This window comes from Fusibacter ferrireducens (assembly GCF_015352425.1).
GTDB classification, from domain to species: Bacteria; Bacillota; Clostridia; order Peptostreptococcales; family Acidaminobacteraceae; genus Fusibacter_A; species Fusibacter_A ferrireducens.
The window spans coordinates 1-115,343 of record NZ_JADKNH010000002.1; the positions used below are offsets into that span (position 1 = coordinate 1).

The following is a 115,343-nucleotide window of genomic DNA, read 5'->3' on the forward strand; positions in this document are numbered from 1 at the left end:
GTTGTTGAAGGTGGAGAATCTTTTCTTGGAATAATAGGGAGTAATTCCTTCAGAAGTAATGAGAGTAGCAACGAGAAAATTCTTATGGACATCGACGCCACAACAGATAGGATAAACAACTTTCATAGCACAGCCTCCTTTCATAATTGAGAGGAGAAGACATTGACTGAACCATCACACATTTAACAAAGAGCTAAAACAATGATTAGCGTGCGGTCTAATAGAACCACTTATTTGTGCTTGAAAGATGATTCTTACACTAGTTATTATACTGATTTAAGCCGAGAAGAGCAGTCTACTACTCACCTCACCGTGCTTTGTAGTGTAATCTTCTCCTTAGTCTAATAATATCAGAATGGTGAAAACCGCACACCATTTTTTCATTACTATTTGTGCCGCCAGCGGTAGCGGCGGAATGGAGGTTATTATGAAAAGAAATTACATTCAAGAAATGGTTCTAGCCAGTATGTTTATCGCCATTGGCATTGCACTGCCAATGATTTTTCACAGCTTTGGACTTGGGTCCACTTTTTTACCCATGCACATTCCTGTACTCATTGCCGCTTTTACATTGGGATTCCCATACGCTGTTGCAGTTGGCATGTTGACCCCTTTATTAAGCAGCTTAATCACAGGCATGCCGCCCCTTTTTCCCGTAATGCCTTATATGATTTTTGAATTAGGTGCCTATGCTGCAATGGGGTATTATTTAGGACAAAAATTAAAACTCAATATGTATTTAGCACTTATAGGCTGTATGATTACCGGAAGGCTCGTTGCAGGTGCTGCTGTATGGGTGTTAGTGCTTTTCTTTGGCGCAAAATTCCAAGGTCCAGTTGTCTTTATCATTTCTGCAGTCACCACAGGACTACCAGGCATCATCATTCAACTGCTCTTCATACCACCTGTCATTCTACTTTTAAAGAAGGCAAATGTGATTAAAAGCGAGGTATGTCATGTTGAGAAATAAAGACTATTTCAATTCAAAAGCTAATTCATGGGACAATCAAGTAAAACATAACATGGATAAAGTCAAACAGATCATGGATTTGATTGAAATTCGTCAGGGTGATCACATATTAGACGTGGGAACTGGAACAGGTGTGACGATTCCAGTTTTGCGGTCTCTCGTTGGAGATCGCGGCAAAATCACAGCCATAGATGAAGCTGAGAAAATGATTGAAGTCGCACAAAGCAAATTCAATCATCCCAATGTTGAATTTGTCATAGGCGATGTGCTGAGTGAAACCTTTCAAGACCATAAATTTGATGGTATTGTTTGTTACTCCATGTTTCCACATTTCGAAGATAAGCGTGTTGCCATCTCCACGCTGTCTAAACTGCTTAAAAAAAATGGCAAACTCGTCATTTGCCATTCGCAAAGTAGAGATGCCATTAATAACCTTCATAAAGATTTAGACGGTCCTGTTAGAGAAGATCGACTTCCCACAATTGAAGTTTTTAAAGAGCTGTTTTCAGAAGCTGATCTCAATCTCAGTTTAGAGATAGATAGTGAAGAAATGTTCGTTGTTATTGGGACATGCCATTCAATATTTTACATTTGATTCAAACTCATAAACTTCCCCACATTGTAATAGCAGTTATAGACCAATCGCTCAGTCTCTTTTATGGCTTGTTCCAACGGCATTGGTCTATCCACTATGCTAAAAACACCATAGAGTCCGTGTTCATATAGACTTTCATAGCCTGTCGCCATAGCGCCTACAATGGCAACCACTGGAATCTGATTTTCAGCCCCAAGTTTGATGATGCCACTGGGGAGCTTCCCTTGAAGGGTTTGATGATCCATCTCTCCCTCACCTGTAATAATAAGATCGTAGCCACCTGACTCAATGCGTTCTTTTAACTTTAGTCTCTCACTGATAAGTTCAAAACCAGAGATGAGTTTGGTATCAAAATAAGCCAGCAAGCCTAATCCCAAACCACCTGCTGCGCCTATGCCCTTAAGATTTCTGAGCGATTTATTCACACTATCTTCGATGATTGAAGCAAAATGCGTCATGCCCTGTTCTAAAATTTCTATCTGTTCTGGTGTTGCTCCTTTTTGAGGGCCATAAACTCTAGTGGCACCTCTTTCTCCAACCAGTGGATTATCCACATCACAAGCCACAAGAAACTTCACTTTTTTTACAAGATCACTTACATCTGCCCGATCTACAAATGCGACTTCTGATAGATGCTCTCCTGATCCTCTTAGAATCTTGCCATACTCATTTTTGAAATGAAAACCCATCGCTTCAAGCATACCCATACCACCGTCATTGGTTGCACTGCCGCCAATACCCATGATAATCTCAGTACACCCTCGCTTTACAGCATCTATAATCAGTTGTCCCGTCCCAAAGCTAGACGCTTTAAGTGGCTCTAATTGCGATTTAGGTTGTAAGGTGATTCCTGATGCACTTGCCATCTCGATAACCGCTGTTTTACCATTACCTAGAAGCCCATAAGTCGCTATAATAGGTTGTCCATAGGGTCCCGTTACTTCTATGTTCACCCGTTTGCCACCCGTGTTTTCCACAAAAGTTTCAACGGTCCCTTCTCCGCCATCAGCCAAAGGGATTGTATCCACTTCACACGCTTTTATGGCCTCAGTTAAAGCACTCTTGCCAATTCTGCCAATGTCCTTTGATGATAAACTGCCCTTAAATGAATCAGATGCTATGAGTATTTTCATATTGAACGCCACCTCAAGTTGTTCTTTTCCATTATTATTTCACGCTCAGTTACCCTTGTCAATACATTGAAAAAGCATCATTTTATAAGTTATATTGTTTATAATTTCAGCAGTTTAGCCATATTCTCTCCCAGAACAGCCTTGGCTACATCAGGTGTCTTTGCAACACTTCTTAAGGCATCTAGAGACAACTGAATATCGCCAAAAGGTCTATCCACTCCAAAGATACATTTTTGAGGCAATTCATTAATGACAATCCCCAATACAAAAGTCGAGTAATACGCCGAAGTATCCAGATATAAATTGGGGATTTCTTTTGCAAGTGCCAAGGTATCCAGCCAATTGCTCCCACCAAGATGACCTAAAATAACAGGGGTGCGCGGGTATTGCTTTGCCAGTTCTGCTATAGCCTTTATATCTTGCATGTTTAACGGGAAAAAGGCATGAATCCAAATCGGCATGTTATTGAACTCTAGAGTTGATTTAAATACATTCTCCATGAGGTGAACTTGGCCTGTTCCAAAAGTGAATTCACCCATGCCTGCTAAATTATGTTTCTTAACATTATCGTGAATAAATTGCTTCGTTGTCTCTAGGTCTAAACCAGCTGGCACGCCACCAAATCCGATGTACCTTGAGGGATGTTGCTCAATAGCCATTACAAGTTCTGCATTGGCTTTTTCTCGAATTTCCACCATGGACCCTTTCTTACCCGCTAATAAATCATTTAGGAAATACATCGCCTCTTTCACGCCTTGTGCATCTTCAGCAACTTCTGGATGAAAGGATGTGGAAAACAATACTGTTTTGTCCACGCCAGATTTATCCATTGCTTTTATATGTGCTTCTACTGGTAAAGTCACATGTGAATGTCCATCGATAATCATAAATTGAACTCCTTTTCTTCTATTTTATTTTACAATTGAGCTTTTTCCTGACTTTTATTATAATGTGTTTATAACAAAAGAAAAGTATGCACTTTTTTGTAACATACTAACGAAAAGGAAAGTGATTTCTATGTCTGAAAAAATCTGCTTTGTAGGCAGTAAAGAACCTTTTGAATATACGCTCTCTATTATCAGTGGCAAATGGAAACTTAAGATCATCTACCTCCTAGCCTGTATGGGGACCGTGAGATATGGTGTGCTCAAGAAAAACATCGATGGCATTACACATAAAATGTTGAGTTCACAACTCAAAGAACTGGAATCTGAAAAAATAATCTCACGAAAAGAATACCCTCAAGTCCCGCCTAAAGTGGAATATGCCCTTACAGAAAAAGGGCAAAGTCTAGTTCCACTTGTGATCAGCATGTGTGATTGGGGTGAGATGCATCGAACGGGCTAGTACACACTTAATTATTTATGTAACTGAATCGATATATGTCTATCTATTAGAAGCTCTATTGAGAGTATAAAAAAAGCACAAAGAATATTATTCTTCATGCTTTGATCTCACAGTACTTTGGATAAAAAGTCTTTTAATCTTGGATCTTGCGGCTCTTCAAACAATGCTTTTGGCGTATTTTCTTCTAAAATAGTGCCATCCGCCATAAACACGGCTCTTGTCGCCACTTCTTTTGCAAAGCCCATTTCATGTGTGACAATCACCATGGTCATGCCTTCGTTTGCCAATTGCTTAATCAGTGCTAATACCTCACCCACCATCTCAGGGTCCAGTGCCGAAGTGGGCTCATCAAAGAGCATTACTTCCGGATTCATGGCAAGTGCTCTGACAATGGCAATCCTTTGCTTTTGACCACCCGAAAGCATTGCCGGATATTCATGCGCCTTATCCACAAGGCCAATGCGTTTTAAAAGCTCGTAGCCAATCTCATCTGCTTCTTCTTTTGTTTTCAGTCTGAGTTTTACAGGCACCATTGTGATGTTCTGTAACACGGTTTTATGTGGAAAGAGATTAAAATGCTGAAAAACCATGCCCATACGTCTTCTGTGAACATCAATATCCACATGTTTATCCGCAAGATTGACACCATCAAAGAGAATTTCCCCATGAGTCGGCGCTTCAAGCATATTTAAACTGCGCAGCAAAGTCGATTTTCCAGAGCCTGATGGCCCTATGATGACGACGACTTCGCCACGGTTTATATCAATGTTACAGTCATTAAGCGCTTGAATTTTCCCCTTATTATACGTTTTACACAATTGCCTTACCGATATTAATTTATCGCTTGTCGCCACGTCTCATTCTCCTTTCAATAACCTCAATAACCTTGCTTGCTGGGTAATTGATACAGAAGTACATAAGTGCAGCAAGTACATAAGGGCCTATTGTGATATAGGTCGTTGCAGAAACGGTTTTTGCCGCCCACATGAGCTCTACCATACCAAGTGTAGAGAGTATAGAGGACTCTTTGACCATGGTTACAACTTCATTGGCCAGTGCTGGCAATATGTTTTTTATTGCCTGAGGCAGAACGACATATGCCATAGACATCCCTGCGGATAAGCCAAGACTTCTAGCGGCTTCATTCTGCCCGGAATCCACTGCAAGTATGCCTGCACGAAAGATTTCTGCAACATAAGCTGCACTGTTAAGTGCCAATGCCACAACGCCAGGAATAAACATTGCCAAATTGATAAAACCAAAGAGATGATAACTTGGAATTTTAATAAAGTTGAACACCCCATAGTAGACCAGTGCAAGCTGAACTAACAGTGGCGTTGAGCGGAAAACAGCAATGTAAATACCGGATAAACTTCTTATAAACCAGTTTTTGCTGAGACGCATCAACGCCAGTATCAAAGCAGGAATGACTGCTATTAGAACGGAAACAATGGATACCAATAGTGTGTATTCAATACCCTGTATAAAAAAAGAAATATACTTAGGTAAAAATGTAAAGTTTATAAAACTTGTAGGTGACATATTGATCCTTTCTTTAAATGCAAAATTAAAAAAACGTGTAAGCAAATTTGCATAAATAAGCTTACACGTCCCTTCCTTATTTATACGATTACTCTATAGCTTCGGCACTGAGTTCGTCTGCTGTTTTGATCCAAGTCTCCACAGTACCATCTCCAGTCACTTGAGCAATAGTCTTATTGATGGATTCAAGAAGCCCTTGTGGGTCTTCTTTTTGAACCGCCACGGCATAAGGATATGCCTCTCCTAAGCTCACTTCTGCAATTACAAGTGATTCGTCATTTGCTGCATATTGCTCTGCAACCGCACCATCCAGTACAATCGCATCACATTTACCATAAACTAAGTTGTTTACAAGATCTGTTACCGACGACATAGTCACCAAAGAGGCTCCAGTCATGTCATTTGTTACAATTTCAGCTTTCGTAGTACCCATTTGTGCTGCAACAGTTTTACCACTGAAGCTTTCAAGTGAAGTATATTCTGCTGCATTCTCAGCTTTAACGATGACCATTGGTGGTAAATCCGTATAATAAGGCTCTGAGAAATCAGCAACTTTTGCACGCTCTTCATTTGCCTCGATAGCGGCAATAACCATATCAATCTCACCCTTTTGAAGTGATGCCATGAGGTTATCGAAACTCATATTGACAATTTCAAGTTCTAATCCCATATCTTCTGCAATTTTTTTTGCAAAAGACACGTCTATGCCAGCATATGTTTGCTCACCTTTTTCATCCAAAACGATAAACTCAAAAGGTGGATAGTCTGCTGACGTACCCAATACTAATTTTGTCTTTTCCGCTTTTGTTTCTGTCGCTGGCCCCGAACTACATGCTGTGATACTCATAACCATTGCAAAGGTCAATAATACAACTAATAATTTTTTCATAATGATTCTCCTCGTATAATATAGACTTTTTATTTTTCTGTAGCTTAATCTCTTTTAATGAGTTTGTCGCTATATCAGCTCATATTATTATAATCCATATTGAACTAAATATAAACAATTAAAGATGTATTTTTATGCATTTTTTTTAATGTTTCATCAGTTTTTTTAATTTGTAACCTTGCACATGCTTTCTTCTAGGAATTCATGATCTCTACAATTTATAATTGCGCAAGAAAAAGAGCAGTTCAAATTAGAACAGCTCCTTTAAATAATATAATCACATTTTTACTTCCACAGTAACAGAATACCAGTCCTTATTGAAATACGTTTCCGCGTATTCTATAATTTTACCAGCCTCATCTACTGTGCTTCTCTTAACAAAGAAAGTATCCGTATTTTTTTTGATGTTCATGAGCTTCGCAATTTGACTATCGTTAACTGCTTTTACGGAATAGTTTTCGTTCGCCCAAACAGGTACAATATCATATTCAGCAAGTGTTTTATAGAAAGATTTATTTTTGTATATCGCCTGTACTTGCTCAATACTGATTAGACTGCTGTCCATATAGGAAATTTGATAGGCAATGGGTTCATTATTGGCAAGTCTTATTCTGCGCACACACACAATCGATTGAGTATGTGGAATCATCAGTTTTTCAGCAATACTCTCGTTGACTATTTCTTCTATTTTATCGACTTGCATGTCAATCTTATAACCTTGTTGTAGGAGTTCATCACTAAAACTGATTGAGGTCAATTTACGATTCATTTGCTTCTTGGTGACAAATGTGCCAACACCTTGCACACCAATCAAGTAATCCTCATTGATCAGGTCATTAAACGCCTTTCTGACAGTAATTGTGGACACATTATATTTTTTCTTAAGTACAGATTCACTGTCCACCTTATCACCGGGACGTAAATCCCCTGACTTAATGGCCTTTATAATATCTTGTTTTATCTGTAAATACTTTGGAACTTTATATTCCATATTGGCAATCCCTCCTAATATGTTATCATGCTAACTGATAAAATATTATAACACACCAATAGTACCGTGTAAAATGTACATAATACTCTTTTTTTTAGCCTATTCGGGAAATTTCGCCACGGCGGTCTTAGCTGACTCAACAGCGCGATTGGCCAATGCCTCAATCGATAAATCGTCCTCATTAAAGCTCAATTCCAAAAATGCCATTGTATTTAATCCCGCTACAGTGTAATATTGGCCCGGATGATTGGCACAAAGCTCAGCTGCTACTCTAAAGGGCGATGCCCCCAGTAAATCACATGCAAAGAGCACTTCATCCTCATTGAATTCTAGCAAGAGATGATTGACCTTATCTTTTAAGTCTTCTAAACTATCTTCTTTGGTCAAATCAATAAAATACATGTGTTGTGGTGCACCCACAATCATTTCTAAGTTATCCTTTACCCCTTTGGCATATCCACCATGCCCCATTACGATGACTCTTTTCATTCACTTCCTCCACTTCTACAATTGTTCAGTTTACGCATAAAATCCCGTTGAGTAACCAATAAATGTAAGTAGACATGCGAGTACGAGAATTAAACCCATAAGCTTAAGTGGAGACCATTTTTTCTTTGTATATAGGTAGTAAACTGATAGTGTTAAAAACAAGGGCAATATCTTTGGAAAAATAGAATTAACCACTTTATCTGCATCAAATATCACTTGATTGATCAACGTCTCACCCGTTGCTGGATCAAAGACATCTCTGATGATTTGAATGGGTAAAGTAAAATTGACAAAAGAGGCCGTTAAAGCACCGACAACGATTAATCCAAGTACAGTCATCGTATCTGTCAATGCATTGAGTTTACCTGTTGACATAAACCCTTGCATGCCCTCAATTCCAGATTTATAACCCAGTTTAAATAGATTCCAACTTAAAATTGCCGTGCCCACTGGGTAGACAATCATATAAACCACCGGTCCTAACCATCCAACAGCTGAAGATGCCTGTGAAATGGATAAGCAAATCGTGAGCAATATGGGAATAAAAGTCGCAACCCATAATGAGTCGCCAATGGCTGAGGTGGGACCAATCAAGGCTACTTTGACACCGCTGATCAATTCAGGCGTACAGCTGCCATTTGCATTTGCTTCTTCCAGTCCACAAACAATGCCGTTACAAATAGAACCCACTTGAGATTCTGTATTGAATAAAGTGGTATGTCTTTTCAATGCCGCCGCTTTTTCTTCTTTTGTGTCATATAACTCTTCTATTACAGGTGCCATCGATTGTCCAAAAGCTAACCCCAACATGCTCTCTGCTTGCTGTGAACATCCATTCCAAAAAAACCAATTTAGGAATGATTTTTTCAGTGTCTTCTCGCTTATTTTCTTCATCATAGCACCTCGCCTTTCTTAGACTCTAGTCCTGTTATAACCACATAGTATAAAATAGAAATAATAATCGCTAACACGGCAACTGCCATTGTACTTTGACCAAAGTACGTTACTAAAATAAAGCCCGCAAGATAAATGGCCACATGGTACTTTTTCTTGAATAAAAAGGAAATAATGATGCCCATCCCAAGTGCCGCCATCATGCCACCAAAGACGCCCAGTGCCGTAGTCACCCATGCTGGAATTAAGGTTGCAAAGTCTCCCTGAGCTGAAGCTGCAGTCATGGAAGTTAAAACGATTACTGCTGGAATAAAGCGACATGAAAACCCAATCAATTGCCCTAAAACCAGATTTGGAATAAACATCTTTTTGGTCTCGCCCGTTTCCGCATATTTATTGGCCACACGGTTCAAAGGCAGATTAAGAGCATATGAAACATTCCACATAATTTGTCCTACCAATCCACCAATACCTGCAAACACAACAGCTAATCCAATGACTTGTGCAACATCTAATCCTCTGCCAAACACAAGTGCACCCGCTGTTCCAATATAGGTTGCATACGACAAGTCCCATGCCACAGCGCCCCCAGGTGTGACATTGCCCATATACATGATTTGGAGAGAAATACCTACTAAAATTGCAGTCTGAACATCCCCCAATATGATGCCTACAATAAATGCAGCCACGAGTGGCCTCCCCAAGGTGTACCAACCAATGGTATTCCCAACGATTGAACCAATTGCACCTAAATACACAAAAATTGCGATTAAAATAATTTGATAAACATGCATCTTGTTCTCCTCCCAATTATTTAATAGATTATTTGACAGACTATTTAATAGACTATTTGTTTGACTAATTGATTATTTATATCGATTATTTGATCGATTTCTTAAATGACTCCCAGCTCATTTTTGCCGTTGCAGGCAATTGTTGAAAACAGACTTCTGCCCCTTTTGAAACCAAAGCATCTATCGTACTCACATCAGCATCACTCAAATAAAAGATGCCCGTCGCCCCGTTGATTTTATGATTGGTGTCATCTCTTTTGGCGATATTGCCTAGAATAATACGTTCAGCACGTTCTATTTCTTCGGTGAGCATTTCCAATTTACTCGGCAGTCTTACTATGACCAGACGGTTCACATTGCTCTCTTGAGCTAATAACGCTTTCGCCTCTTCCGTTGTGACAATATGTGTTTTATAAGTTGGCGGCACACCCATTGTCATAATGGACTTAAGAACCGGATTTTTTGCACTTTCATCATCAATAGCAATGATTTCTTTAATAGAAAGTGTTGGACACCACGCCACAATGGTCTGTCCATGAATTAATCTGTCATCCACTCTTACATATGTTTTTCCCATTTCACCACTCCTTTGTTGCAACCGCTCAAACTATTGCTAGATTAACGATTACAAGATTCAATAAAATTTACTATGCTTTACTGTGATCAAATACATTTTCGAATAAAGCCCTTATTTTGAATAATTTTTTGCTTTGCTTCTTCCCTTGTAACACCGGTCAGAATCATGACAATTGCTTCTTTAATGGAAAACTCTGAAATTTCTAAAGTCTTTAAAGCAACTGTCATATCACAACCCGTACTTTCCATTACAATACGTTTTGCTCTTTCAACTAATTTTTGATTTGTTGCTCTCATATCCACCATTAAATTGCCATATACTTTTCCAATGCCCACCATGGAGGCTGTTGAAATCATATTCAGTATCAGCTTTTGACTGGTACCTGCCTTCAGTCTTGTGGAACCCGTTAAAATCTCCGGTCCTGCGTCAACTTCAATAGCAACATCCGCGTATTTTGACAGCTCAGAAGCCTTATTACAAGAAATGCCAATACACTTCGCATTTATTTCTTTGGCATATTTCAAGGCACCTATGGCATATGGCGTTCTCCCTGAAGCTGCAATGGCCACAACAGCATCATTTTCGTTCACATTTACTTTTTTTAGATCTTCCACCGCTAGCGCTTCAGAATCTTCTGCGCCTTCAACAGCTCTTACAAAGGCTTTTTCTCCTCCTGCAATAAGACCTATGACCTCATCGTTCGTGGAAAAAGTAGGGACGCACTCAACAGCATCCAAAATCCCTAACCTGCCGCTTGTTCCTGCCCCAATATAAATAATTCTACCATTATTGCGAAGTGCTTCAATCGTCAATTGAATACTTTTTTCAATCTGAGGCAATGCTTCTTTAATGGCCCCTATCACTTTTTGGTCTTCTTCATTCATAATCCGAAGCAATGTCAATGTTGACATGGTATCTAAGTTTAATGTTTTTGGATTGCGGCTCTCTGTCTTTAAAAAATCAATATTTGTCATATGCGTCACCATATCTTATGTTCTATTAAACTTGGATACATATAAGCTACCGTATAGCCACTGTTATTGGACTCAATTTGGCGTACTTTCCCCATTGTAGAATAGTAGTCTTTATAAGGAAAATCATTGATCTCACCTTTAAATACTGAATACGCCCGCAGTCCTTCAAACCAATTTTCTACTTCTTTTGAATCCAGTTTAAAATAGGCCTGAGGTATAAAACCCACCAAATCCTCAAAATTTTCTCCATAGACGAGTTTGATGGCACTGCCCTTTTCTCGCAATCTCTTCACAGCTGTCGTCACCGCATCATAGGTGTTAATATGTCTTGGATGCATGGACCCTCGCCAGTGCGTGATTACAAGATCCACTTGCTCTTCTTCAAAATAGTGCTCCATGCGTGTGGCAAACTCATCCAGTGACGGCATTTGACTGGACACGTATCCCAGCCAAATCGTATCACCATTTAATCTTTCTGCCGCAAGCTTATTTTGATCCAACAAGACCCTTAAGTACTCACTTTTTGCTTCCTCAGTTGCATCTGGATCTTCCAAACGCCCTTGTGTAACATGAATGTAAGTACAATGAGCGCCTTGCGCTGCATATTTAAGCATAATGGGACCACCTAAAATTTCTGCATCCATTGAATGAGCACCCACACTGACCACTCTTCTTATTTCACTCATGATAACCTCCCTCTTAAATTATTTTTTGATAACTTACATAAGTTCTAAAAACTTCAACACCATGTCTCTCATAAAACCTTCTCCCTGGAATATCGGTGGACACAAAATACAAATGATAAATGCCTCTCTTCTCCATTTCCAGTTGCATTAAATCGAATAAAATACCGCCAATACCGTAATTCCGCACTGATTCTTTAACACCTATAGGGCCAAATCGCATTGGGTTGCCATCGATCTTTCGCATACAAAATCCCACAATTTCTTTTTCAGGATTCAGAGCCAATAACATGCAATCTTCTGCTTCATTATTTTGCATGGAGATCAAGGCATTTCGCTTCCAACCGCCACCGAATTCTTGTTTTAAAAACTCAAGTAAGTCCAAAGCATATTTGTACTCAAAATTGACAAATGAGAAACCCAGTGTTTGAGCTTTTAATTGCTTATCCAAAGCCTCTTTACTCATTTGATAACCATGTAGCGACTTGCACATGGAGTAACTTTCTTGGCCAGACAGATAACCTAATGCATTAAAAAAGGCAATGGCCTCTTTATAATTTTCTCGATCTATCCCCGGGAAGAAATAGTTGGGGCTATAGGCGCCAAGTATAATCGTTTCAGCACCCATGGCCTTTAATTTCACTTCAGCATGATGAATCAATGCTTTGCCTATCCCCATTTGTCGATAATTTGAATCCACAAACATGACATTAATCCATCCTTTAGTGGGTTCCAGTCCTCTTTCAAGATACGGGAATTTTCTCTTGGTTCCCAATAAAAATCCGATGACTCGATTATTTTCAAGTGCAATAAAACAAAGTGCTGTATCAAAATTATCATCCAATAAGACTTGCTTTCTAAATTTATGAACGGTAATTGGATCAACAACTAAGGTCTTATTCCACAATTCTACGACTTCACTTTCATAGCTTTGATTGTAATTCAGAATCTCCATTTTATCTGACCTCCCTGTACAGACCATTTTTATTTGTAATTAAACATATTCTCTTCTTAATATGTTAACATGTTAATATATTGTTCTAGCTCATTGTAATATAATTTTTTAAAGATTGCAACCCATAAGGTAAAACTTTTAGCGTCTATATCCTACAACCTATTAATTTGTATCAAAAAAAAAAATCCCTACACTACCGATTTCCGGTAGCATAAAGATTTTATTGCACATTTACTTTTGATGGTCTTCTCATTTGCCATCAACATTTAAAAATTTTTTCCATTTGACAACATCTTGCTTCCCTTGTGCATATCCAAGATGATAGCTTTCAGAGAGTTTATGATAATTCATTTCACGGTTGGAAACTGGCATCTGATTTGGATATACTAAAAAAGCTTTGCCCTGGCGCTCAAGAGCCTCCAGTTCATCTAGCGTCTCGTTATAGATCTTATGTCGATTCAATAAGGCTTCTGCCACAGCAGGATATTTTTTATAATATGCTCTTAACAGTTTATCAAACTTCACAGGCCTTTTACGATAGCCCTTTTCACGTGTCAAGATGACAAAAAAACGTTTATAACCATCTGCTTTGGCCACATCCAGCGCAATGCCTCCGCCAAGGCCACCATCCACATAGCAATGACCGCCATAATGCGTTGCCGGCATAAAAATGGGCATAGAAGATGAGGCTCTTACAATTTTAACCAAATCATTGACATCTTTCATATCTGTTTTTGAAAAGTAGTGCATCTTACCAAGCATCCTGTCAAATGCACCAATTCTAAGTTTGGCTGGATTGCTCATAAAGAGATCAAAATCGAACGGAAGTGCTGCACCTTCATAATGCGTCTCTTCATAGATATATTTTGACCTAAAATAACCTTCCCCTTTCAAGAAAGAAGACCAGCCTCCAAAATTTGGATCAAGAGCAATATCCACAAAAGCGCGTTTTGCGCGTTCCGTATTTCTGGAAAGATAATTGATACTATGACTTGATCCAGCAGATATACCAGCCACATAATCAAAGTAAAGATTGTTTTCAAGTAAATTATTCAAAAAGCCCGCTGTGTAACTTGCTCGCATGCCGCCGCCTTCAAAAATTAATGCGGTATCCATGATATTATTATTCATTATGAGTTGTTACCTCCATGTTCCATGCCAATGTGTCCATAAATAGCTCAATGTTTTAATCCTTTTATTTATCCTCTAAACTCAGTTTAAAATAAGTGTTCTTAAACCAGTATGATTTATTATTTTTAAGCTGTCAATATACATAACCGATATTTTACTCATCAAAAGATCTATTCCAGCATGTACTACAAGTTCTCTTAACAACGCTCCTTTTTCTCTTATTCTAAAACGCGCTCTGCTTTTTCCTGAGGTGCCACAGATAAAACCATCAAGGTACTTCCCATAATCGATACAATACCGCCTAATAATAGAACACTTTTGGGATCCACATAATCCAATAGTATGCCCCCTATTAGACTTGCCAAAATACTGCCCAAAGTAAGTGCATTGGTTATCATCGCTTGCCCCTTTATCTGATCATCCTTGTGAATAATCTGATTGACATAGTAAACAGATGCAGGGACATACAAGCCAAAGGCACCAATTTGTAACAACTGAGCCACATAGAAAATAGGAATTGATGGTGCAAAGTATGTTAAAAGATGCTTAGCAGTAAAAAAAAGTGCTGATATTTTAAGTAAAGTGCCACAATTTACTTTCTTCATCAATCGACTAAACACAAACATAATTGGAATTTCCGAACCCGCTGCGAGAAATGCTGCGACGCCCATTTCAGAACTGGTTCCACCAATACGCCTCACAATTTGAATCATGAAGGAATTGATCAAAATATGTGGCACAAAAACCAGTGCTGTTCCCAATATAAAAATAGTGAAATATCTATATTTCTTTAAAAATGTCATTATGGTTAAAGACTCATCCGGTTTGCTTTGACTAGGACTTTCAATCTCCATTGCGCTAGCTACTTCTGTCTTGAAACTCACCTCGCCCTTTTTAGGTGTAAATTTTAAAATCATTGCAAGCAATAATAGCGTAGACACACTGTAGTAAATCGGGAGCCAATCGGCCCCTAATGTTTTAATCACATTTCCAAGTATGAGAGATGTCACCGCATAAGCTCCAGAGCCAACCCCCCGAGCTACACCAAAGTTAATGCGAATCCCCATCTTTTCATATTCAAAGCAAATTGAATTGATCAAAGGCTGTATGGAGGCTAGAATGCTAAATGACAGTATCATAAAAAGCGCTACTGCATACTTTGATCCTGCTGTTAAAAGGATGCCCACTGAAAGTACAATAACCAAAGCCAATAGAATGGCAATAAAATGCTTCAATACAATTTTCTTTGTTTTATCCATATACGCAGCCATTACAGGTTGTAAAAAAAACGCCAAAATATTAACAAGTGCCAAAACAACGCCGATTTCTGAATTATTATATTGTCTAGCTAAAAGATAAACTGCTGAAAAACTGAGCATCATGCAATAAGTTGACCAGTAAATCCCTTGAATTATACTATACTTTGAAGTGGCAAAGGATAATCTATACATATCTGCATACCTCACTATTCTCTAATATTAATGTCATAATACCGCAATTATCATGGACAAAAAAGATAAATTGCGCCATAATTATAGTAATATAACGCCAAATACAGATTTAATCTGCCACTACTGAAAGGAACATATCTACTATGATTTTACAGACACAAGTCACCGTCAATAGTTCTAAACAAGAGTACTTCAACAATACGATATCGCCATTTCCCTATTTTGCAGTTTTAGGCGTTCTCAAGAAAAGAGCCGATAGGAAAAGTGCGGAGACCTACATGAACCAATTTCTCAAAGGTGATCTTGGTGAGTCCAAAGAAAACTTTCGATTATCTATGATGGAAGTCGTGCCTTGGCACTGGCATGAAGAATTTGAGTTTTGTAGAGTGATCAAGGGCACCTGCCGTTTTATGACACCCACTCAGACAATTGAGCTCAAAGAAGGCGATGCCGTCTTTATCAATGCCAATTGTCTACACATGGTGGATCTTGAAGAAGGGGTAGATGAAGTCGTCTATCACACACAACAATTTAGCAGTACACTCCTAGAAGGCCCCACAGGCAGTGTTTTTAAACATAAATATATTTTATCTGTTTCGAATAATCCATGCATTCAAGGGCTCTTTTTAAGTGGAGATGACTCTAATCATTTGCCCGTGATTGCCTCTCTAGAATCTGCGTACACCCTCTTTTTGCAAAATGATCTCGGTTATGAAATATACATTCGAAATCTGCTTTCAGAATGCTTACTCTATATTATAAAAACCTTTAAAGACGAATTCAGCCCTTCTGCTGGCTTTTCACTTCCCATTAACAACCGCATCAAAACCATGATGACCTTTATCGAATACAATTATATGGACAAGATCAGTGTGGAGGATATCGGTAAATCCGCCAATGTCAGCAAGAGAGAATGTTTACGCTGTTTCAGCACCTACCTCCACATATCCCCGTTTATGTATTTAACGCACTTTCGCATTCGAAAGGCCATGCAACTTTTAGAAAGTTCTGAAGACAGCATTATTCAGATTAGTGAAGCGTGTGGTTTTTCTTCCAACAGTTATTTTGGAAAAGTCTTTCATCATCACGTAGGCTCTACGCCAAACGGATACAGAAAGCTCATGCGTGACACCAACAGTGCTACCACTTCATAATGCCTTCATAGTGATCTACAAATAAATAAGCCTCCAAATCTCTCTTATTCGCTTTGCAGCTGGTGAGAGATTTAGAGGCCATATATCATTTTCCTATTTGAACTTTTCAAATCTGCTTTCAACTTCATCCCAGTTCACAACATTCCAAAATGCTTTAATGTAATCTGGGCGCTTATTTTGATATTTAAGGTAATAGGCGTGTTCCCACACATCTAGGCCTAAAAGTACTTCTTTACCATCAGATAATGGTGAATCCTGATTTGCGGTGGATTCAACGCATAATGTCCCATTTTGAATTGTAAGCCAAGCCCAGCCTGATCCAAACCGTTTGGAAGCAGCTGCATTAAAGCTCTCTTTGAAAGCTTCAAAAGTACCAAACTGCTTGACAATGGCATCCTTCAAACTGCCCTTAGGTTCTCCGCCGCCATTGGGTGATAGTAGTGTCCAAAATAATGCATGATTGTAATAACCGCCACCATTGTTTCGAACCGCCACTCTTATATCTTCAGGAATTGCACTTAAGTCCTTTAATATTGCTTCAATGGATAAATCAATAGATTTACCTTCTAAGGCTGCATTTAAATTATTCGTATAGCCAGCATGATGCTTCGTATGATGAATTTCCATCGTCTGCTTATCAAAATGTGGTTCCAAAGCATCATATGCATATGTTAAATTGGGTAATTGAAATTTCATAATAGACCTCCTATGTTTCTTAAGTAAATTCTTCTAATTGATAACTATTCTCATTTGCTATTTAAATCATATCAAATTGCTCGGAATTAGTCAACAACCTTTTTAATTTTTTAAGAAATCAAAACTACCCGCTTAGCGGGTAGTTTGCTCAGCCCTATAAGGGCATGTTACTCGCTTGAGCCTTAAGGCTCATTGAATCAGTTCGCCAACTGCTTGCGCTTACTGGCTGCTGCTAAAGCAGCTTCTTATTTTTTTTTGCCCTCTTCGACTTGCTTACCCGTAAACGGGTCAATGTATTCTTGAATACTTATTTGATCATTTGCGATATCTTCTTGTAATTGATTTTTTACATATTCTCTTATCGCTTTTTCATTTCGTCCAACTGTATCTACATAGTAGCCTCGACACCAAAAGTGGCGATTTCCATACTTATATTTCAAGTTTGCATGACGATCAAATATCATCAAGGCACTTTTCCCTTTCAAATACCCCATCACACTTGAAATGCTGTACTTTGGTGGTATTGCTAGCACCATATGAACATGATCTGGACACGCTGTTGCTTCCAATATTTCCACACCTTTTTGATCACATAACTTTCTCAAAATTTTTCCTATATCACCTTTGATGTTTCCGTAGATTGTTTGTCTTCTATACTTTGGTGCAAACACCACGTGATATTTACAATTCCAATGAGTATGTGCTAAACTATTCTTATCCATTTCGGATCCTCCTTCTGAGCTAATATGGTTGGCGAACCATTATTATTTTATCAGAAGGAGGTGTTTTTTGACTCAAAGCTAAAGCTCTTTAGAACCACCGGTAGAACCGGTGGTTTTCTTTGTACAACAACATTTGAGCCATCTTTCGATGCCTCAAACCAATTTTCGCTGACGTCTTTCAGCGGTTGAACATTCCTGCCTCTAAGCTAGACAAAAACTAATGCTGTAAAAAATCTCACACCCTTAGCGATGTGAGATTTTATGTTTGATTTAATTATACGGGATAAAGAGACGGCGTAAGGACAAACAAGATGTGACTTGCATGATCACTTTTGTTTAAAAATCTATGTTTTACATTAGGGGGAATACGGACGACATCGCCCTCTTCCAGAAAATATTGGGCACCTTCCAATTCAACATAGACCTGCCCCTTCATCACCACAGATATTTCTTCCTTGTCCATATGAGCGTAATGACTTTCTGTCGTGTTGGCATGCGCATTCAAATCCATCATTAAGAGTTCAATATGCGCCTTCATAAAATCTGGTGTCAACACATCATAAACAATATGATCACTATTTTCTCTATAAACTTTTTTGCGATCTTTCTTTTTAGAAATTAGAGATGCCGTGTCGATTTCATTGATAAAAAGTGTATAGAGCGGTACATTTAAAGCTTTTGCAATAAGTTCCAATACACTCAGCGACGGATTTGCCTGTCCTCGCTCAATCTGGCTTATAAGCGATGTACTTATTCCTGAAAAGTCTGCGAACTCACGAATGGTCATACCCTTTTTCTTCCGATAGTTCAAAACCGTTTGTCCCAGATGATTATGATTCATAGTAACCTCCCAGCCATAATAATAACTTTTTCTACACGTTTGTATTAATATAATGCATATCTCAAATAGTGCTATAACAGATCATGAAAATAGACTATAATATTTTTATACATTATATTGTATCACGTACTATATAATTAACGAAATAAAATAGAACAATATTTCGGCGTAACTATCTCAGCTCAAATTTAGTTTGCTCTAACAAGGAGGTCTCTGATACCCTAATGCAATCCAGAACAATTCAATATTTCGCTTTAGTGTTAGGCGTTTTGGCTTTATCCACTTCAGCTATATTTGTAAAATTAGCAGATGCGCCTTCCTCTATTACCGCATTTTACCGTCTTTTCTTCGCAGCGTGTATCCTCTTGCCATTTTTTTTACTCAAAAAAGAAAATTGGCAAACGCTCCTCACACTGTCCAAGAACCAGTTGAGATTAGGTTTATTATCTGGGTTATTCCTAGCCATTCACTATGTTTTATGGTTTGAATCTCTTAAGTATACTTCTGTTGCAAGTTCTACGGTTATTGTTACATTGCAGCCTCTCTTTGCGTTTGTTGGCGGTCGTTTCTTGTTTAAAGAACATTTCAGAAAGGACGCACTCATAGCGAGTTTCGTCGCCTTAATAGGGTGTTTCATCATCGCTTGGGGCGACTTTGAAATCAGTTATCAAGCTTTATTGGGTGATGTACTTGCCTTTATAGCAGCGGGTGTCATAACCATCTATTTTTTTATTGGTCAGCACATGAGAAAGAAATTACCGGTCATGCCCTATTCCCTATTAGGTTATTCAAGCAGCACCTTTTTTTTAGCAATCTACGCATTTAGGCAGCAGGTCTCTTTTATAGACTATCCTCTATACACATGGAAATCCTTTATTGGATTAGCTTTGATTGCCACAATCCTTGGGCAAATGGTTTTTAATTGGCTCCTTAAATGGTTAAACACATCGACCATTTCAATGAGTATTTTAGGCGAAACTGTGGGCACTTGTGTCCTTGCTTATTTCATTTTAGGAGAAGTAATCTCCACACAACAAGGGATCGGGATCGCCATCACACTCGTTGGTCTTGCCACTTTTCTATTTTATCAAAATAGAGCCCAAATTGAATGATCGCTTTTGTAACTTTACAAGTTTTTCATACGATTTATAACCTTAATCACATTTGAAAATTGGAGGTATTTAAAATGGAAAAAATCAACATCTCAGAAAAATTGAGTCTTTTCAATGAATATTGGAGCCCCACAATTATAGGTGAAGTCAATGACTCTTATATAAAACTCGCCAAGTTTAAAGGTGAGTTTATATGGCATACGCATGAAAATGAAGATGAAATGTTTTATGTCCTCAAGGGTGTACTCACTATTAAGTTTAGAGAAAAAGAGGTACAAATCAAAGAAAATGAATGCATTGTAATTCCAAGGGGCATTGAGCATATGCCTGTTGCTGAGGAAGAAGTTCACGTAATGCTTGTGGAGTCAAAGACCACTTTAAACACAGGCAATGTCGTCAATGAAAGAACAGTTGAAAATCTGAAGAAAATCTAAATAATTGTCCATTAAAAAGAGGTTATGTTTTTCAAAACGAAAAACATAACCTCTAAATTTTTATATAACTTAGGCACCCTATTTACAGTCCATTTTTTTATGGTTGTACCCTCCATAATAATCATGCATAATATTACTAGGCTATTCACTGTGGCCTATATTATATTGATCTATTTGTTTGAAAAAGCGTTGGCACTGTTAGCCTTGTACTTTACATAAATAAACTCAAAAAGGATTGTAAATACATGAGCAAAAAAAAATCTCTTCATTGTCCAATTCTAACCTCTTTGGTTGCGTAACATACCACATCTTTGTGATGGTAAATACTCGAATTTGTACTTGTGATAGAGTACATCAGCAGGTTTATTGGCTATTAGACAGATATAGCTGTCCTCAAAGGTATTTTTCTCAAAATAACAATCGATCTCATGCATTATTTGATCTGCAAAACCTCGCCTGCGATAGTGTTCGTCGACCATGATGTCTGACACCACATATGTGATGCCACCATCCCCTACAATTCTTCCAAATCCAATCAATTTTTCTTCATCGTAAAGTGATACTGTGAACAAGGAATTTGTCAATGCCATTCTACTTCTCTCTAAATCTTTATCGCCCATTCCAGAACGGAGCCTTAGGCTCACATAATCTTCTGCTCTTGGCTTTTCATAGCTTAATTTCATGTGATCTCACCTTCTTTAAATAAAATATTACAGATAACACATTATTATAACATATTATTACATCTAATGCTTCAGAAGAAAATTACTTTAACTCTAGTGCGTCATATCCGCAATTAGAGACTCTATTTCAATTTCTTTTTCGAGCATGCCATTTTCAATTAAAAACGCTTGTGTCTTTTTCAGCTCTGAAATATCATGCACTGTAATTTCTGGATTAAAATCGTACCATGCATACATTGATTTCACTTCTTCCACAGAAATACCGGTCTCTTCTGCTACGAGTTCATATGTCTTATCTGGATTGTTTTTCATATAAGCTAAACTCTCATTGTGAACGTCCATATAAGTCTTCACGATCTCAGGATATTGTTCTATCATTTTTCCAGAAGTTGCAATGACAATTGTTGCATCTAATAACCCTTTCCCTGTGATCAAAACATGATTGCCGCTTTGAATCGATTTTGTCACAGCAGGCCCTGCAACTAAGGCTACATCTGCATTGTCAGAAGATAATGCAACAAGACCATCACCAATGCTCATATTAATGAATTCAACGTCGTCCACAGATAAACCCGCTTCTGCCAGTGCACTTAAAAGTAGTTGATGTAAAATAGTGCCTTTGGGGCCGACAATCTTTTTGCCTTTTAAATCTTTGATCTCTTTGATTGCTGAATCCTTAGCCATTAAAGTAAAAGCTTCAGGCGCTCGACTATAAATGCCAATAATTTTGACATCTAACCCGTTTGCCGCCGCTAAAATGGCAGAAGTGCCGCCAAGTGCGTTTGAGAATTCCAATGATCCCGATGCCATGGCTTCAGTCATTTTTGAACCTTCGGTAATCTCTGAAAAAACGACTTCAATACCCTCTTTTTCAAAAGCCTTCTCAAATAATTGCTCTTTTTTCTCTATTATTGAAGGCACATTTAAGGGGAGCTTGACATATGAAATTGAAACCTTTTCCTTTGCCTCAATCTCAGATGCTTTGTTTGTACAGCCTGTTGCTAAAGTCGCAAATGCCAAAATTGTAAATATTACTATTAATGATATTTTTCTCATAATATATGCCTCCTCTTCTTATGCGCTGAAATCATTTCTAATAATCCTCGAATCCATAATTGAATGGGTCAACGCTCTCTTTAACGCCTTCATCTCGTGACTGTTCATATCCTTACTATGTGATTCAGAAATACGCATATGATTCACAAGATTTCCATTGTTCATCACAACCACCTGTTGTCCCATATAGAGTGCTTCGTCCACATCATGAGTTACAAACACAATCGTCTTTTTACAGTTTTCAAATATTTTAATAATTTCGTCTTGCAATATTTTTCTGTTATAGATATCCAATGCCCCTAGGGGCTCATCCATCAATATAATATCTGGCTCATAACACAAGGTTCTTCCAAGGGCAACTCTCTGCGCCATACCACCAGAGATTTGATTTGGATAGGCATCTTGGAATCGCCACAAATCCAATAATTCTAAATAGTGATCCACTCTCCTATTGACTTCATGCCTATTCTTAATTTTAATGAGCGACAATTTCATATTATCTCTTATCGTTAGCCATGGCATCAATCTCGGTTCTTGAAATACAATTGCAATTTTAGGTGAGGTAATTACTGTGTTTCCCTGAGTAAATACAATTTCCCCCTCTGATTTTGATTCAAGACTTGATAAAATTCTCAGTAAAGTTGTCTTCCCACAGCCACTCTTTCCAACTATGGTCACAAAGCTTTCATCTTTAATGTTTAGGTTGATCTTATTTAATGCAACAACATCCTCTTCTTTGAGCTTAAATATTTTTGATAAATTGTGGAGTTGTATCCCTGCCATTTGATTTCCCCTCCCATCTGAAAAAGTAAGCTGCAATTTTAAAAAAAAACCAGTCTATGGCATAGCCTAATATACCTATAACCATGACACCGACAAAAATAATATCAATCCGAGAGAGTGTTTCTGCTTCAATAATCATATAACCCAGCCCTGATGATGCTGCAATAAGCTCTGCGCCCATTAATGCTCTCCAACTGTACCCAAGTCCTAATTGAATGCCTGTAAAAACTGAGGGCATCGCTTGTGGCAACGTAATCTTCAAGAAAATTTCTGCCCGTGTAAAACCAAAATTGACGCCAACTTCCTCTAGATCGACATTGCTATTTACAATACCGCTGAAAGTATTCATAAAGATTGGAAAAAAGGTTGCCAGTACAATCACCGATAATTTTGACGTTTCTCCAATACCGAACCAAAGGATCAATAAGGGAATCATTGCAATGGGTGGGATATGTCTAATGAACTCTAGAGAAGGCACTAAATACGCATGTATTTTTTTGCTCAGGCCTACCATTACTGCTAGAGGAAAAGCTAAAAAAAATGCAATAGCAAAACCTGCAAAAACACGCCACAAACTTACACTGAGATGTTTAAGTAAAATGCCTTTTGCGATTAAGTTCCAACCGGTACTTAAAACCCGCAAAGGGCTGGGGACAATAAAGCTATTGAAAAGTCCATATTGCGACCCAATGCCCCAAATTAAAATAAGCAATAAAGGCAAGACAACGCCTCTATAGTTTTTCACGGTTACCTCCTCTTTCGTCATTTTAAGCACAAAAAAATCTTCCGCAAAAGGGAAGATTATATATTAAATCAAGTATTAAAACCTTAATTCCATCCAAACCATCGATAGGAACAAAAAATCTTCATTCCACTCATACAAATAGCTCAGCACCATATAGTCTACTCCCTCTCGAATCAGAAATTTCTTTTCCGTAAGGTCATAATCTGTTTCTCAAATCAATTAAGAATACTCTCCATTAATTCGGTGATCAAATCAATTGTACCAAACTTGTTATTTTTTTGTCAATACATATTTTCTGTTTTTCATGTATATTATTATGCCCTACGTATAAAAATATGCCCTACATATAAAAAGCTTCATGTCTGCAACATGAGTTATTAATTTCCAAATTGACAACTACGCTTCAAATCCTAAAAGACTGGATATAGAATTCTTGAAATAAAAATCGCAAAAGTCAGCGTAAACGCACTGAAAATTGTAGACATCACCACTGCCTGAGTTGCAAAATCTTCATTACTTTTAAACTCAACTGCAATAAGAGCCGTATTTACTGCAGTTGGCACCGATTGTGCGATGAATACGGTTTGTGCAACAACACCTTCAAATCCAAATAAGGGGATCAATAAAATTGCCAAAATTGGACCTATAATCAGTCTTGTGAACACTGAAATAGGCACATTAAGATCTGTAAAATCAAATTTTGTTTTTGAAAGTTGCACACCGAGTGTAATCAACGCCATTGCCACAAGGCCATCCTTAAGAAAGCTGAGTGCAGGCCAAACAAACCAAGATGCCACATTCACATGCATCTGTTTTAAAATCAGTGCTGCTGGAATCGCATAAATAGAAGGCATTGAAAAAATTTTTATTATCGAATCCTTGAATTTCATCGTGGCTCTTCCTGCATTATAAAAGCCCAAAGTATTCGTACTGATGTTGGTAAATACCATTACGATTATTAAGGCTGTCTGAGCTTCAACAAGGTAGGGGGTTTCGCCATTTATAAAATAGGGACCCGTACTAAAGACAAGCGTTACCAGCGAAAGCCCTATATTGCCTGTATTATTAAACTGGATTGAGTTCTTAAAAGCATTGGCCATTCCTGTATCAAAATGCCTTAATTTCGATACAACTCTCGAAATCAAATCATTTATAATCAAATAGACCATGCAAAATAAAAGAATTTTTAACATGGTTGGCTCAAGCTTTGTCGTAAAAAGATTTACAAAGATAAAAGCGGGCATAAATAAATAAAAATTTAATTTACTTAAAGTATAAATATCCAGATTAAATTTTTTGCTAATCGTAAAACCAAGCCCCACCAATATAAAAATCGGTGCAATATTATGAACTAAAATAAAAAGAAAAATGCTCATGTATTTCCCCCCAAATTATTGTTTATACAATTTTTCATCAAGTTATAATTGGAGTATCAAGATCCAATCACATATATACTGAATCCACAGACTCACTATAAAATAAGTCCAAAGCATTTGCCCATAGGATTTACCCATTGCGAATACTTTGGACTATCTGTTTTGGTGCCGAAGGCAGGACTCGAACCTGTACGAGTTTTCACTCACTAGTCCCTGAAACTAACGCGTCTGCCATTCCGCCACTTCGGCAAAATTTATACTGCAATTTATATTAACATATGTCTTTTTAAAAATCAATATACTCACTCTATTAGTGCACATAAAAATATCGCATATAAAATAACTGCACTCACTCTGAGGACGCTCTTTCTGTCTGATGATATTTTATAAAGCCATTATCTATTTCTGCTTTAAGCTGTTCGATCTCTATGAGATAATCCACGAAAGAACACATCATTCGATTAATGACACGTTGCTTATGGATGCTTCTGACATTAATATTAAATTCACGTATGACCGCACGTAAAATTTCTTCAAGTGTCATTGGCTTGTGGACCACATCGTATACTCTCTGAGCTCTCTGCTTATAGAAAGCAATATTGTCATTCACAAGATTTTCTATGTTTGAATAAATGCCTTTATGTGCAACAATAAAGTGTTCACAATTGAGCTTGGCGAGTTTTTTCTTACTCATAAAGTCCACACTGAGTATAAAAGCATAGGGCATTTTAGCCCCCTGCATAACCTCATAACTGATAAGCGTATCGCCTACATATACAACATCGTCCGGCGTAATGATGCTGATATGTGCGGGACTATGTCCCGGTGTTGGGATGATTTTAAAAATGGCGCCACCCATTTCTATGCATTCATCTTCAGGGTCAATTAATATATCCGTTTCAGTGATCATGGTTTCAAAATGACCTCTTACAGATTTTAGAGTATGGCCGCCAAAATAAGCCTTAACACTCTCCTCTGAGCTGCACAAAGCAGCTTCAAGCCTGGTCATAGCGATTATAGCTTTATCCTTTTCCTTAAAAAACATATTGTTGCCCACATGATCTATATGGGCATGTGAATTTATAATCCCATACACGTGATAGCCATTGTCATCAATGAGGGCATTTATCCCCTCTCTTTCACCAATACCATAGCCTGAATCCAGCAAGACAATTTCCCTTGCATTCAACTTGTAGAAAGGTATATACGTCATCCCCGTATCTATGCAATAAGTGTTCCCAAAAACTTTTACAATCTCCATATTTCTCTCCCAAATAGCATACATGGCCTGTTAACTTGGTCATATTATGTCTTTTCATGTTGATTTTAAAACTCTAACAGTTCCCCAATTTGTATTCTGTTTATACCGTATTCATAAATTATATCCGATTTTAAGACTAAACGATATGGAAAGTTATGTCCTTGCAGCTCAGTGTAAATTCATGTGTTTTATACCCATTTGGGCCCAAAAAGAGCACATGAACTTCATATCCCTCTTGATTGCGATATAATTCATTGTAGAGCCAAGTACTTCCCACCAGAGATTCTTCTTGTTTGATGACTTTGGCTTCATGGAAAATCACTCTATTATAATCTGTATAGCCACTACTTGCTTCCATTTGAATTGCTATATCCTGAGCAAATTGACAACTTGCCACTTCACAATCATGAAAACCAATATTCGTGATCATATCCTCTGGAATGTTTTCTTCTTTCTGAACTCTAAAAAATTCCTCTAAAATAGCCCGTGTTCTCCTATCGTTTTCAAGGCTCAAACGCTTGAGTTGTCGTTTGACCTCTTTCGTACAATATCCCAGTGCAAACATTCTAGGATCGGCGATTTGTGATTGAATCGTCGCAGGCAATTGTTCATATTTTTTGGTATACATTATTTCCTGAAACTCACTAAACGCTTTTTTATATTTGTCGATAGATTCATGGATATGGCCATCTGGTGCCTGCTCCCGCAAAGAACGAAGAAGATCCCATTCACGTTGATCTTCTATAAATACCTTTTCTTTTCTCTTTCTAAGGCGTTGATAGACAGCTTCAGCTTTATGAATTGCCCCTTTATGTACTCTCATACCAAAATGGAGTGAGGTTTTCTGACATAACTCATACCATTCACTTGTTAAATACTTCACACTAGGCTCCTATAACTTTTTATTTTTTTGAAAGATATTACGTTAGAATATAATTTAAAAATAATTTAAAATCAAACAAGCTGTCCAGGGCATTTTTCTTTAACTTTATATGGTTAGAGTGTCAAAATCCAATCGTTGAGCAACCCTCTACCCTATGATGTCGTTTACGACAAGTACGCGATACAGCATAGGGTAGAGGGTTCGTGCGAAACTGGATTTTGACACCCTAACTTTATATGGAAATTTTAAATCAAAATCCTCAACCTCTTCATCAGAGACACTATAAGCATCTGGTTCTATAAGTTTACCACTGACACCCCTAAGATAGCCTTCTGCTAATTCCTTAATCATAAAAAAAGGCGCTTCCTCAGTGCGCGGCAAGTCAGCATAGTAAATCTGATACTCTGAATTTCAAAATGCTTCTCGGGTTAAATTTTCTACTTCAAATGCATCCTTTAGCTCTTCTAATCTAATGTTCATTTGAATGTTCCTCCCATTTTCGGCCTATATCTCAGTATACTGTTATTCTTAATAAATTTAAAGACTCGTTGAACATTCTTTTGATGTTATTGAATGGATGTCTTGCTTTCTCAGCTTTTTCCATATAGAATATAGAAGACTTATGTCACTTATTGTAAACGAATGCATTAGGAGATCCTTATGTTTGATAAAATATCCGCCGTATGGCAATATATATGCCGCAAGAAAGTAATCGCTCGAAAAGAACGAAAACTGGATTTTGAATATTTGAAAAAAGTGAGTTCTTATGCAATAAACACCAGCACGACTGTGGATACACTTACTTGGAACGACTTGAATATGAATGCTGTATTTAAGCACATCAATTATACGAGTTGTTCTGCTGGCGAAGAATTGCTCTATACCTGGCTGCGCAATCCTCTTGATCATGAAATTGAGTATGAGAATCGCCAAAAATACATACAAACCTTTGAGCAACATCCTGCTGAAATCTCAGATGTGAGAGAATCTCTGGAAAAACTTGCTTATTGCAAACATGATCTAAAGCGAACTATGCAGTTTGATTTTGTGTCTAATTTGAAATTACTCACGATATACACATTTTTATCATTGGCCAGCTTAGGCCTAATTGTCAATGCTTTTATGAGTGGCATCTCTGTGATTACAGGCCTTTTAGTTGCCCTCTTTCCCATTCAGATATTTTTACACTACAAGTTTAAAGAAAAGTATGGCATCCAATTGGAAGTTCTACAATACGCCATAAGGCTTACCAAATATTCTGAAGCGAGTTTAGCATCTGTCAAATCCATCGATCCAGATTTATTTTGTGAGATACATAATTTGACCACTCAGCTCAAATCCATTTCAAAAAAAGAATTTATCCTCTTTAGGTTAGAAGGCGTAGATGTCCTCGCCGATTACATCAATATAACCTTTTTGCTAAAAGAAATCAATTATTTCATCGTTGTTGGAAAAATTCAGAATTTGAGATCTGTCATTATTGAGCTCTACGATCTGATCGGTAAAATAGATGCCGCTATGAGTATTGTCGCTTACCGAAAGACACTTAAACATTATTGCGAACCCCATCTGGGCACTCAATTTAAGGCCATTCATATGACAGAAGGCTATCACCCTTTAATTGAAAACGCAGTCCCCAATTCTATAAAAATAGCTCAAGATATTGCCATAACAGGGTCAAATATGAGTGGCAAATCAACTTTTTTGAGAACCATAGGCATAAATGCTATTTTGGCACAAAGTATCTGCACCAGTTTATCTGAAAAGTATGAGTCCACCTTTTACCGTGTGGTGACATCAATGAGTCTTAATGACGCCCTACTTGAGTCAAAGAGCTACTTCCTAATGGAAGCAGAGGCGATTAAGAGGATGATTGAATACCATGAAAAAGGTGATGCCACCTTAATGTTGATCGATGAGATCTTTAAAGGCACGAATCCGATTGAAAGATATGCTGCATCGGTGGAAATACTCAACACTTTAAGCCAAGGGAACGCCAAAGTAATCGTTACAACGCATGATTTGAACATCATTCCAGAACTCAAAGCATACGAATGCTACTACTTCACCGAAAATATAACCAGTCACTCATTGTCCTTTGATTTTAAAATACATCCGGGGACGGCAAATTCAAGAAATGCCATTAAGGTCTTAGAATATGTACGGTATCCCTCAAAGCTCATTGAGCGTATCAACTCTAGAATCAAAAGTCTCGAACAGGAAGAAACTGTGACCAAATCGACTTAGAATCTAATGCATTTTAATGACTTTAAATAGAAAGGACACCGCCAAATTGCAGTGTCCTCTTTATCTAAAACTCTATCTAACGCTCATTCAATGGGAATATAAATTTCCACCAATCGCTTATCATCTTGTATTGCCACAGGGGGATAGTGTTCCAGCGAAAATCTGTCATCAGGTCTATAGCCGCTGTTTGGAAGCCATTTGGCATACATATAATACCATGCCTTATTGTACTCGCTTTGATCTACTCTAAAACTACCCACACCATAGAGGCCTTCTGAAAGTGTTAGAGTGCCAATATCGCCACTGACTGCGACATTGCCTTCAATAGACATGCATACGCTGAGCCTTAAAAAACTCTCATCTGTTTCGTTTCCAAAATCATGATAAATTACAAACCATCTTGTATTTTCTGATATTAAATGTCTTTCATCAGCCCATTGATACAATTTGGTAAATAATTCAGAGAAAAGTTGGCCATCACCTTTATACGGCCCTGTATATCGCGTATAAATCAGCTGGATTGCTTGCTCTCTTCTTATATCAATTTTTTCCGGTTCAATACTCATATTGGTTTGATCTAGCTGCTCCCCAACAAAACGCTTATCTCTCAACACACCTATTGTTTTGCGATAGTTACTGCCGCTCATCCCGTATTTGGCTTTAAATGCTTTGGCAAATGAAGCTTGACTTGAAAATCCTACACTCATGGCAATATCAATAACGGATCGCTTTTTATCTGCCAAAAGCATATAGGTTGCTTTTTCCAATCTTAAGCGCTTAATAAAAGCATACAAATTTTCACCTGTTACAAAAGCAAATATCCTTTGAAAATGATATTCACTAAAATTGGCGATTTGAGCGAGCTCTTTTATTGTCAGAGGCATATCCAGATGGGTTTCAATATAATCTTGCACATTATTAATTTGTTCAACATAGGGATGATCCCTGTTTATAGCCATAAACACATCTCCTGAATGCTTTAATTAAATACTTTAATTGAATGCTTTAATTCATCATAACACAAGGGAAATGTTTTTATCAATTCTGGATTTCAATAACATGCCTAGACGTTATTGCTTTCTATACCCTGATCTCATAAGCTGCCCTCCTTGATCGCCTCCTTTTGGCCCCAGCTCAATAATGTAATCACATGAGGTGATCATCTTGTAATTATGTTCAATGACGATGATCGTCGCCCCTTTAGCCTTTAGATGCATTAAGACACGAATTACTTTTTCAATATCTTCATCATTGAGTCCTGTTGTAGGCTCGTCTAGTATATAAAGGATATGATCACAGTTCTTTCTGTAGAGTTCTTTGGCAAGCTTAATTCTTTGGGCTTCGCCGCCTGATAGCATGGAGGCGCTTTGCCCTAGCTTAAGATACCCCAATCCCACTTGATCCAACATAGAGAGCTGTTCGACGATTTCTTCTTCGCCCTCAAAAACCTCTAGCAAATCATGAATCTCAATATCCAGAATATCACCTATGGACAAATTTTTTCTTTTAACTTTTAAAACTTCTTCTGAATACCTCTTGCCATGACATTTATTGCAAGGGACATAAAGATCATCCATGTAGTGCATGTCTACAGTCACTTCACCAAGGCCATTGCAATTCGGACATTGACCTTTGGCACTATTAAAACTAAAATGTGCTTTCGACAGTTGCTTGCTTTTAGCCTCTTGAGTATCGGCATAGCATCCCCTGATCAAATCAAACACACCTGTGTATGTGCCAGGATTGGATCTTGAATTACTGCCTATGGGTTTCTGATTGACATAGCAGACATCTTCGAAACACTCTAATCCAATCACCGTTTCCAAAGTGCCCAGCTCTTCAATGTTTTTTCCAAGTTGCCTCACCAAATAGGGATACAGAGTCTTAGATATGAGACTGCTTTTCCCTGAACCACTTACACCAATAACCGCTGTTATTTTGCCAACAGGTATCTTGACATCTATATTTTTCAGATTATTGGTACTGACTTTTTTCATGTGAATAAAGGGCTCGTGACGCTTATACATGACGTCATCATGAAACGCTTCATTTCTAACCTCCATTAGATCTTCCACAATTTCAATCGCATCTAAATCAGAATCATTATTAACGTTTTCAAGTATCTCTAGTCGATTTTCTACGGCAATTATCTCGCCACCGTATCTCCCCGCTTTAGGTCCCATCTTAAGATGTCTATCTGCAATTGAGAGAAAACTCTTTTTATGTTCCACCAAAACAACGGTATGCCCCTGATTTTTCAAATCCACTATGGCATCCATCAAAAAACGATAGTCTTTAGGATGTAAGCCCTTTGAAGGTTCATCCATAATGTAGAGAATATTGGTAAGTCCCGTGCCAAACTGTGTTGCCAATTTAAGGCGCTGAGCTTCTCCGCCAGACAAGCTTGGAATGCTTCTGTCAAGAGCTATATAACCTAATCCCACATCGATAATGCGCTTTAATCTTTGATTTAACTTGATAAAGAGCATCTTTGTCTTTTCCTGTTCTGCCTGAGTCAATTGACTAAAAGTCCTGTGACACCACATGCGCAGTTTTACGATGCTTAAATTCACAACCTCAACATAGCGCTGTCCCCTTATATGAATCAATCTGCCCTCTGCTCTGAGGCGCTCTCCACCACAACTGCTACACGTCTTTTTAGACATATATTTTTGCACTTGATCGATCACTTTGGATGAATTTGTACCGTGGCTTAACCTTTCAAGGAGAGGCACTGCACCTTCCGCAGGTCTGGTAATAACACCACTTCTGCCCTTTGAATTCTCATATTTTAGACTCACTTCTCGCCCATCAGTCCCATAAAAAAATTGTTGCTTAAACGCCTCTGGCAATGCCGCAAACGGCAACTCCAAATCCACTTTCAAATCATCTGCCAAGGCCAGTATTTCTCCGCGCATCCAGTTTGCGTTGGGCTTCTTGCGATGTTTTCTCAAATCGCCATAAAACGGAACTGCGCCATCCAATAATGATCTTTCTGGATGTTCAACAATTTTTTCAGTATCTATGCGCATTTCTACCCCCAACCCCTTACAAACAGGGCACATATAATCGGGATGATTATAACTAAACACCTGTGGCGTGCGATCAAATAAGATATGACCACAATTGCTACAAACATTCTGCTCATCCACAATCTGATGACAGATTGGGCATACCCGTTCACCAATGGTTGCAAATATGAGCTTTAAAATATCTGCTGTCCTTGTCACTGTGCCCACTGTGGACCTCGGATTAGCGCCTAACGTTTGTTGCTTAATGGCAATTGCAGGTTGCAGACCCGTGATCTTGTCCACATAACTTTCCGTAAAAGTATCTCCTAACATCTGATTGGATAAGATCAAATCCATAAATTGTCTTTGGCTTTCGGCATAAATAGTATCAAAAGCCAAGCTGGATTTACCACTGCCGCTGACGCCCGTAATCAAATTAATACTGTTTTTAGGAATTGACACCGATAGGTTTTTTAAATTGTGAATATGAGCATTGTGTATATTGATGTTATTGAGATCCTGTTCATTTTCGATGTTCTTTTCTACTTCAAGCGCCTCACAAAGGTCACTGTCATCAAAATCTATTGCTAAGACATGTACTTTTTCTTTTGGCTCACTGTTCAGCGCTTTTGCTCTTTCAAAGCTTCTATACGCAGTCCAGTGTGATACCCATTTTGGCATTACTGCATTTTCTATTTTATCCACTGAGGGTTGATAAAACATCACTTGGAGTATCTTTGTCCCCGGAAAACCATCAAATCCTAAAACATCAATAGTCCCACTTTGATAATCCACCTGTTCTACAAGTACAAGCGTTGACCCAATTGGATTTGGTCTAACAGGCGACCTCGATGCAAAGACACCTGTTCTTGGCGCATTGTTATACGGTGGTTTACACATCCTGTTCTTTCTAAAAGAATCCTTTTCAAATCGATGAAACCACCACAATACTCGAAGATAGTCACCCTTTTCAATCAGCTGTATAGGACTGGTATTAGATTTAATGTCATAGTCATCACTTGACTTAAAGCCATTTTCGACTTCATTAAGCACGTTCTTACCAAGCTGGATAAACGTTCGCCTGCCCTGTACCACATACTCTCCAATGCTGTCTTCTGAATAGTTTAGGTAAAATCTGTTTCTAGGCTCTTTGGCTTCAAGGATCACTTCTTCAACGGGAAAATAGGGTTTAATATCCACAAGCTGCCCTAAAAAAATTTCATTTTTTTGCATTTTAAGAATGAGTTGTGCTTTAGATTCATCCATCTTTATAATTTGTGCCACAGTTACTGCCACTTTATCTTTCATAAGGGCAAATAATATGCAATGTGAAAAAAGGTCTAGCTTGTTTAAGGCTTTACCATAACCGTCATATAGATTTACAATTATTTCGCTCTTTACACTACCATGAGATACACTGCCAATTTCAACCCACTTCATCATCCGCCTCCACATTTACTTAATATTTGACTTCATTATATCAATGATGGCTTAAAAATACTTTTCCATTACTGCGCTCATGTGGCACTGGCTGGGTGGAACTAATCATGCAGTCGTACAACGGATAGGCTTCTGTCGCTTTGTGTTTATGTCCGTTTTTCATAGCAAACAGTACATTTTTTCATACGTCGATTGACTGACAATACGCCCATTGTTTTTTTGTTTGCAGGAGAGGCTGGTGGGATAAACACTGCTTCTTCAATATTTAGATTTTCCACATTTCCGAGGTTGGTAACGCTGTATCCATTTCTTTTGCCATAGCCGAGTATAAGTGACCAGGTTATGAACAAAAAAGGAAGCGTTAAATACCATGATGAAAATGGTATTTAACGCTTTTAGTGATCAGTTGTCTCGAATTTTCAGGATTTTCTCTAAGTTTTTATCGTTTCCTTGCCTTGATCACAAAAGTAACAGGCAACATTTTTGCTTTTTGAGCGAACTGGCTATCTTTTAATTCAAGTAGGTCCTCATCTGATGCCTCAATCATCTCCTCAATTACAAATCCAGCTTGAGCCAGTGCATTCACATAAGTCGATAACTTTCGATCTGATAACGAAAGCATACCTCCATCTTTGGATACCGAATACCAAGACTCATCAAAATAATTTTTCTTAAAATTGAGCATTTCACCTTCAACCGCAACGCATTTGTGTATCGGATGAGACCAACTGAAGATGAATATGCCATCGCTTTTGAGATACGTCGCTATAAGACGAAAGGTACCAACAAGGTCAGTCGTCCAACCCATACCATACACAGAGTAAACCCTATCAAAATAATCTGTTGGTAATCCACATGTCTCTTCCATCGGAGAACAAATCAAATGTGCTGATAAATGGCAGGTTGCCAAATATTGTTTTGCTTTTTTAAGTTGTTCTACCGAAATATCTATGCCCCAAAGTTCAGAAGCTTTTTGTTCACCAATATACTGCAATGACCGTCCAGTGCCACAGCCTATCTCCAAAACCTTTTTTCCTGCTAGATCACCCAAAAGCTGACACTTTTCTTCTGAGATGAATGCACCATATAAAGGTAACGCCATTGATCCTAAAACGTCATTGCCCTTGTAGTTCCAGAATTGTTCATTCGTCTTATGAACCATTTTTTGATTCATATCAATTGAAATCGCATAATTTACATCGCCTGCACCTATAATATTTGTTCTTTGACCAGAAGCTTTTTCCACTGTAATGCCCTCCATTAATACTAATTTAAAGGTTAGTCGAGGACAGGCATTAAGTGTTACCCCCTTGTCTCGAGCCAAAGAAGGCGCTACCCCGTGCCATTTACTAAAAGCTCTTGAAAATGCAGCTTGAGACTCATACCCGTAACGCCCAGCGATGTCTATCAGTTTTTCGCCATTTTGAATATCAAGTACAGCCACCGTTAATCGCCGGTTCCTAATATACTCAGATAATGACATTTGAGCAAGAAAGGAAAAAACACGACGAAACTCCCATTCAGAGGTATTCACCAGTTGGGCAACTGAATTATAGTCAATTTTACTTGATAAATTATTTTCTATATAGTCCATCGCTTGATTCATTTGCTTTTGCCAATCCATAACCTCACCTCCTGCTAGAATTATACCAAAGTTTTTAAAAGCTTTCTTTGCAGTAGGTGTATTTAAATGCAAAGTGCATCATCTCTATTATGCTTTACTTTCCATCAACCTCTAAAAGATCACCATCTTTAATGATAGCCATGATGCCCATAAAGCCACTCGCACAGGGAATCTCATATTCACGCGCAATGATGCCCCCAATATTTCTCCAGACTCAATAGGCTCTTCATATGGAGGATATTACTAGCCGGTAAAATACTTATATTTTAAACTTCTGGATACTGTGGTGTAAATCAGATGCCATAGTCGTAAGGCCTTCAGATGAAGTACTCATTTCTAGCGTTGATGCCGACTGTTCTTCTGCCGCTGCAGCAATTGTTTGAGCTTCCCCAGCCGTTTTTGTTGTCAAATCATCTAAATGATTCACAGACTCTAGCATTTGATCTGAACTGTCTTGCACTGTAGTCATAAATTCTGTAACTTGAACCATTTGAGAGACTACTGCCTCTATACTCGTGGCAATTTCATTAAAAAATTGACCTGCGGTTTGAACCGTTTGGCTCGTTTGAACGACAGACTTACTATTCTCCAAGGAACTATCCACCGTACTCTCGACGGAACTTTGTATAGCACCAACGATCTTACTAATACGCTCTGCAGAAATATTGGATTCTTCTGCAAGTTTTCTGATTTCATCAGCAACTACCGCAAAACCTCGCCCTGCTTCACCTGCTCTTGCCGCTTCAATAGATGCGTTAAGTGCCAAGAGATTGGTTTGACTTGCAATCTGTTTAATGGCTTCAATAATATCGTTAATTTTTTTGGATTGATCTGACAACTGTTGCATCGATACCATTGATTTTTTAAGACTATCTTCAGTTTCATTCATACTCGTTACAGCATTTTGGACAACATCGTTTCCTTTGTGTACCTTTATAGTCACCGCATCCAACAATAGGTTGATCTCCTTAATACTATCATTCATAGATTTAAGCATTTCAGTGACACTATTGGAAGATGTGAAAACTACTGATGATACTTTCCTTATGGTTTCTGTACTCTCAGATATTTTTTGAACAGATTCTGCAATTTGTTCTGATGCAGCACCATTTTGCTCAGCACTTGAATTCAATTCTGATGAAGAAGAAGCAACATTTCTAGAAATTATCGTCATTTGTTTGATCATGCCATTCAAATTTTGTCGCATATCTTCAATTAAACGACCCATACTGCCAATTTCGTCAGAACCTTTCGTTTCATAAATATGTGTTAAATTGCCTTCGGCTATTTCAGACACTGCATTTTGAAGTCCAAAAATAGGATTCGTCATGCGCTTAGCTAACACTACCACCAAGATAATAGCCAAAATAACAGCACCTAATGTAATCCATATAATTTTGAGTACAATATCTTTTACAGGTTGATAAATCTCGCTATTGGGAATTGAAATACAAACAATCCAGCCCGTTTCATCAATGCTGTCAAAATAGAGTGTATTTTCACCATCGCTTGACGCGTAATAAGCCACACCTTTTTTATTTTCAATAATATTAGGCGCTATTGAAGCCAGTGAAATATTTTCGTCATTTGCAATATTTAGGAATGCGCCCTTTTCAATGTTTGCCATTTCTTCACTTTTATTTGAAATATAATTACCATCACTTGTCAGTAACATGGCAAAGGCCTTTGACGATTCTCCCAAACTAATATCGCCAACAATTTTTTGTATATTGCCAATATCAAAATCTCCTGTTGCTACACCAATCATTTTACCGGATGCATTTCTAATTGGAGCTGTTGCCGTGATCATTGTCTTATTTGAAACGACGTTATAGTAAGGTTCTGTCCATGCAATTGGCGCCTTTGTGTCACCAATCACATACCAATCATTTTGCGTATAATCACCAAAGTAATCTGTCGTACATACTATTTTGTCGCCATTTTTGTAAGCATAAGGACAGTACCACATGCTGTCGTATTCATCTGCCATGTAAATACCGGTACCAAAAGTATCTTCATTCTTAAATGGTGCGTTTTTGAGAAGTTCAATCAAAGGTTCTTTAGTGCTAGATGAAATGCCTAAAGATTCAACAGTTTGAGCTAACATAATAGGAATAGATTTATGTAGGCCTAAATGCAGTTCTATCTGATTTGTGGCAAGTGCAACTTCTGTATGAATTTTATCCGCAATCTCTTGAGAGACGACCTGCTTTGCCTGTAAAGATACCACTATGGAAACAACTAAAAACGAGATCATTATAAGTGGAATAATACTGATGAGTAATTTAGTGCGGATACTATTTATTTTGAATCCAACTTTCATACTTAATTTTCCTCCCCCTTTTGTGGATCAATAATAATGCCCCAAAGCATTAAATCAGAGATTCAAAGAATTTCAACCCCTGCTATTAACTTAAAACCTATAAAAACGATCCATGTCTTTATACTGATAATTTTCGATATTTAACATGCAATTTTGACAATTTTATAAAATCCCATCTGCATTTATAATAGGGACAATTTCCGTTTTTTTTCAAAAATATACGCTGCAGTGGCAATATCTTCAACCGCTAAACCCATGCCTTTAAAGAGAGTAATTTCCTCATCGTTTTCACGTCCAAGTTTTTTACCTAAAACCACATCTCCAATTTCTGCAAATAAGTGCTCTTTTGAGATAATGCCTTCGGCCAAAGGCTCCAAAAAATCACTACTTTCACTCATACACGATTCAACCTTATCTGCATAAAATTTCGACTTAGAAACAGCAAGGCTATCAATTTCTCGATATGCTCTTGCAGAGGCTCCAATGGCATTAATATGGGTTCCAGGTTTTAGAGATTTGCCATTTAATATTGGGGACTTCGCCAATGTAACCGTTGTAATAATATCTGACATATTTACGACTTCATCTGCATTCTTGCAAGTCACAACATCGATACCATGCTTTGCTTTCATTTCTTTAGCAAATTTTTCTGAAGCTTCAATGCTAATATCCCATACCAGTACTTTTTCAATTTCTCTAACACGAATCAATGCTTCCATATGATTACGCGCCTGCACACCTGCTCCTAGGAATCCTAAAACTTTAGCATCCTTTCTAGATAATAGATCGGTTGCAACTGCACTTACCGCTGCTGTTCTGAGCGCAGTAATTTCAACACAGTCAATAACAGCCAGTTCTTTTCCATTTGAGGCATCAAACAGCAATACAACGCCCTGATGTGAGGGCATACCAACACTGTGATTTGTTGGGAAAATCGAAATCAGCTTTACACCAAAATACTTTTTTTCAACCAAATAAGCTGGCATCAAAAGATAAAAATTCCCATCTCTCAGCTGGTTAGTTGCCCTCAATGACATTTCAGATTTGCCCTGATTTAAATCAGCAAGGGTTTCTTTCATCAGTACAATCGCCTCAGACATAGTCATTATTTCTCGTACTTCACTTTTACTTACAACAATCATTTAAAGCCTCCTTTATAACATTAAATTATGGCTTTAAGTTAATAGTTTTTTGGGGGTTGTGAATTAAGCACATCATTCTCTATTATAGAGTTTGATTATAATAATTAATTAAACAGCCTCTTTTTAAAGTAGATTTTTGAACAGAATCCAAATACCCAATTTTAAGTTTTATTTCTTTTTTACTTGGTAAAACATACGCAGTTACATCTTCTTCGCTATTATCTATGACCTCTAAAATATTGGGAATAAAAATATGATCATCTAGCTGAATTTGTTTTTCATCTTGAATAATAAAGGGAATCATGCCCCAATTGATCAAATTTGACCAATATCTCTTTGTGGCATATTCATGTGCTAGATTCGCCCATGCTCCTAAAACTTTTTGACAAGAAGCTGCATGTTCTCTAGCAGAGCCATCTCCCGGCTTTTTAGCATATATTGTACTGCCATATGAGATATTATCCGCTTCGACATCATATAGTGTCTTAATTGAGTTCATAACATCATCTGGAACCTCAGTATCCTTTAGTGCCTTTGCTTTAGGAACGTAATCAGGATCGCGTCTAAAGAGCGTATAGTCAGCAATCTTATAGGGATCTGATCTAAAAGATGCCGTTTCTCCCGATGGTATCAGCTCATCTGTGGTGGTCACACTGTCCTCAATATAACTCACAATTTTTAGCAAAAGATTTTCCTTTAATGCTGGCATCTGAGGCCAATCTTTGATATTAGGTCCGTAAAGGAGTTCTGTATTTGGATCTGGATTGCCAGTACAATCGACAACTTTATTCTTATAAATAGACTCATTATAAACGTACTCTCTTTGAGAATATTCAATTTCAAAATCTGTTGCCGCTGTTAAAATACCGCCATTGGCAGCAGTTGCTGCAATGGATTTTGCATCCATGAGTGCAACATAAGCAATTTGTTGATCCGCTGGTATGGAGCCTTCTCTATTAGGAAAATTTCTAGTATTATGTCTAATAGAAAATTCATTATTTGCCGGGGTATCCCCTGCACCAAAACAAGGTCCACAAAACGAGGTCCGAATAACGCCACCAGATTGCATAATTTTTGAGATATCACCCGTTCGCGTTAACTCATAATTAGTGGGCTGACTCCCAGGGTAAATGCTTAACATAAAGTTTTTATTCTCAATTGGATGGCACTCCAGTATATCTGCAGCCGCTACGATATTGTCATAAACGCCCCCAGAACACCCTCCTATAATACCTTGGTCAACCATAATTTTTCCATCTACAATTTTATCCATTATTTTAATTTCAACATCTGTATCTGAATACAATTTCTTACACTCATCCTCAATGGCTTTAAAGTATTTATAAGGATCTGCATTTACCTCTTCTATGGTATACACATTACTTGGATGAAACGGCAATGCAATGCTAGGCTTTATCTCATCCAAATTAACATGAATGACGTTACTGTAATAAGCAATTTCTTTAGGTGCAATTCGACTAAAATCATGCGCTCTATGATGAGCCCTATAATATTTCTTGACTTTATCATCTGTAATCCAAATGGATGACAGACATGATGTTTCAGTGGTCATAACATCAATACTATTTCTAAATTCAACATCTAAATTGTGAATGCCCTCTCCTATAAATTCTAGGATTTTATTTTTTGCAACACCACTTTCAAAGGTCTTTCCAATTAATTGTAAGGCTATATCATGTGGTCCTACACCTGCTGAGGGCTTTCCAGTCATATGGACTGCAACAACTTCAGGCATTTTTATATCATAAGTTCTGTTCAATAACTGCTTCACTAATTCTCCGCCGCCTTCACCAAATCCCATTGTTCCCAATGCACCATAACGTGTATGAGAGTCAGAGCCAAGAATCATATTACCACATTTTGTCATCATTTCTCTATTGTACGAATGAATAATAGAAATATTGGCTGGCACATAAATACCACCATATTTTTTTGCTGCAGACAACCCGTACTTTTGATCATCAGAGTTGATGGTCCCGCCTACAGCGCACAATGAGTTATGACAATTTGTCAAGACATACGGCATTGGAAATGCCTTAAGACCACTTGCTTTTGCGGTTTGTATGATACCCACAAATGTAAGGTCATGTGAAGTCAGCGAATCAAATACAATATTGAGCTTTTCTTCATCTTCCCCTCTATTATGTGCACTCAAAATACTGTAAGCCATGGTCCCCTGTTGGGCAGAGTATCTGTCAACATCCATCCCGGTCATCTTTTTTATTCGTCCAGCAGCCGCTTCATCATCCGTAATGAATGTGGTTCCATTAATCAAATACTGAGATTTATTATCAATCCGTATCATTTTTATCCTCTTTTATCATTTTTTATGCCGCTTTAGCTTTAAAGCGTGATTTAATAGATTTTATCACTGGTGAAAAAACAAATATTAGAGCAAGTATAACCAGTATTCTACTTACGGGTCTTTCAATAAATGCAATAGCACCACCATAGGCTTGAGTGGAAATCCAGTTACTTTCCATCATACTTCCCAATATGGAGGTCAAGATTAGAGGTGCTTGTGGAATATCAAATTTCCATATGACATAACCTAAGAGTCCAAAAAAAGTCATTGCATAGATATGAAAAACATTATTTGCGTACGCAAATGTACCGGTTACACAAAGTACTAAAACTGCCGCCCCAAGAATATGTGGATTGAGTTTGAGTACTTTTGAAGCAAAATATTTACAGTATGCTAAGCTCATAGGCAACATAACAATGTTTGCAAGCAAAAATCCGACAATGACAAGATAAGCTATATCTGGTGAATCTTTAAATAGTGTTGGACCTGTTCGAAGGCCCTGTATCGTCAAAGCGCCAAGAAATAAAGCAGATGTACTATTGCCCGGAATTCCCAAAGATAAAAGTGGCACCATAGAGCTGGCAACAACTGCATTATTAGCCGATTCTGGTGCGGCAATGCCCTCTGGAACACCTGTCCCAAATTCCAAATCAGGCTTGGATTTTTGAGCCTGATCATAAGCGACAAAGATTGCCATAGTCATCCCAGCGCCTGGGATAACGCCCAATATATTTCCAATAAAACTTGATCTCAACCATGTAGGTAAGAGTCTCTTTGTCATTTTAAGATTTGGTAAAGCGATTTTATCTTCTTCATCAGTGAAGGCAGATGTCCCTTCTGCTTCAGAGTTAATCTCTGTCAGTTCAGGCTCATTGGCTGCCGTTTCCGTTATTTCAGATTGACTCATATGACTTTTTTTCTTATGCGCATCATACATTTTAAGAATCGATAGAACCCCAAAGAGGCCAATCATTCTAGGTATTAATGGGATACCATCAAATAGATTGCTATTGCCAAATGTAAATCTAGCAATACCTGTTGTTGGACTCATACCGATACAAGAAAGCCACAAGCCTATGGACATTGCTAAAAAATTCTTAGCTGCATTTTTACCAGCCATTCCAATAACTGTACTCAATCCTAAAATTGCCAACATAAAATATTCTGGCGGTCCAAATTTAAGTGCGTATGAAGCTAGTATTGGTGCAAAAAACAATAAGACTAGTGAACTTGAAATACCTCCAAATACAGAGCTTGTCATACACAAGCTCAGTGCTTGTTTGCTCTTGCCCATTAACGACATCGGATGACCATCTAAAGCAGTGATCATGGATGATGCTGTTCCAGGAATGTCCAATAGAACAGCTGGAATTGACCCTCCGCATGACGATGCACAGTAAATGCCAACAAGTAAAGCCAGTGCCACATGTGGATTCATTCCAAAAGTAATTGGAATTAGCACTGCTATTGTAATACTATCATTGAGCCCAGGCAAAGCCCCCACGGTAAGCCCAAGAAATGTTCCAAAAATTAAAGCTGCTAAAACTATGGGATCAGCAAACTGTTGTAACCCAATTATTAAATTCTCCATAAAATCCTCAATCCTTTAAATATTTAAAAATAATGTTGGCAATGGAACCTTTAGTAAAATACTAAATATTAAAAATACACCTGTTGTTATCAAAAAAGATAACATAGCTGCTTTCATCTTATTTTTGTATCCAAGCGTAATCATTGTAAATAACGACAATAGAAAGGTGTCTATCATGTAGCCAATTTTATCAAATAGAACCGTATATACGATCAACACGATTAAGATCATAGCGACTTTCAAAATATTGGCATCTTTAAATTTATTTTTATACGTAGTGGCCCTTAAATCCGAATAGAGTTGGTACAAGGCAACTATCAGTGTGAAAATTCCAATCATCCTTGGGAAGGCACCTTCAATTTTCGCCATTGAACTGCTTGCAAATATGAGCCATAACCCAAATAGGATAAAAAATATGGGCATTGAAAGTGTAACCCTCTTATCTTTATTCATAAGTTCTCCTAATTTTAAAGTGATGAATTGACGCAAATCCATCAATTCATCACTTTATGACCTATTTATTTTTGTTGTAACATTGGCTTTAATGCAGTTATACCTTCAGCAGTAAAATTAATATAGTCTTGGTATTCTGCTGGCGTCATTGCGCCCGCTGTCATACCGCCATCAGTCATCGCTTTGACAAACTCTTCTGAGTTAGCGATTTTACCGAATTCCTCTACTAAATAATTGTATACATCATCTGGCACATTAACACTACATGCGATACCTCTATTTGCACCATCAATCCAGCCTTCATAGCCTTGTTCTAAAAATGTTTTAACTTCTGGGATGAAAACATTTCTCTCTTTAGCCATGATACCAAGCGCTTTTACTTGACCATCTGATATTGGACCAGCGGTCTCGCCAACGGTCATAAATGCAGCATCCACATGTCCACCCATAATTTGAGTTAACTGCATCGCAGCACTGTCACTATGAACGAAGTTAAATTTCAAGTCTAATAGTCTTGCCATATTTAACCCTCTGATATGGTGTCCAGATGAATGGCCAGGCGTGCTGATTTTTAAGGCATTCTCTTTTGCGCCTGCAACGAACTCATCCAAAGTATTGTATGGAGAATCTACAGGAACAACAACAATTTCAGCATCTGGATTACAACCTACAATAGGTTTAAAATCTTCATAAGAGTAGTCCACATCTTTCAATAAAGTATTATTAATCGCTGAACTTGTAAAAATCATAACCGTATATCCATCGGGATCTGCAGTATTTGCCACATAACTTTGGCCAATAACCGCACCGCCACCAGCTTTGTTTTCAACAATAATCTGATGACCATTTAAATAATTTTTACCTGCTGTTTTAGCAAAAATACGTGCCATTGTGTCTGTGCCACCACCCGCTGCAAACGGAACAATAAGCGTAATGTCTTTTTCAGGAAACGCTAATGTTTTGACTTCCTCTTGTGCAACTGGAACTTCTGATTTTGTAGATGCTGCTGGTGTTTCAGATGCTGCAGGTTCTACTTTTTTTGCACACCCCACTGTGGTTAACAGGAAAATTAAAACCCCCACCAAAACTAAACCTTTTCTCATTTTATTCCTCCTCACTTTTTTTATAAACTACTCTATTTGCAAGTAGTCAATAACACTTTTAATCGAACTTTTTAGAATACGTATGTCGTATTAAATCCAGTCCCTTTTGTAGTGTGGATCTTGGACAGCCAATGTTGATTCTCACAAAATTGTGAGCATCTGGGCTGAACATATCCCCCCTATTAATTGCCACACCTGCTTCGTGAATAAAGAAATCAGCAAGTTCATCTCCGACAATCCCCATTTCTGTACAGTCAAGCCAAGTCAAAAACATACCCTCTTGCGGAACTACTTTTATTTTAGGCATATTGGTATGAATATACTGAGTCAAAAATCTAATATTATCTTCCAAATAAGGTATAAGTTGCTCCAGATAATCATCACATTCTGTATAAGCTGCTATATATGCTGGCAGTGCAAAGACATTTTGTTGAATACTTCTATTCCTAGCAAACTGCTTTTGTAGCCCGTCTCGGATATCTGGGTTGGGGACAACAATTCCAGAAGCTCTAAGCCCTGCGATATTAAAGGTCTTTGAGGGTGCATAACATGTGACTGTGATTTGTGCATATTTCTCATCTAACGCGGCCACAGAATAATGTTTATTTCCAAATAAGATGAGATCCCCATGAATTTCATCTGATATAAGAATGACATGATGCTTTAAACAAATCTCTGCTATTTTTGTAAGTTCCTCTTTCGTCCAGACTCGCCCTACTGGGTTATGAGGACTTGAAATAATCATAATTTTTGCTTTTTCTGAAGACGCTCTTTTTTCTAAATCTTCAAAATCAATGCTGTATTGACCATTTCGATAGATTAATTTATTATCACTGATCACTCGATTATTATCTTCAATGGCATGTGCAATTGGATGATACACGGGTCTTTGAATGATCACCTCATCCCCTAAATCTGTAAATGCTTGAATCATTGTATTAAAAACAGGTACAATTCCTGTTGCATATACAATCCATTCAGATTCAATTTCCCAATTGTATCGACGCGCTACCCATGCCTTTGTAACTCTAAAAAAATCTGGTACAACATATGAATAGCCAAACAGCGGGTGTTCTGCTCTCTTCTTAACTGCATCGACAATCGGAACAGCACATGGGAAGTCCGTATCGGCAACCCACATAGGTAGTGCATCCCCATTGCCCACTCTCACACCTACATTATCCCATTTGGAACTTTCCGTGTGATATCTGTCAATGACTTCATCAAAATTATAAATCATAGTTCCCCCTATTATTAATAGATTTTTGGCATTTTCTCCAATTTATCAATTTTTAGTAAAGTTTCATACAAATTTTCTATTTTCTTTTCTGGATACAAGTTCTCCAAAAGTCCATAGAATTTCTCTTTTTGTTGTTTTAAACTCAACGGATTCGCAACACTGCCAGATATATCATCTATTTGTTGAATAAGTTCACGACCATTGTTTAAAATAACCGTCATGCGACAGCCCCATCTTTCAGGATATCGATCACTAAAGAGTTTACTCTCAACAACCGACACTTTGCTTGACAATGCTTTGGTTGCAGTATCTTGGTGTACTTTATCACTAAACTCGGTTTGAGTGACTCTACCGTTGATTATGGCAACTGACACACAGTAGGCAATACTAAACTTTGCTTCATTTGTATTTACTGGATAATTTTCAAAACCGCATTGTAAAACTGCCACATCATATGTTTCTACAATTATCTTTTCAATGTCTTCTTCATGTAATTTATCGCTCTCCGCCAAGATAAGCGCTGCGTCTATTGCATGATGTATACTTCTACAGCATGGATAAGGTTTTTTATCAATATGATTGATCTCATAGACTTTCCCAAGATTCTCATCCACCTTGCTCATTTCAAAGCCATCACTCATAGCACGGTAGAGGCCACCGTCTGTTGCTGTTAGTATTCCCTCAGGTCCTGTCATGCCTGATTTAGAAAGCAGTGCAGCTTCAACGCCATTTACAGCTGCCCTTGCCACATGCAGTTTTTTACAAGATGAACCTTCTGCTAAAAAAGCCCACAACCCTGAAGATTGTGTTCCTGCCATTCCAAATGCAGATACCGTTTGATCTTCATCAAGTCCCAACAGATAGGAAGCAACCGCACTTGCTCCAAAAGTTCCAATAATGCCCGTGGCATGGAATCCTTTTTTTCTGTGGCTCACCACATTCATGCCCATGCCTATCCGTGACATGACATCATAACCCACAATTACAGATGAAAGGAAATCTTTTCCAGAAAGATCAAACGCCTCTGACAGTGCATATGCAGTAATCACCACAACTGCACCCACATGTGCTTTAGATCCAGTGTGAACATCATCAAGTTCAAGCGCATGAGACATAATACCATTATAAAAGATAGCACGCATTACACCAGTCATTTGATTGTGTCCAAAAATAGAAGCATTGTAAATGGATTCACCTGAAATATCATTAAACACTTCAATTATTTTGGGAATCTCATTATATTTTGATGCTCCTATTGTACAACCTAAAGTATCTATTATACAATTTTTTGCATTCTGAACGGTTTTTTCATCAACTTGATCCAAACTAAAAGTGTTCACATATCTTGCTAAATTTCTTATCTCACTCATATTATCAATCCTGACTAAAAATCTAAAGATTGATATTTATCGATATAATCCAACAATCCACCCTCAGAAATTATTTTTATTTCTTGTTCCGATAGCACAAAGTTGATTTCAAAATTTTCATCATTGGCCTTATGGATTTTTCTGTTTTCTATATCCAATATCAACTCATCCGCTTCGTCGATCAGATCTGTATCACACTCAATGAGCAACATGCCGTTGTTCACTGCATTTCTGTAAAAAATTCGTCCGAATGATTTTGCCAATACAGCAGAGACACCAGCAATCTTGATGATGATTGGAGCGATTTCTCGACTCGATCCGCATCCGAAATTTGTGCCAGCAACTATAAAGTCGTCCTTTTTCACATTTTTGCAGAACTCTGGTCTAGCAGTCTCTAAAACGTGCTTTGCAAATTCCGGTGGATTTGATCTTAATCCAATTAAACTACCTGGTGCTATAGAATCTGTACTGATATTGTCTCCAAATTTCCATGCCTTGCCTCTTATTTTCTCATTATTCATTTCTCAGCGCTCCTACTCTTTTATAAATCCCTTGGATCGGTAATATAGCCTGTTAATGCTGTGGCAGCAGCAACTGCCGGTCCAGATAAATAGATACTGCTATTTGGATTACCCATTCTGCCCTTAAAGTTTCTGTTTTGTGTTGCCAATACAACATCGCCATCTGCTGGAATCCCTTGATGTACGCCCATACATGGTCCACAGTTTGGCGCTTCAATCATTGCACCTGCTTCTGCTAATGTCAAGAATGTGCCATCTTTAAGACATTCTTTATAAACATGTGTCGAGTTCGGAATTACTAATAATTTCAACCCTTTTGCAATTTTTTTACCTTTTAATATTTTGGCAGCAATCCTAAAATCCTCTGCTCTCCCATTTGTACAACTTCCAATAAACACCATATTGACTTTTTGATCATTACAGTTTCTTGCAGTGTCTACATTTTCAACATTGTGTGGTTTTGAAACAAGTGGCACCAGCTGAGTTGCATCGATATCGATCACACGTTCAAAATTAGCATCATCGTCACCTTTGATTTCTACATAATCTTCTTCTCTGCCAAAGCTTTTTAAAAATTCACGCGTATTTTCATCTGTTTCCATGATGGCTGCTTTTGCACCGACATCAACGCCCATACTTGTAATTGTAAGCCTTGCATCTACACTTAAAGAGCTAATTGTGTCTCCTCTAAATTCCAGCGACTTATAAATGGCTTGATCGGACTTTATAATACTTGCTAAATGCAACATGATATCTTTAGATGAAACGTACTCTGGCAACTTTCCAGTAACATTTATTCTAAAAGTCTCTGGTACTTTAAGCCATGTTTTTCCAAGCTTAGTCACTGCAACCATATCTGTTGATCCACAACCGGTTGCAAAAGCGCCAAGTGCACCATGTACTGTCGTATGAGAATCTCCAACGATACAAACAGAACCGCACTTTAGGTACTCTTCGTAAACATGTGCATGAACATGACCTGTTCCGCCTTCTTCCCAATGACAATTATGTTTATGAGCAAATGCTCTGCACAATGAATGCTCATTCGCAATTTCCTTTGTTGGTGCAGGCCCAAACTCATTTGCAAACAGGATACTCTCGTTATTAAAAAGGGGTTCCTCTTGATAACCTCGCTCGTTCATCAGTCTCACAAGCAGCGGACCCGATCCGTCATGTAAAGCCGCAAAATCAACATCTACTATAATCGTTTCTCCTGCTTTTACATCTCTTCCCATTTTTTTACTCAATATTTTTTCAACAAGTGTTTGACCCATAATGCTCTCCTTTTATTTCCATTCTGGTTTTAATAATGAAATGATCTCCGAATTATTCTTGCTGTTATCTATATTTCGAATCGCATTCGTTAATTCTTTTATCTGGTCATCTCCATAAAAAACACTTAAATTATCTTCAAATTTTTTTACAACTTGTTCGAATTCAATTGGGTTTTCTTTTGTGCCCAATTCCGTCAGTTGAGTTTTTTCATAGACTTTTCCAGCGTAAGTCGTGATTTTAACATATCCTGGGAAATATCCTGGATTACTTTTAGTCTCATCGGAATGACAAACTACTCTATCGATCATGCCAGTAACTTCATTTGAAGCGGCAAGTTTTTCATCAATTTCCCATGGACTTACACGCTCTTTGATAAATGCAATCGCCGCCACATACGGCAAACTGAATTTCATCATATACTCGCTGACCGGACGTTTTTTGGCTTCTTGAGGTTCACAAACAATATGAAAACATCTCGGCTCTATTCTACATTCGATTTCTTTAACTTCACTTTCAATGAGATAATTCTCTTTTTTTAATTTGATGATGCAATCTATAAAGGAATGTGTCATATGACAGACTGGATACATCTTAAAAGTAATATCTTTTGTGTGATAAACTTTTCCAAAATCATCAAGGGCTTCTTTAAAGCCATCTCTGACACCAAAATGCGTTTGCCACATCCCATATCTGCCTTCAAAGACTTCCTTTGGTCCAGTGAATCCCGCTTTCGCCATTGCAATTGCATAAATAGCTGAATGGCCACCCCAACCTGGATGCATTTTTTTTGTTCCTGTGCCATCATTTAAAAATTCTTGAATCGCTGCCGATTGACTCCCACAAATCCCCAAAGCATTTACCACAACGGATTTGGAATAGCCCATGAGTTTACTTGCCACACAAACGCAGGCAAACGGAGATACGATTCCAGTCGCATGATACCCAGCATCATGAAAACGGCCTTTTGCGGCCAATCCCAATCTGATAATCACTTCCCAACCCATTATGATTGCCTCTAAAATTTCTTGCCCTGTTGCGCCTACATATTCACCAACTGCCATTGCAGTGCTCACAACCGATGCACTTGGATGAACAATACTGGCAACATGAGTATCATCATAATCGTCTCCATGAATTAGACAAGCATTGTAAAGAATCGCATCTGCCAACTGAACCTTTTTATCGGTTCCCCACAAAGTGCACTGCTCAGAAGATCCCATGTCAACTACTGCTTTTTTGATCGCATTTGCATGATCCATCTTTTGACAAGCCATAGCAACACCAAAAGTATCCAGTAAAAGTAATTTTGCATGTTGAATCACTTCTATCGGCACATCTCTTATTGTCATGTTAAGAGCATACTCAGCAATTGTTTGGGAAACCGTTTTTTCTCTGTCCAATGATGTTACCTCCTAATTTAATAAATTTATTGTAACAATTAACTCATTATGTATCCAATACGTAATATAAATTGACCAATAGGTAAATCTTATCATGCTCATTTTCAGTTTTATTGAAAATGAGCCCGTTAAAGCTTTTTTAACGTGAATTACAATATTTTTTCACCTGTTTTTCATGACGTCTTGTCACTTAGATGGACAAGAATTATTAAATACATCTAGAAAAAATAATGTACATCACTTATACTAAGAAAAAGCAAAAGAGCAAAAGAATAAATAATCTTTTCCAAAAATTCTTTTATCAACGAAATAACAAATGATTTTTTACCATCAATTTTGCATTATCGATTATAGAATGGAGCTTATTATGCATATTAGAGAATTTGAATATGTCATCACTGTTTCAGAAGAAAAAAATTTTACCCGTGCTGCTGAAAAACTATTTATTTCTCAACCCTCACTCAGTCAGTCTATAAAAAAAATTGAAACCCATTTTAATATTAAAATTTTTAATAGAGATAAAGGCGTTGTGACGATTACAACGGAAGGTGAAATTTTTATACACTATAGCAAAGAAATTATTCAATCCATCAATCATATGAAATCTGACTTTGAAAAACTGGTAAACGCAAAAACAAACACGTTGGATCTTGGAATGCCATATCATTTAGGTAACTTGCTGATGCCTGGCATCATTAGTGATTTCTGTAAACAATACAGTGATATCAAAGTGAGCATCCATGAGGCAACTTCCACTAAGCTTGAAGAAATGATCGAAAATGAAATCATAGACATTGCCATACTGCCTTTGCCGCTTAAAAATGATAAATTAGAGTATACGCCTTTTTTCAAAGATGAATTTGTCCTTATTATGAGTCCAAGCAATCATCTCAATAAGTATGCTTATGAGCACGAAGATGGCAAAATGTACTTTAACTTATTGGATGCAAAAGACGCCACCTTTAATCTGGGCATTCAAGGCCAAAGAATTAGAACGATCAATGATATTATTTTTAAAAAGGTCGGACTTAAACCAAAAGTTAATCTTGGTTCTAGCAATATTGAGACTATGAAAAATATTGCTCTATCTGGAATGGGTGTCACTTTATTGCCCAAACACTACATTGATGAAACCAAAGTCAACTATTATCATCTTGAAAAAGAACAGAATTTTATATGGACTGCATCAATCGTCTATAATAACTTCAGTGAGCTATCAGAATCTAGTTTAAAACTGATTTCAATGCTTAAAAGCCATTATGCTTATTAGCTTATTTTGAAGATTTTATCCGCATACAACAAAAAGTGTTAATAATTTCTCTATAGATTAGATATGCAAAAAAAGAACATACCCAAAAATCAAAACGATTTAGATACATTCTCTTTTTTATCTCTATTATGCTGTCTAATCATTGCTTATGACTATTTCAAACACTTTTAGCAACTCAATTTTCAACACACCCCTATTTCACTTGCCTACAAAATTGTGCTAATATTGTGAATCGCTTGAGCAGAAATGTGCATGCCCCTATCAAATAGGCTAATTTTCATATTTTCATTTGGCGAATGATTGTGTTCATCTATATTACCATAAGGCACAATAATAAATGGCGTCTCCATAACGCTTGCCCAAATATAATTGGGCAGACTGGCACCAGAAGAAGGCACAAGGGTGGGTTCTTGCGGTGAAAAAGCACTGACCGCCTTCATGATTTGCTTTACAATAGGGCTGTCCGCATTGGATCTTGAAGGTTCCATTCCACGTCCCAACATTGAAATAGTTGCATTTGAATTTACTTTTTTAACATGACGTTCAACTTTTTGAAAGATTTCATTCGTGCTTTGATCACAGACCAACCTAACTTCAATCTTTGCAGTTGCCGCTTTAGGAATAACGCTTTTGCTGCCCTCTTCTGTATAACCACTACAAATCCCATTAATTGTAAGTGTCGGTCTGTACATCAAGTTTGTATAAAAGGCTTCTTTTGTCATCTCAATCTTCTCAACACCAAAAGCTTTCGCGATTATAGTTGGTTCAAAATTTAATTTTTCAATAAGCTCTAAATCATGGTCTGTTCGTGCACGTACATTTTCATAGAACCCGTCTATTAAAACTTCTCCATGTTCATTCACCATGGATTGAAGCAATTTCACCATTTCCCAAGCCGCATTTTTTATAACACCACCTTTGCTGCCCGAATGATTGTCGTATAGAGCTGTCTCAATATTGAGTTCCATACTGATGATGCCTCTTGACCCAAATAGAGCTTTATTAATGTCCTCTGAATCCATTGGACCATCAGAAATATAGACAATATCACTTTTTAATTTGTCTCTATTTGCTTTAATAAAATCCAATAGATAGGGACTGCCTATTTCTTCTTCCCCTTCAAAAATAAATTTAACATGAACAGGAATATCCCCATATAACTGAAGATATGCTTTAACTGCAAAGAGATGAGTGAGAAGCTGTCCTTTGTTATCAGCGGAACCTCGTCCATATAATCTTTCATTTCTTATAGAGGGTTCAAAAGGCAGCGTATGCCATAAGTCTATTGGATCCACAGGCTGGACATCATAGTGACCATAAAATAAAATTGTCTTAGCATTTACATTTTTAGATCTTACTTCTCCAAGTACAACTGGGTTTCCTCTTTTTTTGCAAATTTCGCCTTTTATTCCCAATTCATCCATTATATCTTTTAATGTTTTTGCACATTCACATATATCTACATAATTTTTACTCACACTAGGTTGTCTTACAAGTCTTTTAAATATTTCTAAGAATTCCTCTTTATTACTTTCTAAATACGCATGTATTTTTTCCATATTCATCACTCCGAACCTCCTATTCTAGAAGATTTAACAGTTTACAAGTTTAACGGTCTAAAAGTTCAAAGGCTTATAACAAGATACAAAATGATTTGGTGAAATTTCTGTTAGGACAGGCGATTTGGATTTGCATTTTTCATCTGCGTAGATACATCTACTTGCAAATCGACATTCATCCTTTAAATTAATCGGAGAAGATATTTCCCCCTTTAAAATAATCCGATCTTTTTTCTTGCCAATAACAGGGACTGGTATTGCTGATAACAAAGCTTGAGTGTAAGGATGTCTCGGGTTGTCGAATAACGCTTCTGACGGTGCCTTCTCCACAATCTGTCCCAAATACATCACAGCAATATCATCAGAAAAATAATTTACAACCGAGAGATCATGTGTTATAAAAATGTACGTTAAATCCATCTCCTTTTGTAATTTTTTTAAAAGGTTCAATATTTGTGCTTGGATTGAGACATCTAGTGCAGAAACAGGTTCATCGCATACGATCAGTTTTGGCTCCACCGCCAATGCTCTGGCTATGCCAACTCTTTGGCGACGTCCACCATCTAGCTCATGAGGATATGCGTTAATAAGACGTTCTGCTAAGCCAACGGTTTCCATTAAATGCAATACTCTTTTCTCAATTGCCGTTTTATCTTTCAACATTTTATTTTCAACAATGGCTTCGGCAATAATATTCTTGACTGTTTTTCGAGGGTCTAGCGAAGAAAAAGGATCTTGAAAAATCATTTGTATATCTTTCCTTTTTTTCATTAATGCTTTCTTGCTCAGCGCCGCAATATTTTCGCCCTCAAAATATATTTCACCAGAAGTTGGCTCTACTAATCGCAACACGGTCCTACCTGTTGTGGATTTACCACAACCGCTTTCACCGACGACACCGAGTGTTTTGCCTCTTTCAAGCGAAAAACTGATATCATCAACGGCTTGTAACATCCCTTTAGGTGTCTTAAAATATTTTTTTAAATTTTTTACCTCCAGTATAATGTCTTTCATTTTGACCCCCTAACAATTGAAAACTCTGGATTTTCATAAGCTGAACACGCCACAGAATGCGTATGACTTATCATTCTATTTTCAGGCTGTATTTCACATATATCTGTACAATAATCACATCTTGGTGCAAATGAACAGCCTCTTGGAAGATTAGTAGGATCGGGCATTAAACCTTTTATAGGCTTTAATATGGCATTTCTATCGTCAATGTTAGGCAGTGAATTGAATAAGCCCTCTGTATAAGGATGCTTTGTATTATTAAAAATATCTTCCAGTGTTCCCTTTTCCACAATTCTTCCAGCATACATAACTGCTACTTCATCGCAAATTTCAGCGACAATGCCCAAATCATGAGTGATCAATAGCATGGATGCATTATTTTTTTCTATTAAATCTTTTATTAATGAAAGGACTTGCGCTTGAATGGTTACATCAAGGGCGGTTGTCGGCTCATCGGCAATAATCAATTTAGGATTACAAGCTAAAGCGATGGCAATAACCACACGCTGTTTCATGCCGCCACTGAATTGATGAGGATATTCCGTTGCTCGAGATGCTGGAATTCCAACCATTTCCAACATTTCACCAGCACGTTTAAATGCTTCGTTTCTGGAAATCTTCTCATGTATTTCTATACTCTCTGCAATCTGATCACCCACTGTAAATACTGGATTTAAGCTGGTCATAGGATCCTGAAAAATCATAGAAACATCTTTTCCCCTTATAACCTCCATCTCTTCAATTGAAGCATGAATAATATCTTGTCCATCTACCGATATATTACCATTTTTTATAATTCCAGGCGGATCTGGAATTAATTTTAAAATACTCAATGCCGTTGTCGTTTTCCCTGCACCTGTTTCGCCTACCAAACCTACAATTTTCCCTTTTTCAAGAGATAGGCTAATCCCATTCACAGCTCTAACAGTTTCTGCTTCCAATTCATAATTAACCACTAAATTTTCTATCTCTAAAATCAAATTTTCTTTACTCATGCGAATCTCCTTACTGTTTAAGTTTAGGATCTAAAACATCCCTCAGACCATCACCCATTAAATTAAAAGCAAGTACAGTAAACATTATAGCCATCCCTGGAAATAGAGTGAGGTAAGCATATCCCCGTATAAACTTTCTGCCTGCCGAAAGCAAACTTCCCCATTCAGGTGCGGGTGCTGGAACACCAAGACCTAAAAAACTCAGTCCTGAAGCAGAAATAATTGAAGAACCTGTGGTAAGTGTTGTTTGTACAATAATTGGTGCCAATGCATTAGGCAACACATGAGAAATAATGATTTTCCATTCTTTGACGCCCAGTGCTCTTGCCGCTTCAATAAACTCCTGATTGCGAACCATCAAAACTGAAGCGCGAGTGATTCTCACAAATTCAGGTATACTGGCAACCCCAACCGCTATCATCAAGTTTAAAGTTGACGCGCCAAGGGCAGTTACAATGGCAATGGCTAACAATATGCTGGGTATAGCACTCATAATGTCTGTAATACGCATGATAACTTCTTCAATATAGCCGCCAAAATAACCGGCTATTGCACCAAAAAATGTGCCTGTAATAAGTCCGATGGAAACAGAAATAACACCTATCGATATAGAAAATCTCGCCCCATAAATAACTCTAAAAAAGAGATCTCTGCCTAATTCATCTGTTCCAAATAAATGAGTCAGACTAGGAGATTGCAATCGTTCTTTTAAATTTTGACCAATGACATCCGTCTTATAATCTAATAAAAAATCTGCTGATAATGCCACCAGCACTAGAAATACAATGATAAACAAGCCTAACATCGCACCCTTATTCTTCTTAAATCTATACCAAAGTTCATTTCGATGCTGACGGCTCGTCTCTTTTTCTGTTCTAATGGATTTATGCTTTGATCTATGATTATCCATTATTTACCTCCTTTTGCAAACTGTGCTCTTATTCTCGGATCAACCGCTGCATAAAGTAAATCAACAATGAGCAATATGATACTGATTGTAATTGATTTGAGTATAATACAACCTGTAATCATAGTAACGTCCCTTGAATATACCGCATCCAAGATCAGCCTTCCAACACCTGGCCATGCAAAAATAGTCTCTGTTATTACCGCACCTCCCAAAACTCGAGTTAATTGTGTTCCAGCAATGGTAATGGTCGGTATTAAAGCATTTTTAAAAGCATGTTTGTTGATGACAATCTTTTCCTTAACGCCTTTTGCTCTTGCTGTTCTCAAATAATCTTGCCTAATCACCTCTAACATGGAGGACCTAACAGTTCTCGTCAGCAACGCGGCTAAGCCAGTTCCCACTGTTATAGCTGGCAATATCAAACTTTTAAACCCTATTGCACCACCTGTTGGAAACCATCCCAGTTTTAATGAAAATAGCAATATGAGCAATAATCCAAGCCAAAAATTTGGCATTGACAAACCTAAGAGTGCTGCAACCATACTGACGTTATCTTTCCATGAACCTCTATTTTTTGCTGCCATAATACCCAGGGGAATTGAAATGAGAATCGAGACAAATATAGAAGCAAATGCCAATTTTAATGTAGCTGGTAATTTTGCCATATAGGTTTTAAATACATCATCTCCAGTTATATATGACTTTCCAAGGTCCCCTTTTACAAAGCCTTTCATATAATCCAAGTAGCGAAACATGATGGGCCGGTCAAGTCCCAATTCTACACGCAACGCTTCTACTTCTTCCAAAGTAGCATCTTCTGGTGCAATCTTTGAAAGTACATCTCCCGGTGCCAGATTTATAACAAAAAATACGACAAACGAGACTCCTAAAACTACGAATATCATTAAAAATATTCTTCTTAAAATGTACCTTAGCATATTTCCCTCCCGCTTCGATCCAAATTCATAAAAAAAGAGGGCGTAGAAATAGGTATGTTATTAATCTTCTTCGGATTAAGAAAACCATTTCAACCCCCTCTTGCCATTCTATTTTTCTATTACATAAATCCCTGAAAAGTCTGTATTTGAAGTGCTATTCCATGTTACGCCACCCAAATTTTTATTTGTTCCGAAAAATAGAGTCTGATAGTATAATGGAATAACTGGTATTTCATCATGAGCGATTTCTTGTATTTCTTTATAGTCCGCTAACCGTTTGTCTGTATCAAACTCAGCTACTGCTAAATCAATCAGTTCAATAACTCGATCATTGGCATAATGAGATCGATTTGTCGTACTCTTCGGGCTATAAGCTCTTCTAATATCATCACCCGCTGTATTGAATCCGAGTCCATATACAAAGGATTCATGAGTACCATCGTTGGTAATGCTGGTCAATGCTGCACTGTCAACTTCATTAATCGTTACATTAATGCCGATTTGACTCAACTGAGCTTGAAGCAATTCTGCAGTTGTTACTCTGTATCCGGTAGGAACTGTTATTTCAAGATCAAGGCCATTTGGATATCCTGCTTCTGCAAGTAATCGTTTTGCCTCATCAAGATCGTATTCATAGTCTCCAAAACCATCATAGTAACCAAATTGTGAGTTACCCCAAAATGTTGTTGCCAGTTTGCCATAACCATTTTCTGTTGCAGTAATAATATCTTCTTTGACAATTGCATGTGCAACTGCTTGTCGAAGCAATTTATTGTCCCACGGTGCCTTACTTGCGTTAAATCCAAAGAACTGGCAAGTTGTGCCGTCAATTTCTACTAAGCTTAAATCCTTATTTTTTTCTACAAATACAGCATCACTACTTGTTAGATCTGTACATAAATCCGCTTCACCATTTTCTAATGAAATCACTGATACGGAAGATTCAGGCACATATTTCACTTTGAGCTTTTGAGTTGGTGTAAGCTCACCCCAGTACTTATCGAAACGATCAAATGACACATAATCATTCGAAACAAACTCATTTAGCTTCCAAACGCCTGTACCCACTGTATATCCCATATTTGGATCATCGATAAGCGCTTTTTCAGAAAGTATTGAATAAACTGGAATTGTCATATTGTCTAATAGATCCACAAAAGGTTTATTGAGTGTTATTTTAACGGTAAAGTCATCTACTGCAACCACGTCAACAAAATTTGAAACTCTCCCTGTTGAAGCCTTTCCATTTTCTGCCCGTTTAAAAGTAAAGACAACATCACTTGCTTTCAATTCTTCGCCATTATGAAAAAACACATCATTTCTTAATTTTAACTGTAATTCTGTTGGAGATAACCATTCCCATTCCTTCGCCAATTTAGGAACGATTTTACCCGTGTCAATATCTAGATCTACTAGAGTATCATGTGTGAGTTTAAATACTCTATTATGAGCGACATTGCTGACTTCTTGTACATCTAGAGTGGTTACTTGTGCTCCCGTATTAATAACAACCTCTTCTTTGTACTTTGTATTTTCTGTAGGTGCTGCTGCTTCTGACGTTGTACCTGTTGAGCTAGACTGTGCATCTCCCTGACTGGTTTCAGCCTCTTTGCTGCCGCACCCACTCATCAGTACCATAATTGTCATACTGCAAATGATCAAAAATAAACGTTTTCTTTTAATAAAATTACTCATTTTGTTCCCTCCCAACATATTGTTGTTTCTTTTTAGTTACATTGTTTTTCCCCTATTTTTATAGTGGATCGGCCATAAAATATTTTTTAAATGCTTCACCGCTTAAAAATGCTTTTGGTATGTCTGATACTTTGTCCCTCATTGAAATCGTCACATGACCATCCTCATGCCTCCAAGCATTGCAAGGTTTTCCCAGTGCTATATGAATTTTTGACTCCAATGGGTCTTGCTTATCAATTTCCATAATGGCCGCAGAGAGCGTAGAACTGTTCAAACCTTCTGTATGCCTGCAAATGCCATTTGTGCCTGGACCATAATAGTGATCCATTGATATCTTCTTCATATCTTCAACCGTTACATTGCCACTAATCTCGTTTAAAATATCTTGAGTTCGATGATATCGACAGTAACTGGACGTATCATTTTTAACATTTAGCTTATCCAAAGTAATGAACATATTGGATCGAGAATCCGTGCCACTTTCAACTTTTGTAATGGAAATTATTTTTTTAGATCCCTCTACCACATAAGCTTCCCTTGAATCCGCAAAAGTTACCATCCCGTCAGTGGCCATTGGCATTTGCATTAGGAGTTTTGTTGCATGATGAGCCGCTAAAAGTGCGGTTGGATATTCTAATGCCTCTCTGACAATCATTTCTCTGTCAGAAGGAAAAACATGCCCAGTTTCTTCCCTGCTTTCTTTTGAAAATACCGTGTTGCCATAGTTTGTGCTCCCAGCTACACCGTGACTATTAAGTGCCATTTTCACACCTGAAAGTCCTGCTGCAGAAACACCCACAACATGGCTTCCATCTCTATTTTCTGAGTACATCACCACATGAATTTGACGATTTTCCACATACCCATCTCCAACGAGTCCACTCCGTCCTTGATTGTCGCTATTTTTTCCAAACAAAGTGTTTCCGTTTTTGCTGGCTTCTCCTAAAGAAAAGAATATTGTGCAACCATCGCTAAAAAAAGCAGAATGGTAGAGATTATAACACAATAGTGCCTTCAGCTCAATTTTAGCCTTCCTAGACAACTCTTTGATCTCTCGATAGCGCGATGCCGATAATAGATGAATATCTTTTTTCATTTGTCTTTTCATTTCATTAATGCCAAAGCTACTGCTACTTGCCGTTTTCAAAAAATCCTCAACATTTCTCCTAATTGAATTCATAATTTGATCATCTCTGAAATTTGTATAGTGCTTTCCAGTCATCCACTTACCTTCCCATATAAGTTATTTTCTATGTATCGACAAAACACACCACGTGTGATATTTTATTAATACATAGAATTTACAGAAAATTCTCTACTTAGTGAGATTATATTATAGAACTGATCACATCGCTAATTTGCAATAGTTATAACTAGATATAAATAAAATTAATATCTCGAATAAACATGATGTAGGACGAGAGGATAACTTATGGATTTAAAAGATTTATCAATCATCGAAAACCTTTATACAACCAAATGCATTTCAAAAACATCCGAAAACTTATATTTGACACAACCCGCCATTACCCTGAGAATCAAGAGATTAGAGCAGGAATTTTCTATAAAGCTGATCAATCGACATCCAAATGGGATAACGTTTACAAAAGCAGGTACACAAATCCATGAGTTCTCACAAAAGTTCTTAAAGGCCTATGAGGCACTAAGACTAGAACTGAATACAGATAATGATTCCATTAGCGGCAATATCAATGTCTGTGTGGGAACAACATTTGCTAAGTATTTTTTAGCCCCACTCATTAGAGAATTCAAAAATATCTACCCAAATATCGTGATCAATCTCTTTACAATAGCAAGCCGCTATGCCACCGTAGAAAAATTAAAAGAGAACAACATTGATTTATCTCTTATACGAACCACCGACCCAACAATATATACGCAAAATGATATTTTATTTGAAGAACCCTATGGCATTATATCCCAAAAACCCATTAATGACTTTTCAAAGCTCAATGAAACCAATTTTATTGCCAATAACTACACCAATATAGATTTTCTTAAAAATTGGTGGGAGAATAAATTTTCCAGGATCTTCGATGGTCCCATTGTAAATGTAGATTCCTCCGAAGCTATTATGTCTCTAATTTCTCAGGATTTAGGTTGGTCCATGTTGCCAATCATTCATATCTCCCATTACAAATCTTTGTATTTTTATCCTTTTTTTACACCCGACAACACCAATTATCTATTAATGAATGTCTTGGTATGCAATAAGACGCCAACCAATGCTGTTACCGAATTATTTGTTGAATTCTTAAAAAAACACGCCAAAACCCATGCCCAACAATTATTCAGCACCTTGATGAAATCAAATTTTCTCTGTGATTCGGCAAAATAACCTTATAAAAAAGAGATGAGAGAGCTATTTGGAGCTCATTCCCACCTCTTTTTTATTATAACAACAAGATTTAAGCCAAAAACTGTGATGAGGGATGTTCAACCTCAAACAGCGTCAGCGGAAATTGATTTGAGGCATCAACGATGGCTCAAATGTTGTTTTTTGTATTTGCCCATTCTCTATTTACATTTGTCATATATTTTTCAAGCAAATCATTCAGCATATCAATTTCTGATGTACTAAAGTTTTCAGTACATTTTTCGGATAGTGTTACAATCTCATTGTCTATATCAGAATAAATAGCCATCAGCGCTTCCGTTGGATAAAGACACCAAGCACGCCTATCCGTCGTTGACTTTTTTCTAATAATCAATCCTTTTGCTTCAATTTTTTTAACAGCCTTTGCTGTCGTCGTTCTATCAATTCGGAGCAGCAAAGATATATCTTCTTGCGTAATGCCAGGATTCTCAACAATTCTCGTTAAAAAGGTGTGCTGCCCTCTTTGTAAGCCATATTTGGAAAAAGAAATATTTCGGATGTAAAGGATACTTCTTGAAGCAGTGTGTATGTTTCTGAGTATTTTCCTGTTCTTATTCTCCATTAAAAACCTCTTTTGTATTTTTTATAAAAAGCCATTTTACAATTCGATGGTTACTCATTTCATTTTATCGGCTTGACAATTAAATGTAAAGTTGCTACGATAACAATACTTGAAATTTCAAGTATTGTTATTGTCTTTATATACTATACTTAGCGATACAAGGAGGCCATATGAACCAGACAAAGTGTACAATAATGCGTGGTGGCACCAGTAAAGGCATATTTTTTCGGGTAGAAGATATGCCTAAAGATAAGAGCCACTGGAATGATTTTTTGCTTGATGTTATGGGAAGTCCTGATGCTCGACAAATTGATGGCTTAGGAGGTGCCAATTCACTTACAAGCAAAGTGGCAATTATTGGAAAATCTCCTCTCGAAGGTATTGATATAGATTATACCTTTGCACAGGTTAGTATAAAAAATACCACGGTTGATTTGCGCGGCAATTGTGGCAATATCTTATCGGCTGTCGGTCCTTACGCAGTGGATAAGGGGCTGATTGAAAACGTTCAACCCATTACAAAAGTTATGGTTCGCAATACGAATACAAACAAACTTTTTTCTGTAAATGTCCCCGTATGCCAAGGCAAAGTCGTATCCACTGGAGATTATCAAATACAAGGGGTCCCAGGGTATGGTGCACCTATTGACATTGATTTTCATCATCCCTTTGGTGCCGTCACTGGAAAATTATTACCTACCGATCTCACTAAAAATATGATTTCAACCACCTTGGGAAACATCGAAATTTCAATTGTAGATTCTGGAAACCCCTTGGTATTTGTCAAATCAAAGAGCATTGGAATCCGTGATGAAGATATATTTGAACCACTTAGTGATGATAAATTGAATATTTTGGAAGAAATTCGATCTATTGCATGTGAGCTTTGCGGATTTGCATCAAAAGAAAGGGCAACTGCTGAATCTCCAGCTGTACCTAAAATGACCATTATTGCACAATCAGATCATTTTAATGGTTCACAACAAGTCAATTCAGACACCCCCCAAGCAAATATAGCTGTCCGAATGATGTCAATGCAAAAACCCCATCAAGCATTAGCCATAACTGGGGCCGTGTGCACAGCAACTGCAGCTTTACTTCCAGAAACACTGGTATTCGATACAATAAGCGCATTGCAGGACGGGGTAATCAACATCGTTCATCCAAGCGGCATTATGCCGGTCTACTATACGCTCTCAGATGACGATACCATTGATGTTATCAGCGTTAAAAGAACTGCACGAAAAATAATGGATGGCATTGTTTATACCAAGCGTTCCTATTGATTCTACGCCATCATCCAATATATTTTATTGGCCTAAAAGGCATCTACTATAGTTGAAATACGCGCACTGACTCTTCCTTTACTTATCATCGTAAAGATATTTTCACAGTAAATGATCTTCCCGTTTTCGAAGTTTGTTTCTTGAGACAGTGCGTTCTTTATCCATACCCATTTTGGATTCAATGTATCCTTTCTAGGATTCAATTGCCTGTATGCCAAGCTTTTTAAGTTCATCCAACTGATCTCTCATCTGCTTAATAACCTCAGGGGAATGACCCGCCCAGCCACTCACTTCTCCGACGATCTTTAGAGGTCCTCTACTCCTATATGACCGTGTTGGATTACCGGGAAACTTTTTATCTGTCAAGTTAGGATCATTCTCAAAGTGCTCTAGAGGTTCAACAACGTATATTCTTTCCTGTCCTTCTCCCTCTGATAGCTCAGCGCCCCATATAGCCGCATCCAATGTGGCTGTGAAGTATATATAATTAGCTTTATTGCTCTGGCCATAATTGGAAATATGCCCGGCAGAAATCAAATCGCCTTTGCTCAGTTCTGCTTTAGTCCCATGATAAAAAGGCCCTTCATCCGTTGGGGATTCAGTTGTCGGTTTTAAAGCGGACTCCAGCATATATTGAGTTGCCAATGTCATCGCTTTGCTTCTTCTTTGAATTAAAGTACTCTGCGAACTTTTCTACCTTTACGCTAATTGCATCCACCGCCTGCACATCCATCAGATCAATCCTATTTTTCTAGTTATCCCTTGTATTACTTAATCTACTTCACAGGTTCGATCATTCTCACAGGTCTGATCCTCCTCAGCCAACTCTAAATTTAAAATATCATCAAATTTTATGGTCCAATCCTCAATTTGCAGAGTGCGATAAATGAGATCCAATTGATCTACTTTTCCAGTTACTCGAACATAGGTGTCCATACAAAAGTATGTGACGGTTACGATTGAACCTTTCCGAACACAATTCATTTTTTCGTTTAATGCAGTTGCCTGCTCTTCGGATATGTTCACCTTGGATTCAGACACTTTTTCTTTATTTGCCAATGCTTCATTCAGACCCTTTAGAGCCGAAAATGGCATAAATTGTTTTGCTCTTTCAGGTATTGGCATTGGGAATTTAGGTCTACTCGCCACTTTTATGTCCTCCTATCTGCCTGTTGCGCTCTCTTGTGGTTGCAGCTTCCCTGAAGTTCATGCCCTTTAAAATTGAATTTTTCCCGTACTTCTTTTTAATGTCTAAAACGGCTTTTTGTACTCTATGATTGCGTTTGAGCCATTCATCTTCCACCGCATTATCAAAGAAACTCAATTGAGCTGCGCCATCATCGTTATCTGCCATGACATTATTAAAGGAGATATTGATTCTATGAACTGGCTTTTCAAGAGCCACAATACGCTCGTAGAGTTGTGTTACTGCTGGGAGAATAAGACAATCTGCACTGGTGGCTCTATTCAACTTCACAGTACCTCTGGAAGGCTCTGCCTTAATCGCATTGGCATAACCAACATATAGTGTCACTGAATCCGTGATCAAGCCTTTGTCAACGAGATCTAGACAGAGCAAATCTGCCATTTCACGAACAATCAATCGCCCTTCTTCAAAACTGTAATTCTTCATGAGCACTTGACCACTGGAAAGGCAATTGGTCTTGGGTTTATACGCCTTAATATCAGCAATTGTAACGGGTTCACGCCCCCAAGCGTGATCTATGAGCAATTCCGCATCAATGCCAAATAACTTGTAGAGGAAATCTTCGTCCATTTCGGCGATTTGTCCCATCGTTTTTATGCCATAGCGTTCAAGCGTTTTCGCGGTGCCTTTCCCTATGCGCCAAAAATCCGTAAGCGGCATGTGATCCCACAGTTTTTTCTGAAATGTCACTTCATCCAGTACGCCAATAAAGTCAGGTGCATGCTTTGCCGTAATATCAAGTGCGATTTTAGCAAGATATAAATTTGTACCAATGCCACATGTGGCGCGAACGCCGACTTCATGTAGTATCTCTTCCATGAGCATCAATGCCAGCTCTTTTGCATCCATATGATAAGTCGCAAGATACTCAGTAATATCCAAAAATGCCTCGTCAATGGAATAAATATGGATGTCATCTTTAGAAATATATCTCAAATAAATGCCGTAAATTTCCGCAGCATAATCAATATATTTTTGCATTCTCGGTGATGCAATGATATAATCTAGATTTTTGGGGATCTCAAATACACGGCATCTATTTTTAATCCCCAGAGCTTTCATGGACGGTGTAATCGCAAGGCAAATGGTCTTTTCAGATCGTTCAGGATCGGCAACAACTAGATTTGTAGTCATTGGGTCAAGACCACGCTCCACGCACTCCACAGACGCATAGAAAGATTTGAGGTCAATACAGATATAGGTGCGATTTGCCATGATCTACACACCCTTCCTTTTCATAATCTCATCATTCACAGCAATACTTTTGTTTTAATCTTATTATACCCGAATTTTATAAAAAGAACAAATGTTCTGTTTTTAAATAACAAAATTTATTTCATCTCCCGATGCCCAAACCCATTTTCGCATGAAATTCTGATCTCAGTCTTTATATAACTTAAAAATGGCCTGTTAAAGCCACTCGTGTTGTACATTATAATAAAATATATTATAATTAGGGCGAAAGCATCTAGACAATGTTGAGATTCCAACCCGCTTATTCAGTGTTGCTCGTCTGTCAGTGTAAGGAGATGTAATACGTGTCTGATTCAATCATCACCAAAAAAGCGTTAGCAATGTCCATGAAAACGTTAATGGAAAAAATGCCTTTTAATAAGATCAACGTCGGTCATATCTGCGATATGTGCGATCTGAATCGAAAAAGTTTCTATTACCATTTTAGGGATAAATACGATCTAGTCAATTGGATCTATTATACCGAATTTATTGAGACCATCCAAAATCAACTCTATGTAGACGGTTGGATTTTCTTAAATGATATTTGTAAATATTTTTATGAAAATCGGCCTTTTTATATCAACGCATTTGAGGTAAGTGGACAAAATTCTTTTCAAGACTACTTTAGAGAAGTCCTGCATCCCTTTGTCTTCAATTATTTAAAAGAAATATTGGCCTCTGATGAAAATGATGAAAATTTAGAATTTTTCAGTATTTTTTTTGCCGATGCTTTTATTGTTGCCATTGAAAGGTGGCTTAAAGAAACCCCATGTCTGCCACCAGATGATTTCACCAACTTGCTGAAGACTTCTGTAAGTGGCTTAGCAAAAAAAATCGTGTGTGATATGAATGATGACCATTCGATCACTCTATGATGACTGGGGAATCACTTTCAAATAACGAAGTCGATTCTCCTGATGCATGGATCGGCATATTATGCTCTAGAATTTCCTGTAGATTTCCCGCGAGTAAATTATTTTTTCCCCCCTCTAATTTCCCCATTGCAGTATAGACCTGCCCCTCCGAATTAAAGCCAATGGAATGACTCTCCTCAGAAATAATCCGATCAATAGAATTCATATCCATAGTGAACTCCATCAGAAAAATAGGATACCTCTGTTGCTCACGGACGCCTATCACATACTTTTCGACTTCTTTTTTAACCTCATGACTGCATGAAGTCTCATGGATTAAAAATGCAAAAGTACTGGATGTCCTTAGAGCATTTTTAATCCATGCGCCCGATATGATTTCCTCTAAATGCGCATCGTTATAAAAACTATGCACCGCATGCAAAAATCCATTTTGAGTCAAGTAATCTGTCGTCTGACTGCAATCCTTGGATTCAAATAATGTTGAGATCATAAAATTGTGATATTTATGGAGTGCTCCCATAGCTTGTGATTTTATAAAAGTGCCTTTCAAAAAGAGAATAAAGGCGCAATCTGGAAATTTTTCCAATAGATAAACAACTTCTTTTATCCTTTCTGTTGTGCAAAAAATGAGGTATACATACACCCCTAATTGCTCACCTTCCAAAATCACCCTTTCAATATCATATTGGGATATTCTATGAGTATCGGTCAGCGAAAAAGTAATCGACCAAGGGATATTAAAATGATATGTGGCTCTATTTTCTCTAATTTGTCTAACCCCCTTTGTACACCCATTATAACCGAGATTGATCCCAAAGGTTTTCAATGTCTCATGATTCACTTGAGCAATCGTATTTTTAGCGTGAAGATAATAAGGACTCTCATCATTTGCGAGCATTTTCTGCACCATTTCAAAAAATGACCTCTGAAACTGACCTTTTGAAAAATTTTGTCCCAGATCTACTAAGTTTCGAATACGCCGTTCTGCATCTATCTCCACATCAACAAACACTTTATCTATGGTTAGTTCAATGATTGTCCTTGTAATATCTTCCCTTTCCAAAAAATAACCCTCCTTGCGACATACCTTTTCTCGAATTCTGCCTTTTGTTATAATCTATCTACTTTTACAGCCTATCTTCTAATTTCTCATCTGCTTTTTTTATGCTTTCAAAGTATATCGCTTTTGCTCTGTTTAAAATAGGGACAATTTTACGTTCGTGTCCAAGAAGGTAACACTTCTCTCTAATTGTTACAATTTTACTCAGTTTGCCCTTTTTGTCCAATGACAATCATCTATCTCATTATTAAGATATTAATAGAATAAAATCAACTTCAGAAGCTTAAATTCAGAAGCTTAAATTCAGAAGCTTAAATTCAGACATTTGGAAATAAGCTTAAATACATCTTAGAAAGGATTTAAAAATGAATGACAAAACGCTAAAAGAACATGCTGAGTCTTTCGCTGGGAAAAAAGTGCTGGATTATCTTGGAGAAGATCCCGATAAAAATCTCCCAAAATTGATGGACTGGGTAGATCGATTTGATATGAACGATCTGTTTGTTTCACAGAGAAAAATATTTCGTAATATCTTAGATGAACCGGATGGGAACTGGTACCAATTGATAAAAAGTCTTTGGACAGATATCGATGTTGATGTCCGCAAAAAATTTTTCAATAACTTTATGATAAATACAGTTTTGATTGGATGCGGACGACAAGCAAAATCCAGAGAAAAGCATCAATGCAATATTCCATGGGCCATTTTAATGGACCCTACTTCTGCCTGTAATCTTTCATGTATCGGTTGTTGGGCCGCTGAATACGGCAATAAATCCAATATGAGCTATGAAACCTTAGACGATATCATAACTCAAGGTAAAAAATTAGGCACTTATATGTATATTTATTCAGGGGGAGAACCCCTTGTACGAAAAGATGATATTATAAAGCTTTGTGAAGTGCATTCCGATTGTGAATTCCTTGCTTTTACCAATGCGACACTCATTGACGAAGCTTTTGCGGATGAAATGCTCCGAGTAAAAAATTTTGTGCCTGCCATTAGTATTGAAGGCTTCGAAGCAGAAACCGATTTTAGAAGGGGTAAAGGTACCTATCAAAAAATTATTCAGGCCATGGCAATCTTGAAAGAGAAAAAATTGCCATTTGGTATTTCTTGCTGTTATACCAAAAAAAACGCAGAAATCATTGGCAGTGAAGAATACATGGATGATATGATTGAAAAAGGTGCAAAATTCGCTTGGTTTTTCACCTATATGCCAGTGGGCATGGATGCTGTTCCAGAGCTGATGGCATCTGCATCACAACGAGAATTTATGTATCATCAAATCCGAAAATTTAGAGAGACCAAACCCATTTTCACAATGGATTTTTGGAACGATGGTGAATATGTAAAAGGCTGTATCGCTGGTGGCAGAAACTACCTTCACATCAATGCAAATGGCGATATCGAACCCTGTGCCTTCATTCATTATTCAGATTCCAATATTTATCAGAAGACACTGCTGGAAGCCTACCAATCGCCTCTCTTTATGAAATATCGCCAACAACAACCTTTTAATGAAAATCACCTACGCCCTTGTCCACTACTGGATAATCCCGGTGAATTGACGCATATCATCGAATTTTCAAAAGCAAAGTCAACGGATCTCCAAAATCCTGAAAATGTCGTTGAATTATCGGCAAAATGTAAAAAAGCAGCTGAAAATTGGGCCCCAGTCGCAGAGCACCTCTGGCAAGTTTCTCACCCCGAACGATAACGTCAAAAGGCATGCTTCTGCATGCCCTCACACGTTTTCATATAACTCATAATCCGCTTACTTCATGCGCCTCTTTATTTTATGTAAAAGGCTTTTGCAAATCATAAGCAATTCCAATCGCACCCGGTCCCACATGAGTGCCAATAACTGGACCAATGTCTACTACTGGCACTTGAACACCAAGGGCACTTAGAAGGCGTTGAGCCAAAGCAAGGCCTTCTTCGTAGGCTTCAATATGATGTACAACAACGTTTTTAAAACCATATTTCGCCATGTCATCCAGCGCAATTTGCAATAGGGTTTCCACCGCTTTCTTCTTTGTGCGCACCTTCTGAAGTACCTCAGTACAACCCTCTTTTACAGTGAGAATCGGCAGAATTTGAAAAATATTTCCCACAATCGCCTGAGCGCCACCAATGCGACCACCCATTTTTAAGTAGTCCAAGGTTTCTGGCAGAAAAATAAACCGACTTTGATTGACATAGCTGCGCATGGCCTGAGCAACACTTTTCATAGGCATACCCTGAGCAGCCAACTCAGCACCATAGAGCACACAGAATCCCAATTGCATGCAATTGGTCCTAGAATCGACCAGTTCAATATGCGCGCTTGGATACTTCTCTAAAAGTTGTGTTTTAACCATACAAGCCGTCTGATAAGTGCCACTCATCTCTGAGGATAAAAATATACCGATGACCTCATCCCCTTCAGCTACAGCTTCTTCAAATGCCTTCATCATCACTCCCAGACTTGGTTGAGCTGACTTTGGAAAAGCCTTGCTTTGCGCCATGTGCGTATAAAATACTTTATTCTCCGTTTCAGTTTCTATAAATATCGTCTCATCAATTAAGACGCTTAAGGAAACTATATGTATCGGATAGTCTCCAATCAGCGCCTTGGGCAAATAAGCCGTGCTGTCTGTAATTAATTTGATCATGTTTGTTGCTCCCATCTTTAAGAAATCAATACTATGCGCTCTGTTTGTTATGTACTCTATTCCCATTTGTATTTCATCTGAACACCACTTGGTGATCCCGTATTGAACATAGAATTAAATGAACACAGTCTCTATTTTATCACTTATTGCTCTAGATGGTAATAACATTCTACAAATTAATCCTATTTCGAAATTTAACTTTTTAATAATATTTTAAAATTCAACTTTGAGCCTATAGCCGATCTTGATGAAAACTTAAAGCTCATTCATGGATTATTTCCTGCTCACTTTTATGTGTCTCTTTACTGAGAGCATTGAAAGTGATCAAAAGGTATAGCCTTGAAATCATAGCCGCAAAGACGCCTACATGCCCAATTGTTTCATGATTAAAGGTCAAACTTATTATGAACAGCACCATGGTTATCCCCATTAAAGCTAAATAAAGTCTATCCTTGTCCGTATACAAATCTGCAGTTTCTTCTTGATGGCTCATAGCAAAATACTGAATAGAGGCTTCAAGAATCTTATGAAAAACTACAAATTCTAGGCCCAATAAAAAGAGCGGATAAAAGAGTAACGGTAAAAGTGTCATAATAAGCTCTCCCCCTAAAAAGCGTAAAAGCTCACTTCCAAGGCTGACGACAACTAAGGTCATAGCGACTTTCTTAGACGTTATAGAGGTGCTTACATATCCTTTTTTTTCAAGCTCTGAAATGCCCGTTACTACAATAATCCACCCTATAAAAGCAGGTAGTATCGTCATCATGCCAATCTTTATGTTAAAAGTTGCAATAAAAATGCCCCAAAATATGCGCTTATAACCTGACGTCATTTAAATTGTCCTCCTTGCTCTAATATATCTATACAATTCTATGAAGCTATAGTTGTGATATATGCTATCTATATTATAGAATCTTTGAGTATACTGCACGCCATTATCATCCATGAAGATCACTTTAGGATGTAGATCAAACAAGGTATATTCACTGACAATATCCTCTGTAGAGTCCACCCTTGATGTCACCTCTAACGCACTGCCCTCCTGAAAGGTCATCCCCACCGAATCCTCAGGGGTTTTCGTGTTTATTTGCCACTGAACTCTATCTTTGAATTTTTCCATAGAAGCACTATCAACAGCTACTATGGTCAAATTTTCAAGAATTTTATATGCTGTCTTTCCAGAACCGTCAGACGAACTCGATGAAAGAACAGGTTCAAGCGGTATTGTGTCGAACCGTTCCGTGTAGAGCTGGATGGTGCCAATATCAACCACAATTTCACTTGCATCACTAAACAAAATTTTGGCCTTTTCCAAGACGACATCGTCCAACGCCCTTCCTCTGGGCCATTCCATCAGATTACAGGTCACGCTTCTCACACTGTATAGTCCATAAATATCACCTGGAACCTTAGGTGCTTTAAAATTCCAATTAAACGGATTGCGCGCTCTAAACTCTGTTGCCTGAATTATAATGTCAGGATACTTAGGAAACTCTATACCAATGACCACTCTATTGTCACGCGCATTGGTTATGTAATTCAGATTAAAGGAGATATCCTGATGGTTACTCTCATTGTCAAAAACCCTTTGGTCATAGTTGTGATAAAAAAACATAGGCTCATCTAATTGTAAATAAAACACTAGACCATAGCCCGCTATTATGAGTACTGCAATTAAAATTAAAATTGCCTTGAAAATTCTGTTGTTGATTGCCATAGACTCTCCCTCCGTAAAACATACACTACAATCTTTTTTCTAAATCTTTCAATTATACTTATGAGAATGCTCTTGTTTATTATAACATCACTTAAAATCACATACAACAATGTACGAACTTGGTAAATATTTGAATAGATAATTCTACTGAAGATGACGCCAATTTATTTTTTTATGATTTCAAAAATGATATGATAGCCTTATAATGAGCGTTAAAAGTCCCATATGAATTTAATAAAGCACCTCCGACTAGAACCAATTCATATCATGCTGAAAAAGGATTCATATGATGAGAGAGATTGGATAAAAAGGAAGGTTGGATAGAAAATGAAGAAAAATCTAGGCATCATTTTACTTGTTCTTGCGACATTAGCACTCGTTTTATGGCAAAAGAACACCCATGAGGCACAATTTGCTTTACAAGAAGATAGGATCATCACACTAGAAGATGCGCTTTTAGAATTATCATTACAGAATGAAGCCATTGGTTTAGAGCTGAAAGCATTGGATACAAAATGTGGGCAATTAGAAGATCAATTACTCGTTTTGAAATACGATTTAATACATAATAATTTATCTCATTATTGGTCTCATGTATGGGATGCCATCTCCAAGAGTCAGGGGTCATTGACTGCCGAACAAATTGAAGAGATTAACTTTTTATTGCAACCGGTCTTTTCATATAATGATCAATTTGAGATCAATCCTTTAAGTTGCTTTTTTACTTCTTATTACGAAGACATCCGAGATATTGATCTTTCAGAATTTTTAAGATACTTTCCAGATGGCGAAAGCCTTAAAACGCTTTCAGAGTTTGAAGCATTAAAAAAACATGAACACTGGCCTTTTGAATATGCGGACAGTTTGGAAAATCTGCCTGTTCCAATTCATCGATACACGCATGAGCAAGTTCAAGATGTATTTACCACCTATGCGGATATTCATTTGGAATCCTTAACTGGCGTCGGATTTGATGAGATCATCTATTTGGATGCTACAGAGGCCTATTATAATTTCACAAGTGATTTTGCACCCGGTTTCTTTAATTGTAAAAAGGGCGTGGTTGAGGATGGCATCATAAAATTATATGGCACTTCACGGAACGAAGCTGTATTGACAATTATAAAAGCGGGTGAAAAGTATGTTATAAAATCATTGTACCCAGAGTAAATCAAAAAATAACCCTGCCTTCATTACAAAGACAGGGCTTAATCTACAGGTTCACTTTTTCTTTTAAAGGTTCATTACCCACAAGCATTCTAGGATTTCTTTTGATCATTCGAATGAATTGCATCGTCCTCTTTTGATTCATCTTTATTTTCTAACTTGTCCTCATCCTTTTCAAGGGCACGATCTACTTTGTAAATCAAGTTATCCCATTCCTTCTTGGTAAAAGCGTTACTTCCAATTTGATAAGTGGGTTCCGTATCCCCATTTTCCAATTTATCTTTCAATTCGAATATTTTACCTTGAATAATATTTAACATATCTGCACGTGTTAACGTGCCTGCCTCTGAACGCGAAAAACGATCCACCTGCTCTTTCTTTTCAAGCGATGTCGTCACTTGTGTCAACGTTTCGGAAAAATCTGGTCCTGAAATAGACTGCTCTGCATTTATATCACCGCTATTTGGATGAGGCCTTGTTGTATTCTGCACTCTAATTGATGGTATCATTGTTCATCCCCCTTTACAAGTATGCTCTACTTTACAAGTGTGCTCTGCAATAATTCAGTTATTTTATGTAGTGCCCTATGGCTCATTCTATACATTTTAAAATATACCCTATCACACGGATTATCACAGCCCATATATGTATTATCGTAATCTATCGCGCAAATATAAAGTCTCGTGCTCAACTTTTTTCCATCTTTTTTCATAAAGTATCTCTTGAATATCTTCGCTGACGATTTTTCCGATTGTTGTCTCATAGAGAATCTCTCGGCTCAAATCTTGTTGTTTTAATTAAAAAGGGCATCCAAATTTTCTTTTGAACACCCTTTTATTTTGATTTCATAAACAATCAAATAGAAGCCTTCTATTAACCATTTAAATCTAATTTTATAAAAGCCATTCACCCTCTTAAAGTGTCTAAATCTTATCTCAGGACTTTAAATATCTCTTCTTATACCACCAAACAATGGCCACGATACATATGCCCAAGCCTAGAATTGCAGGCACAATGACCTTAGCCCCTGATGCACCGCCTTCAGCAACACTCCAAATTATTTTGCCAACCGCTATGCCTATGAGTACCCCTACTCCGGCTTTTATGTTGCGCTGCCATAGTCCCCGTATTAGTAATCCCATGGATATGGGGACTATACTGGTAACCAACATCTTTGTGATGGTCCAGTTTTGAGTTAAATAGACTCTTTCCATTGCTAAGAAATCTGCCACTTTAGGGTCGATTTCAACTGGCTTTGGAAACCAAAACATGCTGATGAACATTAGAAAAATGGTGGCACTTATACCAGTTGCATTTCTCTTAAAAGCAAAATAACAAATCGGAATCATAAAAATAGGTCGTATATACCAACTTAATATATTTTGATGTCTTGAGAAAGCCCATTCAAAGAAAACATGATCCGTTCCCATCAACACTATAAATGCCAAGGATAAAATTGCAAACAAAATAGCTACATTTCTATCAAAGTGTTTCATTACTCTATTTTCATTTTCATTCATTGTACTCATTTTGAACCTCTTTCTTTTATTAATCACACATGAAATTGAAATGTCTCAACGCCACTTACAAAAAAATCAACAACAATACCATCAATAGCGTCACAAGGATAAGCATTTTATCGTATTTAGAGCTATAAGACACAATCCCCACCACAGGTATTTTTTTAAACCCAATGATGAGCCCCAAAGAGATCATGAGAGTCGAAGCTGTTACAACAACGCCTTTTACAAGACCTGGTAGCTCAACAAAAGTCAAAGCATATTGCAAGCCTGTGGCAACTGCATAATGGATAACATAGATGCCCATGGCTTCTTTTGCCAACACATTCAGGATTCTATGTTCACCTTTGCTATATAGGGTAAATAAACTCATAAAACCGTATAGCGCAAATAGACTTATGAGGACAATCATGCTCTGATCCACCACTACAATCACGTCTTTTAACGCACTATCTTCCATGATTTCACGTATAATGTGAATGCCTAAATTCATAACAGTTGCCACAAGTGATAATGCAAGCCAAAGCCAACCTTTTTTTTGAAATTTTTCTTGAAATAAAAAGCACTTTTGAATGCCATAAGCACCAATAACATTGCCCGCGACAAAGTATAAAAAATAGATTAGGATACGTGAAACCTGCATATTAAAAGGTTTAATAATTGTCACAAATCCACCAGCTTCAAAGTTTTGAATGGGCAAAAAAGCTACAAGACTCAATAGAATCATCACCCATGTAAAATAACCCGAATTGGTCAAATATTTTTCCAGATGACGCTGGCTGAAGCGCTTTGGAATTTGATGATACACAACGAGCATCCCCGAAAAGAGGAACAGTACCCATAGAAACCAAAGGTGATTGGCTTCAATCTTGCCAAAATTTGAAATTAGAAATTGAAAGTATGCAGTGATTGAAAAGGATTCCCCGTTCTTATTTAACAGACTAAAATAGTGGGCAATGGGATTAATCCATAACGTACCAAAAGCAAACGGCAAGAGCAGTCGTATTGAACGTTCTTTGAGAAAAGTTTTATCACCCTTTTTCAACACGGACTTATAAGCAAATAATCCCGATATAAAGAAAAAAGCAAACATAAAAAATGAGTCGTTGTATAATGCAATCAGATCAAAACCAAGAAAAGTGTCCTCATCGGTGATTAAAACACCCGATCCCGTTGTGCCGTATGCCAGCGTCGCATGATGCCAAACAACAAGAAGCATCAAGAAAACTCTAAAATAGTCAATACCCCTATTTCGATTGCCCCTGACTGCATTCGAGCCGTTATTTAACACCCCTTATCCCCCTCTCTACGTAACGGAAAGTCATTTTCATGACTTTATGGATCTCTTCTGGATCACAAGTGTACTTTCCAGACGAGATCATTTGATTGTGTTCGTCAAAATATTTTCCAGTGATGCCTTTGGACGACGGATTTGTCGCAAGGCGTGTATAGGTTTCAGCCATTTTTTCTGGTTCAATGGATTTCTTGCTCTTTAGTTTATAGGCAAACCTTTGGATCTTTGAAATATTGGGATGTCTGTTTAAATCCACTTTTACCGCCGTTACACGAATAGAATTGACCGTGATTTGCTTATCTTTAAGTTGATTGGATAGCCAATAAGTAAACATGATTTGAGCCAGTTTGGATTGATAATACGCCTTTGTTACCGAAAATTTTCTATTTCTAAATTCTGGATCATCTAAATTTACTCTTAATCCTGGCATGGCCAATAGCCCTTTTGAAGCGATTGTAATAATTCGACCCTCATCACTTTTTTCAATCAAATCTTGAAGTAACTTAGTCAAATAGACAGGGCCTATGTGATTGGTCATCCACACCGTTTCATAACCTTCTGATGTGTAAATCGCCTCTTTTTGAGAAATATCAAATACAGCAGCATTGTGAATGAGGACGTCTATATGGTCAAAGTGCTCGTGCAAATAAGTTGAACAAGCCTTCACAGACGCAAATAAACTCATATCGACGATTGCTAAACTAATCTTCTCCGACTGGCTCTTTTCTTTGATGTATTTTATGGCTTCATTTCCTCTTGATATATTTCGACATCCAATAATAACGTGATATCCTTTTTTCGCAATTTGTATAGCCGCTTCACGTCCAATACCTGCATTAGCACCTGTTATAAAGCATATTTTTTTCATATAATCACCTCGATAAATCTCATATTGTCAAAATAGACCACATGGTCTATAATAGAAATATACCACCTCTCATAAATGTTGTCAATTCAAATTTTATATTTGATGCCAAATGATGTTATTTATGATAAACTCAATTTGTCTAAAATACATTCTGATCCCCGCATTAAAAAAGGCATGACGACACATATCCAATTTATTAAAAATGTGGTTTTATATTAGATAATAAATATAATGGAGGCATCTATGAACTCGAAAACTTTTGATCGCAAAGATCAACTCATTGCATCAGCACTTGATGAATTCATCGATAATAACTATGAACAGGCTTCACTCAATACAATCATTAAAAATGCAAATTTGAGTAAAGGGGTTTTCTATTATCACTTTAAGAACAAAGAGGCTCTTTACATTGCACTTCTTGAGGATGCCACAAATAAAAAATGGGAATACATTAAGGCACACACAAACAATCAAGAATACGCTGGCCTCAATGTTTTCGATCAATTCCTTTATCAAACGGAAATCAGCATCAACTTTGCCAATGAATATCCAAAATACCATCGCCTTGGAGGTATGCTTCTAAAAGAGAAGGGCACACCGATCTACAAAAAGGCTTTAGAACATGTCGGTGGCTCTGGTATCGATATTTTGGAAAAAATGATTAAAGAGGCCTATGATAGAGGTGATATTGATAATAAATACCCAATAGACTTCACACTCCAACTCCTTACACACTTATTTTATGAATTTGACAGCATCTTTTATTTCGAGGATGACAACTTACAGAAGAAAAAGGACGTTTTAAAACATTATTACGCGTTTATGCGTCATGGCTTGATGCCATAATATATTTTTTTCACAATAAAATATTTTTCTTATTGACTTTGTATACCATTCGGTATACAATCGTGCCATGAGCGACTTAATGAATAACAAAGAAACTATACTAAACTGTGCTTTACAGCTGTTTTCAGAAAAGGGTTATGAAGCGGTGTCCGTTCAAGAACTTGTAAATATGGCTAATGTTACAAAACCCACGCTATATTACTATTTTGGGAGCAAGGAAGGGGTGTATGATCAACTTTTGCTTAAAAATTACAGCCAATTGGATGAAATTCTAGCCAAGACCTGTATCTATGAACCCAAACCTGAATCCTATTTTGAAGATATTTATCCTGTTCTGACACAAGTGACAATTTCATATTTTATCTTTGCCAGAGAAAAGCCTTTGTTTTACAGATTGGTTTTATCCAATCTCTATATGCCAACTTCTTCATCTGTATATGACGTGATGGCAAGATATCACTTCAAACAATACGATAAGATCCTTCAATTGTTTTTACAGATGTCCAAAGTACATCCTAATCTAGCGGATAAAGAAAGACACTTTACTTGGAGTTTTCTTGGCATTATAAACACTTACATTGCACTTTATTTAAATGACACGCCCCTATCTCTATCTGAAGACTTTGCGAAACAATTGGTTCATCAATTTATGCATGGCATCTATGCGTAAAGACAACTTAAGTGTTGTCTTTTCAAATCACATTTATATACCTAACGGTAGGTACATAAATGACATCAAAATCTGAAAGGAGGCGCATCTTGCAGGCAAATCCCTGCTGATGCAAATATAACACTATGAATTATTGGTATGAAGACGCCTGTTTTTATCATTTTTTCACTTTTGGAGTTTGTAATGCTCCCTTTAAAAATGACTATGACTCCATCCAGTATCGAATGCACGAAATTGAAAAATGGATACCTCATCTCACTGAACTTCAATGTAATGCTGTTCTATTCAGCCCTGTTTTTCAGTCTAGTTCTCATGGTTACGATACGACAGATTATTATCAAATCGATTCACGCATTGGCGACAATGAATCTTTTAGACATCTGGTAAAAAAGCTTCATGAAAACGGCTTCCATGTTGTTTTGGATGGCGTCTTTAATCACTGTGGACGCGATTTTTTTGCCTTTAAAGACCTTCAAGCTCATGGTCGAGGCTCAAAATATTGCAATTGGTTTGCAGGTGTTAATTTTGAAAAGCCTAGTCCACTAGGGGACGCTTTCGATTATGACACTTGAGGAGGCTTTTATGAATTGCCCAAATATAATCTCGATAATCCAGAAGTTGTCACCTACTTGCTAGAAGCTGTCCAATACTGGATTGAATACTTTGACATCGATGGTTTACGTCTAGACACAGCTGATTGTCTATGTCCTAACTTTATGAAAGCACTTCGAAAAAAAACAAATACGCTAAAATCTGATTTTTGGCTTATGGGTGAAGTCGTTCACGGCGACTATAGGGATTGGGTCAGTGAAGAACAACTGCACAGCGTCACAAACTATGAAATTTTTAAGGGCTTATACTCGAGTCATAACGACCAAAATCTGTTTGAGATTGCACATTCGTTGAAAAGAGAATTTGACTCTACATCAGGCATTTACCGTTATTTTATGCCTTACAACTTCGTCGATAATCACGATCAAAATCGCTTGGCCAGTCTTGTGGATGAATCTGCTTATCTGTATACGATCTATATTTTAATGTTCACCATTCCTGGCATACCTTCCATATATTATGGTAGTGAGTGGGGTATAAAGGGCGCTAAAGAAATTCATTCTGATTTGGGCATTAGACCTTATATCAATATAGATCATGTCATTCCTGAGGAGAGAGATTTAGAAAAAGTCATTCGAAAATTGAGTTTGATTCGCAAAGAGACACCGGCTCTAAAAGTAGGCACCTATAAACAACTCGCCATCGAATATCAAAAGCCTTTTATTTTTCAACGTCAATTCGATAACACCACTGTAATTGTCGTTATCAATGCAACGCCTCATGATCACTTCGTCAATTTAGCGCCTTATTGTAACCGCTCTGTTCACGATATTTTAAACGATCAGCCTCTTCATCTAAACGATCTGCAAAACCTTAAAATAAATTCAAATTGGGGCAGAATCTTGAGTTTTGCAAATCCTTTTTAAATTGTCCCTTTAAGCTTTTCTACTATGATAAATTCGTTTTTAATAAATTCGTTTTTGGATCGCTTCTTTTCTGTTTTGTTCTTTTAAAAAAGATAGCCCTTAAGTGTTTATGATCACACCTAAGGGCTTTAATTTATGCTCTGCTTTGGTTTATGCTCTACTTTGACTGTAGAGCCAGTCCATAATTTCTAAATTATGAAGTGTAGGTGTCCACACGCCATGATAAATTGTATGCACGCCTAGAGCCTCCATTTCATCATCTGAATACAATGATAGATGATTTTTTTGAGCGCCTAGCTCATTAAGAGCATCATATAGCATCAACGACGTATAGCTTGTACACACCTGATCATTTTCTGCATGTACAATCCACAATGGCACATCGACGATATCATTGCCTTTTAATTCTGATATGGCCGCCGCATAGCTGGCATCATATTCACTCTGAGTAATTCTCAAATCCGCTTTATTTTCCAATTTATATGCCAAATCATACCTTAAGGACATAGGGACCAAGGTATCCTTTGTACACATCAATAAGCCGCCGGCAAATAAATCCGGATACTGCATGATAAATCTCAGTGCCCCACCGCCACCAGAAGATGCACCAGAGATGTAGACTCTCTGCTTGTCCACAACGCCTTTATCTATGAGTTGAGAGATCAATTCGAATTTGGCCAAATTATAGGCTTTCATCATTTTAAACTGCTCAGGATTATCCGTGATTTCAAAGGCGTAATTTTCTGGATATTGAACAGATAAAACCGCCGTGTTATAGCCATTCTCAATCCAAGAAACTGCCCCTCTATTTGCAACTAGATTGGCGCCCTCAAAGGAACTGCTGAGAACCTCACCGCCGCCGTGTTCCCAAACCATCAGCGGCACGCTTCCCTCTGGATTTTTAGGTGTGTACAGCCAATATTTGATTGTGATGCCCTCACTTGAGGTATACGTGCTCATTTCAAAATCATCCACTATGGGCGTCTCCACTGCAAATCGACCCTTTACAGTATCCAAACGGTCATTGGTACAGTCGACGATGACATTGATCAAGCTGGAATAACTCGTAGGCTCAAAATTGACGTTGAGTTGTCCATTTTTTAATGTGATCTCCGTAATTTTGGCCGCTTGAATCTTGTTTTCAGTTTCTTTTAGCCAAGGATTAGGCGCAATGACAAAAGTAATATCAAAGTGCAACTGCTCCATATCTGCCTCAGTTATGGATTGCTGAACATTATAGGACAGAGCATTTACCATAAGGCCAGAATCCTTTACTTGAGTTTTCGCCACAACGTCATAAGCATTGACATACTGATGTACACGATCTATAAGTACAAGTGCTTGTTCGCGCGTTAACTCAGCTTCCCCATGAAAATTACCATCTGGAAAACCACTGAGCACACCACAGTTTACCAGAGCTTGAACCGCTTGAAGTTGCTTTTGATTAAAGTTGTCCTTATCTTTAAACGCAACTTTGCCATCGCTTGTTACTCCAAGATATTGCGATAGCGCTTCTGCAACGTCAAAACGCGTTGTTTTAGGGTTTGTCAATAACTGTGTCTCCGTATTGAGCATAGCTGAAAACATTGCATTCATCTCTTGATGGGTAATGGCTTGTGTCGGTTTGAATAGAGTCGCATCCAAACCCAATATACCTTCATCAGCCCATTTTTCTATGACCTTCTCCGACCATCTTCCCGAATAATCCCTAGTGCCATCATTTGCAGCATATGCCACTGAACTGCTAAAGCAAAGGCCCATAGCTAGTGTCATTGAAAACATACGTGTAATCATGTGTTTCAAAGTTTTCCCCTGTTTTTGATTCATCCTCATGCCTCCTATTCATCTCCAATACATGGTTTACTGTACAAAAAAAGACCAAAACGAACCCACACATGGGCTTCATTTTGGTCTTGCCTGTCATACAGTCACAATCCAACAAATATAAATATTACACTTACATAATATCTATATTTGTTTTTTTTGTCAACCTAGAATTGGATTGACACATTGAATTGGATTTGAGACGATTTGCAACTGCTTATCGTTTTACTGGCTTTCTAATTTCATCTGCAAAATTTATTTAATATTAATTTCAACTTGTTCTGTTGCAATTGTATTAGACGCTTCATCATTAAGGACGATTGTGCCTTTTACAGTTGTAAAATCTTTATCTGCAAATAGGGTTAATTCCTGTTTTGCTTTTTTACCAGCTACAATACGATCACCACCCAGCATGGATTCAATTTCCTGATCGTCAACATAGAATTGATCAGATAAAACAATAATGGTCTTATCAGATTTGTTTTCAACAGATAATATGAGTGTAGGTCCTGTGATGCTCTCTTCAGCAAGGCCCAAGTATGTTATTTTAGTACAATCATCATCCACCAGCACCACACCGGTTTCTTCTGATGCCTCTTCTTTTTTAGGCTCTGCTGTACCATCCAAAGTTAATTTAAATGGGGCCTCCTTTAATGTATCATAATTACTGTCAGACAGTACAAATGTACCCTCCAAAGTGTTAAAATGATCTACATCTTCTATCTCTAACGCCGCATCTATTTTTTCACCCGGAGCAGGGCTCTCGCTGAAATATGTAGATACCATGTTATCATCAGCAGATACTTTATCGGTTCGAACTGTATAATTGACATCGGATTTATTTTCTATTGACAGTTTTAATGTCGGTACGTTTTCATTGCTTTTATTAAGTCCCAAATAGGTTATCGTAACATATTCATCATCTACTAAGACCGTATTGATATTGACTTGTTCATTCTCCTTGCTTCCACATGCCATTAATCCCATTGATACAGCAACACAAATTAAAAAAATAATTCCTTTTCTTAGCATTTTTCCTCCTAAATTTACCACTTTCATTCAAAATATTTGTTAAATGACTCTTTTTTTAATACTATTGGCGTTATGGCTTCACCATAAAATGTTTCAGTTTCTCCAATAATTTCGCATCCAAATCTCATTAACATGTTCACAGTAATATCTCTCGCATCACTGTATAATTCATCTGTATGTTGACTAAAAAATTCTTTTAAAGAATAAACAGCCAACTTTTGTCCAATGCCTACGCCTCGTAAGCCCTTATCGACAGCAAATCTGCCCCAGTGCCATTTATTATCTTTTTTCCAGGCAGCCACCACGCCAACAAGATCCTCTCCTACTCTCGCACACCACCAGATTGGGTTTAAGCTATGATCTAATGGAATCAATTCTGTAGGAATACCTTGTTCGTTAGTAAATACTTCTGTTGCCAATCTTACTGCATCTTCTCTATAATTTTCTGAAATTTTCTCAATTAAAATCCTAGAATCATTTTTTTTAAGATTGGTTTTTAATGCAAGAATACGAAAAACTCTAAATGCTTTAACAATATCATCTATATTCTCGCGATCTCCTTGATTTAAAATTTCATCCATAAATACATTTGCTTTATAATCACCCTTGTTTATAGCTTCTAAACCTGATGGCAAAAGATAGATATCTTTCATTCTTTTATCCGTTTCAGACCTCTTTGATTCTAAGTAATTTCTAGCTTCTAGATTACTGACGATTCGACTAAGCGAAGCCTTATCAATACCCAAATGGATCAATATTTCATTAAATGTCGTTGTGCCATTTTGTTTTAGGTATTTTAATATGTGTGATTGTGCCAGTGTCAGGCCCGAATTAAAGCAATTGTGATTTAATAAACCTAATTCCCTTACAATTAATCTTAACTCCTTTCTAACGATTTCTTCTTTATTCATATCTTCCTCCTTAATTGATTGATATTATCAACTATTATAACTTGTCCTAATGTTTTGTTCAAGTCCAATAGCACAATCAATATAAGATAATCCATTAAGAAGAAAGACAATCCTATCACAAATTTGATATATCAAGATCTTTTACTAAATAAACAACATTTAAGTCATTTCCCGATGACTCAAAACGATTTTCGCTGACGCTGTTGGATATGCAGGTGCATTTGCCTCCGTATTTTTTATAAAGCATCTGTTGTTTTTCATACACGTGTTGCAATAGTATGTTATAATAATTACAAGACAAACTCAACCATCAATATATAAAGTGTGTTGTATAGCCAACACAGATGCATTAATGTTGCTTATATAAGGAGGTAAAACCATGGCAATAACAAAAAGTAAAACAGATCCTCGTGTAAAACGGACACGCCAACTCATTCAAGATGCTTTCACTTCATTGATGCGAGAGAAAGCATTTGAAGAGATCACTGTTAAAGATATTGCCGAAAGGGCTACCATTAACCGAGCGACTTTCTATGCGCATTTTGTGGACAAATTTGACATCCTTGAGTCCAAAATAACAGAATCTTTTATGACAATCTTAAGCCGTAGAATAGAGGGACATGAAATCCTAAATGTGGAGACTATTCAGAGCATCTTTTTAGCGGTGTGTGATTTTCACAAAGATTTGAGCACTTTGTGTCAAAGAAGTTATAAGGCTTTTGGCACTCAATTTGAACACACAATAAAAGAAATCACAAAAACAACATTACAAGATTATCTCACTAAAGATAAGATTTTAAATTCAAATGAACAATTATTGTTAAATACAGCATCTATTATGCTAAGCTGGGGACTGTATGGAGCGGCTTATGACTGGAACAATATGGGGCGTCGCATCTCAGCAGAATCTTTTGTTAAGCAAAGCATGCCTTTAATCCTGAATGGATTTGAAAAATTACTATAAATATAATAGAGCATAGTGCTAAAAAGCATTGGCATTTCATCATAAAAAAAGAACTGATTTCCAGTTCTATTTTTATCGATCCTAAATTTATATTATATTTAATCTCGCAGCTTCTACCTGATTGCAACCTCTTTTTACTATTTAATTGATCGCTTATTAATCTACTGCCCACTCTGTCCCTGTGGCAGTATCCTTCAGACTAATTCCTTTGGCTTTTAGCTCATCTCTAATTTGATCTGCCAATGCATAGTTTTTTGCTTTCTTAGCCTCAATCCGACGAGTAATCATCTCTTCTACATATGTTTTAAGGGCATCATCAATTGTTTCTTCAACTTCTAATAAATTCAATGACAACACTTGGTCAAACTGTTTGATTAAATAGTACTTTTCACCACTGTTGATCCCTTTAGACTTTAACACCTCATAGAGAACAGTGATCGCATTGGCTGTATTTAAATCTTCAGATAAATAGGCTCTAAACGTTTCCAGATAGCCCTTTGCTGTATCTGACAGCACGGCGTCTTCTCTATCTTCATCTATGAATGCTTTGGTTGCATTCTTTAGCTTTTTATAAGCTGATGAAGCCATTTCCAAAGATTCAAATGAGAATGCCAAAGGTTTACGATAGTGTGAATTTAACACATAGTATCTATAGGCTAATGGATTGAAATTCTTTTTTTCTAGTAGCGACACGGTTAAAAATTCGCCCTTGGACTTACTCATTTTCCCAGATTGATCGATTAGGAATTCACCATGCCACCAGTTATTAACCCACTTTTTCCCTGTATAACTCTCCGTCTGTGCGATCTCATTAGTGTGATGAATAGCCACATGATCTACGCCACCACAGTGAATATCCAACATTTCACCAAGCAGATCCAATGAAATCACAGAACATTCCAAATGCCATCCTGGGTAACCAATGCCCCAAGGGGATTCCCACTTCATTGCTTGGTTATCAAATTTAGATTTCGTAAACCACAATACAAAATCTTGAGGATTCCTTTTGTTCACATCTATCTCGACACCCTCACGCAGGGCAACTTGCAGTTCATCAAGATTCATCCCTGAAAGCTTCGTATAATCATCAAATTTTGATATATCAAAATAGACATTACCATTTGTAAAATAAGTATAGCCTTTCGCCTCTAACACCTTGATAAACTCAATATACTCTGCTATATAATCAGTTGCCTTCCCCAAAAGTTTAGGTTTTCTAATATTCAATTTAGCACAATCTTCAAAAAAAACATTTGTATAATATTCGGATATTTCCCACACGGATTTGTTCTCACGTTTAGCGCCTGCTAGCATTTTATCTTCACCGTCATCCGCATCCGACTCCAAATGTCCAACGTCTGTTATGTTCATCGCACGTTTAACATCAAATCCAAGGAATTCTAATGATTTCACTAATATGTCTTCGTGTATATAAGTTCTTAAATTGCCTATATGCGCATAATTATATACTGTAGGTCCACAGGTATAAATCTTCACCTCATTGCCACATAAAGGTTTAAAATCTTCTATCGTTCGCGATAATGTGTTATAAAGTTTCATACACTTCCTCCTAAATTTTGTCGTCTCTAATTATTTTTAGAAAAATACTCTATCTTCATTAGAATGGCAGGATTTAATCCACAATGCCACTTTGTTTAACAATTCTGACGCTTTCAAAGTCTACGATCTTGTCCTTCACCATAAGATGCCTATGTTTGAAATCATTATTTTAATTTTACCATAGTAGTTACAACATAACCACAAAGAGTAAAACAGTTTTTTGTATTCAATTACAGCTATGATTCATAGAACAACATTTTATAAGCATTGCGCCGATAAATATGAGTTTTTTCGATTTTTTATATGGCAGCTTCAAACTGATTTTGATAGTAATTTACTGCCCACACTTCTTGACATGCTTTCAGAACAGATTACTGCAGATATAATAAAAAAAACAAAAAAACATATACCGGAAGAAACGTTAATTCAGAAAATGAAAAAAGAGCGCAGGGATGAAATTATTCATCTGCGCTCTCTTCAAAGTCAGAAGCGACCCGATAGAATTACTTAAAGCTATATCAATAATGGTACTCGAAGCCCCAATTCATACGCTGCTTGAATATGTTCTTCTTTAAGATCTTCCCTCTCAGTAACCCCTTCCACAGTGTAGCTATCAATTGGACGTATATTTAAATGCCTATAATAATTATTAAGCGTGCCTAGTATATGTTGATTTTCATCTTTGCTTTCGCCTGCTCTAAGAGCCACTGCAATACCCACCTTATTGGGTGGCACACAACTGCCATTATCACAGCTTTTACCATAAGGCGTATTCCTATCAATAAAGACCTTTAGTTGACCAGTAATATCTCCCCAATAAGATGGAGATGCGACGAGTATAATGTCGGAGTCCATCAACTCATTCATAAGGCCGCCTACATCATCCGACAGGACACAGCGCTGAGTACTCAAGCATTTCATACATCCTATACAATACTTAATGTTGAGATCGCTTATGAAAATAATCTTAGTTTCAATGCCCTTTTCACTCATTCCCTTCGCCATTGCAGAAACAATTTTTTCAGTACAGCCCTTTTTTCTTGGACTTCCAATAATACACAATGCCTTCATCTGTTTTCCTCCCGGTATATAATGGGCAAGTCCGTGAAGTCTTGCCAAATCTGTTGGCTTCCTTAATGATAGCCATGGTTCTGGATAACACCAATTCTTATTCTAAAAATGGATTCTCATCTAATTAATTGATATTATCAACTATTATAACTTGTTCTAATGTTCTGTTCAAGTCCAATAGCACGTTCCATATAAGATAATCAATTAAAATCTATTCTGAAAGGCTTTCATTGAAGAAAGTGACATCTTGAATTGGAAGTCTCACCGTTGGATATGCAGGGGCCTTTGCCTTGCCAAATGTAATGAGCAGTACAGGAAAGTACCGATCAGAAATATTAAAAGCCTCCAAAAACTTCTCTTTGTCAAAGCCTGACATGGGACCTGTATCGTAGCCTTTACTGCGGGCAGTGAGCATAAGTTGCATTGATGCCAGTCCGCAATCAATGCATATTGTTTGGCGAATTTCCTCCGATGACATGTTCGAATAGAGATCTGTATAGCGTTTGATAAACGTCTTCGCCATATCTTCCGAGAGGAATCCTGCATCTACTGCCCTGCCATAAATTTTATCCGCCATCGTATAGCATTCCAAGTCTCCAAGTACAACAATGACAGCAGAAGCTTCAACCACTTGTTTTTGATTATATGCAATTGGGAGCAGCTTTTGTTTTAATTCTGGCGAATCCATAACAAGAAAACGCCATGACTGCAAATTACCACCTGAAGGTGCCAGTGTAGCTTGCTCTATTATTTCAGTTATTTCTTCTTTAGCAACCTTGATTTCAGAATTGTAAACGCGTGTGGCATGACGTCCCCTTACAACATCATGAAACAATTGGCTATCCAAGGGTTGAGCTAATTGTGAATCCATCATATATTTGCCTCCTTATATTTTTTATAAACATCCGTTGTTTTTCATACATGTGTTGTAATAGTATGTTATAATAATTGCAAGACAAACTCAACCATCAATATAAAAAGTGTGTTGTATAGCCAACACAGATGCATTAATGTTGATTATATAAGGCAGTAAGGCCATGACAATAACAAAAAAAGTAAAACAAATCCTCGTGTAAAACGGATGCGCCAGTTCATTCAAGATGCTTTCACTTCATTACAGGATTATCTCACTAAAGATAAGATTCTAAATTCAAATGAACAATTATTTTTAAATACAACATAATGCTAAAAACCATTGGCATCTCATCATAAAAAAAAGAACTGATTTCCAGCTCTTTTTTAATTGATTCTAAATCTATATTATATTTAATCTCGTAGCTTCTACCTGATGACTGCCTCCAATTTAATTTCCTTTTCCTAAAAATGCAGAGGTTTACTACACAGTTTCTCTTCTTTTCTTTCTGCCATAGGAATCTAACCAGATGATACCAACAGTCACTATGCCTTGGAAGAGCAATTGGACATAAGAATCGACACCTACCATGTTCATAGAATTTTGTAGCACTGCAAATACGAGCAATCCAATTAAGGACTGTTGAGCGCCTCCAATACCACCAGCAAATGACGTGCCTCCAACGACTACGCCACAGTTAACCAGTAGTGCTGTATTCTCGCCATAAGTAGAATTGCCCGAATTCAACATAGACGAAAGCATAATACCACCTAATGCCGCTATGACACCACTATAGACATACGCTAATGCTTTTGTTCGCATCACATTGATGCCAGAATATTTGGCCACTTCATAATCACCACCAATTGCATAGCAATTTCTCCCAAAAGAAGTATACCGAAGTATAAAAAAAGTGAGTACAAATACGCCAAACATTACAATGACTTGATTCGGAATTTGATTGAACAGCTTACCATTTGACAACAATACAAACTCTGGATTAAGACTTGCTACTGGATGAGCATCTGTTAATTGTTGAGCAATACCTGTGAGCAACATGCCCATACCTAATGTTATTATAAAGGGTTCCGTTTTTTGATATACAGAAAAAAAAGCATTAATCATGCCCACAACAACGCCCACTAAAAGCGCGCAAATTATTGCAATTGCCATTGGTACATTGACATTCATAAGCTTTATTGCCACGATTCCCGACACCACCATAACACCACCTATGGATAAATCTGCACCCCCTGCGACTAAGACGATTGTTATGCCAAAAGCTAGGATCAACAATACTGAACCTGATTTCATTAGATTTATAAGGTTAAAAGGCGTATAAAAGTTTGTTTTAAAAAAGAGCATTGCCGTAAACATTAAAATTAACGCCAGAAAAGCTTTTTGTTTATTGACAAGGTATAAAATCTTTTTGCAGTATCCCAAGATATTCATTATACATTCCTCCTAACTCTGTTTGCGGTTATCCATCCAAATGGCAATCACTAGAATTGCACCTTTTAACACATACTGTAAGTAAACAGAGACACCCAATAAGTTCATACAATTTGACAAAAGTATCACCAACATAGTCCCTAATACAGTACGCATTACACTGCCTTTACCACCTGAAAGCGTTGTCCCACCAACAACTACAGCAAGGATTGCATTTGTTTCATAACCCGTTCCAATAACAGGAGATGCCGTTGTAACTCTGGATATAAGCACTATGGACCCAATGGCAGACATTAAGCCTGATATTGCATATATAAAAATGATACTTCGGTTAATATTGATGCCACATAATTCTGCTGCTGTTTTATTGCCACCGGTCAAGCGCATCACTCTACCTGCATACGTATAATTCTGAAGTAAATATAATACCATAAGACATATTAGAAATATGAGAAAGGAGGTTGAGAAAAAACCAACACTTCCTGATCCTATTATCTCAAATAGATTTGTGTTGTTTTCTGACCAAAATATATGCTTCGTTGATCCGCCACTTATTATGAGTGCCAAAGCGCCATATACCAAACTCATACCATAAGTGATGAATAGTGCTTCAGCTTGAGTCAGAGCACCACTTGTCAATAGTAAAGCGCTATTCAGAATGCCACAAGCCAGCCCAATACCTAAGCCAATAAGAAGCGCAGGGCCTTGCCCAGCTATATCAATAAAATGAACCGTGACAACGGCCACGAGTGAAATGATCCCTGCCACAGACAAGTCAATGAAACCGCCGATGATCACAAAAGTCATACCCAAAGCCACCATGATCAGTGGTCCAAACTGCCGAATGACATTTGATAAATTGCCTACTGAAAGAAAAGCGGGCTGTACTACAGAAGTGACTAAAACCAACACCGCGATTGCGCCTAATATCAAATATTCTTTGAAAATTGATTCAAATATTTTCTTAAATTCATATTTTGATGTCATAGTACTATTCCTTTCTTTCAGACGCAAATGCTTTACTCATTATTTGGTCTGGTGTTGAATCTTTTGGATCAAATTCTCCCGTTATACGCCCTTCACATACTGTAAGTACTCTATTACTCATATTAAGAACCTCTGGAAGCTCTGAAGATATCAGAATAATGGCACCGCCATTTTCGACAATTTGTTTCATCAGAAGGTAAATTTCATATTTGGCCCCTACATCAATTCCCCTTGTGGGCTCGTCAAGGATAAGCACACTTGGGTTGATCTCAAGCCATCTCCCCAAGATACATTTTTGTTGATTGCCTCCAGATAAATTCTGTACAGTCGTCTTAATAGAAGGTGTTTTGATATCTAGTGATTTTACATGTCGTTCTGCGATTTCTGTTTCCATTGATTTATTTAAAAAACCGTATTTTGATATTTTATCAAGGATCGCCATCGATATATTATTTTCCACTGAAAAGGGTAAAACAAGCCCCTGAGTTTTTCTATCTTCTGTAACCAAAGCAATTCCAGCCTTTTTGGCATCGCTTGGCTTTCTAATTTTTATTAGTTTACCTTCCATAATGATTTTATGGCCTTTTATCCTATCTGCACCAAATATAGCCCTGACGATTTCAGTTCGGCCTGCACCTACGAGTCCAACCAATCCGAGAATCTCCCCCCGATGCAGTTTAAAGGCAATATCATGAAGTTTTTTTGTATTTATAGATTGAACCTCCATAAGTGTTTCGCCAACACAATTGGGCCGTTTAGGGTATTCATTTTCTATCGTACGCCCTACCATTTTGGTAATCATCTCACTTCGTGTGATTGCGTTAATCGGTTTCGTATCAATAATGTGACCATCCCTCATTATCGTAACCACACTGCAAAATTCAAAAATTTCATCCAGTTTATGGCTGATATATATAATTGAAATACCTTGCGCCTTAAGGTGATGGATAATCTTGACTAATGCTTTCATCTCATCTGCAGTGAGACTACTGCTTGGTTCGTCCATAATGATCAACTTAGAATCAAAAGATAAGGCCTTTGCAATTTCAACCATCTGCTTTTCTGAGACACTTAACTCAGAAACCAGTTTATACGTCGTAACATGACTCCCAATACTCTCCAGCAGTCCTTTTGCTTTTTCATGAACGTGCTGCATACCTCCCAATTCACCAAAGCGACCTAGAAAAATATTTTCACCGACCGTCATCGTACTTACCAAATTTAACTCTTGATAGATAATGCTCAAGCCACTTTTCATAGACAATATTGGCGTTGTGTTTTCAACTAACTCACCATCGAAAATAATAGTGCCAGAATCTTTAGGGTGGACACCACTTAATATTTTCATCAAAGTAGATTTACCTGCACCATTTTCGCCTACTATGCCATGGACAGTTCCCCGCTCAACTTCTATTGATACTTGATCTAGAGCTTTGACACCTGGAAAATTTTTGCTAACATTTTTGATACTGAGAATAGCATCCTGTTTTATGTTTTGCATTAAGATACCTCTTTCAAAATAGTTTAAGATAAAGCTCGAATCGGTTTTATCCGAGACGAGCTTGGATTTCGTAGGCTCTTTACCATTCTGGAGCAGTAAAAGTGTCAATATTATCTAAATCAACAATGTCTAATGGAATAAAATTAACGCTTTCAACTTCTTTGCCATCCAATTTATCTTTAGCTAATTCTAAGGATTTCTTAGTCATATTTGAAAAGTTCTGCATAATGGTAACACTTTGTTCACCACTTTTTACTTGTTCAAATCCCGCTCTACAACCATCTACTGCCACAAGATATACATTATCCATTTTAGCAGCTTTTAGAGCTTGAATAACACCGGTGCCGCCATTGTCCCAGTGACAAAATATGCCGTCTATCTCTGAACCATATTTGGTAATCATATCCTCTGCAATGGCCATCGCTTGGTCAGTTGCCCATTGCTGTGTTGCCTTATAGTCAATTACCTTGATATTGGTGCCTTCAAGTTTATTGTTAAAGCCATCATGTCTCTTATTTTGGGCATCATGGCCTGCTTGTCCACCAATTTCAACTATATTAGCGCCATCAGGAAAGTGGTTAATAAACGCTTGTGCTGCTGCTTCACCCGCTTGATTATCGTTTACACCGACAAAGAAATCGCGTGCATCATGATTCCCCTCAGGTAAATCAGAAGAAAACATGCCTACTATAACGCCAGCTTCTTTTGCAGATTGCAACGAAGGAATAATGGCATTGATATCATTTGGTGTCACAAAAATAGCTTTTACACCTTGTGCAACTGCATTATCTACTGCTTGCACGTTAATTTGTGCATCACCTTTAGCATCCAGGATAATCACTTCAAACCCGTAATCCGCGCCATATTTTTCAAACTCTTTTGCAGCAAAAGCCATTGCTTCTGTTGCCATGTTTTGTGCTATGAATGCTACCTTAACTGGCGCATCAGTCGTGCCATTAGTGCTTGTTGAATCATTGCCCTTTGTGGCAGTACCATCAGTTGCCTTACTACAACCCGATAATACGCCAATCATGAAAATGATCATGATTACGGATAAAAATCTAATCTTTTTCGCCTTCATTTTAATTGCCTCCCCTTAATCAAATAATATTTATCCAAATGCCCATAATGATACAAGCATAGAGATACACCCCTGTTGTAAAACCGTTCTTTTATTTAGAAAAGTAATTCCATGGCACCAATAACGCCTGATTGGTCTCCAAGTTTTGCTTCTAAAAAATACACTGGATAATCAATGTTGTTATAACTATTAAACAATGCCTTCACACGACCAAATAATTTGTCCCCCATTGACAGTAAACCACCACTAAAAACAAAGCAATTTATATTTAAAATCATATATATGTTAAATAGCCATATTGCCATATATTGTGCCATCTGTTCTACAGCCCTTTTGGCAAGAATATCATCCATTTCAAAAGCTTTATCGATATGTTCTGCGGTTATATAATTTATGCCCCCGGCTAACGCCGTAATTATGGTATCTTCACCACTTTCTATCCACTCTAAAACACTGTTGACAATCATCTTGCCAGAGCATAACGAATTGAAACAGCCTGGATTATCACATCCGCATACCTTTTTGCTATTCAGATTATTCCCAGTGAGCATGTGTCCACTTTCACCGGACCAACCATAACTGCCTCTAAAAATCTCTCCATTGATAATAAAGCTTGATGATATCCCAGTACTTACAGGACAATACACAAAGTTATCGTATTGTTTTCCGACACCATACCTGTATTCAGCTAAGGCCCCAGCGTGTCCATCGTTATCTATCACAATTTTAATCTCATTTCCCATTTTCTCTTGCAAATAACTTTTTAGAGGAAAATGATGCAATTTTGGTAAACTACCCGTCTTTACAATATAGCCATCTTTAAAATGCACATATGAAGGTAAACCAATGCCAATCCCCAATACATCAGCAATTGTCAATTGCTGTTCTTTTAACAACTTATGAATAACGTCAACAATAAGATCAAAAAAATTCTCAGGCGAAATAGAAGCATCCGAATCTATTTTCTTATTTGCTATAAATGCTTTATTTTCATCAAACAATCCAAACGCAATTTTTGTGCCTCCAACATCAATGCCAATTAAATACTTCATGTTACCTCCAAATTTCTATAAGAGTACTTTAGTTATATTTCTAGCGTCCATTTGTCATCAAATCCATGACGACAGAATCCTTAGAAGCGATCCCCATACGCTTTAATTCAATAATTTTGTCTCTAAACTGCGGCAAATATTTCTCATGTGCGACTAATAATTCATCGAGAACGGCTTTGGCCTCTTCACCGCTTTCAATCAATGGATTCAATGCAAAAGCTTCAAGTGCCATACCGTAGTCACCCGTGATAGCCGACTGAATTGTACACTCTTCCATTGCTTTCATTAATTGCAACCAGCCTCTCTCAGCGGATCTCATCTCCCCCCATGCAATTGGTTCTGCACCACTTGCAGAGATTATTGAAGATACTTCGACAATTGATTTGGGATCAAGGCAAGGGATAGCCCCCTTATTTTGAGTACTGACTACCATATGCAGCTTCTTATCATTGTAAATCGCACTAATACAGTCACAAGCAGCATTGCTATAATAGGCGCCTCCGCGTTTTTCCAACTGATCGGGTTTCGTACACAAATCCGGGTTTTTATATAAGGCAAACAGAGTTGATTCTACTTCAAACATTTGTTCAGCACGAGTGCCACCTTCTGCAAATTCCTCTAATGCATGTTTTAGCATTTCCTTAGCATTGTAATAATACCGGTGATAGCCACAAGGTATTAAGTTCATAGATTTTAACATTTCCAAAGAGAACTTGGCACTGTATATATTGGCTGGGGTGCCATTATTTTTTGTGTTGATATTAGAGATCATTTTTCCTGTTAGTTCAGTGCCTTCATCGTCAAAGATTTTATGCCAGTGAAAATGGTTTAAACCTGCAAATCGAAATGTTAATTCAGCTCTCTTCTTTCCCAATATCTCTGGTTCTTTCATCATGGATATTTCAGGCACGTTACAAAGTCCAATACACTTCTGCCATCCAAAAGACTTAATGACAGCTTCGGTGATTATGCCACTTGGATTTGTAAAATTGATGAGCCATGCATCTGGACAATATATTTTCATATCCTCTATTATATGCTTAATAACTGGTATAGTCCTAAATGCTTTTAAGATTCCTCCGGCGCCATTGGTCTCCTGACCTAACATACCGTGCACCGAAGGAATTCTTTCATCTTTTATTCGAGCTTCTAATAGTCCAACACGAAATTGTGTTGTTACAAAATCAGCATCAATCAGAGCTTCTTGTCTATTCAGTGTCGTGTGTATTTTAACTTCATAAGGTGTTGCATCCCACATCCGCTGTGCCATTGCACCAACAATTTCCAGTTTTTCTTTACCTTCTTCAATATCCACTAACCAAATTTCTTTGATGGGTAATTCTTCAAATCTTTTGATAAAACCTTCGATCAGTTCCGGGGTATAACTACTTCCGCCACCAATGGTTACGATCTTAATTGCTTTTTTCATCTTCACATACTCCTTATCATAGATTTATTTAAATAATTGAATGGTTAGAGAGTCAAAAGTTAAAAGTTGAGCAACCCATCACCATATGATGCCATTTAGGAGAAGTCAGCGATACAGCATAGGGTAGATGGTCTATGCGAAACTGACTTTTGACAGTATAATTATTAAATGGATCTTCCAATATTTATAAGTCTATGTCATTATCTTTGTTTAGTAACCATACTTATCATTGCCAGAATAACATAAAAAAATGACTTTTTCAACACAAATCATCTTTTTTATGCCTATACTTAATTTAGTTATTAAATTAATAAAATGTCAAAATACGCTTGCTTTTACATATGTAGATTTTTGTACCAATCTTTTATTATAATAACTCTGTTTTATTCATAGTTTATGAGCGCAAAACTTGCATTATACATGGCTCTTATTTTTATCTACTCTTTAAATAAATTTTGCATCCCCAAAGATGCAGCACCCACTACACCGGCATTATCTCGAAGAGATGATATAACAATAAATACGCCATCTGCACATTCTTCCAAAGATAAATTAATTGCAGTTGACCTTATCGATTCAATAATATATTCCCCTAAAACAGACATACTGCCGCCAAATACAATCATCCCTGGATTCATCATATTTATTGCATATGATACCGCTACGCCAATATAACGTCCCATTTTATCCAATGCCTCAAGAACGCATTTATCACCAAGCTGTGCGGCTTCCTTCAGCATGTTGAGATCGATTGTACTCAAATCTCCCTTTGAAAGCTCTGTAATAGAGCTGGATACACCTGTATGAATAGAATTGATAATAGTCTTAATGATACTATACTCAGTAGCTACAGTATCCAAACAACCGTACTTACCGCAGACACATCTCATCCCACTTTCAACTACGCGAATATGGCCTATCTCTCCTGCTGCATAACGGTTTCCATGAAACAGTTCTCCATTGATTACAATCCCCGATCCAATACCGCGTCCAACATTGAGGAATATATAATTTCTAACGCCTTTTGCTTGGCCAAACCAACTCTCTCCAATGGCCATTGCATTGGCATCATTATCAATAAATACAGGCAAAGATTCCTTCTTTTCGATGTAATCTTTTAATGCAATATTCCTTCTCGACATAGCTGGTGCATAGACAGAAATATTTTGATTTGTATCCACAATGCCATGCATGCCAATGCCTATACCATCCAACTTCAGGTCTGGCAACAGTTCTCGAACATCATCAATGCAAGTTACTACATCATCTTCAAATTTATTTCCATGATCACTAAATTGCCTTTCTGATCGTGCAAGAATTTTGCCTGCCAAATTTACAATAGCAGCCTCAACACCGTCTTTATGAATATCAACACCAATAAAAAGCTTCCCATTTTCATTTAATTCGATCATCACGGGTTTTCTACCACCACTTGAAGTGCCAATACCGACTTCGTGAACGATGCCATCTTGTATGAGATTGTTAATATTACTAGAAACCGTGGCTGGTGTCAAATTTAAAATTTTGGCAATATCAGCCCTGGAAATAGTGCCTTTTTCAAGGACAACTTTTAAAATCGAATTCGTATTTAATTTCTTTATCAATTGCCTATCCGCTATTGTATAACTCATATATATCCAACCCTATTATTTATTTATACTGCCATTTCCAAACGATAAAAGCATAAGTATACGTTAATCATTATATAATGGGCATCAACATATTTCAAGTTAGGAAGCTTTCAAGTAAATTTTGTTTTTTTTACTATTAAATTGCCTCTTGTTAATATACTTTGCTATATAATCAGTTGCCTTCCCCTAAAGTTTAGGTTTTCTAAGGTTCAATTAATGCCGCGCTTAGTACACCCATTTCGAAGATGCTCAAATCAAGAAAAGCATGCATCTGTTGTTAAAAGACGCCTGTAGTAGGCACCTATTACAGGGAATCCAGTTTGATTTTCCAAAGTTCTAGCAAAACATTTAGATCTTCTTTAAATTCACGAGCCGTCTGAAGTTCTCCCTTTTTAATTTCTTCAAGCACTTTGAAAGTAAATGCATCAGGTCCATACTGCTTCCACTCTTTCTGCATGCACATTTCAGGAGAAGCATTTGTCGATTTTGAAAATAAAAACCGATTTTTGGCCGTTTTTATTTCCTGAGCAGACCGCAACCAAAACTTACCGTTTCCTGAACATTCTATGCAGTACACACCACCCATAATTTCATGGTTTTTGTAATTGTCCTTTAATTCTTTTTTAGATTTCATCTTTACCATTACCTTACTTCTTACTTTTTTTCCTTATCTTTGAGCAAACGACACCGGGTTTCATTCATATGATGAGCTCTTTTAACAAGCCCACTTGTTTCATGATCTCATTTTCAGGCATCGTCAATATTGAAGATGATGTCTTCAAACTGTCCATAAAATAGATTATATGTGTTGCAACGACTTCTTTATTAAATTTATCGAACTTTTTAAAAGCTTGTGTTTCTTGACCATACGTGAGAATGAGCATTAAAATATGAATACTTTCTTTTAATCTTTGATTCATACGTTCTCTTTGATCTACCTCAGCAAATGCAAATTCATGTGTTGCAAAATATAGCCCCCTTTGTTCACTGAAGATTATTTTAATTTCCTGTTTAAAGTAGGCCTCTAGAATTCTTATGGCTGGTACCTTTTTTTGAATACTCTCTTCTACTATTGCACGATTTAATTTGAGGTCGTTGTCAAGTATTGCAATAAAAATTTCCTTTGTAGAAGAAAAGTGTCCATAGACACCGCCACGGCTCATTTGACAACTTTCACAGATATCTTTCATAGTGACAGCTGTGTACCCTTTTTTTGAGAATACACTGATGGCATTCTCTATAATAAATTGCCTTGTTCTATTCCCCTTGTTTATCATCGTTTTCACCCATTTTATCGACACAAGTGTCGTTTTTTCAATTATACGACACTTGTGTCGCTTTTGTCAATACATCGTTTAATTAGATTGAAACCTGCTTCAGCGCCACCATGTGTTCTTATTCAAATTAGAGTTTTAACCATAACGCAGGACGAACGCCGCCAGTACATCTGCCATCACTGATATTGCCTTTTAAAACATTGTTACCTTGAATACCGATATTGCCATCCGTCCCAAAGATGTATACAGCTTTTACATTAACGCGCCCAGGAGATCGAAGCCACCACCACCAACTCCCTTCTTTACCCTGAAGTCTTGCGATGCGCTTATCGTTGTTTTTATCTTTTCTCTCAAACCAGTATCTTTGATTTTTTCCACGGTTATACAGATTAGAACGACTATCGCCGAAATAGGTACATACTTCTTCAAGGCTTAATAAAAATATGTTATCTTTTGTATCTGCACCACCGGGTGAACCATACCACTGGTTATCGAGGTTTTTATTTAATACGGTGATGATTCTAGATTGATCTGTTTTATTGAAGCTGTCATAAAATTTCCCATTAAGATATTTTCTCAAGGCACATTCTGCCCATGTTATGTCTTTATAAACATCATGGTATGGTCGCTGTTCGATTATACATTCTGTTATAATCAAGGCTGAATTGTTTTGTATGTCGAGCACACGCCACTGATAATCTCCAAATGATAATAACGCGTCTATCGTAATCTTTTCCATTTCGATCACATCCTTCTTTCCACTTGATCATCCCTCTTAATCTGCAATCATATGTCTCAATTTTCAATTTGTGCTTAATCATCGCCTGAATTTTTTTCTATTTATTACCCTACTATTAAGTATATACAGTTATAAGATGCCTTCGTCAAGATATAATTGATTTTGACAATATTTGTGTCATCTCACGATGACCCAATCGATTTTCGCTGATGCCGCTTTTGGCTCAAATCTTGTTGTATGTATCAACATTTGTGTCATCTCGCGATGACCCAAATCGATTTTCGCTGATGCCGCTTTTGGCTCAAATCTTGTTGTATGTAATAAAAGCCATTGAATGTCAGTTCTGGATTCAATGGCTTAATCTGTACTGTTTTTTCTATACGTTTAATTTATAATACCGATGCGTACAACCCGTTTAAAGTCTTGGGCTACTCTATTAGACGGATTCGCTGGAAGGATCTTTTCACTGCCTCTTTTCACGAAATCGACCGATTTCTTTAATTGCCTCAGAGATTAGGATAATCTTTCAGCTTGGATTGAAGCTGTCCCTGATTAAACAAAGATTTCCACAGACTTTCATCATCACTTTTTGCATTCGATCGGTCAATGGACCATAATCCCATAACGAGCAGTAGGGTGAAAATTGTAAGCACGTACACACGCCATTGTTTTTTATCTCTCGAATAGCGCATGGTTTAGCTTGCCTTCTTTATGGTTTCAGGCTCTTCAAATAGGAATTGATCAAACTCTGATTTATTCCCAATATTTATGAGAATACATAAGCCGACACCTACTGCCAATCCCCAAGCTGCACCGCGCGTTGCTAAAACTGCAGCGATTATGCCTGCGATCCCCAAATCATTAGCAGTTCGTGCTTTCAAAACGCCCACCTTAACAGATACAAAGCCTTGAATCAACATTGTTAAAGCAAGTGCTATCCCCAAAATCGGCTTAACCAGTGTCACAATTGGAAGCAACAAATAACCTGTCAACGTTCCAAAACGAAATGAAGCCGCACCGCCATTGATTGAATCCATCGTTTCACGACCTTTTTTAAAGCGTTCGCAGATGACCACTTGCATTGCCGCCCACAAGGGACCACACATTGTGAGATCAGGCCCAATGATAGACATAATCATGTTGCGAAGACCAAAGATCATATGAGATCTATTCGGATCATAATCGATCAATTCATCTGGGCGTGCATTCCCAGCATCTTTTAACAAAGCTTCCGATTGAATCATATCACCAAATAAGATAATATACGCTGAAAATACCATAGGCAAACCACTGATGAACATGCTCAATGGCGGAAAACCTACGCCTAAAAAAGTCCACTCTGAAAAAAGAGTGCCAAACGCTGGTCTCGTAATTCCCCACTCAATAGCTGGCCACGGTGTTTCACCGAATAATGGACCTATAAAAACCGCAAGCAGAACCACTGGTAAAATACCAAGATTTGCAATAAATTTCAAGATTTTATTGTTATTCTGAATACTCTTGAAGTGATTGGAAAACAGCAAGTAGAAGCCTAAGCCAATACAAATGGATATTGAAATTGGGAATGTATCAAATCGAGCCCCTTCTTTGAAAATTACCATAATTGCAGCAATCCCTGAACCTAAAATGATCCCAGCCTGCATGGCATTGGGGATTATAGAGACAATTTTTTTACCCAAACCTGTAACCCCTAGTAAAAAAGCAAGAATACCTAGTGATAATTCAAAAGCAATTAATGCCTGCATGCGCTCAGGACCCATGGCAAAATTGGATACGTATAGCATCAGCAAAGGAATAGCAGGCGTCACCCAACCTGGTATAACAGGATCACCCAACAACACATGAGCTGAATATAAAATACCATTGAGTACGACAACTGCCATGGCCACTTCAAATGGCATTCCCAAATACTCCTGAAGCATGGGCACTGCCCCCAAACAAACGGCACACATCAGTAACCCTTGGAGATAATCAGGCCATTCAAAACGATAATGAACAAACGGAATCCTAATTTTGAATGGACCTGCGGGAAAATAAGGTTGCTCTTGACCACTTACGCGTTTCATTGACATAAACTTTCCTCCTAAATCATATTTGTTTATGTCCAAATATAAAGCAAATACGATACCAATTCTAAACAGTAGGTCTATAAGTAAGGCATTTGAACATGCCAACGTTTCTTCTGGTTTGGCCGATTAAAAATCATATTTTCCAAGTGAGCGCTCCAAGTGAGCATTTTTGCTCTTTTTGATACTTTATCGCTCATGCCCTAAGAAATTTTCGTGTGGCAACTCACAGACAACTTGCATCCATTCCTGTATAAATTGAAATAATACTTTAAATAAACCTCTAATGATTGTTAATGTTTAGCACAAACTTGATATTATTCAACATCTAAAGCATATTGGTCATGGGATCAACTCTTAGAAGCAGATTGCCTTGACAATCGTAATTAGAATGGATATCATAATCTCATCAGCACAATTATAGAGACGTTATTTTTTTAACATAAAAGTTATGATCACAGGAGACTTGTATGAATAATTATCACTTCATTATTGGACTTCCAGCAAAAACCATCTTTTTAGGCGGTGGACTCTATCTATTATCCATGCTCCTACCCACAATACTTGTGACCTTTTTGAGAAAACGGGAGGATCAGAATAATGAATAACATTCTAGTTTACATGCTGTCTCTGACCCTTTATACTCTCTTTTTACTCTTTTGGGGTAAAAATGGTTTTAAAAAAACCAACACGATTCGTGACTTTTGTGTCGCAGATAATAGTCTTGATATCTTTACCAGTATATTTACTTTTACAGCAACTTGGTTCAGCGCTGTTTCTATGCAAAGCGTCACAGGATATGTATATACATACGGGTATATCACGATTCTCTATTCGGTTATCGGATGGTTTCTAGGCGCTTCCATACTCATTTTTGCCGCAAACCGCATTCGCCAATATGACATTATGACCATTCCAGAGTTTTTTAAAGTGCGCTATGACAGCAATATCCTGCAAATTTTTGGGGGTGTTATCATCATCGCCTGTTATATTTTTTATATGATTATCCAAATCGTTGGTTTCGGATTTATTGTCTCCGAGCTCTTGGACATTCACTATAATGTTGCTATTTTTTCAATTTATCTCTTCATTGTTTATACCAGCTTCGGTGGCCTATTTTCTGTCTCTAAAACGGATATTCTCAATTTTACTATTGTCTTACTCGGACTCCTCGTGGCAGCCACCATGATCATAAAAGATATTGGTAGCATCCAAACCATGCATTTAATGGCTTTTGAAATTTCAGACGGCAGTCTCTTAAATTTATCTTCCAATCCGCTCTTCCCACCAATGACAGTCTTCACTCTAGGACTTGCTTGGGGTCTAGGAACAGCTGCAAATCCACAGTATCTCACTCGTATCTTATCCGCTAGGAATAAAAAAACAGCTTTCCATATGATCAGCTATTCAGTCATCGTCATGGGCGTACTCTATTTATTTCTCATGATCCTCGGCATTGGATCGCGCGTTATAGCCTTGGGGTCAGATGTCATCATCCCCACCAATCAAGTACTGCCCTATATCATCAAATACATCATAGACAGTCCAGCAGGCGGACTGATATTTATCAGTGTCATTGCATCAGCCATTTCCACTGCAAACTCACAATTAATTTTAATCGCAAGCAGTTTCACTCACGACATTTATAGCAAATTTAAGCGCCCTCATCTTTCCAATGATCATTTTATCTATGTCGCTCGTATCATCATCTTCATATCTGCCACGATGTCATTGATTCTTTCCATCAATCCTCCTGAAAGCTTACTTCTCTTTGGCAGTTACATCTGGGGCATCTTTGCAGTCACGTTCTTAATGCCCCTTTATGGCGGCTTATATTGGCAAAAAGCAACCTCACAAGGGGCATTATGGTCTATTCTTTTCGGACTTTTAACCATGGCCATATGGTATCCATTGAGTCAAAAAAGCAATTTTTTATATAGCGTCCACCCTGTTTTTCCGGGATTTATAATGGCAATGGTTTCCTTCTTTGTGGTGAGTTTAAAGACTCAGGACAAAAATACAATAAGCAAAGCAATGAATGGAGATGCCTATGAAGCTTGATATCGAAAATCGCATCTTAATTCCCTTTATGCTATTTACCATACTCCCCATTTGCTTTTTAGCAGGTGTTTCTTACTGGAATGGTCATCATCTGCTTATGAACGAGAAAAAACAAAGCCTCGAGATGACCGTTCAAGAATCTCTTGCTTTTATCGATAGCATGGCTAAAGAAATGGAGCAAAGCGATCCTGTTGACGAAACAAAAGAGAAGGTCCTTGAGTTCTTCAGCACTTTTAACACACGGGATATCGTCATTTTAGAAGACGGCATGCCACTTTTAAATCAACCCCATCTTGAAATAGATGCTCTAAAATCTATTCGTTCTAACAAGACATCGGGCATCTACGATGGCAAGGATTTGCTCATGGTCTATGATTATTACGAGAGATGGCAGTGGCTGCTAGTCACCGTTGTGGATAAGAGCAATTTATTGGACAACTTGATTGATATACAGAAATATATTTTGCTTATTTCCATCATGTTCCTTATTCTTTCCATGCAAGCCATTATATTTACAGCCCACAGTATTTCAAAACCCATCCGAAGTTTTGCTGAATTTTGTAAAACCATTGATTTTGATAATTTAGACCAAAAAATAGATGTTCATCGAAGCGATGAAATAGGCGTTCTAGCCAAAGCTTTTAACGCAATGATCGATCAACTCAACGCCAGTGCTGAGAGCCTCATCGAAATGAAACGCTATAGCGAAGATATTCTTCAGAATGCGTCCGTGGGCATCCTGACAACGGATGCTCTGGGACATCCGATTACCATGAATCGGGCTGGTACTGACATTTTAAACAAGTATGATCACAATGCAAATATACTGGATGCTCTGAATCAGCACATTGACAAGGCAGTACACAGTAGAAAGGGATTGGACACCACAATATCCCTCAGCGAAGTCACTAACAAGACACTTTACTTTGATGTAAGTATTTCCTTGTTACAGCAAAAAAATGATGAATTCGTCGGCATTATTTGCTGTTTTAACGATATTACTAAGCGTCGTATCCTTGAAAACAACATCATCAGAGTAAATCGGCTGGCCAGCGTGGGACAATTCGCTGCTGGCATGGCACATGAAATCCGCAATCCACTGACTGGCTTAAAAACAGGTATCCAGTATATTCGGACTCAATTGCCTAAAAGTGATATCACCGGCATCGAACTGACGGATGACATGGTCTATGAGATCAATCGGATTAACAACTTGGTTTCTGAACTATTGGATTTTTCAAAGCCCAAACATGCCTTTAAAGAACAAGTGAATCTTCAATTACTCCTAAAAAAATCTTTGGATATATTGGATGACGAACTTCGTAAAAAGCATGTGAACCTACGAATTCTAGAATCAGATCAAGAACCCATCGGCATCATCGATAAAGATCAAATCGAACAAGTCTTTATCAACATTATCAAAAATGCGGTGAACGCCCTCGATGATTATGGCAACCTGACGATTCAGATTAAAGTATTAGAACTTTATGATCCCTCTTGGATCAAATTAAGCTTCATAGACACTGGTCACGGCATACCGCCTGAGAATTTTGAACGCATCTTCGATCCCTTTTTCACTACAAAACCCAAGGGGATTGGCCTTGGGTTGTCAGTTGTTAATAGTTTACTCATCCAAAATGAAGGTAAAATGGAGATCGAAAGCAAACATCAAGTGGGGACAACGGTCCATATTTATCTGCCTCGCTATAAAGGAGTATCCTATGAAAATTAAACTTTTAATCATTGACGACGAATCTCTTATACGCAAGTCATTAAGCGCCGGTTTGAGAGATGCCGGTTACGAAGTTGCCTCAGCAGACAGTCGAGCTGAGGGACTTAGGCTGATGGAAGTCTTTCGTCCACATATTGTCTTAACAGATATGCGCCTTGGCAAGGACAATGGCGTCGACTTAATCCCTGAATTAAAAGCCATTGACAATGATACTGAAATCATCGTCATGACGGCGTATAGTGATCTCAAGAGCGCAATTACTGCCATCAAACTAGGTGCTTTCGACTATATTAATAAACCGTTTGACTTGGATCATATCAAAATCGTCATCCACCGCGCTTTTGAATGCATCAAAATGACCACTCGACTCCTTGCTCTAAAAAAGCACTCTGAGCTCTACATGGAAAATATGATTGGCTCCAGCCCTGTTATGATGGAAGTGTATAAAAAAATAGAGAAAGTCTCCAGCGTTGACAACGTAACCGTTCTGATAAGAGGTGAAACCGGCACAGGTAAAGAACTGGTAGCAGAAGCGATCCATAAAAACAGCAAACGTAAAAACGATCCCCTGCTTCGGGTTAATTGCAGTGCAATCCCCAAAAATTTAGTTGAAAGTGAACTCTTTGGCTTTGAGAAAAATGCTTTCACAGGGGCAAACAGCAAGAAAAAGGGACTTTTTGAAATTGCAGATGGAGGCATTGTTTTTTTGGATGAATTCGGTGAGCTTCCTCTTGAAACACAATCTAAGTTGCTCAGATTTTTAGAAGAAAAACGCTTTAGGCGTATTGGAGGTCTTGAAGATATTGAAGTCGATATTCGTATTGTGGTGGCTACCAATAAAAATTTAGAAGAGGCTGTTAAAAAAGGCGAATTTCGTGAAGATCTCTACTACAGAATCAATACATTCCCGATTAATATACCCCCGCTTCGCAAACGTGGTGATGACATTCTTCTCTTGGCAGATTTTTATTTGAAAAAGTTCAGTCAAAATGCTCAGAAAGACATTGCCTGTCTCAATGTGAAAGTCAAAGAACAACTTTTAAAATACCCTTGGCCTGGCAATGTTCGAGAACTGCGCAATGTCATAGAGCGCTTGGTCATACTGTCTGATAAGGACGTCATCGACGCCTCATATCTCCCACCTGAAATCCGATTTTATAAGGACAAAGTGGACACTGGAGCTGCCAGCGTTTCAGATGCCTACACAGAAAAAGAAATTGGTAATTTAAATGAAGCACTTGATCGCGTCGAAAAACATCTGCTCACAAAAGCCTTGGATAAATATTCTTGGAATCAGACTAAGACTGCTGAAATACTCGGTATCACTCGATTTACCCTAAAGCGAAAAATGGAAAAGCATGGATTGTAATTGTTTGATATTTTCATGTAATTAACCCTTATTTTTCCTAATTGCATACTAAACAGGATTAACTTTTTTCTTATCAACACAGATGAGATATGCCGTTTGCTTGACGCGCAATTGCTTCAACTATGCTTTTCCATGTGCCCTTTGGCATATCGTGCCCCATGCCCTCGATCAAGAGTAATTTAGCATTGGGGATTGTGCGAGCTGTGTCCTTTCCTGCTTCAACAGGGAACAACACATCTGCAGTGCCATGAACTACCAGTGCCGGAATTGTTAATTCTGAAAGGTATTGTCTCCTGTCCCCATTGGCGATCAATGCGGCATTTTGTCGTATCGCACCTTGTGGATAATAACAACGATCATAGCTTTCTTCACAATATCGTCTTGCACGTTCTGGTTCAAAAGGAAAGCCCTTACTCCAAATTTTTGCCCACATTTGTAGAGAATAGTCAATATATGCCTCTCTTTCATTGGGCGGTGTTGCAGTGACAATAGCCAATGTTTCCGGTGATATTTGAGGATTATTTGGGTTACCTGTAGAAGACATAATCGAAATTAAACTGCATGTGCGTGACGGATGCTTATAGGCAAAGACCTGAGCAATCGTTCCTCCCATAGAAGCACCACAGATATGAGCCTTTTTGATCTTCAGCACATCTAGTAGTCCTGCCACATCGTCCGCCATATCTTCCAAGGTGTATGCCGTCTTAATTGGCTTTCCCTCTTGTGCCGCTTGATATATTTTTTTCATATCGGGAATACCGGCGTCATCAAATTTTGTAGACAATCCTGCATCGCGGTTATCAAAACGTATCACTTGCAAATTCTCCTTGACGAGCATTTCACAAAAATCCGGTTCCCAGAAATTGAGCTGAGCGCCATTTCCTGCAATAAGCACTATTGCAGGGTCTGTATTTTTTCCGAAAGTTTCATATTCAATTTGTATGCCATTTGCTTTCACGTGTGCCATAATAAAATCCTCCTGTTATTTTGATACACTCTTTGTCATAAACGTATCATGAGTACCTACACTAAAACCAATTTATTGTTTAATCCATCACGAGCATTGGGATGGCTCAGGCTATCCAGAGGGTTTAAAGGGCGATGAAATTCCATTGATCGCACAAATCATCACCCTCGCAGATGCCTATGACGCGATGACCTCTGATCGGTCTTATCGCAAGGGCATTTCTCATCAACAAACAGCTGAAATTATAATTAGTGAATCCGAAAAACTCTTCAATCCCATGCTTGTGGAAGCATTTATCCATAGAATGTCGGATTTTGAGGCTTATTACTTATCCATTAAAAATGAGAGGTAGCCTATAGCTGTACTTTGTTTAATCCTCTTCTTTTCCCGCCTCTTCGAATGGCGATACAGTGTTTAACATCCTCAAGTACGGCCTCATCTGTTACATTAATCATGAGCCATTTTTGACCCATGCCGCTTTTGGTCTCGCGATATAGCTGCTGCACATATGCTGTGAAAAGAGGCAACATCAATTCGGTCTCAGTACGTTCACGCTCACCAATGACAATAAGGGCAATATAGTACCCCTGCATTGGGTACAACGTACATAAAGTGCGTCCTGCTTTTTTATATTTCACATTCCATCCATACTGCATAGAGCATCTACTGTAATCCAACTCAGGCTTACTTTGAAATTCAGTCTCTACATATGTACACAAACGTTCGAATAAGCAACTGTTCACATAGGCTTTGATCTCTGCCATAGTTGGTTTCCGCGCGCCATCATTCCTATCCCAAGTTTCCTTATTTTGCACTGGCTTTTGCAATGCACTTAATGGCAACTATAATTCCATATAGCTTGCATCAGGATTTGTATCATAATAGATCTCGGCAATAAAGTCACCGCAAGTTTGGCTGTGCCTTTTCATCCAACTCTTCATAAACGAGTATGCTTTGAAAATCGCAGAACCAATGAGTTCAGCAAAATTTTCTGCCTCAAAGCAACAAACGACATATTCACCACATGGAAGCGTACAGGAGACATATCCCTCCACTTCTACATTTCCACTTGCTTCAGCGCCAACCCTGTAGGTACAGCAACCTTCTCTAGCATCCCCACTATACAAAATACCCAATTCATTGCCATCTGGCAGTAAACCGGAAAGACTTGACTTCCGGCAATGAAAATCATCCCATATTACCCCAGCAGTAGCAATGCCGGTAGATTTTCCTCCTGATATTTCAGTATCAGGCACTTCGCCTTCAATTCCAATAAACGTGCGCGATTCATCCAATTTTCTACGGGTCACTTCAACCACGATGCCATCAGAGATTAATGGAACATCTTCATCAACTGTGACATAGTTTAAAAGCAGATCAGGCTTGATAAAGTGATTGAGTATGACTGGATCAGCACGATATTCTTGAGGTGTCATATCATACGCCTCTTTAAATGCACGTGTAAAGTTGGCATGATCTGAAAATCCGTATTCAAGTGCCACATCAAGGATGCGCTTTTCTTTGCTCTTAAGAGCTTCCGAAGCTTTTGCCAGCCTGCGCAGCTTTATATACTCATTTACAGTCTTTTTGACTAATCGTCCAAATAAACGCTGAAAATAATAGGGTGATAATGATGCTATATTGGCTAAAGATTCTATTTTTATATCTTCTGCTAAATGGTCTTCAATGTAGTTTACTGAGTCTTGTATGGCTTCCCATGCGTGCATATGACACCTCCTAAGCAAAGGATATCACAAATACAACTTGTGCGCTTGTCGCACAATGCTCTTTTAATTTAACAGCTTCAGGATATTGCTTTGGTTTCCCAATAGCTTCCTGCATTGGATACCATATCGACACCATGACTTTTCTATAGTCCGAGGTTTCTGGCGTGTATAATTCTGCCCTATCCAAATCTTCCAATTGCAGATTGATTTCACCAATTTTAAAATGTCCTTTAACAGCTGGTAGACTGAATCTCGGAAACAGATAGGCTTTTAAACTTACGAGTATCACAACCACTAAAATCAACAACCCAATTATAATTTTCATGCCATTCACGCTGTATCCTCCTCAGTAGGATTGATTAAATTTCCCCTTATAAAAATTCTCATTGCCAAGTGCTTTCGCCTTCAAGCTAAAAATAACACAACCATCTGGACAAACAATTTCCTTACTATACTTGCTATTACCACCAATGTTCATCAAATCGCCGCCACTTCTAACCGCCTCCATGACTGGAAACATCATCATCATTACTTTGGAACAAATACCCTGTCCACTTGCATTTACAGGACAACCATAGGTACAGGTATACTTATCACCTATTTCCTCACCGTTTCTACAATAGCCCTCTGTGTGTGTACCGCGAAGAAATCCGACGACTTCTATTTCCCATTCATACGTCTCATCATACCACTTTTTCATAATTAACCTCCAATTCAGTACATGTCTCATATCACTTATAACTATATTGAAATTTCACTTCATTTAGAATGCTCGCTTAAGATATACCATATCAACCAGTTGCACGCCATCTTCAAATATGGGATGATCATAGTGATCTGTAAAAAAGTTTTTGACTCTATGGGATTCTGCAAAACCGCAGGCATTATAAAAAGAAAGACTAGAATAACAATCTCCTGTGCCCACAAACATGGTTTTGCACTCAGGGTAATAAGTAAATAAAAACGCTATCAGCTTTTTTCCATACCCTTTTCGCTGACAATTGGGCAACACTGCAATATTCTTAAGTTCATAAATACCATCCGCTTCTTTAGTAACCACACATTCAGCCTTTACGCCATCGTCGTCTAAAATAAACATATCACCGCGTTCAAGATAGATGTCAATCATATCTTCCTGCTCATCTGCAAGTAATAATAAGTCGATATATGCTTTCTTATTTTCCGTTATTCTTCTTATATTCATGTCCTCTACTCCTTTTTATATGGCCTTATACCTCTTAAAATATGCCCAGTTCGCCTTACAATAACCTAAAATCAATTTAAATCAAAGGACTCCCTATACACTGCTGATATAATTTTTCTTTATTGCTTCTTATATCTATCATTATAAAAGAAATCGAATTTGTCAATATTTCGGATTTTTTTTATGATGTTATCTCAAATTTTTGATTTCACTTTTATTTCCGGATATAATGTATGTGATGAGCACTCAATAACGAATACCATATTGTAGAACGAACAAAATATTATGAAATTGAAATCAGGAGGCAGTTTATGAACTGGGAGCCATGGACAGGATGTTATAAAGTAAGTGAAGGTTGTGAAAACTGCTATTTTTATGGGCCACACGCGAAACGCTATGGTCAAAATACCATTGAAAAAACGGATAAATACGACTGGCCTATTCGGAAAACTGCAAAGGGTGAGTATAATATCAAGGGAAACAAGATTCTGCCCACTTGTTTTGCAACCGATTTTTTTCTGCCAGAGGCAGATGAGTGGCGCAAAGAAGCTTGGGCTATTATTAAAGAGAGAACTGACATTGACTTCTTGATTTTAACCAAGCGCATTGACCGATTCTTAATATCTCTACCCTCAGATTGGGGATCAGGATACGACAATGTCAATATTGGATGTACTGTTGAAAATCAAAAAACAGCCGATGATCGACTGCCTCGCTTCTTATCCTATCCAATTAAGCGACGTTTTATCGCCTGTGCCCCGCTTTTAGAAAATCTTGATTTGACGCCATATCTTCATGGTGTAGACCATGTTACCGTTGGTGGCGAAACTGGTCGAGATGCTCGCGAATGCGATCTGGATTGGGTTCTAAGTATCCGCGAACAATGCGTTAAAGCAGATGTCACCTTTTGGTTTAAAAATACAGGCTCGTTTTTCAAACATGATGGCATCACAGAAAAAATAAATCCTTTTAAACAAACCAGTAGAGCCAAAACGCTCGGGATTGATATCTTAAAGGGAAAGAAGTTATTTTGATGAACTACCGCATTAACGCCGTAACGATTGCGTCGCCACTATGTCAGTGATATGACTTCAATATTTTCAAAATCCAAAGTAACAGTCGCCGTGTCAAATTTAAGCTCATAAAGCACAAGATACTGTCCTGCTTGTTCAATGGTATTTTTATAATTTGGAATTTTGGATACAAATCGATCTTGTACATCAAAAACACTCAATTGACTCTCATTAACCTGTGCTTTAGCCTTGACGTGCTCATTCCCTTTATGTGGAATCGTTGTAAAAGACACATTTTTATTTTGACTAAACTCTTTGATCTTATCATTATCTCTAAAAGAAGCAAAATAGAGTGTTTTTAAGACCTCATCATATACAAAATTAACGATTCTAACATTGCTTATGTCATCCACACTTGTTGCCAAAGCAATTTCTGCCTGTTCTGCCATAATTCTCTCAAATTCTTTCTTTGCATTCATTCTGATATCTCCTCATATAATATTTTTTAGATACGTCAATAGACCCTAGAATCTAAATAGATTATTACACACAATAGACCGATCAGTCTAACATTTGTAACATATCATTTTTTACTCGTTCTGTCAATTTATATCTTAAACACGAGCCCATTGGATATTGTTGAGAAAGATATCCTCGATTCAGTGCAATATCTCATCGTAAATTAAAGAGTTGCCTCAGCAAAATTTCATTTCATGCTGAGGCAACTTCTTGCAAATTTTTTAAATTATTCAGATTGTTCGGTTGTCTTGAATTTTGCAGTTTGCTCAGTCAGTCTAATTGCCAATTCCTTATTACTTTTTGATAGCTCATTGACTTCCATAACAGCTGCACTTTGTTCTTCAGTAGAAGCGGAAATTTGCTCACAAGTAGCCGAGAGACTCTCTGTCAATCCTGTTAAAACCGACACTGCCTTTGTAATCGTATTTTTTCCTGCGTCAACAGAATTTGTTACTTCCATAACTTCATTCATTGATTGTACCAATTCTTGAACAGCTCCTTGTATCTGACCAAAAATCTCTAGGGTTTTTGAAAGTGTTTGAGTTTGTTGTTGGGTAACACCTGTAATTTCCACAATATTATTAGTTGCATGGTTGGTACGATCAGTGATATTCGTTATGATTTCTTCAACTTGTTCCGTAGTCTGATTGGTTTCTTCCGCAAGCTTACGAATTTCATCTGCAACTACTGCAAATCCCCGACCAGCTTCACCAGCTCTAGCAGCCTCTATGGATGCATTAAGTGCCAATAGGTTGGTCTGCTCTGAAATTGAACGAATGTGCCCCATGAATTCACGCATCGCTTGAACAGTCTTCTCAATCTCCTTAATGCCAATAGAAACTTTATCCGTTTTATCAATACTCTCACTTGTAATTTTAGCTAAATCTGTTATGATACTGTCACCGTTTAGACTGAGTTCCTGAACTGTTTTTACGCGAACATTTGCGTTTTCAATGCTTTGGTGTCCCTTTTCCACCACAACACCCAACTGCTCTGCGCTGTATGACACCCGTCTGCCTTCGTCTGCCTGTTCATTAGCCGAGACTGCAAGCGCTTCCACAGCCTTTGCATTTTCCTCCACAGCATCAGCCGTTTCATTCATAATATTTGACAGTTTATCCGATCCAGCACTAACCTCTTTAACGCCTGTTTTTAACGAATGAACCAGCTCACTGAGCTGAAGGCGCATTGATTTTACATCTCTGGCAATTTCACCTAGTTCATCTTTCGATTCTAGTATCTTCTTATCTTGTTCCACAGTGAAATCACCTGCAGCAATTTCATGAAGCTGACTCCCTAATTTTCTAAGAGGTCCCATGGCAGTCCTAATCCCTATTATGCCTGCAATAATAGCCAGTATAAAAATAACAGCTGTTACACTAAGAGAATTTATCAGGTTATCCTTCAAAATGCTATTAAGATGATCCAAAGAAATGGCAATAGAAATAATTTCAGAAACTTTGTTGTCATTCTTTATCGGAACCAAAACTTCATAGGCCTGCTCACCAGTGTCCTCTAGGGTTACCAAACGAGATATTCTTTCGCCACTATTCATTACACTTAATCCAACAGAATCTGTATATGGTACAAGTTCAGTGCTTGACTTGTTTCCAGCCAATATGACAGCTTCTCGCTTTGTGTCATCATAAGGTTGAACAGCATCTTTTTTAGCTTGCTCTTCTTTAGTTAATTCCATAGAAATCATATGCGCCTGAAGAATTTTAGGATTCTGATATAATTGATCCAATAATACTTCTGGGCTAAACTGCTTTTGGATTTCCTTAATTATAGATGCATTAATCCCAATCTGAACATACCTATCATCGTCCAATGATATGCCTCCAAATTTGTTCATTTCTCCTGAAATTAAATCTCCTCGAATAGCTTCCATATAGGAATACGCCTGTCCATTAAAAACTGGATCCATAGGATGTCCTTGAGGATATTCCCAACCAATATAATCCGCTATATTGGAGTACTGGATTTTTCTATCTTTGTCGATTACATAAATATCATTAACCTCAACTTTTGACAAGAATGATTTCAACTTTTCGTTACTCATCTCTTCTGGTGGAATAAGATTAACTGCTTCAGCTGCCAAGATAATACGTTCAGCCATTAATGAATCAATACGTGCAGAAAAAGCCTTTGATATTTGAATTTTTTCGGATATAGAATCTGCTAATTGATAGCCTTCATTCTGCATTTCTCCGTACATGGTCTTCTTAAGTTGTACTGCATTTTGATAGGTAATTGCCCCACCAACTATAACGATTAAAATAAGAGTAATCAAAATAATCTTTGTTTGAAATTTTAATCCCATAGTCAATACCTCCTTTTTTAATAATCCTCTATAATCCAGATATACATTTTATGTGCTTTCTTTACTTACAAAGCAATACCCCTATGGCCTATTTTAAGACACCTCCTCTTACAATTATAGACTTTTCTATAATTTTATGTTAACCAGCAATAAAAAAAACCTTCACCTCCATCAAATTATCCCTTTATATCTTCAGTTGATGTGTGCATTCTAATCCTACTGTAACTTTATCAAAGTAGATTCATATATCTTTAGGTACTCCAAGCACTTAAGTAATGATAATTCATATTTACCCACTTCCACATAGAAAACACATTTATATAAAAGCGTGAAAATAAATACATCACTTTATCTGCAATACTCATAAGAGCAAAAAAAATCACTAAAGACAAGGTTTAAGAAAACCTTATCTCTAATGATTTACTATTATGTGATACTTCATTTCACTTTCTCCTTTTATTGACAATTGAAAGATCATTCGTGGATATGCTTTTAAAAGTGCGCCTTCGCTTCTCGATTCCGAATATAAATACCATGCATAGAATAAAACACGTGAGAGAAGGCCGCCGCTGAATTATACCCATATTTTACTGCTACCTCATCGACTGACCTCAGATCAAGCAATATCCACCTCTTCTGGAGGTACCTTTATGCCTTTAATCAAAAGCCAGATCAATAACAGTACTTCACCCCAAAAAGTAAATTGAGTAATTCTTAGTCCATAGTCTGGCAGTAAAAAATACGTAAAGAAATCAGTCAAATATCCGAAGCCGGCAACTGTTAAAAGAATTGCCAAGATTCTAGGCATAAACTTTGACTTATAGACCAAATATCCCAATGGAAATAACCAGAGGCCAAAGAATATATGAGCGATATAATTCCCACCCTTAAATAAATCTAAGAACAGCAATGCCTGATAGTGAGGTCCTCCAAGGTTAAATGCAGATAGACCATCCACGCCTTTGAGCATAAACAGCGCCACCAGTTTGTTCAGCGCGTTCACACAGATGGTTGCACTCCCCACCAATACGAATGAGATCATCAACAATCCCTGATTTTTATTCACGGTTTCGAACAAAGTGTAGAGCATATAGGCCAGCATTATCCAGCTCACCACCATCATCAAATCGCTGACAATGCTGATTCGAAAAAGCCATTCAAAATAATTCATATTTTCAGCAATTGTCGTTGCCTTCACACCTGTTATAAGTTTACCATTTGTACTATTTGAAAAAAAGCCAGTTATAGCCACAGCGACATACAGAAGCCCAGCAATTCTTGCAATGTTCCTTTTTATCTTCATCATTTACCCCCCCTTTAATTTCTAAATGCCATAGGCGACATGCCCGTCTTGGTTTTAAACAGTTTCGAGAAATGCTGTGGATATTCAAATCCCAACTCAGCAGCGATCTGTTGCACCGGTTTATCAGTCTCCATGAGCAATCTCTTAGCCTTATCCATCAGATACATATAGATGTGCTCTTGTGTGTTCTTACCCGTCTCTTTTTTGAGGAGATCACTCAGATAATTCGGGGAATAACCCATTTC

At 37.6% G+C, this 115,343-nt stretch carries 110 protein-coding genes, 1 tRNA gene and 2 pseudogenes (1 of these 113 running past the window's edge); 23 read left to right on the top strand and 90 right to left on the bottom strand.

Annotation, left to right across the window (positions count from 1 at the left end; translation table 11 throughout):
- Positions 1-126: pseudogene (locus ISU02_RS24515) on the bottom strand (IS110 family transposase); the annotation flags it as partial.
- Between the two features lie 301 nt (positions 127-427).
- Between ISU02_RS24515 and ISU02_RS03030 the strand changes: the two are divergent.
- Entirely contained in the window at positions 428-970 is a 543-nt protein-coding gene (locus ISU02_RS03030) for an ECF transporter S component (RefSeq protein WP_194700318.1), read from the top strand.
- Positions 957-1,565: a class I SAM-dependent methyltransferase gene (locus ISU02_RS03035; RefSeq protein ID WP_194700319.1), complete on the top strand. Its 609-nt coding sequence runs from the start codon at positions 957-959 to the stop codon at positions 1,563-1,565. Before ISU02_RS03030 ends, ISU02_RS03035 begins: the two co-directional genes overlap by 14 nt.
- Here the strand turns inward: ISU02_RS03035 and ISU02_RS03040 are convergent.
- Both ISU02_RS03040 and ISU02_RS03045 read right to left on the bottom strand, forming a co-directional pair.
- Positions 1,556-2,698, bottom strand: a complete 1,143-nt coding sequence (locus ISU02_RS03040) for a glycerate kinase family protein (protein ID WP_194700320.1) — start codon at positions 2,696-2,698, stop codon at positions 1,556-1,558. The genes ISU02_RS03035 and ISU02_RS03040 overlap by 10 nt on opposite strands.
- Positions 2,699-2,796: 98 nt before the next feature.
- Positions 2,797-3,585 (bottom strand): amidohydrolase family protein, encoded by a 789-nt coding sequence (locus ISU02_RS03045; protein WP_194700321.1) that lies wholly within the window; start codon positions 3,583-3,585, stop codon positions 2,797-2,799.
- 130 nt (positions 3,586-3,715) lie between these two features.
- Here ISU02_RS03045 and ISU02_RS03050 point away from each other — a divergent pair, with 130 nt between their 5' ends.
- Complete coding sequence (locus ISU02_RS03050) at positions 3,716-4,045, top strand: winged helix-turn-helix transcriptional regulator (protein ID WP_194700322.1); 330 nt, start codon at positions 3,716-3,718, stop codon at positions 4,043-4,045.
- Between the two features lie 107 nt (positions 4,046-4,152).
- Here ISU02_RS03050 and ISU02_RS03055 read toward each other — a convergent pair whose 3' ends face one another.
- From ISU02_RS03055 to ISU02_RS03115, 13 genes are all read right to left on the bottom strand, one after another.
- Positions 4,153-4,899 (bottom strand): amino acid ABC transporter ATP-binding protein, encoded by a 747-nt coding sequence (locus ISU02_RS03055; RefSeq protein WP_194700323.1) that lies wholly within the window; start codon positions 4,897-4,899, stop codon positions 4,153-4,155.
- Positions 4,883-5,587, bottom strand: coding sequence for an amino acid ABC transporter permease (locus ISU02_RS03060; RefSeq protein WP_194700324.1), 705 nt, complete (start codon positions 5,585-5,587; stop codon positions 4,883-4,885). Before ISU02_RS03060 ends, ISU02_RS03055 begins: the two co-directional genes overlap by 17 nt.
- Positions 5,588-5,675: 88 nt before the next feature.
- On the bottom strand, positions 5,676-6,476 hold the full coding sequence (locus ISU02_RS03065) for a transporter substrate-binding domain-containing protein (protein ID WP_194700325.1): 801 nt from the start codon (positions 6,474-6,476) through the stop codon (positions 5,676-5,678).
- A 277-nt stretch (positions 6,477-6,753) separates the two neighbouring features.
- Positions 6,754-7,467, bottom strand: coding sequence for a GntR family transcriptional regulator (locus ISU02_RS03070; protein ID WP_194700326.1), 714 nt, complete (start codon positions 7,465-7,467; stop codon positions 6,754-6,756).
- A 99-nt stretch (positions 7,468-7,566) separates the two neighbouring features.
- Complete coding sequence (locus ISU02_RS03075) at positions 7,567-7,956, bottom strand: PTS sugar transporter subunit IIA (RefSeq protein ID WP_194700327.1); 390 nt, start codon at positions 7,954-7,956, stop codon at positions 7,567-7,569.
- 30 nt (positions 7,957-7,986) lie between these two features.
- Positions 7,987-8,853, bottom strand: coding sequence for a PTS system mannose/fructose/sorbose family transporter subunit IID (locus ISU02_RS03080; protein ID WP_194700328.1), 867 nt, complete (start codon positions 8,851-8,853; stop codon positions 7,987-7,989).
- Complete coding sequence (locus ISU02_RS03085) at positions 8,850-9,644, bottom strand: PTS mannose/fructose/sorbose/N-acetylgalactosamine transporter subunit IIC (RefSeq protein ID WP_194700329.1); 795 nt, start codon at positions 9,642-9,644, stop codon at positions 8,850-8,852. The genes ISU02_RS03080 and ISU02_RS03085 overlap by 4 nt, the downstream gene beginning before the upstream one ends.
- Before the next feature lie 85 nt (positions 9,645-9,729).
- Complete coding sequence (locus ISU02_RS03090; protein ID WP_194700330.1) at positions 9,730-10,221, bottom strand: PTS system mannose/fructose/N-acetylgalactosamine-transporter subunit IIB; 492 nt, start codon at positions 10,219-10,221, stop codon at positions 9,730-9,732.
- Positions 10,222-10,307: 86 nt separating this feature from the next.
- The gene (gene murQ / locus ISU02_RS03095; protein WP_207736164.1) at positions 10,308-11,195 is read right to left on the bottom strand and encodes an N-acetylmuramic acid 6-phosphate etherase; all 888 of its coding nucleotides are present in this window, start codon (positions 11,193-11,195) and stop codon (positions 10,308-10,310) included.
- 5 nt (positions 11,196-11,200) lie between these two features.
- On the bottom strand, positions 11,201-11,881 hold the full coding sequence (locus ISU02_RS03100) for a PIG-L deacetylase family protein (RefSeq protein ID WP_194700332.1): 681 nt from the start codon (positions 11,879-11,881) through the stop codon (positions 11,201-11,203).
- A gap of 13 nt (positions 11,882-11,894) precedes the next feature.
- On the bottom strand, positions 11,895-12,833 hold the full coding sequence (locus ISU02_RS03105; RefSeq protein ID WP_194700333.1) for a GNAT family N-acetyltransferase: 939 nt from the start codon (positions 12,831-12,833) through the stop codon (positions 11,895-11,897).
- A 249-nt stretch (positions 12,834-13,082) separates the two neighbouring features.
- Positions 13,083-13,964 carry a patatin-like phospholipase family protein gene (locus ISU02_RS03110; RefSeq protein WP_194700334.1) on the bottom strand — a complete coding sequence of 294 codons (882 nt, stop codon included), beginning with the start codon at positions 13,962-13,964 and terminating at the stop codon, positions 13,083-13,085.
- 218 nt (positions 13,965-14,182) lie between these two features.
- Positions 14,183-15,415: an MFS transporter gene (locus ISU02_RS03115; protein WP_194700335.1), complete on the bottom strand. Its 1,233-nt coding sequence runs from the start codon at positions 15,413-15,415 to the stop codon at positions 14,183-14,185.
- 143 nt (positions 15,416-15,558) lie between these two features.
- Here ISU02_RS03115 and ISU02_RS03120 point away from each other — a divergent pair, with 143 nt between their 5' ends.
- Entirely contained in the window at positions 15,559-16,569 is a 1,011-nt protein-coding gene (locus ISU02_RS03120; RefSeq protein ID WP_194700336.1) for an AraC family transcriptional regulator, read from the top strand.
- Positions 16,570-16,662: 93 nt separating this feature from the next.
- Here ISU02_RS03120 and ISU02_RS03125 read toward each other — a convergent pair whose 3' ends face one another.
- The 3 genes from ISU02_RS03125 to ISU02_RS03135 form a co-directional block, all read right to left on the bottom strand.
- The gene (locus ISU02_RS03125; RefSeq protein WP_194700337.1) at positions 16,663-17,265 is read right to left on the bottom strand and encodes a superoxide dismutase; all 603 of its coding nucleotides are present in this window, start codon (positions 17,263-17,265) and stop codon (positions 16,663-16,665) included.
- A 245-nt stretch (positions 17,266-17,510) separates the two neighbouring features.
- Positions 17,511-17,987 carry an IS200/IS605 family transposase gene (gene tnpA, locus ISU02_RS03130; protein ID WP_194700338.1) on the bottom strand — a complete coding sequence of 159 codons (477 nt, stop codon included), beginning with the start codon at positions 17,985-17,987 and terminating at the stop codon, positions 17,511-17,513.
- 274 nt (positions 17,988-18,261) lie between these two features.
- Entirely contained in the window at positions 18,262-18,828 is a 567-nt protein-coding gene (locus tag ISU02_RS03135; RefSeq protein ID WP_207736165.1) for a helix-turn-helix domain-containing protein, read from the bottom strand.
- Positions 18,829-19,052: 224 nt separating this feature from the next.
- On the opposite strand from ISU02_RS03135, the gene ISU02_RS03140 reads away from it, so the two are divergent.
- Positions 19,053-19,940, top strand: coding sequence for a DMT family transporter (locus tag ISU02_RS03140; RefSeq protein ID WP_194700339.1), 888 nt, complete (start codon positions 19,053-19,055; stop codon positions 19,938-19,940).
- 74 nt (positions 19,941-20,014) lie between these two features.
- Entirely contained in the window at positions 20,015-20,374 is a 360-nt protein-coding gene (locus tag ISU02_RS03145; protein WP_194700340.1) for a cupin domain-containing protein, read from the top strand.
- Positions 20,375-20,652: 278 nt separating this feature from the next.
- Here ISU02_RS03145 and ISU02_RS03150 read toward each other — a convergent pair whose 3' ends face one another.
- From ISU02_RS03150 to ISU02_RS03190, 9 genes are all read right to left on the bottom strand, one after another.
- Positions 20,653-21,057, bottom strand: a complete 405-nt coding sequence (locus ISU02_RS03150) for a GNAT family N-acetyltransferase (protein WP_194700341.1) — start codon at positions 21,055-21,057, stop codon at positions 20,653-20,655.
- Positions 21,058-21,150: 93 nt separating this feature from the next.
- Positions 21,151-22,113 carry an ABC transporter substrate-binding protein gene (locus tag ISU02_RS03155; protein WP_194700342.1) on the bottom strand — a complete coding sequence of 321 codons (963 nt, stop codon included), beginning with the start codon at positions 22,111-22,113 and terminating at the stop codon, positions 21,151-21,153.
- 18 nt (positions 22,114-22,131) lie between these two features.
- Positions 22,132-22,896 (bottom strand): ABC transporter ATP-binding protein, encoded by a 765-nt coding sequence (locus ISU02_RS03160; protein ID WP_194700343.1) that lies wholly within the window; start codon positions 22,894-22,896, stop codon positions 22,132-22,134.
- Positions 22,856-23,641 carry an ABC transporter permease gene (locus ISU02_RS03165; RefSeq protein ID WP_194700344.1) on the bottom strand — a complete coding sequence of 262 codons (786 nt, stop codon included), beginning with the start codon at positions 23,639-23,641 and terminating at the stop codon, positions 22,856-22,858. Before ISU02_RS03165 ends, ISU02_RS03160 begins: the two co-directional genes overlap by 41 nt.
- A 410-nt stretch (positions 23,642-24,051) precedes the next feature.
- The gene (locus tag ISU02_RS03170) at positions 24,052-25,017 is read right to left on the bottom strand and encodes an AEC family transporter (RefSeq protein WP_194700345.1); all 966 of its coding nucleotides are present in this window, start codon (positions 25,015-25,017) and stop codon (positions 24,052-24,054) included.
- Positions 25,018-25,180: 163 nt separating this feature from the next.
- Positions 25,181-25,266, bottom strand: a tRNA-Leu gene (locus ISU02_RS03175).
- Positions 25,267-25,366: 100 nt separating this feature from the next.
- Positions 25,367-26,278, bottom strand: coding sequence for an MBL fold metallo-hydrolase (locus tag ISU02_RS03180; RefSeq protein ID WP_194700346.1), 912 nt, complete (start codon positions 26,276-26,278; stop codon positions 25,367-25,369).
- A 136-nt stretch (positions 26,279-26,414) separates the two neighbouring features.
- Entirely contained in the window at positions 26,415-27,161 is a 747-nt protein-coding gene (locus ISU02_RS03185; RefSeq protein ID WP_194700347.1) for a DUF4085 family protein, read from the bottom strand.
- 147 nt (positions 27,162-27,308) lie between these two features.
- Positions 27,309-27,512 carry a hypothetical protein gene (locus tag ISU02_RS03190; protein ID WP_194700348.1) on the bottom strand — a complete coding sequence of 68 codons (204 nt, stop codon included), beginning with the start codon at positions 27,510-27,512 and terminating at the stop codon, positions 27,309-27,311.
- A 309-nt stretch (positions 27,513-27,821) separates the two neighbouring features.
- Here ISU02_RS03190 and ISU02_RS03195 point away from each other — a divergent pair, with 309 nt between their 5' ends.
- Positions 27,822-29,408, top strand: a complete 1,587-nt coding sequence (locus ISU02_RS03195; protein WP_194700349.1) for a MutS-related protein — start codon at positions 27,822-27,824, stop codon at positions 29,406-29,408.
- Between the two features lie 83 nt (positions 29,409-29,491).
- On the opposite strand, the gene ISU02_RS03200 is transcribed toward ISU02_RS03195, so the two are convergent.
- The 15 genes from ISU02_RS03200 to ISU02_RS03270 all read right to left on the bottom strand — a co-directional run bounded on the left by ISU02_RS03200 (position 29,492) and on the right by ISU02_RS03270 (position 50,227).
- On the bottom strand, positions 29,492-30,367 hold the full coding sequence (locus tag ISU02_RS03200; RefSeq protein ID WP_194700350.1) for an AraC family transcriptional regulator: 876 nt from the start codon (positions 30,365-30,367) through the stop codon (positions 29,492-29,494).
- Between the two features lie 111 nt (positions 30,368-30,478).
- A complete protein-coding gene (locus ISU02_RS03205; protein ID WP_194700351.1) occupies positions 30,479-33,859 on the bottom strand; it encodes a TrmO family methyltransferase domain-containing protein in 3,381 nt (1,126 codons plus the stop codon).
- Positions 33,860-34,298: 439 nt separating this feature from the next.
- The gene (locus ISU02_RS03210; protein ID WP_194700352.1) at positions 34,299-35,483 is read right to left on the bottom strand and encodes a helix-turn-helix domain-containing protein; all 1,185 of its coding nucleotides are present in this window, start codon (positions 35,481-35,483) and stop codon (positions 34,299-34,301) included.
- A 94-nt stretch (positions 35,484-35,577) separates the two neighbouring features.
- Entirely contained in the window at positions 35,578-35,685 is a 108-nt protein-coding gene (locus tag ISU02_RS24435; protein WP_194700714.1) for a PEP-utilizing enzyme, read from the bottom strand.
- 57 nt (positions 35,686-35,742) lie between these two features.
- Positions 35,743-37,806: a methyl-accepting chemotaxis protein gene (locus ISU02_RS03220; protein WP_194700353.1), complete on the bottom strand. Its 2,064-nt coding sequence runs from the start codon at positions 37,804-37,806 to the stop codon at positions 35,743-35,745.
- Positions 37,807-37,988: 182 nt separating this feature from the next.
- Positions 37,989-38,948 carry an ornithine cyclodeaminase family protein gene (locus ISU02_RS03225; RefSeq protein WP_194700354.1) on the bottom strand — a complete coding sequence of 320 codons (960 nt, stop codon included), beginning with the start codon at positions 38,946-38,948 and terminating at the stop codon, positions 37,989-37,991.
- 82 nt (positions 38,949-39,030) lie between these two features.
- Positions 39,031-41,274 (bottom strand): hydratase, encoded by a 2,244-nt coding sequence (locus ISU02_RS03230; RefSeq protein ID WP_194700355.1) that lies wholly within the window; start codon positions 41,272-41,274, stop codon positions 39,031-39,033.
- A 22-nt stretch (positions 41,275-41,296) separates the two neighbouring features.
- The gene (locus ISU02_RS03235; protein ID WP_194700356.1) at positions 41,297-42,865 is read right to left on the bottom strand and encodes a tripartite tricarboxylate transporter permease; all 1,569 of its coding nucleotides are present in this window, start codon (positions 42,863-42,865) and stop codon (positions 41,297-41,299) included.
- 15 nt (positions 42,866-42,880) lie between these two features.
- Positions 42,881-43,318 carry a tripartite tricarboxylate transporter TctB family protein gene (locus ISU02_RS03240; RefSeq protein ID WP_194700357.1) on the bottom strand — a complete coding sequence of 146 codons (438 nt, stop codon included), beginning with the start codon at positions 43,316-43,318 and terminating at the stop codon, positions 42,881-42,883.
- Positions 43,319-43,383: 65 nt separating this feature from the next.
- Complete coding sequence (locus ISU02_RS03245; protein ID WP_194700358.1) at positions 43,384-44,421, bottom strand: tripartite tricarboxylate transporter substrate binding protein; 1,038 nt, start codon at positions 44,419-44,421, stop codon at positions 43,384-43,386.
- Between the two features lie 58 nt (positions 44,422-44,479).
- Positions 44,480-45,661 carry a MalY/PatB family protein gene (locus ISU02_RS03250; protein WP_194700359.1) on the bottom strand — a complete coding sequence of 394 codons (1,182 nt, stop codon included), beginning with the start codon at positions 45,659-45,661 and terminating at the stop codon, positions 44,480-44,482.
- A 14-nt stretch (positions 45,662-45,675) separates the two neighbouring features.
- On the bottom strand, positions 45,676-47,031 hold the full coding sequence (locus ISU02_RS03255; RefSeq protein WP_194700360.1) for an MmgE/PrpD family protein: 1,356 nt from the start codon (positions 47,029-47,031) through the stop codon (positions 45,676-45,678).
- Positions 47,032-47,045: 14 nt separating this feature from the next.
- A complete protein-coding gene (locus ISU02_RS03260; protein ID WP_194700361.1) occupies positions 47,046-47,552 on the bottom strand; it encodes a LeuD/DmdB family oxidoreductase small subunit in 507 nt (168 codons plus the stop codon).
- Between the two features lie 20 nt (positions 47,553-47,572).
- The gene (locus ISU02_RS03265) at positions 47,573-48,826 is read right to left on the bottom strand and encodes an aconitase/3-isopropylmalate dehydratase large subunit family protein (protein ID WP_194700362.1); all 1,254 of its coding nucleotides are present in this window, start codon (positions 48,824-48,826) and stop codon (positions 47,573-47,575) included.
- A 12-nt stretch (positions 48,827-48,838) separates the two neighbouring features.
- On the bottom strand, positions 48,839-50,227 hold the full coding sequence (locus ISU02_RS03270) for an MmgE/PrpD family protein (protein WP_207736166.1): 1,389 nt from the start codon (positions 50,225-50,227) through the stop codon (positions 48,839-48,841).
- A 367-nt stretch (positions 50,228-50,594) separates the two neighbouring features.
- On the opposite strand from ISU02_RS03270, the gene ISU02_RS03275 reads away from it, so the two are divergent.
- A complete protein-coding gene (locus ISU02_RS03275; RefSeq protein ID WP_194700363.1) occupies positions 50,595-51,497 on the top strand; it encodes a LysR family transcriptional regulator in 903 nt (300 codons plus the stop codon).
- Between the two features lie 206 nt (positions 51,498-51,703).
- Here ISU02_RS03275 and ISU02_RS03280 read toward each other — a convergent pair whose 3' ends face one another.
- The 7 genes from ISU02_RS03280 to ISU02_RS03310 form a co-directional block, all read right to left on the bottom strand.
- Positions 51,704-53,062: a M20/M25/M40 family metallo-hydrolase gene (locus tag ISU02_RS03280; RefSeq protein WP_194700364.1), complete on the bottom strand. Its 1,359-nt coding sequence runs from the start codon at positions 53,060-53,062 to the stop codon at positions 51,704-51,706.
- A gap of 51 nt (positions 53,063-53,113) precedes the next feature.
- A complete protein-coding gene (locus ISU02_RS03285) occupies positions 53,114-54,070 on the bottom strand; it encodes an ABC transporter ATP-binding protein (protein WP_194700365.1) in 957 nt (318 codons plus the stop codon).
- Positions 54,067-55,065, bottom strand: a complete 999-nt coding sequence (locus tag ISU02_RS03290; RefSeq protein ID WP_194700366.1) for an ABC transporter ATP-binding protein — start codon at positions 55,063-55,065, stop codon at positions 54,067-54,069. The genes ISU02_RS03285 and ISU02_RS03290 overlap by 4 nt, the downstream gene beginning before the upstream one ends.
- A 10-nt stretch (positions 55,066-55,075) precedes the next feature.
- On the bottom strand, positions 55,076-55,975 hold the full coding sequence (locus ISU02_RS03295; RefSeq protein WP_194700367.1) for an ABC transporter permease: 900 nt from the start codon (positions 55,973-55,975) through the stop codon (positions 55,076-55,078).
- Positions 55,975-56,913 (bottom strand): ABC transporter permease, encoded by a 939-nt coding sequence (locus ISU02_RS03300; RefSeq protein ID WP_194700368.1) that lies wholly within the window; start codon positions 56,911-56,913, stop codon positions 55,975-55,977. The genes ISU02_RS03295 and ISU02_RS03300 overlap by 1 nt, the downstream gene beginning before the upstream one ends.
- A gap of 108 nt (positions 56,914-57,021) precedes the next feature.
- Positions 57,022-58,608 carry an ABC transporter substrate-binding protein gene (locus ISU02_RS03305; protein ID WP_194700369.1) on the bottom strand — a complete coding sequence of 529 codons (1,587 nt, stop codon included), beginning with the start codon at positions 58,606-58,608 and terminating at the stop codon, positions 57,022-57,024.
- 58 nt (positions 58,609-58,666) lie between these two features.
- Positions 58,667-59,830: a C45 family autoproteolytic acyltransferase/hydolase gene (locus ISU02_RS03310; protein WP_194700370.1), complete on the bottom strand. Its 1,164-nt coding sequence runs from the start codon at positions 59,828-59,830 to the stop codon at positions 58,667-58,669.
- Between the two features lie 210 nt (positions 59,831-60,040).
- Between ISU02_RS03310 and ISU02_RS03315 the strand changes: the two genes are divergently transcribed.
- Positions 60,041-60,967, top strand: a complete 927-nt coding sequence (locus ISU02_RS03315; protein WP_194700371.1) for a LysR family transcriptional regulator — start codon at positions 60,041-60,043, stop codon at positions 60,965-60,967.
- A 148-nt stretch (positions 60,968-61,115) separates the two neighbouring features.
- On the opposite strand, the gene ISU02_RS03320 is transcribed toward ISU02_RS03315, so the two are convergent.
- On the bottom strand, positions 61,116-61,568 hold the full coding sequence (locus ISU02_RS03320) for a MarR family winged helix-turn-helix transcriptional regulator (RefSeq protein ID WP_194700372.1): 453 nt from the start codon (positions 61,566-61,568) through the stop codon (positions 61,116-61,118).
- Positions 61,569-61,738: 170 nt separating this feature from the next.
- Here ISU02_RS03320 and ISU02_RS03325 point away from each other — a divergent pair, with 170 nt between their 5' ends.
- On the top strand, positions 61,739-62,854 hold the full coding sequence (locus ISU02_RS03325; RefSeq protein WP_194700373.1) for a PrpF domain-containing protein: 1,116 nt from the start codon (positions 61,739-61,741) through the stop codon (positions 62,852-62,854).
- 192 nt (positions 62,855-63,046) lie between these two features.
- Here the strand turns inward: ISU02_RS03325 and arr are convergent, their stop codons facing one another.
- The 3 genes from arr to ISU02_RS03340 all read right to left on the bottom strand — a co-directional run bounded on the left by arr (position 63,047) and on the right by ISU02_RS03340 (position 65,276).
- Positions 63,047-63,484, bottom strand: coding sequence for an NAD(+)--rifampin ADP-ribosyltransferase (gene arr, locus ISU02_RS03330; protein WP_194700716.1), 438 nt, complete (start codon positions 63,482-63,484; stop codon positions 63,047-63,049).
- Positions 63,485-63,625: 141 nt separating this feature from the next.
- A complete protein-coding gene (locus ISU02_RS03335) occupies positions 63,626-64,003 on the bottom strand; it encodes a YolD-like family protein (RefSeq protein ID WP_323985007.1) in 378 nt (125 codons plus the stop codon).
- Positions 63,993-65,276: a Y-family DNA polymerase gene (locus ISU02_RS03340; RefSeq protein ID WP_194700374.1), complete on the bottom strand. Its 1,284-nt coding sequence runs from the start codon at positions 65,274-65,276 to the stop codon at positions 63,993-63,995. The genes ISU02_RS03335 and ISU02_RS03340 overlap by 11 nt, the downstream gene beginning before the upstream one ends.
- 323 nt (positions 65,277-65,599) lie before the next feature.
- Between ISU02_RS03340 and ISU02_RS03345 the strand changes: the two genes are divergently transcribed.
- The gene (locus ISU02_RS03345; protein ID WP_194700375.1) at positions 65,600-66,172 is read left to right on the top strand and encodes a TetR/AcrR family transcriptional regulator C-terminal domain-containing protein; all 573 of its coding nucleotides are present in this window, start codon (positions 65,600-65,602) and stop codon (positions 66,170-66,172) included.
- Here the strand turns inward: ISU02_RS03345 and ISU02_RS03350 are convergent.
- Positions 66,162-67,235 carry a hypothetical protein gene (locus tag ISU02_RS03350; protein WP_194700376.1) on the bottom strand — a complete coding sequence of 358 codons (1,074 nt, stop codon included), beginning with the start codon at positions 67,233-67,235 and terminating at the stop codon, positions 66,162-66,164. The genes ISU02_RS03345 and ISU02_RS03350 overlap by 11 nt on opposite strands.
- Positions 67,236-67,299: 64 nt before the next feature.
- A complete protein-coding gene (locus ISU02_RS03355; protein WP_194700377.1) occupies positions 67,300-67,464 on the bottom strand; it encodes a hypothetical protein in 165 nt (54 codons plus the stop codon).
- Between the two features lie 133 nt (positions 67,465-67,597).
- Between ISU02_RS03355 and ISU02_RS03360 the strand changes: the two genes are divergently transcribed.
- Positions 67,598-68,953: a radical SAM protein gene (locus tag ISU02_RS03360; protein ID WP_194700378.1), complete on the top strand. Its 1,356-nt coding sequence runs from the start codon at positions 67,598-67,600 to the stop codon at positions 68,951-68,953.
- A gap of 79 nt (positions 68,954-69,032) precedes the next feature.
- On the opposite strand, the gene ISU02_RS03365 is transcribed toward ISU02_RS03360, so the two are convergent.
- The 3 genes from ISU02_RS03365 to ISU02_RS03375 form a co-directional block, all read right to left on the bottom strand.
- A complete protein-coding gene (locus tag ISU02_RS03365; RefSeq protein WP_194700379.1) occupies positions 69,033-69,890 on the bottom strand; it encodes a DegV family protein in 858 nt (285 codons plus the stop codon).
- Positions 69,891-70,152: 262 nt separating this feature from the next.
- Positions 70,153-70,722 (bottom strand): hypothetical protein, encoded by a 570-nt coding sequence (locus ISU02_RS03370; RefSeq protein ID WP_194700380.1) that lies wholly within the window; start codon positions 70,720-70,722, stop codon positions 70,153-70,155.
- Entirely contained in the window at positions 70,723-71,607 is an 885-nt protein-coding gene (locus ISU02_RS03375) for a hypothetical protein (RefSeq protein ID WP_194700381.1), read from the bottom strand.
- A 327-nt stretch (positions 71,608-71,934) separates the two neighbouring features.
- Here ISU02_RS03375 and ISU02_RS03380 point away from each other — a divergent pair, with 327 nt between their 5' ends.
- Positions 71,935-72,777 (top strand): hypothetical protein, encoded by an 843-nt coding sequence (locus ISU02_RS03380; RefSeq protein ID WP_194700382.1) that lies wholly within the window; start codon positions 71,935-71,937, stop codon positions 72,775-72,777.
- Positions 72,778-72,866: 89 nt separating this feature from the next.
- Here ISU02_RS03380 and ISU02_RS03385 read toward each other — a convergent pair whose 3' ends face one another.
- The 4 genes from ISU02_RS03385 to ISU02_RS03400 all read right to left on the bottom strand — a co-directional run bounded on the left by ISU02_RS03385 (position 72,867) and on the right by ISU02_RS03400 (position 76,456).
- Positions 72,867-73,283, bottom strand: a complete 417-nt coding sequence (locus ISU02_RS03385; RefSeq protein WP_194700383.1) for a hypothetical protein — start codon at positions 73,281-73,283, stop codon at positions 72,867-72,869.
- Positions 73,284-73,709: 426 nt separating this feature from the next.
- Positions 73,710-74,303: a hypothetical protein gene (locus ISU02_RS03390; RefSeq protein WP_194700384.1), complete on the bottom strand. Its 594-nt coding sequence runs from the start codon at positions 74,301-74,303 to the stop codon at positions 73,710-73,712.
- 55 nt (positions 74,304-74,358) lie between these two features.
- A complete protein-coding gene (locus tag ISU02_RS03395; RefSeq protein WP_194700385.1) occupies positions 74,359-75,585 on the bottom strand; it encodes an acyltransferase family protein in 1,227 nt (408 codons plus the stop codon).
- Positions 75,575-76,456: an SDR family NAD(P)-dependent oxidoreductase gene (locus ISU02_RS03400; RefSeq protein ID WP_194700386.1), complete on the bottom strand. Its 882-nt coding sequence runs from the start codon at positions 76,454-76,456 to the stop codon at positions 75,575-75,577. Before ISU02_RS03400 ends, ISU02_RS03395 begins: the two co-directional genes overlap by 11 nt.
- A gap of 243 nt (positions 76,457-76,699) precedes the next feature.
- Here ISU02_RS03400 and ISU02_RS03405 point away from each other — a divergent pair, with 243 nt between their 5' ends.
- From ISU02_RS03405 to ISU02_RS03420, 3 genes and pseudogenes are all read left to right on the top strand, one after another.
- On the top strand, positions 76,700-77,302 hold the full coding sequence (locus ISU02_RS03405) for a TetR/AcrR family transcriptional regulator (RefSeq protein ID WP_194700387.1): 603 nt from the start codon (positions 76,700-76,702) through the stop codon (positions 77,300-77,302).
- A gap of 79 nt (positions 77,303-77,381) precedes the next feature.
- Positions 77,382-77,972, top strand: coding sequence for a TetR/AcrR family transcriptional regulator (locus ISU02_RS03410; protein ID WP_194700388.1), 591 nt, complete (start codon positions 77,382-77,384; stop codon positions 77,970-77,972).
- Between the two features lie 224 nt (positions 77,973-78,196).
- A pseudogene (locus ISU02_RS03420) lies at positions 78,197-79,450 on the top strand (alpha-amylase family glycosyl hydrolase).
- Between the two features lie 150 nt (positions 79,451-79,600).
- On the opposite strand, the gene ISU02_RS03425 reads toward ISU02_RS03420, so the two are convergent.
- From ISU02_RS03425 to ISU02_RS03435, 3 genes are all read right to left on the bottom strand, one after another.
- Complete coding sequence (locus ISU02_RS03425; protein ID WP_194700391.1) at positions 79,601-81,277, bottom strand: prolyl oligopeptidase family serine peptidase; 1,677 nt, start codon at positions 81,275-81,277, stop codon at positions 79,601-79,603.
- A 252-nt stretch (positions 81,278-81,529) separates the two neighbouring features.
- A complete protein-coding gene (locus ISU02_RS03430; protein ID WP_194700392.1) occupies positions 81,530-82,306 on the bottom strand; it encodes a hypothetical protein in 777 nt (258 codons plus the stop codon).
- A 23-nt stretch (positions 82,307-82,329) separates the two neighbouring features.
- A complete protein-coding gene (locus ISU02_RS03435) occupies positions 82,330-83,217 on the bottom strand; it encodes a bifunctional helix-turn-helix transcriptional regulator/GNAT family N-acetyltransferase (RefSeq protein WP_194700393.1) in 888 nt (295 codons plus the stop codon).
- A 379-nt stretch (positions 83,218-83,596) separates the two neighbouring features.
- Here ISU02_RS03435 and ISU02_RS03440 point away from each other — a divergent pair, with 379 nt between their 5' ends.
- The gene (locus ISU02_RS03440; RefSeq protein ID WP_194700394.1) at positions 83,597-84,181 is read left to right on the top strand and encodes a TetR/AcrR family transcriptional regulator; all 585 of its coding nucleotides are present in this window, start codon (positions 83,597-83,599) and stop codon (positions 84,179-84,181) included.
- Between the two features lie 156 nt (positions 84,182-84,337).
- Here the strand turns inward: ISU02_RS03440 and cysS are convergent, their stop codons facing one another.
- From cysS to ISU02_RS03520, 14 genes are all read right to left on the bottom strand, one after another.
- The gene (gene cysS, locus ISU02_RS03445) at positions 84,338-85,741 is read right to left on the bottom strand and encodes a cysteine--tRNA ligase (protein ID WP_194700395.1); all 1,404 of its coding nucleotides are present in this window, start codon (positions 85,739-85,741) and stop codon (positions 84,338-84,340) included.
- Positions 85,742-86,254: 513 nt separating this feature from the next.
- Positions 86,255-86,812, bottom strand: coding sequence for a flavodoxin family protein (locus ISU02_RS03455; protein WP_194700396.1), 558 nt, complete (start codon positions 86,810-86,812; stop codon positions 86,255-86,257).
- A gap of 211 nt (positions 86,813-87,023) precedes the next feature.
- Complete coding sequence (locus ISU02_RS03460) at positions 87,024-87,686, bottom strand: nitroreductase family protein (protein WP_194700397.1); 663 nt, start codon at positions 87,684-87,686, stop codon at positions 87,024-87,026.
- Positions 87,687-88,148: 462 nt separating this feature from the next.
- Complete coding sequence (locus ISU02_RS03465) at positions 88,149-89,117, bottom strand: ABC transporter permease (protein WP_194700398.1); 969 nt, start codon at positions 89,115-89,117, stop codon at positions 88,149-88,151.
- A gap of 12 nt (positions 89,118-89,129) precedes the next feature.
- A complete protein-coding gene (locus tag ISU02_RS03470; RefSeq protein ID WP_194700399.1) occupies positions 89,130-90,104 on the bottom strand; it encodes an ABC transporter permease in 975 nt (324 codons plus the stop codon).
- Positions 90,105-90,108: 4 nt separating this feature from the next.
- Entirely contained in the window at positions 90,109-91,605 is a 1,497-nt protein-coding gene (locus ISU02_RS03475; RefSeq protein WP_194700400.1) for a sugar ABC transporter ATP-binding protein, read from the bottom strand.
- 79 nt (positions 91,606-91,684) lie between these two features.
- On the bottom strand, positions 91,685-92,686 hold the full coding sequence (locus ISU02_RS03480) for a sugar ABC transporter substrate-binding protein (protein ID WP_194700401.1): 1,002 nt from the start codon (positions 92,684-92,686) through the stop codon (positions 91,685-91,687).
- Between the two features lie 95 nt (positions 92,687-92,781).
- Entirely contained in the window at positions 92,782-93,738 is a 957-nt protein-coding gene (locus tag ISU02_RS03485) for an ROK family protein (RefSeq protein WP_194700402.1), read from the bottom strand.
- Positions 93,739-93,778: 40 nt separating this feature from the next.
- The gene (locus ISU02_RS03490) at positions 93,779-95,167 is read right to left on the bottom strand and encodes a 6-phospho-beta-glucosidase (protein ID WP_194700403.1); all 1,389 of its coding nucleotides are present in this window, start codon (positions 95,165-95,167) and stop codon (positions 93,779-93,781) included.
- A 437-nt stretch (positions 95,168-95,604) separates the two neighbouring features.
- Positions 95,605-96,798, bottom strand: a complete 1,194-nt coding sequence (locus ISU02_RS03495; RefSeq protein WP_194700404.1) for an ROK family transcriptional regulator — start codon at positions 96,796-96,798, stop codon at positions 95,605-95,607.
- A 304-nt stretch (positions 96,799-97,102) separates the two neighbouring features.
- Positions 97,103-97,441: a GIY-YIG nuclease family protein gene (locus tag ISU02_RS03500; protein ID WP_194700405.1), complete on the bottom strand. Its 339-nt coding sequence runs from the start codon at positions 97,439-97,441 to the stop codon at positions 97,103-97,105.
- Between the two features lie 55 nt (positions 97,442-97,496).
- Entirely contained in the window at positions 97,497-98,075 is a 579-nt protein-coding gene (locus ISU02_RS03505) for a TetR/AcrR family transcriptional regulator (RefSeq protein ID WP_194700406.1), read from the bottom strand.
- Positions 98,076-98,202: 127 nt separating this feature from the next.
- Positions 98,203-98,814, bottom strand: coding sequence for a DUF6273 domain-containing protein (locus tag ISU02_RS03510; protein WP_194700407.1), 612 nt, complete (start codon positions 98,812-98,814; stop codon positions 98,203-98,205).
- 695 nt (positions 98,815-99,509) lie between these two features.
- A complete protein-coding gene (locus ISU02_RS03520) occupies positions 99,510-100,886 on the bottom strand; it encodes a hypothetical protein (protein ID WP_194700409.1) in 1,377 nt (458 codons plus the stop codon).
- Between the two features lie 464 nt (positions 100,887-101,350).
- Here ISU02_RS03520 and ISU02_RS03525 point away from each other — a divergent pair, with 464 nt between their 5' ends.
- The 4 genes from ISU02_RS03525 to ISU02_RS03540 are packed head-to-tail and all read left to right on the top strand — an operon-like array spanning position 101,351 to position 106,042.
- Positions 101,351-101,488 (top strand): hypothetical protein, encoded by a 138-nt coding sequence (locus tag ISU02_RS03525; protein ID WP_194700410.1) that lies wholly within the window; start codon positions 101,351-101,353, stop codon positions 101,486-101,488.
- On the top strand, positions 101,481-102,941 hold the full coding sequence (locus ISU02_RS03530) for a sodium:solute symporter family protein (RefSeq protein WP_194700411.1): 1,461 nt from the start codon (positions 101,481-101,483) through the stop codon (positions 102,939-102,941). The genes ISU02_RS03525 and ISU02_RS03530 overlap by 8 nt, the downstream gene beginning before the upstream one ends.
- Positions 102,931-104,673 carry a sensor histidine kinase gene (locus tag ISU02_RS03535; RefSeq protein WP_194700412.1) on the top strand — a complete coding sequence of 581 codons (1,743 nt, stop codon included), beginning with the start codon at positions 102,931-102,933 and terminating at the stop codon, positions 104,671-104,673. Before ISU02_RS03530 ends, ISU02_RS03535 begins: the two co-directional genes overlap by 11 nt.
- Entirely contained in the window at positions 104,663-106,042 is a 1,380-nt protein-coding gene (locus ISU02_RS03540; RefSeq protein ID WP_194700413.1) for a sigma-54-dependent transcriptional regulator, read from the top strand. Before ISU02_RS03535 ends, ISU02_RS03540 begins: the two co-directional genes overlap by 11 nt.
- A 73-nt stretch (positions 106,043-106,115) precedes the next feature.
- Here ISU02_RS03540 and ISU02_RS03545 read toward each other — a convergent pair whose 3' ends face one another.
- Positions 106,116-107,009, bottom strand: a complete 894-nt coding sequence (locus ISU02_RS03545) for an alpha/beta fold hydrolase (RefSeq protein WP_194700414.1) — start codon at positions 107,007-107,009, stop codon at positions 106,116-106,118.
- A 139-nt stretch (positions 107,010-107,148) separates the two neighbouring features.
- Between ISU02_RS03545 and ISU02_RS03550 the strand changes: the two genes are divergently transcribed.
- A complete protein-coding gene (locus tag ISU02_RS03550) occupies positions 107,149-107,361 on the top strand; it encodes an HD-GYP domain-containing protein (RefSeq protein WP_407646411.1) in 213 nt (70 codons plus the stop codon).
- Position 107,362: 1 nt separating this feature from the next.
- Here ISU02_RS03550 and ISU02_RS23725 read toward each other — a convergent pair whose 3' ends face one another.
- From ISU02_RS23725 to ISU02_RS03570, 5 genes are all read right to left on the bottom strand, one after another.
- Positions 107,363-107,773 (bottom strand): DUF3788 domain-containing protein, encoded by a 411-nt coding sequence (locus tag ISU02_RS23725; protein WP_207736167.1) that lies wholly within the window; start codon positions 107,771-107,773, stop codon positions 107,363-107,365.
- A gap of 78 nt (positions 107,774-107,851) precedes the next feature.
- On the bottom strand, positions 107,852-108,736 hold the full coding sequence (locus ISU02_RS23730) for an AraC family transcriptional regulator (RefSeq protein WP_207736168.1): 885 nt from the start codon (positions 108,734-108,736) through the stop codon (positions 107,852-107,854).
- 10 nt (positions 108,737-108,746) lie between these two features.
- Positions 108,747-109,070 (bottom strand): hypothetical protein, encoded by a 324-nt coding sequence (locus tag ISU02_RS03560; protein WP_194700415.1) that lies wholly within the window; start codon positions 109,068-109,070, stop codon positions 108,747-108,749.
- A 12-nt stretch (positions 109,071-109,082) separates the two neighbouring features.
- Complete coding sequence (locus ISU02_RS03565; RefSeq protein ID WP_194700416.1) at positions 109,083-109,436, bottom strand: TIGR04076 family protein; 354 nt, start codon at positions 109,434-109,436, stop codon at positions 109,083-109,085.
- Positions 109,437-109,499: 63 nt separating this feature from the next.
- Positions 109,500-109,940: a GNAT family N-acetyltransferase gene (locus ISU02_RS03570; RefSeq protein ID WP_194700417.1), complete on the bottom strand. Its 441-nt coding sequence runs from the start codon at positions 109,938-109,940 to the stop codon at positions 109,500-109,502.
- Between the two features lie 311 nt (positions 109,941-110,251).
- Here ISU02_RS03570 and ISU02_RS03575 point away from each other — a divergent pair, with 311 nt between their 5' ends.
- Positions 110,252-110,974 (top strand): DUF5131 family protein, encoded by a 723-nt coding sequence (locus tag ISU02_RS03575; RefSeq protein WP_194700418.1) that lies wholly within the window; start codon positions 110,252-110,254, stop codon positions 110,972-110,974.
- 38 nt (positions 110,975-111,012) lie between these two features.
- Here ISU02_RS03575 and ISU02_RS03580 read toward each other — a convergent pair whose 3' ends face one another.
- From ISU02_RS03580 to ISU02_RS03595, 4 genes are all read right to left on the bottom strand, one after another.
- Positions 111,013-111,432 (bottom strand): pyridoxamine 5'-phosphate oxidase family protein, encoded by a 420-nt coding sequence (locus ISU02_RS03580; RefSeq protein ID WP_194700419.1) that lies wholly within the window; start codon positions 111,430-111,432, stop codon positions 111,013-111,015.
- Between the two features lie 266 nt (positions 111,433-111,698).
- Positions 111,699-113,795 (bottom strand): methyl-accepting chemotaxis protein, encoded by a 2,097-nt coding sequence (locus ISU02_RS03585; RefSeq protein ID WP_194700420.1) that lies wholly within the window; start codon positions 113,793-113,795, stop codon positions 111,699-111,701.
- A gap of 616 nt (positions 113,796-114,411) precedes the next feature.
- Positions 114,412-115,101 (bottom strand): DUF4386 domain-containing protein, encoded by a 690-nt coding sequence (locus tag ISU02_RS03590; RefSeq protein ID WP_194700421.1) that lies wholly within the window; start codon positions 115,099-115,101, stop codon positions 114,412-114,414.
- Positions 115,102-115,112: 11 nt separating this feature from the next.
- Positions 115,113-115,343: the final stretch of a helix-turn-helix domain-containing protein gene (locus ISU02_RS03595; protein WP_194700422.1), read on the bottom strand. 675 nt of this gene lie beyond the right edge of the window; 231 of the gene's 906 nt are visible here — the last part of the coding sequence; its start codon lies beyond the right edge, outside the window; its stop codon occupies positions 115,113-115,115.

Bases quoted from the DNA above. Each gene is read 5' to 3' on its own strand.
- ISU02_RS03030 (WP_194700318.1), top strand. From the start codon at position 428: ATGAAAAGAAATTACATTCAAGAAATGGTTCTAGCCAGTATGTTTATC.
- ISU02_RS03035 (WP_194700319.1), top strand. From the start codon at position 957: ATGTTGAGAAATAAAGACTATTTCAATTCAAAAGCTAATTCATGGGAC.
- ISU02_RS03040 (WP_194700320.1), bottom strand. From the start codon at position 2,698: ATGAAAATACTCATAGCATCTGATTCATTTAAGGGCAGTTTATCATCA.
- ISU02_RS03045 (WP_194700321.1), bottom strand. From the start codon at position 3,585: ATGATTATCGATGGACATTCACATGTGACTTTACCAGTAGAAGCACAT.
- ISU02_RS03050 (WP_194700322.1), top strand. From the start codon at position 3,716: ATGTCTGAAAAAATCTGCTTTGTAGGCAGTAAAGAACCTTTTGAATAT.
- ISU02_RS03060 (WP_194700324.1), bottom strand. From the start codon at position 5,587: ATGTCACCTACAAGTTTTATAAACTTTACATTTTTACCTAAGTATATT.
- ISU02_RS03065 (WP_194700325.1), bottom strand. From the start codon at position 6,476: ATGAAAAAATTATTAGTTGTATTATTGACCTTTGCAATGGTTATGAGT.
- ISU02_RS03070 (WP_194700326.1), bottom strand. From the start codon at position 7,467: ATGGAATATAAAGTTCCAAAGTATTTACAGATAAAACAAGATATTATA.
- ISU02_RS03075 (WP_194700327.1), bottom strand. From the start codon at position 7,956: ATGAAAAGAGTCATCGTAATGGGGCATGGTGGATATGCCAAAGGGGTA.
- ISU02_RS03080 (WP_194700328.1), bottom strand. From the start codon at position 8,853: ATGATGAAGAAAATAAGCGAGAAGACACTGAAAAAATCATTCCTAAAT.
- ISU02_RS03085 (WP_194700329.1), bottom strand. From the start codon at position 9,644: ATGCATGTTTATCAAATTATTTTAATCGCAATTTTTGTGTATTTAGGT.
- ISU02_RS03090 (WP_194700330.1), bottom strand. From the start codon at position 10,221: ATGGGAAAAACATATGTAAGAGTGGATGACAGATTAATTCATGGACAG.
- murQ (WP_207736164.1), bottom strand. From the start codon at position 11,195: ATGACAAATATTGATTTTTTAAAGACAGAGAGCCGCAATCCAAAAACA.
- ISU02_RS03100 (WP_194700332.1), bottom strand. From the start codon at position 11,881: ATGAGTGAAATAAGAAGAGTGGTCAGTGTGGGTGCTCATTCAATGGAT.
- ISU02_RS03105 (WP_194700333.1), bottom strand. From the start codon at position 12,833: ATGGAGATTCTGAATTACAATCAAAGCTATGAAAGTGAAGTCGTAGAA.
- ISU02_RS03110 (WP_194700334.1), bottom strand. From the start codon at position 13,964: ATGAATAATAATATCATGGATACCGCATTAATTTTTGAAGGCGGCGGC.
- ISU02_RS03115 (WP_194700335.1), bottom strand. From the start codon at position 15,415: ATGTATAGATTATCCTTTGCCACTTCAAAGTATAGTATAATTCAAGGG.
- ISU02_RS03120 (WP_194700336.1), top strand. From the start codon at position 15,559: ATGATTTTACAGACACAAGTCACCGTCAATAGTTCTAAACAAGAGTAC.
- ISU02_RS03125 (WP_194700337.1), bottom strand. From the start codon at position 17,265: ATGAAATTTCAATTACCCAATTTAACATATGCATATGATGCTTTGGAA.
- tnpA (WP_194700338.1), bottom strand. From the start codon at position 17,987: ATGGATAAGAATAGTTTAGCACATACTCATTGGAATTGTAAATATCAC.
- ISU02_RS03135 (WP_207736165.1), bottom strand. From the start codon at position 18,828: ATGAATCATAATCATCTGGGACAAACGGTTTTGAACTATCGGAAGAAA.
- ISU02_RS03140 (WP_194700339.1), top strand. From the start codon at position 19,053: ATGCAATCCAGAACAATTCAATATTTCGCTTTAGTGTTAGGCGTTTTG.
- ISU02_RS03145 (WP_194700340.1), top strand. From the start codon at position 20,015: ATGGAAAAAATCAACATCTCAGAAAAATTGAGTCTTTTCAATGAATAT.
- ISU02_RS03150 (WP_194700341.1), bottom strand. From the start codon at position 21,057: ATGAAATTAAGCTATGAAAAGCCAAGAGCAGAAGATTATGTGAGCCTA.
- ISU02_RS03155 (WP_194700342.1), bottom strand. From the start codon at position 22,113: ATGAGAAAAATATCATTAATAGTAATATTTACAATTTTGGCATTTGCG.
- ISU02_RS03160 (WP_194700343.1), bottom strand. From the start codon at position 22,896: ATGGCAGGGATACAACTCCACAATTTATCAAAAATATTTAAGCTCAAA.
- ISU02_RS03170 (WP_194700345.1), bottom strand. From the start codon at position 25,017: ATGAGCATTTTTCTTTTTATTTTAGTTCATAATATTGCACCGATTTTT.
- ISU02_RS03180 (WP_194700346.1), bottom strand. From the start codon at position 26,278: ATGGAGATTGTAAAAGTTTTTGGGAACACTTATTGCATAGATACGGGG.
- ISU02_RS03190 (WP_194700348.1), bottom strand. From the start codon at position 27,512: ATGATTAAGGAATTAGCAGAAGGCTATCTTAGGGGTGTCAGTGGTAAA.
- ISU02_RS03195 (WP_194700349.1), top strand. From the start codon at position 27,822: ATGTTTGATAAAATATCCGCCGTATGGCAATATATATGCCGCAAGAAA.
- ISU02_RS03200 (WP_194700350.1), bottom strand. From the start codon at position 30,367: ATGGCTATAAACAGGGATCATCCCTATGTTGAACAAATTAATAATGTG.
- ISU02_RS03205 (WP_194700351.1), bottom strand. From the start codon at position 33,859: ATGAAGTGGGTTGAAATTGGCAGTGTATCTCATGGTAGTGTAAAGAGC.
- ISU02_RS03210 (WP_194700352.1), bottom strand. From the start codon at position 35,483: ATGGATTGGCAAAAGCAAATGAATCAAGCGATGGACTATATAGAAAAT.
- ISU02_RS03220 (WP_194700353.1), bottom strand. From the start codon at position 37,806: ATGAAAGTTGGATTCAAAATAAATAGTATCCGCACTAAATTACTCATC.
- ISU02_RS03225 (WP_194700354.1), bottom strand. From the start codon at position 38,948: ATGATTGTTGTAAGTAAAAGTGAAGTACGAGAAATAATGACTATGTCT.
- ISU02_RS03230 (WP_194700355.1), bottom strand. From the start codon at position 41,274: ATGATACGGATTGATAATAAATCTCAGTATTTGATTAATGGAACCACA.
- ISU02_RS03235 (WP_194700356.1), bottom strand. From the start codon at position 42,865: ATGGAGAATTTAATAATTGGGTTACAACAGTTTGCTGATCCCATAGTT.
- ISU02_RS03240 (WP_194700357.1), bottom strand. From the start codon at position 43,318: ATGAATAAAGATAAGAGGGTTACACTTTCAATGCCCATATTTTTTATC.
- ISU02_RS03245 (WP_194700358.1), bottom strand. From the start codon at position 44,421: ATGAGAAAAGGTTTAGTTTTGGTGGGGGTTTTAATTTTCCTGTTAACC.
- ISU02_RS03250 (WP_194700359.1), bottom strand. From the start codon at position 45,661: ATGATTTATAATTTTGATGAAGTCATTGACAGATATCACACGGAAAGT.
- ISU02_RS03255 (WP_194700360.1), bottom strand. From the start codon at position 47,031: ATGAGTGAGATAAGAAATTTAGCAAGATATGTGAACACTTTTAGTTTG.
- ISU02_RS03260 (WP_194700361.1), bottom strand. From the start codon at position 47,552: ATGAATAATGAGAAAATAAGAGGCAAGGCATGGAAATTTGGAGACAAT.
- ISU02_RS03265 (WP_194700362.1), bottom strand. From the start codon at position 48,826: ATGGGTCAAACACTTGTTGAAAAAATATTGAGTAAAAAAATGGGAAGA.
- ISU02_RS03275 (WP_194700363.1), top strand. From the start codon at position 50,595: ATGCATATTAGAGAATTTGAATATGTCATCACTGTTTCAGAAGAAAAA.
- ISU02_RS03280 (WP_194700364.1), bottom strand. From the start codon at position 53,062: ATGAATATGGAAAAAATACATGCGTATTTAGAAAGTAATAAAGAGGAA.
- ISU02_RS03285 (WP_194700365.1), bottom strand. From the start codon at position 54,070: ATGAAAGACATTATACTGGAGGTAAAAAATTTAAAAAAATATTTTAAG.
- ISU02_RS03290 (WP_194700366.1), bottom strand. From the start codon at position 55,065: ATGAGTAAAGAAAATTTGATTTTAGAGATAGAAAATTTAGTGGTTAAT.
- ISU02_RS03295 (WP_194700367.1), bottom strand. From the start codon at position 55,975: ATGGATAATCATAGATCAAAGCATAAATCCATTAGAACAGAAAAAGAG.
- ISU02_RS03300 (WP_194700368.1), bottom strand. From the start codon at position 56,913: ATGCTAAGGTACATTTTAAGAAGAATATTTTTAATGATATTCGTAGTT.
- ISU02_RS03305 (WP_194700369.1), bottom strand. From the start codon at position 58,608: ATGAGTAATTTTATTAAAAGAAAACGTTTATTTTTGATCATTTGCAGT.
- ISU02_RS03310 (WP_194700370.1), bottom strand. From the start codon at position 59,830: ATGACTGGAAAGCACTATACAAATTTCAGAGATGATCAAATTATGAAT.
- ISU02_RS03315 (WP_194700371.1), top strand. From the start codon at position 60,041: ATGGATTTAAAAGATTTATCAATCATCGAAAACCTTTATACAACCAAA.
- ISU02_RS03320 (WP_194700372.1), bottom strand. From the start codon at position 61,568: ATGGAGAATAAGAACAGGAAAATACTCAGAAACATACACACTGCTTCA.
- ISU02_RS03325 (WP_194700373.1), top strand. From the start codon at position 61,739: ATGAACCAGACAAAGTGTACAATAATGCGTGGTGGCACCAGTAAAGGC.
- arr (WP_194700716.1), bottom strand. From the start codon at position 63,484: ATGCTGGAGTCCGCTTTAAAACCGACAACTGAATCCCCAACGGATGAA.
- ISU02_RS03340 (WP_194700374.1), bottom strand. From the start codon at position 65,276: ATGGCAAATCGCACCTATATCTGTATTGACCTCAAATCTTTCTATGCG.
- ISU02_RS03360 (WP_194700378.1), top strand. From the start codon at position 67,598: ATGAATGACAAAACGCTAAAAGAACATGCTGAGTCTTTCGCTGGGAAA.
- ISU02_RS03365 (WP_194700379.1), bottom strand. From the start codon at position 69,890: ATGATCAAATTAATTACAGACAGCACGGCTTATTTGCCCAAGGCGCTG.
- ISU02_RS03370 (WP_194700380.1), bottom strand. From the start codon at position 70,722: ATGACGTCAGGTTATAAGCGCATATTTTGGGGCATTTTTATTGCAACT.
- ISU02_RS03375 (WP_194700381.1), bottom strand. From the start codon at position 71,607: ATGGCAATCAACAACAGAATTTTCAAGGCAATTTTAATTTTAATTGCA.
- ISU02_RS03380 (WP_194700382.1), top strand. From the start codon at position 71,935: ATGAAGAAAAATCTAGGCATCATTTTACTTGTTCTTGCGACATTAGCA.
- ISU02_RS03385 (WP_194700383.1), bottom strand. From the start codon at position 73,283: ATGATACCATCAATTAGAGTGCAGAATACAACAAGGCCTCATCCAAAT.
- ISU02_RS03390 (WP_194700384.1), bottom strand. From the start codon at position 74,303: ATGAGTACAATGAATGAAAATGAAAATAGAGTAATGAAACACTTTGAT.
- ISU02_RS03400 (WP_194700386.1), bottom strand. From the start codon at position 76,456: ATGAAAAAAATATGCTTTATAACAGGTGCTAATGCAGGTATTGGACGT.
- ISU02_RS03405 (WP_194700387.1), top strand. From the start codon at position 76,700: ATGAACTCGAAAACTTTTGATCGCAAAGATCAACTCATTGCATCAGCA.
- ISU02_RS03410 (WP_194700388.1), top strand. From the start codon at position 77,382: ATGAATAACAAAGAAACTATACTAAACTGTGCTTTACAGCTGTTTTCA.
- ISU02_RS03425 (WP_194700391.1), bottom strand. From the start codon at position 81,277: ATGAATCAAAAACAGGGGAAAACTTTGAAACACATGATTACACGTATG.
- ISU02_RS03430 (WP_194700392.1), bottom strand. From the start codon at position 82,306: ATGCTAAGAAAAGGAATTATTTTTTTAATTTGTGTTGCTGTATCAATG.
- ISU02_RS03435 (WP_194700393.1), bottom strand. From the start codon at position 83,217: ATGAATAAAGAAGAAATCGTTAGAAAGGAGTTAAGATTAATTGTAAGG.
- ISU02_RS03440 (WP_194700394.1), top strand. From the start codon at position 83,597: ATGGCAATAACAAAAAGTAAAACAGATCCTCGTGTAAAACGGACACGC.
- cysS (WP_194700395.1), bottom strand. From the start codon at position 85,741: ATGAAACTTTATAACACATTATCGCGAACGATAGAAGATTTTAAACCT.
- ISU02_RS03455 (WP_194700396.1), bottom strand. From the start codon at position 86,812: ATGAAGGCATTGTGTATTATTGGAAGTCCAAGAAAAAAGGGCTGTACT.
- ISU02_RS03460 (WP_194700397.1), bottom strand. From the start codon at position 87,686: ATGATGGATTCACAATTAGCTCAACCCTTGGATAGCCAATTGTTTCAT.
- ISU02_RS03465 (WP_194700398.1), bottom strand. From the start codon at position 89,117: ATGAATATCTTGGGATACTGCAAAAAGATTTTATACCTTGTCAATAAA.
- ISU02_RS03470 (WP_194700399.1), bottom strand. From the start codon at position 90,104: ATGACATCAAAATATGAATTTAAGAAAATATTTGAATCAATTTTCAAA.
- ISU02_RS03475 (WP_194700400.1), bottom strand. From the start codon at position 91,605: ATGCAAAACATAAAACAGGATGCTATTCTCAGTATCAAAAATGTTAGC.
- ISU02_RS03480 (WP_194700401.1), bottom strand. From the start codon at position 92,686: ATGAAGGCGAAAAAGATTAGATTTTTATCCGTAATCATGATCATTTTC.
- ISU02_RS03485 (WP_194700402.1), bottom strand. From the start codon at position 93,738: ATGAAGTATTTAATTGGCATTGATGTTGGAGGCACAAAAATTGCGTTT.
- ISU02_RS03490 (WP_194700403.1), bottom strand. From the start codon at position 95,167: ATGAAAAAAGCAATTAAGATCGTAACCATTGGTGGCGGAAGTAGTTAT.
- ISU02_RS03495 (WP_194700404.1), bottom strand. From the start codon at position 96,798: ATGAGTTATACAATAGCGGATAGGCAATTGATAAAGAAATTAAATACG.
- ISU02_RS03500 (WP_194700405.1), bottom strand. From the start codon at position 97,441: ATGGTAAAGATGAAATCTAAAAAAGAATTAAAGGACAATTACAAAAAC.
- ISU02_RS03505 (WP_194700406.1), bottom strand. From the start codon at position 98,075: ATGATAAACAAGGGGAATAGAACAAGGCAATTTATTATAGAGAATGCC.
- ISU02_RS03510 (WP_194700407.1), bottom strand. From the start codon at position 98,814: ATGGAAAAGATTACGATAGACGCGTTATTATCATTTGGAGATTATCAG.
- ISU02_RS03520 (WP_194700409.1), bottom strand. From the start codon at position 100,886: ATGTCAATGAAACGCGTAAGTGGTCAAGAGCAACCTTATTTTCCCGCA.
- ISU02_RS03525 (WP_194700410.1), top strand. From the start codon at position 101,351: ATGAATAATTATCACTTCATTATTGGACTTCCAGCAAAAACCATCTTT.
- ISU02_RS03530 (WP_194700411.1), top strand. From the start codon at position 101,481: ATGAATAACATTCTAGTTTACATGCTGTCTCTGACCCTTTATACTCTC.
- ISU02_RS03535 (WP_194700412.1), top strand. From the start codon at position 102,931: ATGAAGCTTGATATCGAAAATCGCATCTTAATTCCCTTTATGCTATTT.
- ISU02_RS03540 (WP_194700413.1), top strand. From the start codon at position 104,663: ATGAAAATTAAACTTTTAATCATTGACGACGAATCTCTTATACGCAAG.
- ISU02_RS03545 (WP_194700414.1), bottom strand. From the start codon at position 107,009: ATGGCACACGTGAAAGCAAATGGCATACAAATTGAATATGAAACTTTC.
- ISU02_RS23725 (WP_207736167.1), bottom strand. From the start codon at position 107,773: ATGGCAGAGATCAAAGCCTATGTGAACAGTTGCTTATTCGAACGTTTG.
- ISU02_RS23730 (WP_207736168.1), bottom strand. From the start codon at position 108,736: ATGCACGCATGGGAAGCCATACAAGACTCAGTAAACTACATTGAAGAC.
- ISU02_RS03565 (WP_194700416.1), bottom strand. From the start codon at position 109,436: ATGAAAAAGTGGTATGATGAGACGTATGAATGGGAAATAGAAGTCGTC.
- ISU02_RS03570 (WP_194700417.1), bottom strand. From the start codon at position 109,940: ATGAATATAAGAAGAATAACGGAAAATAAGAAAGCATATATCGACTTA.
- ISU02_RS03575 (WP_194700418.1), top strand. From the start codon at position 110,252: ATGAACTGGGAGCCATGGACAGGATGTTATAAAGTAAGTGAAGGTTGT.
- ISU02_RS03580 (WP_194700419.1), bottom strand. From the start codon at position 111,432: ATGAATGCAAAGAAAGAATTTGAGAGAATTATGGCAGAACAGGCAGAA.
- ISU02_RS03585 (WP_194700420.1), bottom strand. From the start codon at position 113,795: ATGGGATTAAAATTTCAAACAAAGATTATTTTGATTACTCTTATTTTA.
- ISU02_RS03590 (WP_194700421.1), bottom strand. From the start codon at position 115,101: ATGATGAAGATAAAAAGGAACATTGCAAGAATTGCTGGGCTTCTGTAT.